105 protein-coding genes, 1 pseudogene and 1 riboswitch (2 of these 107 only partly in view) are annotated in these 113,041 nt (G+C 67.0%); of the genes and pseudogenes, 48 read left to right on the top strand and 58 right to left on the bottom strand.

Annotated elements, in window-relative coordinates:
- Window positions 1–827: the 5' portion of an MFS transporter gene (locus NQV17_RS25950; RefSeq protein WP_257774426.1), read on the bottom strand. 424 nt of this gene lie to the left of the window's left edge; only the first 827 of its 1,251 coding nucleotides appear in the window; its start codon is at window positions 825–827; the stop codon falls past the left edge of the window.
- A 789-nt stretch (window positions 828–1,616) separates the two neighbouring features.
- The gene (locus tag NQV17_RS25945) at window positions 1,617–1,868 is read right to left on the bottom strand and encodes a hypothetical protein (RefSeq protein ID WP_257774455.1); all 252 of its coding nucleotides are present in this window, start codon (window positions 1,866–1,868) and stop codon (window positions 1,617–1,619) included.
- Here NQV17_RS25945 and NQV17_RS25940 point away from each other — a divergent pair.
- The 7 genes from NQV17_RS25940 to NQV17_RS25910 all read left to right on the top strand — a co-directional run bounded on the left by NQV17_RS25940 (window position 1,782) and on the right by NQV17_RS25910 (window position 12,070).
- Complete coding sequence (locus tag NQV17_RS25940; protein ID WP_257774425.1) at window positions 1,782–4,445, top strand: type VI secretion system Vgr family protein; 2,664 nt, start codon at window positions 1,782–1,784, stop codon at window positions 4,443–4,445. The two genes, NQV17_RS25945 and NQV17_RS25940, sit on opposite strands and share 87 nt — an antisense overlap.
- An 18-nt stretch (window positions 4,446–4,463) precedes the next feature.
- Complete coding sequence (locus NQV17_RS25935; RefSeq protein WP_257774424.1) at window positions 4,464–6,776, top strand: hypothetical protein; 2,313 nt, start codon at window positions 4,464–4,466, stop codon at window positions 6,774–6,776.
- Between the two features lie 134 nt (window positions 6,777–6,910).
- Window positions 6,911–8,254: a virulence factor gene (locus NQV17_RS25930; RefSeq protein WP_257774423.1), complete on the top strand. Its 1,344-nt coding sequence runs from the start codon at window positions 6,911–6,913 to the stop codon at window positions 8,252–8,254.
- A 63-nt stretch (window positions 8,255–8,317) separates the two neighbouring features.
- On the top strand, window positions 8,318–9,661 hold the full coding sequence (locus tag NQV17_RS25925; RefSeq protein ID WP_257774422.1) for a virulence factor: 1,344 nt from the start codon (window positions 8,318–8,320) through the stop codon (window positions 9,659–9,661).
- Window positions 9,662–9,732: 71 nt separating this feature from the next.
- Complete coding sequence (locus tag NQV17_RS25920; RefSeq protein WP_257774452.1) at window positions 9,733–9,990, top strand: PAAR domain-containing protein; 258 nt, start codon at window positions 9,733–9,735, stop codon at window positions 9,988–9,990.
- Between the two features lie 18 nt (window positions 9,991–10,008).
- On the top strand, window positions 10,009–10,323 hold the full coding sequence (locus NQV17_RS25915; protein WP_124523316.1) for a TrfB-related DNA-binding protein: 315 nt from the start codon (window positions 10,009–10,011) through the stop codon (window positions 10,321–10,323).
- A gap of 262 nt (window positions 10,324–10,585) precedes the next feature.
- Window positions 10,586–12,070, top strand: a complete 1,485-nt coding sequence (locus NQV17_RS25910) for an aminotransferase class V-fold PLP-dependent enzyme (RefSeq protein WP_257774421.1) — start codon at window positions 10,586–10,588, stop codon at window positions 12,068–12,070.
- Between the two features lie 254 nt (window positions 12,071–12,324).
- On the opposite strand, the gene NQV17_RS25905 is transcribed toward NQV17_RS25910, so the two are convergent.
- The gene (locus NQV17_RS25905; protein WP_374692748.1) at window positions 12,325–13,440 is read right to left on the bottom strand and encodes a DJ-1/PfpI family protein; all 1,116 of its coding nucleotides are present in this window, start codon (window positions 13,438–13,440) and stop codon (window positions 12,325–12,327) included.
- An 88-nt stretch (window positions 13,441–13,528) separates the two neighbouring features.
- Here NQV17_RS25905 and NQV17_RS25900 point away from each other — a divergent pair, with 88 nt between their 5' ends.
- Both NQV17_RS25900 and NQV17_RS25895 read left to right on the top strand, forming a co-directional pair.
- On the top strand, window positions 13,529–14,539 hold the full coding sequence (locus tag NQV17_RS25900; RefSeq protein ID WP_257774420.1) for a GlxA family transcriptional regulator: 1,011 nt from the start codon (window positions 13,529–13,531) through the stop codon (window positions 14,537–14,539).
- 409 nt (window positions 14,540–14,948) lie between these two features.
- Window positions 14,949–16,481, top strand: a complete 1,533-nt coding sequence (locus NQV17_RS25895; protein ID WP_257774419.1) for an amino acid permease — start codon at window positions 14,949–14,951, stop codon at window positions 16,479–16,481.
- A gap of 123 nt (window positions 16,482–16,604) precedes the next feature.
- On the opposite strand, the gene glyA is transcribed toward NQV17_RS25895, so the two are convergent.
- The 3 genes from glyA to NQV17_RS25880 all read right to left on the bottom strand — a co-directional run bounded on the left by glyA (window position 16,605) and on the right by NQV17_RS25880 (window position 20,232).
- The gene (gene glyA / locus NQV17_RS25890) at window positions 16,605–17,852 is read right to left on the bottom strand and encodes a serine hydroxymethyltransferase (RefSeq protein WP_124667788.1); all 1,248 of its coding nucleotides are present in this window, start codon (window positions 17,850–17,852) and stop codon (window positions 16,605–16,607) included.
- A gap of 319 nt (window positions 17,853–18,171) precedes the next feature.
- The gene (locus tag NQV17_RS25885) at window positions 18,172–18,951 is read right to left on the bottom strand and encodes an SDR family NAD(P)-dependent oxidoreductase (RefSeq protein WP_257774418.1); all 780 of its coding nucleotides are present in this window, start codon (window positions 18,949–18,951) and stop codon (window positions 18,172–18,174) included.
- 33 nt (window positions 18,952–18,984) lie between these two features.
- The gene (locus tag NQV17_RS25880) at window positions 18,985–20,232 is read right to left on the bottom strand and encodes a D-arabinono-1,4-lactone oxidase (protein WP_257774417.1); all 1,248 of its coding nucleotides are present in this window, start codon (window positions 20,230–20,232) and stop codon (window positions 18,985–18,987) included.
- A 256-nt stretch (window positions 20,233–20,488) separates the two neighbouring features.
- Between NQV17_RS25880 and NQV17_RS25875 the strand changes: the two genes are divergently transcribed.
- The gene (locus NQV17_RS25875) at window positions 20,489–21,493 is read left to right on the top strand and encodes a helix-turn-helix domain-containing protein (protein ID WP_257774416.1); all 1,005 of its coding nucleotides are present in this window, start codon (window positions 20,489–20,491) and stop codon (window positions 21,491–21,493) included.
- A 188-nt stretch (window positions 21,494–21,681) separates the two neighbouring features.
- On the opposite strand, the gene NQV17_RS25870 is transcribed toward NQV17_RS25875, so the two are convergent.
- From NQV17_RS25870 to NQV17_RS25825, 10 genes are all read right to left on the bottom strand, one after another.
- On the bottom strand, window positions 21,682–22,110 hold the full coding sequence (locus tag NQV17_RS25870) for a 2-oxoglutarate dehydrogenase (protein WP_257774415.1): 429 nt from the start codon (window positions 22,108–22,110) through the stop codon (window positions 21,682–21,684).
- Between the two features lie 51 nt (window positions 22,111–22,161).
- Window positions 22,162–24,012 (bottom strand): peptidase S10, encoded by a 1,851-nt coding sequence (locus NQV17_RS25865; protein ID WP_257774414.1) that lies wholly within the window; start codon window positions 24,010–24,012, stop codon window positions 22,162–22,164.
- A gap of 837 nt (window positions 24,013–24,849) precedes the next feature.
- Complete coding sequence (locus NQV17_RS25860; protein WP_257774413.1) at window positions 24,850–26,661, bottom strand: ExeM/NucH family extracellular endonuclease; 1,812 nt, start codon at window positions 26,659–26,661, stop codon at window positions 24,850–24,852.
- Between the two features lie 213 nt (window positions 26,662–26,874).
- Window positions 26,875–27,816, bottom strand: coding sequence for a copper resistance D family protein (locus tag NQV17_RS25855; protein WP_257774412.1), 942 nt, complete (start codon window positions 27,814–27,816; stop codon window positions 26,875–26,877).
- Complete coding sequence (copC, locus tag NQV17_RS25850; protein WP_257774411.1) at window positions 27,813–28,193, bottom strand: copper homeostasis periplasmic binding protein CopC; 381 nt, start codon at window positions 28,191–28,193, stop codon at window positions 27,813–27,815. Before copC ends, NQV17_RS25855 begins: the two co-directional genes overlap by 4 nt.
- 14 nt (window positions 28,194–28,207) lie before the next feature.
- On the bottom strand, window positions 28,208–28,552 hold the full coding sequence (locus NQV17_RS25845) for a copper-binding protein (protein ID WP_257774410.1): 345 nt from the start codon (window positions 28,550–28,552) through the stop codon (window positions 28,208–28,210).
- 72 nt (window positions 28,553–28,624) lie between these two features.
- Window positions 28,625–29,920 carry a multicopper oxidase family protein gene (locus NQV17_RS25840; RefSeq protein ID WP_257774409.1) on the bottom strand — a complete coding sequence of 432 codons (1,296 nt, stop codon included), beginning with the start codon at window positions 29,918–29,920 and terminating at the stop codon, window positions 28,625–28,627.
- Window position 29,921: 1 nt separating this feature from the next.
- Window positions 29,922–31,409: a TolC family protein gene (locus NQV17_RS25835; protein ID WP_257774408.1), complete on the bottom strand. Its 1,488-nt coding sequence runs from the start codon at window positions 31,407–31,409 to the stop codon at window positions 29,922–29,924.
- Window positions 31,406–31,711: a hypothetical protein gene (locus NQV17_RS25830; RefSeq protein ID WP_257774407.1), complete on the bottom strand. Its 306-nt coding sequence runs from the start codon at window positions 31,709–31,711 to the stop codon at window positions 31,406–31,408. The genes NQV17_RS25835 and NQV17_RS25830 overlap by 4 nt, the downstream gene beginning before the upstream one ends.
- A 94-nt stretch (window positions 31,712–31,805) precedes the next feature.
- Complete coding sequence (locus NQV17_RS25825; RefSeq protein WP_257774406.1) at window positions 31,806–32,192, bottom strand: hypothetical protein; 387 nt, start codon at window positions 32,190–32,192, stop codon at window positions 31,806–31,808.
- A gap of 267 nt (window positions 32,193–32,459) precedes the next feature.
- Here NQV17_RS25825 and NQV17_RS25820 point away from each other — a divergent pair, with 267 nt between their 5' ends.
- The 3 genes from NQV17_RS25820 to NQV17_RS25810 all read left to right on the top strand — a co-directional run bounded on the left by NQV17_RS25820 (window position 32,460) and on the right by NQV17_RS25810 (window position 35,942).
- On the top strand, window positions 32,460–33,131 hold the full coding sequence (locus NQV17_RS25820) for a heavy metal response regulator transcription factor (protein WP_044848315.1): 672 nt from the start codon (window positions 32,460–32,462) through the stop codon (window positions 33,129–33,131).
- Window positions 33,128–34,543 (top strand): heavy metal sensor histidine kinase, encoded by a 1,416-nt coding sequence (locus NQV17_RS25815; RefSeq protein WP_257774405.1) that lies wholly within the window; start codon window positions 33,128–33,130, stop codon window positions 34,541–34,543. The genes NQV17_RS25820 and NQV17_RS25815 overlap by 4 nt, the downstream gene beginning before the upstream one ends.
- A gap of 139 nt (window positions 34,544–34,682) precedes the next feature.
- A riboswitch (yybP-ykoY riboswitch) is annotated at window positions 34,683–34,858 on the top strand.
- 73 nt (window positions 34,859–34,931) lie between these two features.
- Window positions 34,932–35,942, top strand: coding sequence for a sodium:calcium antiporter (locus NQV17_RS25810; protein ID WP_257774404.1), 1,011 nt, complete (start codon window positions 34,932–34,934; stop codon window positions 35,940–35,942).
- A 169-nt stretch (window positions 35,943–36,111) separates the two neighbouring features.
- Here the strand turns inward: NQV17_RS25810 and NQV17_RS25805 are convergent, their stop codons facing one another.
- The 6 genes from NQV17_RS25805 to gstA form a co-directional block, all read right to left on the bottom strand.
- Window positions 36,112–36,480 carry a copper-binding protein gene (locus tag NQV17_RS25805; protein ID WP_257774403.1) on the bottom strand — a complete coding sequence of 123 codons (369 nt, stop codon included), beginning with the start codon at window positions 36,478–36,480 and terminating at the stop codon, window positions 36,112–36,114.
- On the bottom strand, window positions 36,477–39,683 hold the full coding sequence (locus NQV17_RS25800) for an efflux RND transporter permease subunit (protein WP_257774402.1): 3,207 nt from the start codon (window positions 39,681–39,683) through the stop codon (window positions 36,477–36,479). Before NQV17_RS25800 ends, NQV17_RS25805 begins: the two co-directional genes overlap by 4 nt.
- Complete coding sequence (locus NQV17_RS25795) at window positions 39,680–41,194, bottom strand: efflux RND transporter periplasmic adaptor subunit (RefSeq protein ID WP_257774401.1); 1,515 nt, start codon at window positions 41,192–41,194, stop codon at window positions 39,680–39,682. The genes NQV17_RS25800 and NQV17_RS25795 overlap by 4 nt, the downstream gene beginning before the upstream one ends.
- 11 nt (window positions 41,195–41,205) lie before the next feature.
- Window positions 41,206–42,495 carry a TolC family protein gene (locus NQV17_RS25790; protein ID WP_257774400.1) on the bottom strand — a complete coding sequence of 430 codons (1,290 nt, stop codon included), beginning with the start codon at window positions 42,493–42,495 and terminating at the stop codon, window positions 41,206–41,208.
- 91 nt (window positions 42,496–42,586) lie between these two features.
- Complete coding sequence (locus NQV17_RS25785) at window positions 42,587–42,967, bottom strand: hypothetical protein (protein WP_257774399.1); 381 nt, start codon at window positions 42,965–42,967, stop codon at window positions 42,587–42,589.
- Between the two features lie 86 nt (window positions 42,968–43,053).
- Window positions 43,054–43,686, bottom strand: coding sequence for a glutathione transferase GstA (gstA, locus tag NQV17_RS25780; protein WP_257774398.1), 633 nt, complete (start codon window positions 43,684–43,686; stop codon window positions 43,054–43,056).
- Window positions 43,687–43,821: 135 nt separating this feature from the next.
- On the opposite strand from gstA, the gene NQV17_RS25775 reads away from it, so the two are divergent.
- The 4 genes from NQV17_RS25775 (at window position 43,822) to NQV17_RS25760 (ending at window position 46,656) form a co-directional block, all read left to right on the top strand.
- Window positions 43,822–44,178, top strand: coding sequence for a helix-turn-helix domain-containing protein (locus NQV17_RS25775; RefSeq protein WP_257774397.1), 357 nt, complete (start codon window positions 43,822–43,824; stop codon window positions 44,176–44,178).
- 21 nt (window positions 44,179–44,199) lie between these two features.
- Window positions 44,200–44,568: a hypothetical protein gene (locus NQV17_RS25770; RefSeq protein ID WP_044848306.1), complete on the top strand. Its 369-nt coding sequence runs from the start codon at window positions 44,200–44,202 to the stop codon at window positions 44,566–44,568.
- A gap of 170 nt (window positions 44,569–44,738) precedes the next feature.
- Window positions 44,739–45,626 (top strand): helix-turn-helix transcriptional regulator, encoded by an 888-nt coding sequence (locus tag NQV17_RS25765; RefSeq protein ID WP_257774396.1) that lies wholly within the window; start codon window positions 44,739–44,741, stop codon window positions 45,624–45,626.
- 439 nt (window positions 45,627–46,065) lie between these two features.
- On the top strand, window positions 46,066–46,656 hold the full coding sequence (locus tag NQV17_RS25760) for a GNAT family N-acetyltransferase (protein WP_044848062.1): 591 nt from the start codon (window positions 46,066–46,068) through the stop codon (window positions 46,654–46,656).
- Window positions 46,657–46,708: 52 nt separating this feature from the next.
- Here the strand turns inward: NQV17_RS25760 and tam are convergent, their stop codons facing one another.
- The 4 genes from tam to NQV17_RS25740 all read right to left on the bottom strand — a co-directional run bounded on the left by tam (window position 46,709) and on the right by NQV17_RS25740 (window position 49,687).
- A complete protein-coding gene (gene tam / locus NQV17_RS25755; RefSeq protein WP_257774395.1) occupies window positions 46,709–47,494 on the bottom strand; it encodes a trans-aconitate 2-methyltransferase in 786 nt (261 codons plus the stop codon).
- Between the two features lie 120 nt (window positions 47,495–47,614).
- Window positions 47,615–48,049 carry a GNAT family N-acetyltransferase gene (locus NQV17_RS25750; RefSeq protein WP_257774394.1) on the bottom strand — a complete coding sequence of 145 codons (435 nt, stop codon included), beginning with the start codon at window positions 48,047–48,049 and terminating at the stop codon, window positions 47,615–47,617.
- A gap of 82 nt (window positions 48,050–48,131) precedes the next feature.
- Window positions 48,132–48,332 carry a hypothetical protein gene (locus tag NQV17_RS25745; RefSeq protein WP_257774393.1) on the bottom strand — a complete coding sequence of 67 codons (201 nt, stop codon included), beginning with the start codon at window positions 48,330–48,332 and terminating at the stop codon, window positions 48,132–48,134.
- Window positions 48,333–48,367: 35 nt separating this feature from the next.
- Window positions 48,368–49,687: a DUF3422 family protein gene (locus NQV17_RS25740; protein WP_257774392.1), complete on the bottom strand. Its 1,320-nt coding sequence runs from the start codon at window positions 49,685–49,687 to the stop codon at window positions 48,368–48,370.
- A gap of 161 nt (window positions 49,688–49,848) precedes the next feature.
- On the opposite strand from NQV17_RS25740, the gene NQV17_RS25735 reads away from it, so the two are divergent.
- Window positions 49,849–50,724 (top strand): LysR family transcriptional regulator, encoded by an 876-nt coding sequence (locus NQV17_RS25735; RefSeq protein WP_257774391.1) that lies wholly within the window; start codon window positions 49,849–49,851, stop codon window positions 50,722–50,724.
- Here the strand turns inward: NQV17_RS25735 and NQV17_RS25730 are convergent, their stop codons facing one another.
- The gene (locus tag NQV17_RS25730; RefSeq protein ID WP_257774390.1) at window positions 50,725–51,285 is read right to left on the bottom strand and encodes a hypothetical protein; all 561 of its coding nucleotides are present in this window, start codon (window positions 51,283–51,285) and stop codon (window positions 50,725–50,727) included.
- 155 nt (window positions 51,286–51,440) lie between these two features.
- Window positions 51,441–51,791, bottom strand: a complete 351-nt coding sequence (locus tag NQV17_RS25725) for a hypothetical protein (RefSeq protein ID WP_308237109.1) — start codon at window positions 51,789–51,791, stop codon at window positions 51,441–51,443.
- A 441-nt stretch (window positions 51,792–52,232) separates the two neighbouring features.
- Between NQV17_RS25725 and NQV17_RS25720 the strand changes: the two genes are divergently transcribed.
- Window positions 52,233–53,369, top strand: coding sequence for an acyltransferase (locus NQV17_RS25720; RefSeq protein WP_257774388.1), 1,137 nt, complete (start codon window positions 52,233–52,235; stop codon window positions 53,367–53,369).
- Between the two features lie 57 nt (window positions 53,370–53,426).
- Here the strand turns inward: NQV17_RS25720 and NQV17_RS25715 are convergent, their stop codons facing one another.
- From NQV17_RS25715 to NQV17_RS25705, 3 genes are all read right to left on the bottom strand, one after another.
- The gene (locus NQV17_RS25715) at window positions 53,427–54,017 is read right to left on the bottom strand and encodes a class I SAM-dependent methyltransferase (RefSeq protein ID WP_257774387.1); all 591 of its coding nucleotides are present in this window, start codon (window positions 54,015–54,017) and stop codon (window positions 53,427–53,429) included.
- 352 nt (window positions 54,018–54,369) lie between these two features.
- A complete protein-coding gene (poxB, locus tag NQV17_RS25710; RefSeq protein WP_257774450.1) occupies window positions 54,370–56,091 on the bottom strand; it encodes a ubiquinone-dependent pyruvate dehydrogenase in 1,722 nt (573 codons plus the stop codon).
- A gap of 257 nt (window positions 56,092–56,348) precedes the next feature.
- Window positions 56,349–56,876, bottom strand: coding sequence for an Lrp/AsnC family transcriptional regulator (locus tag NQV17_RS25705; RefSeq protein ID WP_124487053.1), 528 nt, complete (start codon window positions 56,874–56,876; stop codon window positions 56,349–56,351).
- A gap of 164 nt (window positions 56,877–57,040) precedes the next feature.
- Here NQV17_RS25705 and mdeB point away from each other — a divergent pair, with 164 nt between their 5' ends.
- The gene (gene mdeB / locus NQV17_RS25700) at window positions 57,041–59,767 is read left to right on the top strand and encodes an alpha-ketoglutarate dehydrogenase (RefSeq protein ID WP_257774386.1); all 2,727 of its coding nucleotides are present in this window, start codon (window positions 57,041–57,043) and stop codon (window positions 59,765–59,767) included.
- Window positions 59,768–59,827: 60 nt separating this feature from the next.
- On the opposite strand, the gene NQV17_RS25695 is transcribed toward mdeB, so the two are convergent.
- From NQV17_RS25695 to NQV17_RS25685, 3 genes are all read right to left on the bottom strand, one after another.
- Complete coding sequence (locus NQV17_RS25695) at window positions 59,828–60,301, bottom strand: RES family NAD+ phosphorylase (protein ID WP_257774385.1); 474 nt, start codon at window positions 60,299–60,301, stop codon at window positions 59,828–59,830.
- Window positions 60,298–60,801 carry an antitoxin Xre/MbcA/ParS toxin-binding domain-containing protein gene (locus tag NQV17_RS25690; RefSeq protein WP_257774384.1) on the bottom strand — a complete coding sequence of 168 codons (504 nt, stop codon included), beginning with the start codon at window positions 60,799–60,801 and terminating at the stop codon, window positions 60,298–60,300. Before NQV17_RS25690 ends, NQV17_RS25695 begins: the two co-directional genes overlap by 4 nt.
- 110 nt (window positions 60,802–60,911) lie before the next feature.
- Window positions 60,912–61,412 (bottom strand): Lrp/AsnC family transcriptional regulator, encoded by a 501-nt coding sequence (locus tag NQV17_RS25685; RefSeq protein ID WP_124487057.1) that lies wholly within the window; start codon window positions 61,410–61,412, stop codon window positions 60,912–60,914.
- A 191-nt stretch (window positions 61,413–61,603) separates the two neighbouring features.
- On the opposite strand from NQV17_RS25685, the gene NQV17_RS25680 reads away from it, so the two are divergent.
- Window positions 61,604–62,620 (top strand): 1-aminocyclopropane-1-carboxylate deaminase, encoded by a 1,017-nt coding sequence (locus NQV17_RS25680; protein WP_257774383.1) that lies wholly within the window; start codon window positions 61,604–61,606, stop codon window positions 62,618–62,620.
- Between the two features lie 48 nt (window positions 62,621–62,668).
- Here the strand turns inward: NQV17_RS25680 and NQV17_RS25675 are convergent, their stop codons facing one another.
- The 5 genes and pseudogenes from NQV17_RS25675 to NQV17_RS37955 form a co-directional block, all read right to left on the bottom strand.
- Window positions 62,669–65,722, bottom strand: coding sequence for a hybrid sensor histidine kinase/response regulator (locus NQV17_RS25675; RefSeq protein WP_257774382.1), 3,054 nt, complete (start codon window positions 65,720–65,722; stop codon window positions 62,669–62,671).
- A gap of 61 nt (window positions 65,723–65,783) precedes the next feature.
- On the bottom strand, window positions 65,784–66,467 hold the full coding sequence (locus NQV17_RS25670) for a response regulator (RefSeq protein ID WP_257774381.1): 684 nt from the start codon (window positions 66,465–66,467) through the stop codon (window positions 65,784–65,786).
- 224 nt (window positions 66,468–66,691) lie between these two features.
- Window positions 66,692–66,889 carry a hypothetical protein gene (locus tag NQV17_RS25665; protein WP_257774380.1) on the bottom strand — a complete coding sequence of 66 codons (198 nt, stop codon included), beginning with the start codon at window positions 66,887–66,889 and terminating at the stop codon, window positions 66,692–66,694.
- 187 nt (window positions 66,890–67,076) lie between these two features.
- A complete protein-coding gene (locus NQV17_RS25660) occupies window positions 67,077–70,085 on the bottom strand; it encodes a hybrid sensor histidine kinase/response regulator (RefSeq protein WP_257774379.1) in 3,009 nt (1,002 codons plus the stop codon).
- Between the two features lie 285 nt (window positions 70,086–70,370).
- A pseudogene (locus NQV17_RS37955) lies at window positions 70,371–70,595 on the bottom strand (sel1 repeat family protein); the annotation flags it as partial.
- 364 nt (window positions 70,596–70,959) lie between these two features.
- Here NQV17_RS37955 and NQV17_RS25655 point away from each other — a divergent pair.
- Genes NQV17_RS25655 through atsR form a run of 3 tightly spaced genes read left to right on the top strand, consistent with a single transcriptional unit; the run spans window position 70,960 to window position 74,216 of the window.
- A complete protein-coding gene (locus NQV17_RS25655; RefSeq protein ID WP_257774378.1) occupies window positions 70,960–71,838 on the top strand; it encodes a helix-turn-helix domain-containing protein in 879 nt (292 codons plus the stop codon).
- A 47-nt stretch (window positions 71,839–71,885) separates the two neighbouring features.
- A complete protein-coding gene (locus NQV17_RS25650) occupies window positions 71,886–72,386 on the top strand; it encodes a molybdopterin-dependent oxidoreductase (RefSeq protein ID WP_257774377.1) in 501 nt (166 codons plus the stop codon).
- A 9-nt stretch (window positions 72,387–72,395) separates the two neighbouring features.
- Window positions 72,396–74,216: a hybrid sensor histidine kinase/response regulator AtsR gene (atsR, locus tag NQV17_RS25645; RefSeq protein ID WP_257774376.1), complete on the top strand. Its 1,821-nt coding sequence runs from the start codon at window positions 72,396–72,398 to the stop codon at window positions 74,214–74,216.
- Between the two features lie 44 nt (window positions 74,217–74,260).
- On the opposite strand, the gene NQV17_RS25640 is transcribed toward atsR, so the two are convergent.
- Together NQV17_RS25640 and NQV17_RS25635 are read right to left on the bottom strand one after the other, a co-directional pair.
- Window positions 74,261–74,680, bottom strand: coding sequence for a secondary thiamine-phosphate synthase enzyme YjbQ (locus tag NQV17_RS25640; RefSeq protein ID WP_257774375.1), 420 nt, complete (start codon window positions 74,678–74,680; stop codon window positions 74,261–74,263).
- Window positions 74,681–74,690: 10 nt separating this feature from the next.
- On the bottom strand, window positions 74,691–75,017 hold the full coding sequence (locus NQV17_RS25635) for a thioredoxin family protein (RefSeq protein WP_257774374.1): 327 nt from the start codon (window positions 75,015–75,017) through the stop codon (window positions 74,691–74,693).
- A 229-nt stretch (window positions 75,018–75,246) separates the two neighbouring features.
- Between NQV17_RS25635 and NQV17_RS25630 the strand changes: the two genes are divergently transcribed.
- The 6 genes from NQV17_RS25630 to NQV17_RS25605 all read left to right on the top strand — a co-directional run bounded on the left by NQV17_RS25630 (window position 75,247) and on the right by NQV17_RS25605 (window position 78,622).
- Window positions 75,247–75,951 carry a flavin reductase family protein gene (locus NQV17_RS25630; protein WP_257774373.1) on the top strand — a complete coding sequence of 235 codons (705 nt, stop codon included), beginning with the start codon at window positions 75,247–75,249 and terminating at the stop codon, window positions 75,949–75,951.
- 86 nt (window positions 75,952–76,037) lie between these two features.
- Entirely contained in the window at window positions 76,038–76,370 is a 333-nt protein-coding gene (locus NQV17_RS25625; protein ID WP_257774372.1) for a DUF2322 family protein, read from the top strand.
- Between the two features lie 116 nt (window positions 76,371–76,486).
- On the top strand, window positions 76,487–76,627 hold the full coding sequence (locus NQV17_RS25620) for a hypothetical protein (RefSeq protein WP_257774371.1): 141 nt from the start codon (window positions 76,487–76,489) through the stop codon (window positions 76,625–76,627).
- A 92-nt stretch (window positions 76,628–76,719) separates the two neighbouring features.
- Window positions 76,720–77,574, top strand: a complete 855-nt coding sequence (locus NQV17_RS25615; RefSeq protein ID WP_374692747.1) for a hypothetical protein — start codon at window positions 76,720–76,722, stop codon at window positions 77,572–77,574.
- Between the two features lie 432 nt (window positions 77,575–78,006).
- The gene (locus tag NQV17_RS25610; RefSeq protein WP_044845423.1) at window positions 78,007–78,348 is read left to right on the top strand and encodes a type II toxin-antitoxin system RelE/ParE family toxin; all 342 of its coding nucleotides are present in this window, start codon (window positions 78,007–78,009) and stop codon (window positions 78,346–78,348) included.
- The gene (locus tag NQV17_RS25605) at window positions 78,335–78,622 is read left to right on the top strand and encodes a helix-turn-helix transcriptional regulator (protein ID WP_044845424.1); all 288 of its coding nucleotides are present in this window, start codon (window positions 78,335–78,337) and stop codon (window positions 78,620–78,622) included. The genes NQV17_RS25610 and NQV17_RS25605 overlap by 14 nt, the downstream gene beginning before the upstream one ends.
- A gap of 75 nt (window positions 78,623–78,697) precedes the next feature.
- Here the strand turns inward: NQV17_RS25605 and NQV17_RS25600 are convergent, their stop codons facing one another.
- The 3 genes from NQV17_RS25600 to NQV17_RS25590 form a co-directional block, all read right to left on the bottom strand.
- On the bottom strand, window positions 78,698–79,423 hold the full coding sequence (locus NQV17_RS25600; RefSeq protein WP_257774370.1) for a YebB family permuted papain-like enzyme: 726 nt from the start codon (window positions 79,421–79,423) through the stop codon (window positions 78,698–78,700).
- 138 nt (window positions 79,424–79,561) lie between these two features.
- Complete coding sequence (locus NQV17_RS25595; RefSeq protein WP_257774369.1) at window positions 79,562–80,131, bottom strand: hypothetical protein; 570 nt, start codon at window positions 80,129–80,131, stop codon at window positions 79,562–79,564.
- 219 nt (window positions 80,132–80,350) lie between these two features.
- Window positions 80,351–80,809: an Lrp/AsnC family transcriptional regulator gene (locus NQV17_RS25590; RefSeq protein WP_006486309.1), complete on the bottom strand. Its 459-nt coding sequence runs from the start codon at window positions 80,807–80,809 to the stop codon at window positions 80,351–80,353.
- A 126-nt stretch (window positions 80,810–80,935) separates the two neighbouring features.
- Here NQV17_RS25590 and NQV17_RS25585 point away from each other — a divergent pair, with 126 nt between their 5' ends.
- The 3 genes from NQV17_RS25585 (at window position 80,936) to surE (ending at window position 83,135) form a co-directional block, all read left to right on the top strand.
- Window positions 80,936–81,673: an AzlC family ABC transporter permease gene (locus tag NQV17_RS25585; protein WP_044845427.1), complete on the top strand. Its 738-nt coding sequence runs from the start codon at window positions 80,936–80,938 to the stop codon at window positions 81,671–81,673.
- Entirely contained in the window at window positions 81,663–81,965 is a 303-nt protein-coding gene (locus NQV17_RS25580) for an AzlD family protein (protein WP_374692746.1), read from the top strand. The genes NQV17_RS25585 and NQV17_RS25580 overlap by 11 nt, the downstream gene beginning before the upstream one ends.
- Before the next feature lie 390 nt (window positions 81,966–82,355).
- Window positions 82,356–83,135, top strand: coding sequence for a 5'/3'-nucleotidase SurE (surE, locus tag NQV17_RS25575; protein ID WP_257774368.1), 780 nt, complete (start codon window positions 82,356–82,358; stop codon window positions 83,133–83,135).
- A gap of 19 nt (window positions 83,136–83,154) precedes the next feature.
- On the opposite strand, the gene NQV17_RS25570 is transcribed toward surE, so the two are convergent.
- The 5 genes from NQV17_RS25570 to NQV17_RS25550 all read right to left on the bottom strand — a co-directional run bounded on the left by NQV17_RS25570 (window position 83,155) and on the right by NQV17_RS25550 (window position 87,424).
- Window positions 83,155–83,976, bottom strand: a complete 822-nt coding sequence (locus NQV17_RS25570) for an SDR family NAD(P)-dependent oxidoreductase (protein WP_257774367.1) — start codon at window positions 83,974–83,976, stop codon at window positions 83,155–83,157.
- Window positions 83,977–84,045: 69 nt separating this feature from the next.
- Window positions 84,046–84,513: a cupin domain-containing protein gene (locus NQV17_RS25565; protein WP_044845430.1), complete on the bottom strand. Its 468-nt coding sequence runs from the start codon at window positions 84,511–84,513 to the stop codon at window positions 84,046–84,048.
- 163 nt (window positions 84,514–84,676) lie between these two features.
- Window positions 84,677–86,029, bottom strand: coding sequence for a pyridoxal-dependent decarboxylase (locus NQV17_RS25560; protein WP_124529302.1), 1,353 nt, complete (start codon window positions 86,027–86,029; stop codon window positions 84,677–84,679).
- 20 nt (window positions 86,030–86,049) lie between these two features.
- A complete protein-coding gene (locus tag NQV17_RS25555) occupies window positions 86,050–86,349 on the bottom strand; it encodes a helix-turn-helix transcriptional regulator (protein WP_040139054.1) in 300 nt (99 codons plus the stop codon).
- Between the two features lie 187 nt (window positions 86,350–86,536).
- Window positions 86,537–87,424, bottom strand: coding sequence for a LysR family transcriptional regulator (locus tag NQV17_RS25550; RefSeq protein WP_124487070.1), 888 nt, complete (start codon window positions 87,422–87,424; stop codon window positions 86,537–86,539).
- Between the two features lie 128 nt (window positions 87,425–87,552).
- Between NQV17_RS25550 and NQV17_RS25545 the strand changes: the two genes are divergently transcribed.
- The gene (locus NQV17_RS25545) at window positions 87,553–88,590 is read left to right on the top strand and encodes an aldo/keto reductase (RefSeq protein WP_257774366.1); all 1,038 of its coding nucleotides are present in this window, start codon (window positions 87,553–87,555) and stop codon (window positions 88,588–88,590) included.
- A gap of 86 nt (window positions 88,591–88,676) precedes the next feature.
- On the opposite strand, the gene NQV17_RS25540 is transcribed toward NQV17_RS25545, so the two are convergent.
- The gene (locus NQV17_RS25540; protein ID WP_257774365.1) at window positions 88,677–90,155 is read right to left on the bottom strand and encodes a PLP-dependent aminotransferase family protein; all 1,479 of its coding nucleotides are present in this window, start codon (window positions 90,153–90,155) and stop codon (window positions 88,677–88,679) included.
- 131 nt (window positions 90,156–90,286) lie between these two features.
- On the opposite strand from NQV17_RS25540, the gene NQV17_RS25535 reads away from it, so the two are divergent.
- A complete protein-coding gene (locus tag NQV17_RS25535; protein WP_044845435.1) occupies window positions 90,287–90,763 on the top strand; it encodes a GNAT family N-acetyltransferase in 477 nt (158 codons plus the stop codon).
- 45 nt (window positions 90,764–90,808) lie between these two features.
- On the opposite strand, the gene NQV17_RS25530 is transcribed toward NQV17_RS25535, so the two are convergent.
- Window positions 90,809–91,534, bottom strand: a complete 726-nt coding sequence (locus tag NQV17_RS25530; RefSeq protein ID WP_257774364.1) for a class I SAM-dependent methyltransferase — start codon at window positions 91,532–91,534, stop codon at window positions 90,809–90,811.
- Window positions 91,535–91,751: 217 nt separating this feature from the next.
- Between NQV17_RS25530 and NQV17_RS25525 the strand changes: the two genes are divergently transcribed.
- Together NQV17_RS25525 and NQV17_RS25520 are read left to right on the top strand one after the other, a co-directional pair.
- Window positions 91,752–92,762: a hypothetical protein gene (locus NQV17_RS25525; RefSeq protein ID WP_257774363.1), complete on the top strand. Its 1,011-nt coding sequence runs from the start codon at window positions 91,752–91,754 to the stop codon at window positions 92,760–92,762.
- 231 nt (window positions 92,763–92,993) lie between these two features.
- Window positions 92,994–93,803, top strand: a complete 810-nt coding sequence (locus tag NQV17_RS25520; protein ID WP_257774362.1) for a TlpA disulfide reductase family protein — start codon at window positions 92,994–92,996, stop codon at window positions 93,801–93,803.
- Window positions 93,804–93,918: 115 nt separating this feature from the next.
- On the opposite strand, the gene NQV17_RS25515 is transcribed toward NQV17_RS25520, so the two are convergent.
- Window positions 93,919–94,323, bottom strand: a complete 405-nt coding sequence (locus NQV17_RS25515) for a hypothetical protein (RefSeq protein ID WP_044845438.1) — start codon at window positions 94,321–94,323, stop codon at window positions 93,919–93,921.
- Between the two features lie 684 nt (window positions 94,324–95,007).
- Between NQV17_RS25515 and NQV17_RS25510 the strand changes: the two genes are divergently transcribed.
- The 3 genes from NQV17_RS25510 (at window position 95,008) to NQV17_RS25500 (ending at window position 97,285) form a co-directional block, all read left to right on the top strand.
- On the top strand, window positions 95,008–95,397 hold the full coding sequence (locus NQV17_RS25510; protein ID WP_257774361.1) for a fucose-binding lectin II: 390 nt from the start codon (window positions 95,008–95,010) through the stop codon (window positions 95,395–95,397).
- Between the two features lie 126 nt (window positions 95,398–95,523).
- Window positions 95,524–96,342 carry a fucose-binding lectin II gene (locus NQV17_RS25505; protein WP_257774360.1) on the top strand — a complete coding sequence of 273 codons (819 nt, stop codon included), beginning with the start codon at window positions 95,524–95,526 and terminating at the stop codon, window positions 96,340–96,342.
- A gap of 202 nt (window positions 96,343–96,544) precedes the next feature.
- Complete coding sequence (locus tag NQV17_RS25500) at window positions 96,545–97,285, top strand: fucose-binding lectin II (RefSeq protein WP_257774359.1); 741 nt, start codon at window positions 96,545–96,547, stop codon at window positions 97,283–97,285.
- Between the two features lie 185 nt (window positions 97,286–97,470).
- On the opposite strand, the gene NQV17_RS25495 is transcribed toward NQV17_RS25500, so the two are convergent.
- The gene (locus NQV17_RS25495; RefSeq protein WP_257774358.1) at window positions 97,471–98,841 is read right to left on the bottom strand and encodes a M23 family metallopeptidase; all 1,371 of its coding nucleotides are present in this window, start codon (window positions 98,839–98,841) and stop codon (window positions 97,471–97,473) included.
- Between the two features lie 325 nt (window positions 98,842–99,166).
- On the opposite strand from NQV17_RS25495, the gene NQV17_RS25490 reads away from it, so the two are divergent.
- Window positions 99,167–100,042 (top strand): mechanosensitive ion channel family protein, encoded by an 876-nt coding sequence (locus NQV17_RS25490; protein ID WP_257774357.1) that lies wholly within the window; start codon window positions 99,167–99,169, stop codon window positions 100,040–100,042.
- A gap of 54 nt (window positions 100,043–100,096) precedes the next feature.
- Here NQV17_RS25490 and NQV17_RS25485 read toward each other — a convergent pair whose 3' ends face one another.
- Together NQV17_RS25485 and NQV17_RS25480 are read right to left on the bottom strand one after the other, a co-directional pair.
- Entirely contained in the window at window positions 100,097–101,236 is a 1,140-nt protein-coding gene (locus NQV17_RS25485; protein WP_257774356.1) for a branched-chain amino acid ABC transporter substrate-binding protein, read from the bottom strand.
- 70 nt (window positions 101,237–101,306) lie between these two features.
- Window positions 101,307–102,344, bottom strand: a complete 1,038-nt coding sequence (locus tag NQV17_RS25480) for a histone deacetylase family protein (RefSeq protein ID WP_257774355.1) — start codon at window positions 102,342–102,344, stop codon at window positions 101,307–101,309.
- A gap of 125 nt (window positions 102,345–102,469) precedes the next feature.
- Between NQV17_RS25480 and NQV17_RS25475 the strand changes: the two genes are divergently transcribed.
- The 5 genes from NQV17_RS25475 to dbpA all read left to right on the top strand — a co-directional run bounded on the left by NQV17_RS25475 (window position 102,470) and on the right by dbpA (window position 107,566).
- Window positions 102,470–102,958, top strand: coding sequence for an Lrp/AsnC family transcriptional regulator (locus NQV17_RS25475; RefSeq protein WP_124487083.1), 489 nt, complete (start codon window positions 102,470–102,472; stop codon window positions 102,956–102,958).
- A gap of 61 nt (window positions 102,959–103,019) precedes the next feature.
- Entirely contained in the window at window positions 103,020–103,349 is a 330-nt protein-coding gene (locus NQV17_RS25470; RefSeq protein WP_257774354.1) for a hypothetical protein, read from the top strand.
- Between the two features lie 537 nt (window positions 103,350–103,886).
- The gene (gene mqo, locus NQV17_RS25465) at window positions 103,887–105,530 is read left to right on the top strand and encodes a malate dehydrogenase (quinone) (RefSeq protein WP_257774353.1); all 1,644 of its coding nucleotides are present in this window, start codon (window positions 103,887–103,889) and stop codon (window positions 105,528–105,530) included.
- Between the two features lie 444 nt (window positions 105,531–105,974).
- The gene (locus tag NQV17_RS25460) at window positions 105,975–106,172 is read left to right on the top strand and encodes a hypothetical protein (RefSeq protein WP_044845448.1); all 198 of its coding nucleotides are present in this window, start codon (window positions 105,975–105,977) and stop codon (window positions 106,170–106,172) included.
- Window positions 106,169–107,566 (top strand): ATP-dependent RNA helicase DbpA, encoded by a 1,398-nt coding sequence (gene dbpA / locus NQV17_RS25455; RefSeq protein ID WP_257774352.1) that lies wholly within the window; start codon window positions 106,169–106,171, stop codon window positions 107,564–107,566. The genes NQV17_RS25460 and dbpA overlap by 4 nt, the downstream gene beginning before the upstream one ends.
- A 40-nt stretch (window positions 107,567–107,606) precedes the next feature.
- Here dbpA and NQV17_RS25450 read toward each other — a convergent pair whose 3' ends face one another.
- Window positions 107,607–108,431: a phosphate/phosphite/phosphonate ABC transporter substrate-binding protein gene (locus NQV17_RS25450; protein WP_257774351.1), complete on the bottom strand. Its 825-nt coding sequence runs from the start codon at window positions 108,429–108,431 to the stop codon at window positions 107,607–107,609.
- A 319-nt stretch (window positions 108,432–108,750) separates the two neighbouring features.
- Between NQV17_RS25450 and NQV17_RS25445 the strand changes: the two genes are divergently transcribed.
- The gene (locus NQV17_RS25445) at window positions 108,751–109,776 is read left to right on the top strand and encodes a fatty acid desaturase (protein WP_257774350.1); all 1,026 of its coding nucleotides are present in this window, start codon (window positions 108,751–108,753) and stop codon (window positions 109,774–109,776) included.
- Between the two features lie 227 nt (window positions 109,777–110,003).
- Window positions 110,004–111,206 carry a benzoate/H(+) symporter BenE family transporter gene (locus tag NQV17_RS25440; RefSeq protein WP_257774349.1) on the top strand — a complete coding sequence of 401 codons (1,203 nt, stop codon included), beginning with the start codon at window positions 110,004–110,006 and terminating at the stop codon, window positions 111,204–111,206.
- A gap of 27 nt (window positions 111,207–111,233) precedes the next feature.
- Here NQV17_RS25440 and NQV17_RS25435 read toward each other — a convergent pair whose 3' ends face one another.
- Both NQV17_RS25435 and NQV17_RS25430 read right to left on the bottom strand, forming a co-directional pair.
- Complete coding sequence (locus NQV17_RS25435; RefSeq protein WP_257774447.1) at window positions 111,234–112,121, bottom strand: NAD(P)H-binding protein; 888 nt, start codon at window positions 112,119–112,121, stop codon at window positions 111,234–111,236.
- Between the two features lie 298 nt (window positions 112,122–112,419).
- Window positions 112,420–113,041: the 3' portion of an AraC family transcriptional regulator gene (locus NQV17_RS25430; protein WP_124667405.1), read on the bottom strand. 284 nt of this gene lie beyond the right edge of the window; the window shows 622 of its 906 coding nt (coding positions 285–906); the start codon falls outside the window, past its right edge; it ends in the stop codon at window positions 112,420–112,422.

Genomic DNA, 113,041 nt, shown 5'->3' with positions numbered 1-113,041 from the left:
ACGTCGGACAGGCCCGGCAGCCCGAACTGCCCGAGAAAGCCGCCGAAGCCGATCGCCGACACCACGAGGCCCATCTTCTGCGTGCCGAGCGCAAGGTAATCCGTCAGGTACAGCGGCAGCAGCGCGCCGAGCACGAACACGCCGGTCATCGCGCAACACAGCGCGGCCATCGCGACGAGGATGTTGCGGCTCTTGAGCACATGGCCGAGCGATGCCGGCGCGTGCTCCGACACGACCTCCTTCGTGCGCTTCGGCTCGCGGATCACGAAGAACATGATCGCGCCGAGGATCAGCCCGGGAATCGCCACGAGCGCGAACACCCAGCGCCACGACACGACGTTGAGCAGTTGGGTCGCGATGATCGGCGACAGCGCCAGCCCGAACAGCGCGAAGCCGCTCTGCTGCAGCCCGAGGTTCAGGCCGCGCCGCCGCGGGTGCGACGCGTCGGCGGTGGCCGCGAAGCTGGTCGGGCAGAACGAGCCTTCGGCGACGCCCATCAGCCCGCGGATCGCGATCAGGCCGAGCAAGCCGCCCGCGAGGCCCGAGAAGCCGGACAGCAGCGAGAACGCGATGATGGCGGGAATCAGGACCTTGCGGCGGCCGACCTTGTCGGAGATGCCGCCCATCAGTGCCGCGAAGATGCCCCACGACAGGCCGAGCACGCCGATGCAGTTGCCGACGTCCTGCGCGCTCAGGTGCAGGTCCTTCATGATCGAAGGGAACAGCGGCGCGATGAGCCAGCGGTCGAGGCCGACCAGGCCGAAGCCGAGCGCCAGCAGCGTCACCGCCTTCCACTCATAGGAGGTATCCCACTCGTTTGCTTTCATGTCTGTCTCCGTGGATCGGTCCGCTTGCGCGCGCCGGGGCGTCCGCGCATCAGCCAGGTCCGTTGTCTTGGGTGTGCGACGCGACGTGAGTCGCGAGGAAGTGGCGGCCGCCTGTCCGGCTTCTTTCCGGGTGCAGGCGTCGAATTCAATCAGCCGACGCCCGAACGATAGGTGCGCGCAGGCGGATCGGGTATGGAACAACCGGCGAACGCGCCATTCGCGAAACGCAAATAATCGGCGGCGGCGGGCGGGAAAGGTCGGTGGAGAAGCGCTGTGCGAACGGCGACAGCGTTGAAGCAGCGCGCCTTCCCCGGTTACGGGGGAATCCCTCATAGACATCAGCGAGGCCCGCAGGCGACGCCGCTTGCACGACCGATGAACGCGGTTCGGCACGCCGCCCGGCCGCGCGCCGATCAGGTGGCGGCAAATGACGAGACCGGCAACCGGCAGATGTGCTCCGAGCGGGCGCGAAGCAATCCGTCCACACGTTTTTCGTTAACGCAATACGCCGCCATTTTCTTCGATATCAGACGAATCTGATCTTCAAAATCCGCAAATCGATTTTATTTAAATAAAACAGCCCGCACGACAACCACACAATCCGACAGAACCACCTTGCGCCCATCATTTTCGCGGATCAATACAAGACTTTTCAAATCCATCCAAATCGCAGAAAAAGAAAAATACCGTTTCAAACCAGCCGTCTAGCCACACAAAAACAAAAATACATTTATCAAGACCGACAAGCTTGATATTCTCGACGCGAATTTTCGATCCGATTTCCTTAATTCAAACAGGACCACATTTCAAACAAATCCTAATCAATAAAAAAGCAATGAGATTATGGCGATGTCGATAGCAAGAACATTTCGGGAATTTGCGACCAGTCTGACCGACGGGAGCACGCGACCTGTCGATCTCCATTTCGGCCGGGCGCAGCGCGCGGTCGGCCACTTGCTTGCGCTCCATCACGCCGATATCCGCGAAGGCCTGATGTCCGGCATCGACGGCGAGCTGACCTGCGTGTCGAGCCACGATCATCTGTCACCGACGCTGTTTCTCGGCCTGCCCGTATCGGTCCGGCTGACGACCGACCGCGGCAGTACGCGTGCGATCAATGCGATCGTGCGCGAAGTGCGAACCGGTCAATCCGACGGTGAACTGACCGTCTATCAATTGCACGTGTGTGACGCGCTGTCGTTGATGGACCGTCGCACCAACGCCCGCGTATTCCGATCGCGCCACGTGACGGAGATTCTCGCGACGCTGATGAACGAGTGGAAACTGCGCAGCCACGCACTCACGCGCGCATTCGATTTCGACCTGTCCGGATTGCAGGCCGATCGCTATCCGGTGCGCGAACTCACGCGGCAGGTCAACGAGTCGGACGCTCGTTTCATCCGGCGCCTGCTGCGTCGGGAAGGCATCACGGTCTTCGCGAAGGCCGAGCCGGCCGGAGGCGCGCGCGGCATGAACGACGCGTGGCCGCTTCATACGCTCGTGTTCTGCGACGACCCGCATCGCCTGAAGGCAGCGCCGGCCGGTACGCTGCGGCTTCACCCGCGCGACGCCGGAACCGAACAACGCGACACGGTGACGCTTTTTGCGCACTGCCAGAGCGTGTCTCCCGGCCAGGTCCGCCGCGCGTCCTGGGACTACAAGCCAGCGCGTGCAGATGACTCCACCGCTGTCACGGACCTTGACCAGGGCGAAGCCGGGAACGACCTTGCGCGCCTGCTGACCGACGCCGCGATCGACATCCCGCACGTCGGCGACTCATGGCGCGATCACGATCGCATCACGCGCGACCGGATACTGGCGCATCAGTTCGAAGCCGAGCGTTACGACGGAATCAGCAGCGTACGCGACCTGCCCGTCGGCCACTGGTTCACGCTGACGGGCGACCCGGAGCTGGACATGCGGCCGGCCGATCGTCGCCAGTTCGTCGTCACGTCGGTTCGGCACGATATCTGGAACAACCTGCCGAAGCCGCTCGCGGGCCGCGCGCACACGTTGTTCGCGGCGAGCCGGAACCTCGCGCAAACGGCTGCGCCGGCACCTGGCGATCTGCCGGAGCAAACCGACACGCGCTATGAAAACCGTTTCACGTGCGTGCGACGCGGCGTGCCGCTGAAGCCCGCCTATGATCCGAAGGTCGATGTACCGCCGGTTCACCTGCTGACCGGCACGATCGTCGGCGCCCAGGGCGAGGAAGTGTTTTGCGACGGGGCCGGCCGCGTGCGCGTGCTGATCCACGGGCACGACCCGGCCGATCATGCGCATGCGCAAGGCGCCGGAACGAACGGCCGGGCCGGCGACAGTGCGCCGATTCGTGTCGGAACAAGCCTCGCCGGAGGCAACTTCGGCGCGCTCTTCCTGCCGCGCGTCGGCATGGAAGTGCTGCTGGGATGTCTGTCCGGCGACCCGGACCGGCTCGTCATCATCGGAGTACTGAGCAACGGCGCGAACCCGCCCGTCACGTTCACCCATACGGGCGCGCTCCCCGGCAACCGCTTCCTGTCGGGCATCAAGACCAAGGAAATCAACGGCCGGCGCTACAACCAGCTTCGTCTCGACGATACGCCGTCGCAAATCTCGGCGCAGCTGGCGAGCGAACATGCGCATACCCAACTGAATCTCGGCTATCTGACCCAGCCGCGCGAAAGCGGACACGGGAAGGATCGCGGCGAAGGTGCCGAGCTGCGCACCGACGCCGCCGCGGCTCTGCGCGCGGCGCAGGGCATCCTGTTGTCGACCTATGCGCGCGCACGGGCTACCGGCGGCCAGCTCGATCGAGACGAACTGATTCGGCTGCTCGACGAATGCACGGCGCTGTTCAAATCGCTCGGCGACTATGCCGGCGAGCATGGCGGACAGTCGGCCGATACCGCCGGTCAGGACAACGTCGCCGATGCGTTCCGCAACTGGACGCCTGACGGTGCGCGGCCCGGTGCGACCGGCGATGCACCCGCGTTGATCGCGTTCGGCGCGCAGTCGGGGTCGCTCAACGTCACGCCCAGAACGCACGTCATGTATGCGGGCGAGAACATCGATCAGATCGCGCAGCAACACGTTCAGGTCAGCAGCGGCGAGCGCATCAAGCTGCATGCCGGTCGTGGCGTCGCGATGTTCGCGCACGGCGACGGCGTGTCGGCGATCGCGAATCACGGGAAGGTCACGATTCAATCGCAGCACGACGATACGCAGGTCGATTCGGCGAAGAACCTTCAGTTGACGGCCAGTGGCGGAAACCTCGTCGGCACGGCGAGCGATGAAGTCGTGTTCGTCACGTCCGGCGGGGCGTATCTCAAGCTGCGCGGTGGGGATATCGAACTGGGATGTCCGGGGACATTCACGGTGAAGTCGGCAGGGCATGTGTGGGACGGGCCTGCGAGCATGAGTGCGGATATGCCGAAGTTTGGTCAGGACACGCTTGGTCGAGTTCCGAAGCTGGTCCGATCCACCGACGGCAACGCGGCTGCTGGATTCGAGGGAGAGGTCAAAAGGTCGTCCGGACCGCTATCGAACTTGTCGAGCGATGTGGCCGGCCAACTTCCGGCCGTCGATGCTGACCAGTTCGAGAGACTGGCGGTGCAGTTCATCAAAAACAATACATAGGATCACGAAGGAAACTGCATGACTGATTCATTTCTTGACCCGCCGCTGATGGCGACTGCTCATCGCGACCAACCTGCGGCGAAAGTCAATGCTGACGACGTAGCTGTGTCGCGGCCGGCACCGCCGCCGATCGTCGTCGGCCGGGGCGAAGGCGTGACGATGTTCGCGAAGAACACGCCGCTCATCTGCATCAAGCAATTGCCCTTGCCCGGTATCGTGATCTTCGTGCATGGGGTGAATTCCGAAGGCGAATGGTTCGAGGCGTCGGAGGATGGGCTATGCAAAGGCCTGAATCGCAGGCTCGGGCGTCTGGACGATCAGATGATGTATCACGGTATCGATGCGGGGCAATTGACGCCCGCGAAGTACACGGAGAGTGTGACGCCGGATGGGTTCTTGAACCCTGATTTGCTGGCAGACAATTACATCAAACCCGAGCCGTCGTTCTCGCCCGTCATTCATTTCCGATGGGGCTATCGCGCGACTGCTGCGGAATTGAAGGAGTACGGCGACAAGATCTTTCTCAACGAGAAGGACTACTGGGGCGGCGGCCCGTTCACGAACGGCTGTGCCAGCCTGCCCGATCTTTGGCACGGCGGTCTGGACGATCGAACGATGGGCTGGATGACCGTGCAAGGCATCAATCCAACCAATCGGCCGCTGTACCGCGCGCCGCCTCGAGCGTATGGCGTACTCGCCGCGTTGCGCTTGGCCAGGCTGATCGAGTCGATCCGATGCATGCAGGCCGATGTCCCGATTACCGTCGTATGCCACAGCCAAGGAAATATCGTCGGCCTCACTGCGGCGTTCTTCGGCGACGCATTCCCCGATGTCGAAGATCCGTGGGGGCGCTCGGGCCACTGCGTGGCAGACGCCTACGTGCTGGCGAACGCACCATACAGTCTCGCCAAGGCTGACGGCCCGAACAAGTCCGACACATTCATGGATACCTGGTCGCAACGCGCGACGAAGGACGGCAGCGGCCGGCGTGGACGACAAACCTACGCTGCGCGCACGAAGACGTTCGGCACATTCCTGTCGATCATCGGTGCTCGAAAAGCATACGAACAACCTGCCGACAAAATCGATGAGGACATGGAAAACAAGCGGGTCTCGCCGACCAGCAATCGGTCTTATGCGGCGCAACAGGATCGCGCGAGGCACGGGCTGAATGAATCGACGTATGGCCGCGTCACCGCATATTGCTGTCCGCACGATCAGGTGATTTCGGCGGTGACGGTGCAAGGGATCGGCTGGCGCGGTATCAGCAAGCACGAACTCGACGATATCGGCGCGGCCGGCATCCTGACGCAACGGGTCTTTGCTTCCGGTTTTCCGGTTGGCGTGCAGAAACCGTACCGATACTGGGAGGACGATTGGCGGCATGGCAAACAAGGAACGAAGCCGGGGTTCTGGTATCCGCCGTCGCCGCCGGCCAAGTTCAATCTGGTGGGCGCGATCAGAGGGAATGAGTCTGTGTTGGGCATGGCGGCGACGCTCGTGACTGCGCCACTCATGTTCGTCGTAACCGGCATCAGTTCGGCATTGAACATGCTCCGCGTGAACGCCGATCCGCCGAAGGGCTGGACGGTGGTGGCGGATGCCCCGGCGCTTGACGAGCCATTCCCGCCGAAGGCCTTGCGATTCGGCAAGTCAGTCGAGACCAAGGACGGCGACGCGATCAGCGACTTCAACGAAGGCAACGATCCGCCCGCTGCTTGGCGCGATGCGAGCAAGACCGATGCAGAAAAGCGAGCCGACGACCCCTACGACCAGTACAAGGCAAAGAACGAGGACGGCGTCGCCCAAGGCACGGCTGCAACCGAAGCCGGACAACGTTACGAGGACCGCGCGCTGATGCGAATGGAAGCGCGCCGAACGCTGAATTCGGAATGGCTCGATCGCGACGGCCACGTGATCGGCGAGGACGGCAAAAGCGCGATGCCCGAAGGCTACAAGGATTGGCGCGACAAACAGATTGTCGATTGGCTCGATCGCGGTGCGACCAACAGCCCGACGAATCACTCAACGACGATGACCAATCCCGAGCATGCCGAAAAGGCGCTTGCGTATGACGTCGCGGTGGGCTTGTGCTACGTAACGGAGAAGCAACTCAAAGCGTTGCGTATCGAGGCGGACTGGCGGATGGGTGAAGGTATTCCGGATGACAATCCAAACAAGAAGTATTACGAATATTTTTCACGCGGAAAATTCGACGACTTGCCGCTGCATGAATGGGTACATACCGAGGGCAGCGAAGGAAATATTCCCGGCGCGATCGCGGATCAACGTGAAGGAGAACTTTATTTGAAGGTCGGGGGTGTGATTTGAAGGCGCTAATCGCTACATGGCCACGGCGCGTCGCTATTGCCGTTTCGGCATGGCTGATTACCGTCGTGCTCATGGCCATGCTGATGGCTTACCTAGAGCACCCCGATCCGGCACATCTGGAACTAGGAGATTGGATGAAACGCTTCATTGTTGTACCTGGCCTGGCTGCGCTCATGGTGTTTCTGTTCACCACGTCAGTAATGCGTCCGGCACAAGCCGCCTCTGTTAAAGAGCCTGCGGTGAAGGCGGCACCTGCAGCCGAGGAGCAGGCCAAGCCATTCGTTGCGCAAGTCGTCGGTTTAATCTGGTTGAACCCGCTGCAACGCATGGACTATCCGACCGAATGGCAATTGCTGTGGGCACAAGGACTTACCACGCCCAATAAGAATGATGACATGGTGCGCACGAAGCCCGAAAAATTTTCGTCACTTCGGTCCATTGGAGCATTGGTTTACGGCAACGAAGGCGAAGAAACGTTCAAGGGCTTCTACCACAAGTACATGTATAAGTTTCCGCTACTTCTTAGCTCCCGCTACGCATCCAATCCAAAATATTTCTACACGGTGAGCCCGGTCAATAAAAAGGACTGGCGCGAACTGGCGGGCATTCGTGTCGAACTTGCCATTCCGAATCGACTCGAAATCGAAGACTCGCAAACCTACTTGCAAGATTCGATCCGAAAGACGTTCTCGATCGGCAATCGACATTTCCCGACGATGTGGAGCCGCGACACGCCTCCCGATGTGCAAATCACTCAAGGCGGCGCAAACGCCGGCTTCACATCGCTGAACAACGCGTTGGATTACTTGCAGGCGAACCCCGACAAGACCGTATGGGCGATGAACTGGGACGCCCCGAACTTCCCGCCCACAGATGCGCAGATCAACGAGAACCTCGTCGTGCTTTTTCTCGCCGGCCCGAACTTCAACACCGAGCGCGAGCCGCTCGCCTGGATCGGCAAGGCCGCAACCGGCAACACGCACGATTTTTCGCCGAAGGTCGGCACGACACGCGCCGTGCAGGCGTGGAAAGCCACGATCGACGAAGCAGCACGCAATGCCGGTGTCGCGGTCACGGACCTGAATTACATCGTCCACGACGCAGGTGTACCCAGCGACGCAGCGTCGTTACGCGTTGTCTCGCTCGCGCAGACCTTGACCGAAACCCTTCCGGAATACGACCACACGAATCAAACCTTCAACACGGCCGCCCTACTCGGCGACATGGGAACCGGCAGCGCATTGACCGACGTCGCACTCGCAATCGGCCGGATCAACCACTTCGGCGGCAACGCCCTGGTCGCCGGCACGACCGACCCCGAGCACCCCGTCGCCGTCGTCGTCAGACCACCGTCGAAGCTCACTTCGATCGATCCGGACCAAGACTGGTTCCGCGCACGCGGCGGCAACAACGCGTACCTCCCGTGGTGGGGACGTCGACACGACACCGACTACGGCATGCAAGGCTATTCGTGGTGATGCAAACCAGCGCGGCGGCACGTTGCGTGTCAACGTGATCGCCGCATCGCAACAGGAGATTGAATGAAACGATTCCGTGTATTACCCGGCTTGGCGACGCTTATGGTGTTTCTGTTCACAACGGCCATGATGCGTCCAGCACATGCCACATCTACCCGGGAGCCTGTAGGAAATGCGGCGTCAGCAATTGAAGAGACGGCTAAGCCATTCGTCGCGCAGGTGGTCGGCCTGATTTGGTTGAATCCATTGCAACGTATGGACTACCCGACCGAATGGCAATTGTTGTGGACGCAAGGGCTTGCCGCACCGAACAAGAACGACGACATGGTGCGCACCGATCCGAAGTCATTTTCCACGCTTCAGTCGATCGGGGCGTTGGTTTACGGCAATGAGGGCGAGGAAACATTCAAGGGCTTCTACCACAAGTACATGTACAAGTTTCCGCTCCTGCTTAGCTCCCGCTATGCATCCAATCCAAAATATTTCTACACGGTGAGCCCGGCCAATAAAAATGACTGGCGCGAACTGGCGGGCATTCGTGTCGAACTTGCCATTCCGAATCGACTCGAAATCGACGACTCGCAAACCTACTTGCAAGACTCGATCCGAAAGACGTTCTCGATTGGCAACCGGCATTTCCCGACGATGTGGAGCCGCGACACGCCTCCCGACGTGCAAATCACTCAGGGCGGTGCAAACGCCGGCTTCACATCGCTGAACAACGCGCTGGACTACTTACAGAAGAACCCCGACAAGACCGTATGGGCGATGAACTGGGACGCCCCGAACTTCCCGCCCACGGATGCGCAGATCAACGAGAACCTCGTCGTATTGTTCCTCGCCGGCCCGAACTTCAACACCGAGCGCGAGCCGCTCGCGTGGATCGGCAAGGCCGCAACCGGCAACACGCACGATTTTTCGCCGAAGGTCGGCACGACACGCGCCGTGCAGGCGTGGAAAGCCACGATCGGCGAAGCAGCACGCAATGCCGGTGTCGCGGTCACGGACCTGAATTACATCGTCCACGACGCAGGTGTACCCAGCGACACAGCGTCGTTACGCGTTGTCTCGCTCGCGCAGACCTTGACCGAAACCCTTCCGGAATACGACCACACGAATCAGACCTTCAACACGGCAGCACTCCTCGGCGACATGGGAACCGGCAGCGCGTTGACCGACGTCGCACTCGCAATCGGCCGGATCAACCACTTTGGCGGCAACGCCCTGGTCGCCGGCACGACCGACCCCGAGCACCCCGTCGCCGTCGTCGTCGGACCACCGTCGAAGCTCACGCCGGTCGATCCGGACCAAGACTGGTTCCGCGCACGCGGCGGCAACAACGCGTACCTCCCGTGGTGGGGACGTCGACACGACACCGACTACGGCATGCAAGGCTATTCGTGGTGATGCAAACCAGCGCGGCGGCATGTGGCGAGCAAAACGCCGATGCCGCGCGAATCATCGAGAGGACGAGTCATATGCGAGGAATCATCCGGGTAGGCGACAGCCATACCCACGGCGGCCGGGTCGAGTCCGGCGCCGAAATCAGCAAGGTCATGGGGCGGGCGGTCGCGCGCTTCGGCGACACGTGTTCGTGTCCGATCCACGGCACCTGCACGATTGCCGCCGGCGACGCTGCCTTCAACGTCGAAGGTCGGGCCGCCGCATTCGACGGTCACAAGACTTCGTGCGGCGCGACACTCATTTCTTCCATTCCGAACTCCGGGCGCCCCTGAATGCTGAAGACGCGACGCATGACCGCCGAACAGTTCCGACTGCTGCGGCTTCAAGATACCCGGATCAAACCGTTGAACCAATGGGCCCTGCACGAGATTTTCGTGAAGGGCCGCCCACAGCGGGAACTGGCCGCGAAACTGGGTATGAACCGCTCGGCAATGTCGCAGCTCGTTCGCAAGGCGTGGCAGCGGTATCTCGAACTACCGGGCAACGTCACGCACCTCACCACGCTCACGATTACGATCCCGACGAAATATGAGCAAGCGCTCCATGCCTGGGTGCAGGACGCACATCGTTTATCGAATCAGCCCGATCAAGACGAGTTGACGTGATCGACGCGCCCTCTCAGGGCGTTCAGCGACATCCGATTCGTCGCAGGCGCGCCGGGCAATGCCCATCAGTGGCGCCCGGCCGCGCAGGCATCCGTGTGACCAATCCCGCCCCGGGTCCACACGAAAACAAATTCCCCCATATCAAACAAAAAGAAAACGTTATTCCACATCGCTCTGAATTCCCAACCAACTTTGGATCCTTTTTCCCCGCCCTACCTCGTATCATTTCTCCCATTCCGAAGAGAAAGAATTAGAGAAGGACATGAGCGATACCACCCCGCTGCACTACCTCGACTACGCCGCCACCACCCCTGCGGACCCTCGCGTGATCGAAGCGATGACGGCCTGCCTCGGTGCCGACGGCATCTTCGGCAATCCCGCGTCGAGTTCGCACGCCGCCGGCCGGCTCGCGAAGGAAAAGGTCGAGCACGCACGCGCGCAGGTCGCCGCGCTGATCGGCGCGCAGGCCGACGAGATCGTCTGGACGTCGGGCGCCACCGAATCGAACAACCTCGCGCTGAAGGGCTATGCGGAAGCTGCGACCGGCAAGCGCCACCTCGTCACGAGCCGCATCGAACACAAGGCGATCCTCGACACGATGGCGAACCTGTCGAAGCGCGGCATGACCGCGACCTACCTGACACCCACCGCCGACGGCGAAATCACCGTCGACGCCGTGGCCGCGGCGATCGGCCCCGATACGGGCCTCGTGTCGCTGATGCTCGTCAACAACGAACTCGGCACGCTGACCGACATCGGCGCGATCTCGCGCATCGTGCATGCGGCCGGCGCGCTGCTGCACGTCGACGCCGCGCAGGCGCTCGGCAAGACGCCGATCGACGTGCGCGCGCTCGGCATCGACCTGCTGTCGATGTCCGCGCACAAGGTGTACGGCCCCAAGGGCATCGGCGCGCTGTTCGTCCGCCGCGAGATCGCCGAGCGCATCGCGCCGCAGATCCACGGCGGCGGGCACGAGCGCGGCCTGCGCTCGGGCACGCTCGCGACGCACCAGATCGTCGGGATGGGCGTGGCGTGCGAACTGGCCGCCGAGAAACTCGAGCGCGAAGCCGCGCGGATCGCGGCACTCAGCGCACGCCTGAAGGACGCGCTGCTCGCGCTCGGCGACATCACGCACAACGCGGCAGCGGCGCGCCGCATCCCGCACACGCTGAGCCTCACGGTGAACGTGCCGGGCTTCTTCCCGTTCATGCTCGGCGATGCGCTCGCCGTGTCGTCGACCTCCGCATGCAACTCGACCAGCGGCGCGCCGTCTCACGTGCTGACCGCGATCGGCCTCGACGAGCAAGCCGCGGGCCGCACGGTGCGGATCAGCTTCGGCCGCTTCACGACGGAACAGGACGTCGATTTCGCGATCGCATGTTTCGCGCGCGCGCTCGAGCAATGCCGGGCCGCGGCAGCGACCGGGTTCACCGTATCGCGACAGATCACGCCGGCGGACCTGAAAGCGATCCGCAGCGCCGGCTTTCGCGCGGTGATCTGCAACCGGCCGGACGGCGAAAGCGCCGATCAACCGGCATTCGAGGCAATCGCCGCCGCTGCGCGCGAACTGGGCCTCGACGCGCGCTATCTGCCGGTCGAACGCGACCGGATCGGCGATGCGGAAGTCGACGCGTTCGGCGCGCTGGTCGATGCGCTGCCGAAGCCGGTGCTCGCCTATTGTCGAAGCGGAAGCCGCGCCGGGATGCTGTGGAACCGGCTGACGGCGCGGCGGACGGCGACGGCCTGAGCGCAACCCGCATGTAACGAAGCATCGCGCGCGTCCACGTTCATGCTCGAAACCGACGTTTCGACGCGTGGCCGCCCGGGCGTCGCGATCAAACGCCGAATGCAAGTCGGTGGAAAGTGCGACGTGCGCGCGATGTGCTGCGCGCATGTCCGCAGGCACCTCCCGGGCTCGACGTTCGGGACATCATCCCGCTCGGGCCGTTTCCCGCGTCCGAGGCACGGTTTGCGCCGGGCAACGCGCAAGCCCGGCAGCCGCTACTTCGCATACTCCAGTTGCAGCGCCACCCAGTCCGACGTCGCGTCGCCGTAGCGCGCCGCGACGTCGCCGAGCACACCGGGCAGCACCGCTTCGCCACGCCGCCCGTCCGGAATCGTCACGCGCGCGTGACCGGCATCGGCCGGTTGCGTCAGCAAGCGCAGCCCGTGCTTCGATTCGATCACGTGCGCGTCCGCCGTTGCGACGATGTCGCTGCGCCACGTCCGCGCCCACGCATCCGCGGTGAGCGCAACCGGAAGTTCGTCGAATCCGCTCGCGACAGGCAGATCGAAGGTCCGATGCCGCCAGAACGCGACGCGATTCGTCAGTGCGGTCGCCACGGCACGCGCGGTCAACCCGAACCGGCTGCCGTCGTGAACGTCGCTCCATCCGTGCGCGCCGATGTTGCGTGCCGTTTCGCGCGCGGCCACCGGCCCCGCCAGCGCATTCACCAGCGCAAGCGACGCGGGAATCGACGCCGACACGCCGCTCGTCGTCATCACGTTGCCGTCCATCACGTAGCGGCGATCGTCGACCCACGCCGTATCGGCAAAACGGCGACGCAGCCCGTCGCGCGAATACCAGTGCGCGGTCGCGATGCGATCGCGCAGCAGCCCGGCGTTCGCAAGCACGGCCGCGCCATCGCAGATCGCCACCATCGTGGCGCCGGCAGCGGCCTGTTTGCGCAGCCACGCGAGCACGGCCGGCCGGTCGGCACGATGCAAGGCCGGCACGATCACGACGTCCGCGCCCGCGGGCACGTCCGCGTCGAACCGGTCGAACGTCGTATCGGCCAGGATCCGCAGCGCGGGCATCAGTTCGACCGCCCCGGCGTCGGCCGACACGGCCACGACATCGGCCGCGCCCGACGTCTTCAGAATCGCGTACGGGACGATGAAATCGGTCGTCTCCGTTCCGGCGTTGTCCGCGACGATCGCAACGAGCGGCCGCGTGCGGCCCGCCTTCGGTGCGTTCACGCTCAGCGTTTGCGTGACCGTTCGTGCGCCGTGCGCGGCCGGCGGCCCGGACTGCCCCGACATGCACGCGCCCAGCACCGCACACACGAGCAGCGCAACCGCCACGCGCATCGCCCCGTTTCTGTTCCATTCCCGCATCGCCCACCCGCGTCAATCGATTGCATGTGCGGAAAATTACAAGGATCATGCACGCGGTCACAAGGACAACTCCACCGCACTTTCCGCCATGCCCCAGTCAACCGGTCCGGCACGCGACATCGTCGTCGTCGGCTTCGAAGGCGTCCAGTCACTCGACATCACCGGCCCGATGGAAGTGTTCGCGGTCGCGAACCGCCATCTTCCCGGGCATGTCCCGCGCTATCGGCTCACGCTCGCATCGCAACACGGCAACGACATCGTCACGCACGCGGGCCTGCGTCTTGCCGGCCCGACCGCGCTTGCGGCGTTGCCCGAGCGCATCGACACGATCATCGTCGCAGGCGGCAGCGAAGCGGCGCTGCGGCACGCCGCGTCGAACGCCGGCGTGCTGCCCTGGCTGCGCACGCGGATCGCGGGCACGCGGCGCATCGCGAGCATCTGCACGGGCGCGTTCGTGCTCGCCGCGGGCGGATGGCTGGACGGCAAGCGCGCCACCACGCACTGGAATCAGTGTGCGACGCTGCAGGCGCTTTGCCCCGACGCGCGGGTCGAGCCGGATGCGATCTACGTGAGCGATCCGCCGTTTCATACGTCGGCCGGCGTGACGGCCGGCATCGACCTGTGTCTCGCACTCGTCGAGGCCGACTGCGGCGCGCCGACCGCGCTCGCGGTCGCGCGCGAGCTCGTGCTCTTCATGCACCGTCCCGGCGGACAGGCGCAGTTCAGCGTCGGTCTCGACATCCAGGCAAACGCGACGCCACCGATGCGCGCGCTGCTCACGTCGATCGCCGACGACCCGACCGGCGATCTCGGCGTCGCCGCGCTGGCCGCGCGCCTGCACATGAGCGAGCGCACGTTTGCGCGCAATTTCCTCAAGGAGACGGGGCTCCCGCCCGCGCAATTCGTGCTGGCCGCACGCGTCGAGCGCGCGAAGGCGCTGCTGGAGCGGGCAGACTGGCCACTCGAACGGGTCGCGCAACGTTCGGGGTTCGGCAGCGTGGATGCGCTGCAACGTGCATTCGCGAAGCGGGTCGGGATATCGCCGCGCGACTACCGTGCGCGCTTCGGACAGAAACCCGGCAAGCCGCAAGCCGAGTAGGCCGCTCCAGGTTCCCTGCCGGGCCGACTCACGGAATTGCGACACGGGGCGCGGTCGACTTCAGAAAGCGATTGCTGGCCATGTCGCCCTTCAAGGGAGCGCACTTTTTCCCCGGCTGTCGCATTTCGACAAGTACGGATCATCCCGATCCGGTTGGATTCCTTACAAATATTCAGCCCGCCACGCGATGCCCCCGAACGGTGCACCCGTCCGGAGTTTCGCCGGATTGCCGAAATCCGATATCGCCGCGAGATTTGGCTTCATACCGTTCCCGTATCGGACCGGATACGCGACCGCCATCGATGCATGACAACGCGTGCCCGCCGACGAATTCCAGGAGCGGGCCGCAGCACCGGGCCCGGGCAGCGATGACGGTCCTGCCTCGCAGGACATACGTGACGGAGCGAATATGGATGCGAAAATCCAGCCTGATGCAGGTACCGACAGCGACGTAAGCCTCCTCCACAAGATGGGATATGCGCAGGAGCTGTCGAGACGCATGAACGGCTTCTCGAACTTCGCCGTGTCGTTTTCGGTGATCTGCATTCTGTCGGGCGGCATCACCGCGTTTCAACTGGCGTTCTCCGCGGCCGGCGGCGCCTCGATCGGCCTCGGCTGGCCGCTCGGCTCGCTGTTCGCGCTGATCGTCGCGGTGTCGATGTCGCAGATCGCGTCCGCGTTTCCGACCGCCGGCGGCCTTTATCACTGGGGCGCGATCCTCGGCGGGAAGAAATGGGGGTGGATGACGGCGTGGCTCAACCTGATCGGCCTGATCTTCGTGATCGCGGCGATCAACTTCGGCACCTACGATCCGTTCTTCAAGACGCTGATCGCACCGATGTTCGGCGTCGGTCCGGACAGCCTGACGTGGTGGCATCAGACCGCGTTCATCGCGATCATCACGATTTCGCAGGCGATCCTGAACGCACGCGGCATCCGGATCGCGAGCAAGATCACCGACCTGTCCGGCTACCTGATCTTCGTCGTGACGATCGCGCTGGTCGTGTCGCTGCTGGTCTACTCGCCGGTCACGTTCGACCTGCATCGGCTCGTCACCTTCACCAACTACACGGGCGTCGACGGCGGCGCCTGGCCGAAGCAGACCACGCCGCTCGCGTTCCTGTCCGGCCTGCTGCTGGTGACCTACACGATCACCGGTTTCGACGCGTCCGCGCATACGTCGGAAGAAACGCACGACGCGGCGAAGAACGTGCCGCGCGGCATCATCGGCTCGGTGTTCTGGTCCGCGGTGTTCGGCTACGTGATGGTATGCACGTTCGTGCTGGTCATGCCCGACCTGACCGCCGCGATGAAACAGGGCACCGGCTTCTTCGAAGCCATCCTCGCACCGATCCCGAAGACCTTGCGCGTCTGCCTCGAGCTCGCAATGTTCTTCATCAACTACGTGTGCGGGCTCGCCGCGATCATGTCGACGTCGCGGATGATGTACGCGTTCGCGCGCGACGGCGGGCTGCCGGCGTCGAAGCTGCTGCGCAGCGTGAATCACAACCACCGGACGCCCGGCCCGGCAATCTGGACCTGCGCGGTGCTTGCGATCGTCGTCACGCTGTACGGCGACGCGTTCTCGGTACTGAGCGCGGGCAGCGCCGTGTTCCTGTTCATCTCGTATGCGATGCCGATCGGTTCCGGGATGCTCGCCGAAGGGCGCACGTGGACCGAAAAGGGCCCGTTCCAGCTGGGCATCTGGTCGAAGCCGTGCGCGCTGCTCGCGCTGGTGGGCGCGTGCGTGCTCGCGTACGTCGGCATCCAGCCGCCGAACGAGAAGGTGCTCTACGTGCTCGTCGCGTTCGTGGGCGTGCTGATGGTGATCTGGTACGGGTTCGGCGTGCGCAAGTCCTTCGCCGGGCCGCCGGTGCTCAAGGACACACGCAATGACGAGCGTATTCGCGAACTCGAGGCGAACGTCGATCCGACCGTGTGACGCGACACCCATTCGCACACAGCGCAAAAAATCCGGCTCGCGGTGTGCGAGCCGGATTTTTTTACATCGTTTCGGAACGAGCGAGGTTCAACCGCGTCGGCAGTCGAACCCGATTGCCGCGTCTCAGCCGTAGACCGGGAAACGCTGCGTCAACTCCGCGACCAGACCGCGTACGCGTTCGATCGTCGCGGCATCTTCCGGTGCTTCCAGCACGTCGGCGATCAGGTTGCCGACCTTCTCCGCTTCCGCCGGGCCGAAGCCACGCGTCGTCATCGCCGGCGAACCCAGGCGGATGCCGCTCGTCACGAACGGCTTTTCCGGATCGTTCGGGATCGCGTTCTTGTTCACCGTGATGTGCGCCGCACCGAGCGCCGCTTCCGCTGCCTTGCCCGTGATGTTCTTCGCGCGCAGGTCCACCAGCATCACGTGGCTTTCGGTGCGACCCGACACGATCCGCAGGCCACGCTTGACCAGCGTTTCAGCCAGCACGCGTGCGTTCTCGACGACCTTCTGCTGATATTCCTTGAACTCCGGCGACAGTGCTTCCTTGAACGCCACCGCCTTCGCCGCGATCACGTGCATCAGCGGGCCGCCCTGGATGCCCGGGAAGATTGCCGAGTTGATCTGCTTCTCGTACTCGGCCTTCATCAGGATCACGCCGCCGCGCGGGCCGCGCAGGCTCTTGTGCGTCGTCGTCGTGACGAAGTCCGCGTGCGGCACCGGGTTCGGGTACACGCCTGCTGCGATCAGGCCCGCGTAGTGCGCCATGTCGACCATCAGGTACGCGCCGACCGACTTCGCGATCTTCGCGAGACGCTCGAAGTCGATCTTCAGCGCGAATGCCGATGCACCCGCGACGATCAGCTTCGGCTTGTGTTCGTTAGCCAGCTTCTCGGCCGCGTCGTAATCGATGTCTTCCTGTTCGTTCAGGCCGTAGCTGACGACGTTGAACCACTTGCCCGACATGTTCACCGGCGAGCCGTGCGTCAGGTGGCCGCCGTGCGCGAGGCTCAGCCCCATGATCGTGTCGCCCGGCTTGAGCATCGCGAAGAACACGCCCTGGTTCGCCTGCGAACCCGAGTTCGGCTGCACGTTCGCGGCTTCCGCGCCGAACAGCTGCTTCACACGGTCGATCGCCAGCTGCTCGACCACGTCGACGTACTCACAGCCGCCGTAGTAGCGCTTGCCCGGATAACCTTCCGCGTACTTGTTCGTGAGCTGCGAACCCTGTGCGGCCATCACGGCCGGGCTCGTGTAGTTTTCCGACGCGATCAGCTCGATGTGGTCTTCCTGGCGGCGGTTCTCGTCCTGAATGGCAGTCCAGAGTTCCGGATCGACGTTGGCGACGGTGCTGGTAGTGCGATTGAACATGATGATTGATCAAAAGAGAGTGATGGATTGACCCTGGTGGGCCGGACTTGCCCGGACCCGCGAAGTCGAGCGCCGGACCGGCGCTCGATGACGTCGACAACCATGCCGCCCCGCGACGCCGGCTGAACGGTGATTCGGCATTGCCATTCCAGCAGACGCAAATTCGTTCAGATAGAAGGATTACGACAATCCGCTAGGACACATCGCGCGGCGAACCGGCAAAAAAAATCGAAGGTCCGCATCGCTGCGGAACCTTCGACAGAACCTGCCGTTCCTGGGAGCTCGCGCCTGCCCGTCGGCTTCCTGCGAATATCGGGGCCTAAACGGCGGAGAAACAGTTGTCGACGAACAGATGGGTGCCGTTGACGAAGCTCGATTCGTCGGACGCCAGGAACAGTGCGGCCGCCGCCACTTCCGACGGCTCGCACAGCCGGCCTTGCTGCACTGCGATAGCCGCTTCGGTCGCATCCACGCCCATCGCCTGCAGATCCTTCAGTTCGCGCATCCCGTGCGGGGTGCGGATGAACCCGGGCGCGAGCGCATTGCAGCGGATGCCGCGATCGCGGTATTCGACGGCGATCGCGCGCGCGAACATGTGGCATGCGCCCTTGGTCGCGTCATACAGCACTTCGCCGGGCGTCGCGCAAACAGCCGAGATCGACGACGTGCAGACGATGCTGCCGCGCCCTTTTTCCAGCATCTGCGGCAGCACCGCCTGCGTCATCAGGAACATGCTCTTCACGTTCACGCCCATCAGCCAGTCCCACTCCGACTCCTCGATGTCGAGGAACGGTTTGACGATCAGCGTGCCCGCGTGATTGAACAGGATGTCCGCGTTGCCGTACTGCTTGCGGGCCGCGTCGACCGCGTTCCGCACGTCGGACTGCTTCGACACGTCGGCGCCGAGGCCGATCGCCTGCAAGCCGGCATCGCGCAGCCGCGCCGCGAGCGTGTCGGCCGCGTCGCCGTCGCGGTCGATGATCGCCACCTTCGCCCCCTGCGCGGCGAACAGTTCCGACGCGGCGGCACCGCATCCGCCCGCGCCGCCGCTCACGATGGCGACCTTGCCCGCCAGGCGCCCGTCGATCTTGACATTCATGAGTCGTTCTCCAGTCTGGTTCGTTCGGACCGCTCAGCTGAACAGCGTCCGAAGATGATCGTTGAGGAAATAGCCTTGCGGATCCACGCTGCGGCGCAGTTCGCGGAACGCCTCGGCCTTCGGGAACCAGCGGTCCACGTCGTCGCGGTTCGTGAAGTGCAGCTTGCCCCAGTGCGGACGCGAGCCGTAGTCGCGCAGGATGTCGTCGACGTCCTTCAGGAACGGCCAGTAGTCGACGCCGTTCGGACCGCCCGAGCACGAAATCGTCACGCTGTCCTGATGATTGAACGGGCTGATCCATGCCGGATCGCCCTTCGTGAAGCGGTACTCGACCGGGAAGATGCAGTCGCGGTGCTTCGTGAGGATCAGCTCGCGCACGCGGCGCAGCGCTTCCTTGCCGTGTTCGGCGGGCACCGCGTATTCGAGCTCGTGGAAGTTCGCGACGTAATGAATCGCGTAGACCTCCGAGCTGTACGCGATCTTCTCGTGCTCGCCTTCGTAGAACGTGCGCTCGTCGGTGATGTCCATCACCTTGATCTCGCACACGTCGTAGTCCTTCTTCGAATTCGACACCTTCGTGGTATCGGGCAGGCAGTACAGGTGACGGCTTTCGGACGTCGGGCACCAGAAGAACCCGAAATGGCGATGCTTCGCCGCGAGGCCGTCGTACTGTTCCATCAGCGCCTCGAAGTCCTCGCGCCACACGCGGTCGTGCAGCCAGAACGCGTCGGTCACCTGCAGCGTCAGCTCCGACACCACGCCGAACAGGCCGAGGTTCACCTGGGTCGCGTGCAGCAGGTCGAGGTCCTGCCGGTCGCTCACTTCCATGATCGAGCCGTCGGGGCGAACGATCCGCATCCCGACCACCTGCGACGACAGGTTGCCCAGCGTCGTCCCCGTGCCGTGCGTGCCGGTTGCGAGCGCGCCGGCAATCGCCTGCGAATCGATGTCGCCCTGGTTGACGAGCGAGAAGCCGATGTCCTTCAGATGACGCGTCACCGCATTGATCCGCGTGCCGGCCTTCACCGTGACGCGCTTGCGTCGCTCGTCGACCGCGACGATGCCCTGGTAGTCCTTCAGCGACAGCAGCAGGCCGCTCGTCGCGACGATCGGCGTGAACGAATGTCCCGATCCCGAGCATCGGACGTTCTTGCCCTGGCGCGTCGCGGCCTGCACCAGTTCGGCGATTTCCGCCTCGCTGGTCGGCGACGCCATGTGCGCGGCGACGCACGACTGATTGCCGACCCAGTTCCGCCAGAACCCGCCACGTGGAAGCTCCATCGACGTCTCTCCAGAAAAGTGCCGCCGGACCCGCGCCGGCAGCCGTGTTCGGTTCGTCCGGCAACGAAGCGGGATGCTTCCGGCGCCGGCGCGATGCGTTGTGTTCCGTTCGTACCAAAGGTATTGCGCCGGCCGGCTTTTCACTATCGGATTTCGGCAAGCGAGGGTTTTCTCCGGGAATCGGGCCGCCGGGGTTTTTGACCGGCGCGCGCAGCGGCTACAATGCGTCGATCCGGCCCGCCCCTTCCCGACTCCGATGACGCCGTCCGCCGATCCGAGCGATTTTTCCGGCGCCCCGCCGTTCGCACGCGCGGTGGCGTTCTGCGCGTTCACCGACGTGGAGGAACAGGCGCGGATCTTCGACGGCTGGCATCTCAACTACACGCAGATCTCGGGCGGCCGGTTTCATGGTTCGTCGTCCATCGTGTCGCTCGGCGGCATCCGGCTCCTGGTCGAAGACCTCGACAAGGTGATCCTGCAGCAGGGCGCGGTGCCGTCGGACCGCATCGCGGTGGCCGTGCCGCTGGAACTCGAAGGCCATGCGCGCATGTGCGGGGAGAAGAGCGGGCGCGACAGCCTCCACGTGTTCTCCAGCCAGCCGGTGTTCGAGTTCTATTCGCCCGACCGGCACGTGCTCGTGAACGTCGAGATCGAGCCCGACAAGCTGTCGACGGAGGCGATGCGCACGCTCGCCGCGTCGCTGCGCGCGCGCACCTTCGCGCCGCTGATCCCGATGACGCCCCGGGTCGCGGACCGCCTGCGCGACCTGCTGCGCCACACGATGGCCGCGGCCGCGAAGAGCGCGCCGCTCGAGGACGTGACGACGCAGGCGCGGATCGAACTGCTCGAACGGACCGTGCTGTATGCGATTTCAGAAGCAATGACGATGCCCGCGCCGGATGCGAACGCCCTCGCGACGCGGCCGACGAAGTACTGGTCGCTCGTCAACGCGGTGCAGGCGCGACTGCAGGATGCGTCGACGTGCCCGCTGTCGATCGCCGAACTGTGCGTGCAGCTCGGCATCAGCCGGCGTACCGCGCAGTACGCGTTCAACGACACGCTCAACCTGAATCCGATCGCGTACCTGCGTGCGGTCCGGTTGAATCACGTTCGCCGCGAGCTGCGGCTCGGCGGGTCCGTGACGTCGGCCGCGACGAAGTGGGGCTTCTGGCACCTGAGCAGTTTTGCGCAGGACTACCGCGCGATGTTCGGCGAGTTGCCGTCGGCGACGGCGAGGCGCTACGCGCACCGGGAAGGCTGAGCGTCGATCGCGTGAAGCATGACGCGGCTTCGCGTTGCCCGCGCGTGAACCGAACTTCGATGAAGAAAGCCGCGGCCTAACGTGCGCCGCGGCAGATTGAAAGCAGGCCGCCGCCGCAGTCGAGCGGCCGGCCCCCATCGGCACCGGCCGACACCGGCCGCCCTCCCGCGCGCGACCTCACTACACCGTCACTCCTGCTGTTCCTGCTGCGCCTGCACCTGCCGCTGCTGGATGAACTGCCGCACGTCGCTCATCGTCACGCGACCGGTGTGTTTCGCATCGATCTCGTCGAAGTGCTTCGCGACGAACCCGAGCCCGCCGCTCTGCGCCTGCGCTTTCGTCACCGCCGCGCCGTTGCTCAGCACCGTGTTGCCGCCGAGCCGGGCATCGACGCGCTTCTGCGCCTGCTGCTGCAGCGTCGCGCCGGTCGACGGCACTACCGGTGCCACGCGGGTCGAAGGAAAGAACGGGCCGTCGACGCCGTGCCCACCGCGCGGCAGCTTCACCGGCGCCACCGCCTGCGGCGGCAATGCGTGGGCGCTGCTCATCACGGCACCGAGGACGATCAACGGGGACATACGCCGCATCAAGTTGATTAGGGACATGATCACTCGCATTCGATGGATGAATAGAGGGTTCCTTTTCGCAAGGAGTCCGTCGTTTACGGTTTACGGTGCCGCTGCCAGCGTCGTCGCGGTGGTCGCGCCCGGCGAGGCGCCGGTCGGCGTGCCGGCCGGGTTCTCGTCCGGCCACGGCGGCGGCAGCGTGTGCAGCGTCAGCGCGGTCGGAATCCGCCGGCCCTGATAGAAGAGCTTCAGGTCGCGCTTCATCTGCGGACGGGCCACGTCGTCCAGATACGTCATGTGTCCGCCCTGGAAGAAGTTCACCTGCAGCTTCGGGTTCAGCCCCTTCACCGTCTGCAGCCGCGCGAGTTGCTTCTCGGTGTTGAAGAACGGCGTCGCCAGGTCGTGGAGGCCGTTCTCCGCGAGCACCCGGAGCTTCGGATTGAGCTGCAGCGCGCCGAGCAGATCGGGGATCGTGTCGGGCATCGGCTGGCCGTCATGCGAGAAGTCCCACACCTGGATGATGTTGTCGTTCAGCGGCAGGTAGGTCGCGTTCGGCGCAGTGTAGCCGAGGTAGTCGGGCATCTGCGTCGCGAGCGCGTTGGTGAACGGCTGCGAGATCAGAATGTCCGACGGATCGCCGTCCGTTTGCAGCCGCGGGTCGGCGTTCGGCAACGACACGCGTCCGTCGTAGCGGCCGATCGTCGTGCCGGGCACCAGGTTCGTGCCGAACGGATTCGCGTTGAAGTAGTCGCGCAGCGCGTGCTGCGTGAGGCTCGACGGCAACGACCACAGCGTCAGCGTCGCATCGCTCGGGAACACCGGCGTGCCGAGCGCGTCCGGAATGCCGAGCTGGCTCAGCACCCACGACTGCGAGTACTGCTGCAATTGGTTGTAGATCAGCGTTGTGAACAACTCGGTCTGCAGCGCATACAGATAGGGATTGACCGGCGCCGGCGACACCTGGTTGAAGTACGCCGCGACCGCCGCATAGCCGGGCAGGTAGCCGGCCACGGTATCGGTCTCGAGCAGCAGCCCCTCGGTCGACTGCGTGATCGCGACCGCTTCCACCGCATCGGCGAAGTAGTTCAGGATCGCCGACTGCAGCACGATCCCCGTCAGGTGCACGCCGGCCGATTCGAGCGCCAGCGCGAGCATGTCGGTACGCGGCGTGCCGTACGATTCGCCGTACAGGTAGATCGGCGACGTGCCGCGATTGTTGACGTTCAGGTAGCGCTGGATGAAGTCGCGCATGATGTTGACGTCCGCATCCGAACCCCAGTACTTCTGGTTGGTGTTCGGCAGCACGGCTTCCGACAGCCCGGTTCCCGGCGGGTCGATGAACACGAGGTCGGTCGTGTCGATCAGGCTTTCCGCGTTGTCGACGAGCGGATAGTTCGGCCAGTTGCTGCCGAACAGCGGATCGGGCGTGGCGACGCGCGTCGGCGCGAACGAGCCGAGCCGCAGCCAGATCGACGACGAGCCCGGGCCGCCGTTGTAGACGAACGTGACGGGGCGCGGCTTGCCGTTCGTGCTCGGCACCGTGTACGCGACGTACGACATCGACGCTTCCGCGTTGCCGTTCGCGTCCTGCGCGGTCAGGTGGCCGGTGGTCGTCGTGTAGCTGACCGTCGTGCCGCCGGATTGCCACTGGTAATGCATCACCGCCGCCTTCTCCGAGACCTGCGCGGCCGCGAGGCCGTCGGTCGCATTCATCGAATAGGCGACGGGGTCGACGTAAGGCTGGTTCGCCGCCGGCGTCTGGCTGCCGGCCGCCTGTTGCACGCCGGCCTGCTGGCTGGCGGCGGCCTGCGCGAGGCTCGATGCGCCGACCGACGACGAATCGTCGCCGCCGCAGCCCGCGAGCACCATCGTCACGACGGTCAATGCGCCTAGCCCGGCCAGCCGGCCGCGACGTGCGCGGCGGCTGCCGGTAATGCTCCTGTCTGGTTTCATGCCTCGATCCTTGTGTTGGGTCGGATACCGCTTCACACAGGCCGCCATCGCCGGCGAAAAACGCGCAGGCATACCCGCCACTCGCGTTGCACGGTCGGCAGACGGCGGTTGGGGAATGGACTTCTTCGAGAGACTGAACTTGATACAGACACAGCAAACTGCTGGCGGAGAATGATGCGGGAACGCCGCCCCCTGGCAGTTTCGACGACTTATCGTATTACCAATATTTACGACATGACAAAAATAGGCGGTGCTGCGCCGCGTTGTCAAAGATCATTCCGATATTAAAAAATCTCGTATGATGCGAACGGAGATCAGTGTTTGTCATTTGAAAGAAAAACGATAGTTCGAACTGGACACGTTGCGTGAATCATTTTTCCTGAAATGCCGTCCGTTTTGCGCAGATCCCGTAGCGCTTGGCGAGTATTGGAATCGAGCGCAAAAGCCCTTCAAATCGACATGATTTTTCTTTCATTTTAATTATTCGAATCCGATTAGAACGAATCGTTGAATAAAGCCCGATATCACCCACAAAATACCGATTCCGACTGTTTACACGATGCACTGAGGAATTATTTACCCGATATCGGAATTAAACCATCGGATGCACTGAACGGCATTGATGCGTAATACGCGGGTATTCGCAACGAAGAAGCGATCATTCGCGCCACGCATTCCGGATCGGATTGCGGCGATCGCGAATCGGGCACGTGATGCGTGGAGGAGAGAGAGGCCGGTGAGCGAGCGACAACGCATGCTTTGCGCGCCGCCGCCGACTCAAGCGACGACGTGCGGCAGCGCCGCACGCCGTACTTCAGAGGTTCGACGTGGAGGAGATCAGCGCCCGCCGCCCGGCAGCGCGATATCGATCAGCACCGGATCGTGGTCCGACGAACGATACGCATCCGGCGCGTAGAAGGTCTTCTGCTGCTCGGCCGACTTGTACGCGAGCGTGTACTGCAGCGCGAGCGGCTCGTCCGCGTTGATGTGCCATTCGTGCACGGCCTTCACGTGCGATGCGAGCGGCAGCGACGCGAGCGCGTGATCGAGGTAGCCGGCTTCGCCGTTGTACACGTAGCTGTACGCATTGGCGCCGATCCAGCGCGACACGAGGTTGCGGTAGCCGCGCGATTCGAGCAGGCGGATCGGGTCTTCGTACGTATAGCTGTTGAAGTCGCCGATCAGCAGCGTGCCCTGCCCCGCGACGCCCGTCGGCGTGCCGGCGAGCCAGTCGGCCAGCTTCGCGGCCGCGCGCGTGCGCGTCGGGTTCCAGCAGCCCTGGCCGTCGCCCTGGTCGAGATCGTCGTTCGCCGCGTCCGGGCAGTTCTTCGACTTCAGGTGGTTGACCGCGATCGTCAGCGCCTGCTTGCCGCCGATCCGGCGGAACGACTGCGCGAGCGGCTGGCGGTTCTTGTCGTCGATCGCGAACGTCGACGCGCGGCCGACGGGTTCGACCGCGCGGCTGTCGTAGATCATCGCGACCGTGATCGCGTCGCCGCCGAGGCGCGACGTGCCCGGGTCGACCACGCGCCAGTGGCTGCCGAGCTTCGCCGCGAGTTGGCGCACCGCGCTCAGTTCACCGTAGCCGTTGTTCTGGATTTCCATCAGGCCGATCACGTCGGCGTCGAGCGCCTTCAGCGCGCTGACGATCTTCGCTTCCTGGCGCTGGAATTCCGGGTAGCTCTTCGCGCCACGGTTGTTCGGATCGTCGAAGCCGCCGCCGAGACCGTTGCCGTTGAAGTAGTTGAGGACGTTGAACGACGCGACGCGCAGGTTCGATTTCGGATCGCGCGCCGGAGCGTTGGTGCGCGGGTTCGAACGCGTGTCGAACGCCGGCGCGGCCGCGCCGGGCAGCGGCTGCACGCGCCATGCTCCGTAACGCACCTCGAGCACGCCTTCGACGTCGCGCACGGTGTAGCCCGAGCGCAGCGTGTTGGCGGCCGACAGTTCGGGCGCCGGATACGGCACGGTCGCCGGGTTCTGCTTGTTCGAGCCATCGTCGAGGATCAGCCGGTTGCGTGCGTTCGCATCGATCTGCGTCTGTGCGTGCGATGGCGGCACCACGCTCGTCGGCGTGTGCAGGCGGCCGTTGCTCAGCATCACGCTGCCGTAGCGGCCGAGCTCGTAGTTGTCGGTGACGGTGAGCGTCTGCGGCAGGCGCACGCGCATCCCTTCGTACGCAGCGAACGCGTTCGGGTTGTCGACCGGCAGCGTGAGCGTCGCGGGCGTGACCGTCTGGCTGTTCGCGCACACCGCGATCGCGCCCGACAGCGTCAGCTGTGTCTGCCCGTATTTCTCCTCGACCTTGCCGGTCACGTGCACGAGATCGCCGGCCTTCGCGCGCGCTTTCGGCGCATAGACGAATAGCCCTTCGGACACGCCCGGCTGGTTGCGGCGCTGCGCGTCGGCCTGCTGGACGAAGAAGCCGCCGAAGCCGTCCGTGCCGCCGAAATCGGCGGTGACGACCGCTTCGATCGACACGTTCTGCCCGGCGAGCGGCGACGGCGCGCCCGGCCCCTGGATGTCGGCGATCGGCGTCGTGCTGCCGCCGCAGTTCGGGCTGACGGGGGCGCCAGTGGCGGCGAAGACCGGTGCGGCAAGCGTGGGAAGCAGCAATAGCGGGGCAAACAGGCGGATTGGCGAGCGCATGGCGGGGAATCCCGGTTGTGAGGATAGCGAAAGCTTAGCGGCGCTCGATGACAGTTGTTAGTAACCGGAAGACAGATGAACGTAATCTTCGGCACCGCTGCGCGATGGCGATCGACCGCGCGCCCGCGGTCGGAAAGCGGGAAATCGCCTGACGAATCCCGCCCCCTGTTGCGACGATTTCCCGATGCCGGCTTCGCCCCGCCAACCGTGGAGCTAAACCGTCCCCGGCAACGCGCTCGACACGAGCACGGCAGCCACCATCAGCACGCCGGCCAGCACGACCGCCTCGATCCGCAGCACCGCGCCGAACCGGCGCAACAGGCCGGCCGGCGTCGCAGCGGCCGGGTCCTTCAGCGCCGCCAGCAGCTTCGGCATCTCGAAGAACCGGTTGTGCCCGCCGAGCGCCGCCGCGATCAGCACGAGCGCGAGCTTGAACAGCAGGATCTGTCCGTACGTCGACGCAAGCAGGTTCGCGGGCGTATCGACACCACGCCAGCCGTTGTAGGCGCCGGTCGCGAACAGCACGATCAACGCATACGTCGACGCATCCGACAGCGACTGCACGAACGAAGCGCCGGTCGTGCGTTCGCTCGCGGGCATCCCGGCAAGACGCGGCATCACGCCGAACGCCGTCACGAACACGAGCCCGACCCACGCGCTGATCGCCAGCAGATGCAGCCAGTCGACCCACACCGGCACGCTGAACAGCCCCGCGTCGACCGGATGCCCGCCGTTGCTGCGCGCGAGTGCGACGCCCGCGAGCGCGGCCCACATCGCGAACGGAAAGCGCGTGTCATTCGCATGCCGAAGCAATGACAGCAGCACGACGACCGCCGTGAACGCCGCACCGGCCAGCCACGCGTGGCCGAAGCCGGTGCCGGCGAGCATCGAGCGGACGGCCGGCCCGGCGTCCAGCATCGACACGTCGCTCATCAGCGCGCAGTGCGCCCAGAACGCGGTGGTGCTCGCGAGCAGCGACACGACGGACGCGATGCGCAGCGTCGCGACGAGACGCCGCGCGATGCCGTGCTGCCACGCCGACTCGCCGCGCGCGAGCCAGTGGCTGCCGAGCAGCGCGCCGACGATGACGGCGAACCCGGTGTTCTGGATCGCCACCGACACGAGCCTCAGGAGGCCGACGAAGCCCTCGTTCACCCCTTCACCCTGAACGTGTAGGTACCCTTGGTGCGATGCGCGTCGGCCGTCATCGCCACCCACTGCACCGTGTACGCGCCCGGCGCGAGCTTCGGGATCGCGACGGTCATCACGCGCGGGTTCGACGCATCGACTTTCGCCTTTTCGTGCGCGACGGCGTTGCCGCTCGCGTCCGACACCTTCACCGAGCTGAACGCCGGTTCGAGATCTTCGTTGAACGTCAGCCGCAACGTGTCGGGCGCGGTATCGACCGTGCTGCCCGTCGCCGGCGCGGCGCTTTCCAGCTTGCCGTGCGCGAATGCCGCGGCCGGCACGGCGGCGGCGATCGCGCCGGCCGTGGCGAGGGCGGCCAGCCGCCCGAGAGTGGTGATCTTCATGGTCATGCCCGCCATCACGGCTTCTTCAGCTCGACGACGGTCAGCGCGCCGCTCACGTCCGCGGCGACGAAGTCGACCTTGTCGCCCACCTTCACCTGCGACAGCATCGCCGGATCCTTGACCTTGAACACCATCGTCATCGCATCCATCCCGAGGTTGTCCAGCGGACCGTGCTTGATCGTCAGCTTGCCGGTGCCCGCATCGATCTTGCGGATCTCGCCGTGCGACATCTCGTGTTTCGCGGCGCCCTGCATCGCGCCGCCGCTCATGTCCATGCCGGCCATGTCGCCGGCCGCGAACGACGCGGCGGAAAACGCCAGCATGCAACCCGTTGCAATCGAAACCAGTCCCTTCTTCATCGTGCGTGCTCCTGAGTGAGTGAAATGAAACCGGCAGCCGCATCGTCGCGACCGCCGCATGCTGCCTGCCGCTCAACCGTCCGGCAATTCGCCGGTGTATTCGTAGGCGACGGTGCCCTTCGGATGCCGGAACCAGCCCGGATCGTGATAGTCGTTGCGGCCGAGCCCCTGCCGCACCTTGCAGACCGTGAACATGCCGCCCATCTCCAGCGGCCCGAACGGGCCGGTGCCCGTCATCATCGGCAGGGTGTTGTCGGGCAGCGGCATTTCCATGCCGCCCATCGCGCCGCCGGTGCTGCCCATCGCCATGTAGTCGGGCACGAGCTTGCCGATCTTCTGCGCGAGATCCTTCTGCGGCACGCCGATCAGGTTCGGCACCTGGTGGCCCATCGCGTTCATCGTGTGATGCGACTTGTGGCAATGGAACGCCCAGTCGCCCGCGCGATCGGCGGTGAATTCGATCGCGCGCATCTGGCCGACCGCGACGTCGGCCGTCACTTCCGGCCAGCGCGCCGCCGGCGGAATCCAGCCGCCGTCGGTGCCGGCGACCTCGAAGCTGTAGCCGTGCAGGTGGATCGGATGGTTCGTCATCGTCAGGTTTCCGAAACGAATCCGTACGCGGTCGCCCGCCCGCACCGGCAGCGGGTCGATGCCCGGGAACACGCGCGAGTTGAACGTCCACATGTTGAAGTCCGTCATCTCGTTCACGCGCGGCGTATAGCTGCCCGGATCGATGTCGTACGCGGCGAGCAGAAAGACGAAGTCGCGATCGACCGGCATCGTCGCGCGATCCTTCGGATGCACGATGAACATGCCCATCATCCCCATCGCCATCTGCACCATCTCGTCGGCGTGCGGGTGATACATGAACGTGCCGTGCGCCTCCAGCTGGAACTCGTAGACGAAGGTCTTGCCGGGCGGGATATGCGGCTGCGTAAGGCCGCCGACGCCGTCCATGCCGTTGGGCAGCCGCAGCCCGTGCCAGTGGATCGTCGTGTGCTCGGGCAAGCGGTTCGTCACGAAGATGCGGACCTTGTCGCCTTCGACGGCCTCGATCGTCGGGCCCGGCGACTGGCCGTTGTAGCCCCACAGGTTCGCGTTCATCCCGGGCGCCATCTCGCGCACGACGGGTTCGGCCGTCAGGTGGAACTCCTTCCAGCCGTTCTTCATGCGCCACGGCAGCGTCCAGCCGTTCAGCGTCGCGACGGGCGTGTACGGGCGGCCGTTGGGCGGCACGAGCGGCGGCTGCGTGCCGGCCTTCGCCATCGTGGGCGCTTCGGGCAGCGATGCCGCGCCGGCCTTGCTGACCATCGCCGCACCGAGCAGCGCGGCACCCGAGCCGCTGAGAAATTGTCGACGGGACACCATGTCAATGACCTTCCGGATGCGTTGCGGGCGCTGGTTGCGCCACGGGTGAAGAAGCCGGCCGCGACGCAGCGTCGGGCGTGAATGCGGCGGGAGCGTCCGCGCGCGGCGTTGGCTGTGTTGGCTGCCCAGCCGGCAGCCGGCCGCCGACGGCCGCCTGCAGATCGGTTTCGGCGAGCCAGTAGTCCTTCAGTGCATCGATGTAGCCGTTCACCGCGCCGACCTGCTCGCGCGCATCGGCCAGCAGCTCGAACACGCTCGCGAGCATCCCGTTGTAACGCAGCAGCAACTCGTCCGAGATCGTCCTGCGCAGCGGCACGACTTCGTCGCGATAATGTTTCGCGACGTCGTAGCGCGTCGTGTAGGCCGCATACGATTCGCGCACTTCCGAGCGCGCGTCGATGGCCGTCTGCGCGAGCCGGTTTGCAGACTGCATGTAGACGGCCTCGGCCCGCGCGACCTTCGCGCCGCCCCAGTCGAACAGCGGAATCTCCACGCTGATCTCGTAGCCGTGCTCGTGCCCCTTGTCGGTCTCGTAGTTGTTCACGTAGCCGAGATCGACCGCGTTGACGAAGCGTGTCGCCTTGCTGAGCCCGAGCGACGACGCGACGCCCTGCGTCCGCAGCTTCGCGGCCTGGATGTCGAGGCGGTTGCTCATCGCATAGCGTTCGAGATCGGGCAGATCGGGGCGTGCCTTCGGCAGGTCGGGCAAGCGCTCGGGCAGCGTGTACTGCGTGCGCTCGCCCCACAACCCCATCGCGCGCGTGAGCTTCTCGCGCGCGGCCACCGCCTGCTGCTGCGCCTTCGCCTGCTGCGCGACCGCGTCCGCATGGAACGCCTGTTCGCGTGCGTAGTCGAGCCGGCTGGAATTGCCGGCCTGCCGCATGCGCAGCGCGAGTTCGGCGGCCGCGCTCGCGGCGTCGCGCACCTGTTGCGCATAGTTCGCGGCCTGTTCGGCGGCGACGGCTTCGACGTATGCACGGCGCGCGTCGGCCGCGACCTTCAGCATCGCGTCGGCCGTCTCGAGCCTGGTCTGCTCGAAGCGGCGGCGTTCGATGTTCGTCGCGAGCGGCAGCGTCAGCAGCGCGAACACGTTGGCCGAGAACGTACGGCCGAGACTCAGTTCGCCGTCGCCGGCCCGCGTGCGGCTGAACGAGAAGCGCGGGTTCGGCAGCCGGCCGGCCTGCACGAGATCGGCCTCCGACAGCCCAAGTTCCGCGTACGACGCCTGCAGGCCGCGATTGTTCAGCAGCGCAAGCTGCACCGCGTCGTCCATCGACAGCGGTTTCGCGAGCAATTCCTTCGTCCGCTTGTCGACGGCTTCGCGGTCGGCATCGGTCCTGACGATGACGGCGTCTTTCCCGATGCGCTCCGATGCGGCGGTCGACACGGCGTCGAAGCCGCCGTCCTTCGAAAACGTCGTGCAGCCGGCGAGAAATGCCAGCGCGAGCATGGTCGCGCCGAATCGCGGTGAAATCGCAAATCGCGTCATTGCCCGGCCCCTCCGTGCATCGAATGGGCGGCACCGCCCGCCGGGTTTCCGGGCTTCGCGTGTCCGGTCGCGGGTCCCTTCGTGGGTGCCTTCGCGGGCCGCTCCATCACGTCCCGGTTCAGTTGCTTCCAGCCCGGGCCGGCGTCGTCGCGATACGGCACGTAGCCGTCGAACGCGGACGTCGTCGTGACATCCGGCACCGACGCGGCCGCATCGGCCGGATCGGGAAAGGCGGTTTGCGCGGGCGCGAGCGACGGCACGAGGCTCGCCGCGCCAAGCAGCGCCGCAATGATCAATCGCATGGATGTTTCTCGTCGTGAGTCGTGAGTCGTGCGGCGGACGTCGTGCGTTCGCCGGCACCGTGTGTGGATCGCGGCCGGTGGCCGCGGGCAGGGACTAGACGGAAATCCGGCGCGGCGGCCTGTCGATGCCGCCGGTCAGGAACGACACGACGACGGTCGAAGGCGCGAACGAGACGATCGCGATACCGATGTCCGACGTAACGGGCACCGCAGGCACCGCCGCCATGCCCGTGCCGAAACAGCAGGATCCGCAGGCGGAACAAGGCGTCGCATGCCGCGAGCGGTTGTCGTGCTCATGCGGTTCGCCGTGCATGCGCTGCATCGCATGCGACGCAGCGGGCGCAGCGGCGCTCGCCCCACTCTCCGCATGCGGCACCGCAGCGAACGTGCCCGCGCACTGCATCGCCCCGGTCGCGAACGACTGGATCGGCACGCACAGCGCCAGCAGCACGACGAGGATGAATTTGCGCCAGTACGACATGGATGCGGAATCAGGCAGACAATGACCGGATGAACGGGAGCGGCGCCGCGACGGCGCGCTCCGGACACAAGACGGCCGCAGCTTATCGCCGCCGGCGTGACGACGACATGGCCGAAACATGACCGGATTTTCATGAAGGGCAGGCACGGCATCGCACGCGCGCCGCATGACAATTCCGTCATCCTCCGGTCATCTTTCGCGCACGCGCGGCGCCGTAAGCTCACGCGTTACACTGACCGGCCGGAATCACCCACGGCCTGCACCACCATGCGGATACTGATAGTCGAAGACGAACCCAAGATGGCGTCGTACCTCCGCAAGGGGCTGACGGAGGCGAGCTACACGGTCGACGTGGCCGAGAACGGCCAGGACGGGCTGTTCCTCGCCCTGCACGAGGATTTCGATCTCGTCGTGCTCGACGTGATGCTGCCGGAACTGGACGGCTTCGAGGTGCTCCGGCGCCTGCGCGCGCAGAAGCAGACGCCGGTGCTGCTGCTGACGGCCCGGGAGGCGATCGAGGACAAGGTCACGGGGCTCGAACTGGGCGCCGACGATTACCTGCTCAAGCCGTTCGCGTATGCGGAGTTCCTCGCCCGCATCCGCTCGCTGCTGCGGCGCGCGCCGCGCAATGCGCGCGAGATCCTGCAGGTCGCCGATCTGGAAGTCGACCTCATCAAGCGCCGCGTGCGGCGCGCCGACACCCGCATCGACCTGACCGCGCAGGAATTCGCGCTGCTGCAGCTGCTCGCGGAACGCGAGGGCGAGGTGCTGACGCGCACCTTCATCACGTCGCAGATCTGGGACATGAATTTCGACAGCGACACGAACGTCGTCGATGCGGCGATCAAGCGCCTGCGCGCGAAAATCGACAACGCGTACGAGAAGAAGCTGATCCACACGATCCGCGGCATGGGCTACGTGCTCGAGGATCGCGCGTGACCGGCGGCCCCGCCCCCTATTCGCTGCTCCGGCGCCTGACGCTCGCGTTCGCGGCCGTGGCCGCGCTCGTGTTCGCGCTGACCGGCGCGTACCTGTATCGCTCGCTGTCCGCCGAATTGACCCGGCGCGACGATATCGAAATCGCCGGCAAGCTCGACCAGTTCCTGCAGCTTGCGCGGGCGAGCGGCTCGACCGCCGCCCTGCGCGCCGACCCGGCCGTCTTCCATGAAGTGCTGCTGTCGCATCCGGGCGTCTATCTCGGCATCTACGACGGCGCGAACCGCCCGCTCGTCGAACACACCGACGCAGCCGGCCACACGCTCGCGTCGGTGATCGCGCGGCCGCAGCCGGCCGGCGCCACGGGCGCGGCGGCCAGCCCGTTCACCTGCGCGCCGCCCGGCATCGGCCCGTCGCGCTGCGTGCGTGCACGCGCCACGTTGCCGTCGGGCGAAACCGTCCAGGTCGCGGTGGCGCGCACGGCGGCCGATCGCCAGTCGCTGCTCGAAAGCTATCGCGTCGACATCTGGCTCGCGGCCGCGCTCGGCGCGCTGCTGGTCGGCGCGCTCGGCTACGCGGTCGCGTCCCGCGGCCTGCGTCCGGTCGAGAGCCTCGGCCGGCAGACGTCGCGCATCGAGGCGCACAACCTCAACGCGCGTCTCGACGCACGCGGCGGCCCGGTCGAGTTGCGCGAGCTCGCCACCTCGGTCAACCGGATGCTCGACCGGCTCGAGCGCGCGTTCGTGCGGCTGTCGCAGTTCTCGTCCGACCTCGCGCACGACATGCGCACGCCGCTCGCGAACGTGATCAGCGCGTCGCAGGTCACGCTGTCGCGCGCCCGCACCACCGAGGAATACGAAGCGCTGATCGATTCGAACATCGAGGAATGCGAACGGTTGCAGCGGATGATCGAGAACATGCTGTTTCTCGCGCGCACGGACAACGCGCGGCAGCACCTGAAGACCGCCGAACTCGACGCCGGCAACGAACTGCGCCGGCTCGCGTCGTATTTCCAGGCGCTGGCCGACGAGGCCGGCGTGCGGCTCGACGTGCGCGGCGAAGCGCCGGTCGTCGCGGACGCGACGCTGTTCCGCCGCGCCGTCAGCAACCTCGCGTCGAACGCGCTCGAACACGCGGAAGCCGGGTCGACGATCGAGCTGGCCGTCTCGACCCGGCCCGGCTTCGCGGTCGTCGAAGTCACGAACCGCGGCGTGGCGATTCCGCCCGAACAGATCGAGCGGATCTTCGAGCGCTTCTACCGGATCGATTCGTCGCGGCACGGCGCGGCGCGCAACGCGGGGCTCGGGCTCGCGATCGTCAAGTCGATCGTCGAACTGCACCGCGGCAAGGTCGAGGTCGTGAGCCAGGGCGGACGCACGACGTTCGCGCTGTATTTCCCGGCCGGCGCTGCGTGACACGCGCATGACGTCGCCGCGCGCGCACACCGATTGCTTCCTGGAATGGCATGTGCGTCCGTCGGAAGGCGGCTGACCATCCCGAATGAAGCGGCATGACCGCACACGCTTGCCGAAAGCGGCCGGCTCGGCTAGACTGCCCTTCGTCTTTGGGGAGTAGCCTGCTTTCCATCCCCGGAAAGCGAATGCGTCAACACACTCGGCCTGCGGCCGTGGCGTATTCGGCCGTATCGGTCTGGCGAGACCATCGACGCATCGCGTCGTTCCTGGTCGGACGTCGGCAGATGCGTCATGGTTCGTCCACGTCCGACCACGGAGTCCCCATGTTCCTCCTGGCTTCCCTCTCGCGTTTCGCCACTGCCCGCCTGCCTGCCTGCGGAGGTGCCGCATGACCCTGATGCTCGTCGAACTGGCGTTCATGCTGATCGTCATCCTGGTCGCGGCCGAACTCTTCACGAATGCGCTCGAACATCTCGGCGAACGGCTGAAGATTTCCGAAGGCGTGACCGGTTCGCTGTTCGCCGCCGTCGGCACCGCGCTGCCCGAAACGATGGTGCCGCTGCTCGCGCTCGCGGGCGGCACGTCGAACGCGGCGGTCAACGAGGAGATCGGCGTCGGCGCGATTCTGGGCGCGCCGCTGATGCTCGCGACGCTGACGACCTTCCTGATGACGCTCGCCGTGATCCGCTCGCGCGGACTGACCGGCACGATCGCGCCCGAGCGGACCGGCTTCGTGCGCGACCTGAACTACTTCATCGCCGCATTCGCGCTCGCCACCGTCGCGATGTTCGTCCCGCATCACGTGTGGGCGGTCCGCGCGCTGCTCGCCGCGATGCTGGTCGGCGTCTACGTGATGTACGTCGTGATGACGTTCCGCGCGTCGACGCAGCTCGTCGATGCCGGGCACGGCACCGAGGCGCCGCACGCGATGTTCCTGTCGCGCGTCGGGCTGCCGACCAACCTCGCGACCATCGCGCTGCAGCTCGCGCTCGGCGTCGCGCTGCTCGTCGGCGGGGCGAAAGGCTTCATCCACGGCGTGGAAGGCGTGTCGCACCTGCTCGGTATTTCCGCGCTGCTGCTGTCGCTGATCATCGTGCCGATCGCGACCGAGTTGCCGGAAAAGGTCAACAGCGTGCTGTGGATCCGCCGCAAGAAGGACACGCTCGCGTTCGGCAACATCACCGGCGCGATGGTGTTCCAGGGCACGCTGCTGCCGGCGATCGGCATCATGCTGACGCCGTGGGAGCCGCGCCCCGAAGTGCTGACCGGCGTGGTCATCACGCTCGCGGCGGCGGTCTGGCTGCGTGTCAATGCGCGTGCGCGCGGGCTCGCGATCTGGGCGCTGCTGGCGAACGGGGCCGGGTATGTCGGCTATCTGTTCGTGACGTTGACGCGCTGAAGACGCTGAAGACGCTGAATGCGTTGAAGGCGCTGAAGGTGCTGAATGCGCTGAAGACGCGGATCGGGCGCGTCGCCCGACAGGCGCACGCCCCCGAACGCTGCCCTCGTAACCGCACGGCGCTTGACGACGCTCGATGCGGGCGGCCATGCCGCCCGCTTCCCCGCGCTTACGACGCCTTCACGAGCCTGACGATCGTCAGCGTGCCGTTGACGTTCTCGACGCGGACCTTCACCTTGTCACCCGCATGGACCTCGGCGAGCATGGCCGCGTCCTTCGCCTTGAACGCCATCGTCATCGGCGGCATCCCGACGTTCTCGAGCGCGCCGTGCTTCAGCGTGATCTTGCCGCTCGCGGCATCGACCTTCTTCACTTCGGCATCGGTCAGCGCGGCATGCGACTCGGCCGCGCCGCCCGACGACATCTTCATCCCGGACATGTCCATGCCCGGCATGTCGCCCGCGGCGAGCGCGGGAACGGCGAACACGCTGGTCGCGAAAACGGCAGTGGCGGTGGCGATCAGTTGATTCATCTTCATCGGGATTCTCCAGTTGAGGTGGACGGCACGTTCATGCCGTGAGGAACTGCATCGGAATGCCGCTGACGGCTTGCACCTCGCGCACGACGGCGCTGCAGCAGAAGCCACGCGGCGGGAATGACGAACATCGACAGCAGCGGCGCGGTGATCATGCCGCCGACCATCGGCGCGGCGATGCGCTGCATCACTTCGGAGCCGGCGCCGTGTCCGACCATGATCGGCACGAGGCCGGCCAGCACGACGGCGACCGTCATCGCTTTCGGCCGCACGCGCAGCACCGCGCCTTCGCGAATCGCGTCGAGCAGCACGGCATCGGTCAGCGGCGCGCCGGCGTCGAGGCGGCGCTGCAGCGCGCCCTTCAGGTACAGCAGCATCACGACGCCGAACTCGGCGGCCACGCCCGCCAGCGCGATGAAGCCCACCGACGTCGCGACCGACACCGCGTGGCCCAACGCCCAGACGAGCCAGAAGCCGCCGATCAGCGCGAACGGCACCGTGGACATCAGCAGCAGCGCATCGGCCGCGGAGCCGAACGTGACGAACAGCAGCACGAAGATCACGGCGAGCGTCACCGGCACCACGGTGCGCAGCGTCGCCGCCGCGCGTTCGAGATACTCGAACTGTCCCGACCACGCGATCGAATAGCCGGGCGGCAACGCGACCTGTTGCGCGACGACCTGCCGCATCGCACGGACTGCCGTACTCAGATCGGTGCCGCGGATATCGACGTACACATAGCCGGACAGCCGCGCGTTCTCGCTGCGGATCATCGGCGGCCCGTCGGCGATCGCGATGCGCGCGACGTCGCCGAGGCGGATCTGCGCGCCGCGCGCGGTGACGACCGGCAGTTGCCGCAGGTTCTCGAGCGAATCGCGGAGCTCGCGCGGATAGCGCAGGTTGATCGGGAACCGCTCGCGCCCCGCGATCACTTCGCCGACATCCTCGCCGCCGATCGCCGACGACACCACCGACTGGATGTCGGCCACCGACAGCCCATAGCGCGCGGCCGCGAGCCGGTCGACGTCGACGTCGAGGTAGCGGCCGCCGTTCAGCCGTTCCGCGAGCGCGGACGTGACGCCCGGTACACGTTTCACCGCCGCCTCGACCTGCGTCGCGATCGCGTCGATCCCCGCCAGGTCCGGCCCGGAAATCTTCACGCCGACCGGCGTCTTGATGCCGGTGGAGAGCATGTCGAGCCGGTTGCGGATCGGCGGCACCCACACGTTCGACAGGCCCGGCACCTTCACCGTGCGATCGAGTTCGTCGACGAGCTTCTCCGGCGTCATCCCCGGCCGCCATGCGCTGCGCGGCTTGAAGCGGATCGTCGTTTCGAACATCTCGAGCGGCGCGGGATCGGTCGCCGTATCCGCGCGCCCCGACTTGCCGAACACCGTGTCGACCTCGGGCACGGTCTTGATCAGCCGGTCGGTCTGCTGCAGCAGCTCGCTCGCCTTGTCGGCCGAGATGCCCGGCAGCGCGGTCGGCATGTACAGCAGATCGCCTTCGTCGAGCGGCGGCATGAACTCGCCGCCGAGCCGCGACAACGGCACGACGGTCAGCAACAGCGCGGCGATCGCGACGCCGATCGCGCGCCACGGGCGCCGCAGCGTCGCTTCGAGCAGCGGCCGGTACACGCGGGTCAGCACGCGGTTGATCGGGTTCGCGTGCTCGGGCGGAATGCGGCCGCGCACGAGATACCCCATCAGCACGGGCACGAGCGTCACCGACAGCGCGGCCGCGGCGGCGATCGTGTAGGTCTTCGTGAACGCGAGCGGCGCGAACAGCTTGCCCTCCTGCCCTTCGAGCGAAAACACCGGCACGAACGACAGCGTGATGATCAGCAGCGAGAAAAACAGCGCCGGCCCGACCTCCGCGGCCGACGTCGCGACGAGTTCCCAGCGCCGCGCAGTCGTGATCGGCTCGCCGGGATGCGCGTGGCCGTATGCCTCCAGATGCTTGTGCGCGTTCTCGATCATCACGATCGCCGCATCGATCATCGCGCCGATCGCGATCGCGATGCCGCCCAGCGACATCAGGTTCGCGTTCACGCCCTGGTAGCGCATCACGATGAACGCGGCGAGCACGCCGAGCGGCAGCGACAGGATCGCGACGAACGCGCTGCGCAGGTGGAACAGGAACACCGCGCAGACGATCCCGACGATCACGAACTCCTCGATCAGCTTGTCGCGGAGGTTGTCCACCGCGCGCTCGATCAATTGCGAGCGGTCGTAGGTCGTGACGATGTCGACACCGGGCGGCAGCGATCGCTTCAGGTCGGCGAGCTTCGCCTTCACCGCGTCGATCGTCGTCAGCGCGTTCTTGCCCGAGCGCATCACGACGACACCGCCCGCCACCTCGCCCTGCCCGTCCAGTTCCGCGATCCCGCGCCGCATCGCCGGGCCGACCTGGATGCGCGCGACGTCGCCGAGCAGCACCGGCGTACCCGCGTCGTCGGTGCGCAGCACCACGTGCCGGAAGTCGTCGAGCGTGCGCAGGTAGCCGGACGAACGCACCATGTACTCCGACTCGGCCAGCTCGACGACCGCGCCGCCCGATGCCTGGTTGGCCTTGCCGAGCGCGTCCGCGACCGCCGCCTGCGTGATGCCGTACGCGCGCAGCTTGTCTGGATCGAGCACGACCTGGTACTGGCGCACCATCCCGCCGACGCTCGCCACTTCCGACACGTCCGGCACGGCCTTCAGCTCGAACTTCAGGAACCAGTCGTTGAGCGCACGCAGTTGCCCGAGGTCGTGACGGCCGGTGCGATCGACGAGTGCGTACTCGTACACCCAGCCGACCCCGGTCGCATCCGGCCCGAGCGACACGGTCGCGCCCGCGGGCAGGCGGCTCTGCACCTGGCTCAGGTATTCGAGCACGCGCGAACGCGCCCAGTACGGGTCGGTGTGGTCGTCGAACAGCACGTAGACGAACGCGTCGCCGAACGACGAGTACGCGCGCACGGTTTTCGCGCCCGGTACGCCGAGCAGTGTCGTCGTCAGCGGATAGGTGACCTGGTCCTCGACGACCTGCGGCGCCTTGCCCGGATACGACGCCTTGACGATCACCTGCGTGTCCGACAGGTCGGGCAGCGCATCGAGCGGCGTCTGCCGCAGCGCATGCACGCCCCACGCCGCGATCAGCACGGTAGCGAGCAGCACCAGGAAGCGGTTGCGGACGGACCAGCGAATCACATGCGCGATCATCGCGTGCCTCCCTGCGGCTCGACCTTCGTCAGCCGGTAGCCGTCGTCGCGCTGCACGAACGCGAAACGCACCGTCTGGCCAGCCTTCACGTCCGGGAACGCGTGTGCCGACGGCTTGCCGAACGCCATCGTCATCGCGCCCCAGCCGAGTGCCGGCACCGGCTGATGCGAGAACGTGATGTCGTCGTCGGTGACTTGCTCGACCTTGCCGGTGGTTTCGTACACCGGCGCGGCCGCGGCGGCCGGCGCTTGCGCCGCGCTCGCGCCCGCCGCGCCTTCCAGCCGCGGCAGCACGCTTTTCAGGCTCGCTTCCGAATCGATCAGGAACTGCCCCGATGCGACGACCGTATCGCCTTCGCTCAACCCGTCGAGCACTTCCGTGTCGCCGCCGACGTCGTTGCCCACCTTCACAGATACCGGCCGGAGCCGGCCGTCGCCGGTCTTCACGATGACGATCGTGCGCTTGCCGGTCGCGATCACCGCTTCGGACGGCACCAGCAGGCGCGACACCGCCTTCCGCGCCGCGACATGCACGCGCATCAGCATGCCGGGCGTGAGCCTGAGCGCCGCATTGTCGATCTCCACGCGCGCCTGCAGCGTGCGGCTGCTCGTGTTGATGCCGGGCAGCACTTCGCGGATGCGGCCGGTGAAGTGCCGCGCCGGATCGCCCGCGAACGTCGCGTCGACCGCCATCCCCGGCTGCACGTTCAGCGCGAGCGCTTCCGGCACCTCGACGATGAGCCAGAGCGTCGACAGCCCGGCGATCTTCGCGAGCGTCTGTCCCGGCGTGACCATCGCGCCATCCCGCACGTTCAGTTCGCTGACGACGCCGGTTTCCGGCGCGCGCAGCACGACATGCGTCTGCGCGCGGCCGGTGCGATCGAGCGCGGCGATCATCGCGTCGGGCATCGACAGCGCACGCATCCGCGCGCGCGACGCATCGAGCAGGCTGCCGTCCATCTCGCCCCGCTTGAGCGCGAGATATTCCTCCTGCGGCGCGAGCCATTCCGGCACGAACAGCGACGCGATCGGCGCGCCCTTTTCGATGCGCTGCATCGGCGCCCGTGCGTAAAGCCGGTCGATGTAGCCGGTGACGCGCGACTGCACGACGTCCGCGCGCGATTCGTCGAATTGCGTAGTGCCCACCGCATCGAAACCGTCCGCCGTCTGCTGCCGGCGCACGGTCGCATAGCGGATGCCGAGGTTCTGCTGCAGGCCCGGATCGATCCGGATGCCCCGTGCATCGCCGCCCTCGTCCGCATAGACGGGCTGCAGTTGCATGTCCATGAACGGCGATTTCCCCGGTTTGTCGAAGTGCTGGTTCGGCACCATCGGGTCGTGCCAGTACAGCACCTTGCGTCCTGCCTGCGAATCGGGCGTGCCTGCCGCCGCGACGGCAGCCGTTTGCGCGCTGCCCGATGCATGGCGCATGCCCGCGACATAACCGGCGCCGAGCAGCGCCGCGCCCGCGCATGCCAGCAACGCCGCACGCGCCAGTGATTGCTTCGTCATGAGGTTCTCCTTCACTGCGCGGCGGCCATCGTCGACGGCACGACCTGATATTCGAGCTGCGCCCAGGTCCGCGACACGTCGCGTCCGAGCTCGAGCACCTGCAACTGCGCGTCCAGCTGCGCGCGCCGGGCGGCGAACGTGTCGGCGAGCGAACCGGTGCCGGCCCGGTAGGCGGCCGTGGCGAGCTGCACGCGCTGCCCGGCGGCGGGCAACAGCGATTCGCGCAGCGTCGCGAGGCGTTCTCGGCCGCTTGCCAGCGTTTCGGACTGCGTACGGATATCGGCTTGCACTTGACGCAGCGTGTCCTCGTACATCAGGCGCGCCTTCGTCGCGAGCGCGGCCTTTTCGGCGACGTCGCGGTTCTGCCGGTTCTTGCGATCGAGCGGCAACGGGATCGTGACGCCGACGGACACCATGTTCGAATACGCGCCGCCGCGCTGCTGGTACGCGATCTCCCAGGTCCAGTTCGGGCTGCGCTCGCTGTCGGCCACCGCGGCGTCGGCCTCGGCGACCGCGATGTCGTCTGCGGCGGCGACGAGCGCCGGTTGCGACACGCGCAGTTCGTCCGGCGGCAACGACGACACGAAGGATTCGGGCGCGGGCGGCGTGCCCGTCACATCCGTGACGGGCGCAGCCGTCCAGCGGCCGAGCGCGATGAGTGCGGTGCGATAGGCCTGCCGCGCGTCGAGCACCTGATCCTGCGTTTGCGCCAGCATCGCGCGAGCCTGGACGACCTCGCCCGCGCTCGCCTTCGCGCCGCGATACGACGCCTGCGTCGCGTCGAGCTCATGCCGCATGTGATCGAGCAACGCCTGGCGAAGCGCGAGCGCCTGCTTCGCGTAGAGGGCGTCGAGCCAGGCCGCCGCAGTCCGCTGGCGCACCGTGGCCAGTTGCACGAGATAGTCCGCGCGTTCGCGGCCGACTCGCTCGTCGGCCAGCGCCGCGCGCAGCCGCCGCTTGTCGCCGGACACCCATTCCTGCTCGATGCCGATGCGGCGCATCGTCATGAAGTCCTGGCCGACGGTGAAGCGCTGCCCGCCGTTGACCGGCAGGTTGTCGATGCCGGCCTTGAGCATCGGGTCCGGCAGCTGGCCGGCCTTGACTGCCGCTTCCGAACTCGCGCGCACCGAAGCCTGCGCAGCCTGCATCGACGCGGAACGTTCGGTGGCGGCCTGCAGCGCGGCGTCCAGCGTGACGGGCGACTGCTGCGCATGGGCGCCCGCCGCCAGCAGCGCCGCCCAAAGCACGGCCGCGCGCCGGCACGCACGCCGCATGCGCGGCGTGCAGAAATCGAATGACATGGTGTAACCCCAAGTCGGAACCCGAATGGATTCCACGTCCCGAACACGGGACGAACCTCACCGCCTCGGCGGTGAACCGGTCAAATCGGGATCAGCTGATGCGGGGCGGGCGCCACAACCCGTTCGGGTCGCGGATCGGGACGGACTGCGCGTAGTGGAAGACGATCGTGCTGGCGAACGCAGCGGGACGGCTCACATCGGTGCGAGCGGCCGGGTGATAGAGACTGCCGAACTGGCATTGGGCCGTCACCTTGCAGGCCATGCCCTTCGTCTTGGCCTTCGTGGTGTCGGTGGGCGACGCTTTCATCGAATCGCAGCCGCTCATGTCGGCGGACATGCTCATGCCCGCGTTCGCGTCCATCGACATCGTGTGCTGCATCGGACATTCACCGGTCAAGCCGCTGGCTGCCAGCCCGCTGATGGGCAGCACCGCGCAAAGCAGCAGCAGGATGAAGGTCCGAAGCAGTTTCATGGCGGCGATTATAGCGCGGCGGTTTGCGGTATGGCGCGGCGATGTGTGCGGCTTCTTACGGTGTCCGACGCCGCCCCCTAAACGCGCTAGCGTGCCAGCCCGTCCGCGGCGAGCACCTGCTGCACGGCCGGCCGCGCCCGCACCCGCTCGTACCACGCGCGCAGGTTCGCATGGCGGCTCAGGTCGATGTCCGCGTTGTACACCGAGCGCATCCAGTCGGCCTTGCCCCAGCCCGTCAGCGCGAACAGGTACGCATCGGCAATCGTGAACGTGTCGCCCGTCACATACGGGTTGCCGTCGAGCTGCCGGTCGATCCACGCAAAGCGGCTGTCGAGCTTCTGCCGCACCGGGTCGACGTATTGCCCCGCCTGCACCGCGTAAAGCAGCGGGATGAAGCCCTTGTGGATCTCGGTGCCGAGGAAGTTCAGCCATTCCATCAGCCGGTAGCGGGCGAGCGTGCCGTACGCGGGCGCGAGCCGCGCTTCGGGGCGCCGGTCCGCGAGATACTGCGCGATCACCGGTCCTTCGCGCAGCATCGTGCCGTCGTCGAGTTCGAGCAGCGGCACGTAGCCGAGTTCGGTCACATCGTAGTAATTGCGCCCGTCTTCAATGACGTGTTTGCGCGCGTCGACCTTGATGACCTGCGCGTCGATGCCGCTTTCGCGCAGCACGATGCAGATGGCCTGCGAACAGCTGCCGGGAGCGTGATAAAGCTTCATGCGTTTCCTTGATCGGGTGGTTCGACTATCGATTCGCCGCGACGCGGGCGCTAATATCTCGCATCGGCGCGGCGCTGAGAAGAAGGCAGTCGTTTGTGCCGTAGTCACAAAAAAGTTACCGACAGGGTCAGCGGCATGAAGACGAGTGCGACAGGATGTTCCGTGGAAGAAGCGATGCGCATGCTCGGCGGCCGCTGGCGGCTGCTGCTCGTGTCGTATCTGCTCGACGGGCCGAAGCGCTTCAGCGACCTGCGCCGCGACATGCCGGGCATCTCGCAGCGGATGCTGACGCTCGATCTGCGCGCGCTCGAGGACGCCGGCTTCGTGCGGCGCACCGTGTATCCGGAAGTGCCGGTGCGCGTCGAGTACGATCTGACCGCGGACGGCGACCGGCTGCGACCCGTCGTCGAGGTCATGCGCGAATTCGGGCTGTGGCTGAAGGCGCGCGATGCGCATGGCGAGGTCGACGCGCAAGCCGCGCTGCCCCGATAACCCCTTACCGAGAGACACATCATGGAACTACACGCTACCGTCGGCGCGGCCACGTCCGATGTCGACGACGACGAAAGCTTCGCGAACATCTATTGCCACGACGCGGCGCAGAACTATTGCTTCTCGCTGCTGCGCTTTCCGGAGGAAACGTCGATCGAGGTGATGGTGCTCGACCAGCTCACCGCGCACGTGAACGACCTGTCGGTGCGCCTCACGGGCGACACGCTCGACGTCGAACTCGATGAGCGCACCGCCGCGAGGCTCGACGGCAACACGCATTACGTGATTCATCTTGCGCCCGGCGAACACGATCCCGTCGCGCTGCGCGCCGCGCTGAAGGAAATCTTCGACGGCAAGAGCGGATATCGCGACGACAGCGCAAGCGCGTGAGCCGAGACAAAGTTACTCATTTACACTGCCTCCGTATGCCCCCGTGCGGGGAGACAAGCTGCGTTTTCCAGGGCAAGCTGGGCGGCACGGCACCCGCCGGTGTTTCCCCCTACTGACGTTTAAGGCCGCAACCGCTAGAATCGCGCCGCTTTTCACCCCGGGGGAACCGCATGCTGCTCAACGTGAACCCCTTCCACCGCGACACCGACCGCTTCAACGTGTCGTTCAAGGCGCTGGGCGAGCTGATCGAGACGGTCGGCACGCCGCACTTCGTGCCGCGTCTCACGCAACTGCTGAACGACGTCGTACCGCTCGACGTCGCGCACGTCGAGCGCTCGCGCGTCGACGGCACGATGCCGACCGGCTACCGCTGCGAATGGATCGGCAGCAGCGGCATCGGCACCGCGACCGCCGACATCTCCGACGTGATGACGCTCTATTACGAGCGCTTTCTCGACAGCGACCCGCTGTTCGCGGGGCTGCGCGGCAAGACGGGCACGATGCTGGTCGTGCGCGACATCGCGGCGCTCCCCCCCGGCGAATTCCGCCAGCGGCTGTTCGACGACGTGCATATCGGCCATGAATGCGTGCTCGCGCGCGGCACCCGCTATGCGCAGCATTCGATCGCGCTGGAACGCGGCCGCGACCGCCCGCCGTTCACGCTCGCCGAAATGAACCGCTTTCGCAGCGTCAGCGATGTGCTGTTCCCGCTGCTCGAGCTGCACGCATCGACCACCGCCGCGCGGCGCATCGCGCATCCGACGCCCGACGTGCATCCGCTCGCGCAGTTCGACGCGCGGATCGCGGCCGACGGCGTGAAGCTGTCGAAGCGCGAATACGAAACCTGCAAGCATCTGATCTCGGGCAAGACCGTGCCGGAAACCGCCGACATCCTCGGCGTGCGCGTCACGTCGGCCGAGTCGTACGTGAAGCGTGCGTTCGCGAAACTCGGGGTGCGCACCAAGCGTGAGCTCGCCGCATGGGGCGCGGCCGTGCCGGGGTTGCCTGCCGCTGCAGCGCGCGACGACGACGCGCCGCCGCCCGCGATCGTGCGCTGATCCGGTCGGCCGCCGGCCGCCCGCTGACGGATGCGCCGCGTCGATGCCCCGCGTCGATGCGTCGCGGCGCGGAATTCCGGCCGCGGACAATTCAGTATCGTCGAACCGCGAGGCGGCCCCCATGAGGGTCTCCGGCAATCGGGCCGTGTGGATTCCGTATGAGCAATCCGTTGCGTGATCGCATCGCCCTGCCAAATGAAGCAATGCGCCGACGAATACGCGGCATGGCCGCGATCGGCGCTCCGCCACGAGACGAGATGCGGATGAGTCCGCGCCGATATCCCGCATAATCGGGCGTTGAGCGCCGCCGCGGGAAGAGACATCGTGCGAGCGCATCAATTCAAAACAGGAACGGGTGCGATCCGGCTCTCGCCGCAAGGCGGCGGCGCCCGCCCCGGGGGAAGACCAGGCAATCCCGCTGAAGACAGGACACCGACACATGGACCGAGCCGAGCACATCAGCATCGAACAGGCGGTCGATCTGCCCGCCGACGAACTGAACGGATGCGACTTTTCGTTCGAGATCGCGTGGGAGCTGAATGCGCCGTACCAGGATCTGCTCGATTTGCGCGCGCTGCCCGTGCAGCGCAAGGACTACGGCTTCGACCCGGCCGGCTGGGCGCGCGAGGCGTCCGGCGGCACCGCGCTGTTCCGCGCGAGCGCGGGCGGGCGCCTCGCGGGATTCGTCGCGATCACCGAAAGCTGGAACGGGATGGCCGAGATCGCGGAACTCGCGGTCGACCGCAGCTGCCGGCGGCAGGGGATCGGCCAGTTCCTGCTCGCGGCCGCGGAAGCGTGGGCGCGCAGCCGCGGGTTCGGCTTCATGCGGCTCGAAACGCAGGCGAACAACGTCGCGGCCTGCTGCACGTACGCGCGGGCGGGCTTCGTCGTGGGCGGCCACGACCGCTTCCTGTACGCCGACGGCGCGAACGACGGGGAAGTCGCCCTCTTCTGGTACAAGGATCTGCGCGACGGGCAAAGCGCGAAGAGCCGGACGGTCGATCCGGAATCGATGCGGCCGCTGTCCTGACCGACGACCCGCCGGCGCCCGCTGCGGTCCTGCTTGCGCCTTTGCTTTCGCCTTACTTCCGCGTCGCGACAATGAACAGGCGCGGGAACGGCAGCAGCACGGTGCCGTCGTCGAGCGACGGGTAGCCGTCCGGACCGGCGAGCGCATCGCGATAGCGCGCGACGAACGCGTCGCGTTCGCCTTCATCGAGTGCCGCGAGGAACGGCCGCAGCGCGCTGCCCTTGAACCATTCGACGACCGCATCGGCGCCGCCGCGCAGCGGATGGTAGTAAGTCGTGCGCCAGACATCCACCCGCGAACACGACGGCGACAGCAGCGCGTAGTAATACCGCGCGTCGAACCGCTCGGTGCGCGCCGCGTCCTTGAGCTTGTCCGCCCAGGGCCCGCCCGCGGCGACCGCGCGCATCAGCCGGTGCGCGGGTTCGTCGAGGTTGTCGGGCATCTGCACCGCGAGATGGCCGCCCGGCGCGAGCCGGCCGACGAGCGACGGAAACAGCGTGTCGTGCGCCGGCACCCATTGCAGCACCGCGTTCGACAGGATCAAGTCGTAGCCGCCCGGATCGTCCCACGTGGAGACATCCGCGAGATCGAAACGCAGCGCGGGCAGGCGCTTGCGCGCGGCCGCGATCATGTCCGGCGACGTGTCGATCCCGCGCACCGTCGCGTCGGGTGCGCGCGCGATCAGCGCTTCGGTCGAATTGCCGGGCCCGCAGCCGATGTCGAGCGCGGTATGGATCGGCGTGTCCGGCACGGCGGCCAGCAGGTCGCGGACAGGCCGCGTGCGTTCGTCTTCGAATCGCACGTACTGTCTGGCGTATTGATCGAGTGGAGTGGTCACGATATGCCTCCGGGTCGGCGTGGACGGCGTCGCGCTACCCGTCGCCGTCGATGCAGCGCATGCTGCGATCCCGCCGGTCTTCGGTAGCGACGCCGGCGCGGTGACGTCAGGCTACATCGCTCAAAGCGTCTTGACCATGAACACGCGCGCCGTCCCTTCCGGCTCGCACGGCACCTCGCCGAACGCCTCGTAACCGTGCTTCCGGTAGAAGTCCGGCGCCTGGAACGTAATCGTGTACAGCACCGCGCGCGCACACCCGCGCCGCTTCGCTTCCGCTTCGGCCTCGCGCAGCAGCCGGCTGCCGAAACCGTCGCCACGCAGCGATTCCGGCAGGTAAAAGAGGTCGATGAAGAAGAGGCCCAGCGACGTCCGGCCGGTGAGGCCGCCCACGACCTCGCCGGTCGCGGGATCGGTCACGTAGACGTCGAGCGCCGCCGTGTCGGATCGGCCCGTCATCGCGTGGTTGAACTCGCCGAGCTTGCGGCTGATGAGCTCGCGTGCGGACGGCTGCTCGATGTCGGTCAGTTGAAGCGAAACGGCGGGATGCGCGTTCATGGCGTGAAGGTGTACTTGGAGGGGCCGCCGGACCTGCAGCGTCCACGGCGGACGTCGTGAATCGACGCGGAACGACCAGGCGTCAGTTGTACCCGAGAATCGCCACCGCCGCGACATCCGGCCGATCGATCGTGCTGCCGACGAGCGACGTCATCGGCTCCTGGAGCACGGCCTGATACGACGTCACGCACACCTCTTCCGGCGCGCCGGCGTCATCCCGAACGGGTTCGTCGAATGCGTCGTAGCCAGTGAAAAACCCCGCTTGCGTTTGCGTAAAAGTCATCTCCACTCCTTTCGATATGTCGTCGATGTTCTATTTCAATTTGCCTGTTGCAACGTCGCCGCTTGCACGGCTGCGCCGCCATGCGCGGCCTCCGACCGCGCGAGCTGCGCGCGCGTGCGCCGCGTGATGTGAATCACCGCGAACACGACCGGCGCGATCAACAGGCCTTCCGCGAGTTCGGGATCGACCGGCAGGTTCATCACGTGCAGCGCCTTGAACGCCGCGGTCGCGAGCGACAGCACGTAGTACGAAATGGCCGCCACCGACAACCCTTCGACCGCGTGCTGCAGATGCAGCTGGTTGCGCGCGGTGCGCTCCATGCCTGCAAGCAGGCGCGTGACGTCCTTTTCCTGCGCGAGATTCACACGCGTGCGCAGCAGGTCGACCGCGCGCGCGATCCGCGCGGCGATCTGCTCGTGACGCGCCCACACGCTGCGGCAGGTTTCCATCGCCGGCGCGAAGCGCCGCTCCATGAACTCCGCGATCGTCGGCATCCCTTCGATGCGCTCCTCGCGCAGCTCGTGGATGCGCGCCAGCACGAGCTTTTCGTAAGCACGCGACGCGCTGAAGCGGCCGCCGGACCCCGACAGCGCCTCGACCCGCACCGCGAGATGCGTGAGCTTCACGAGCAAGGCCGCGTCGTCGCCATCGGCGCCGCCCGCATCCATCCGCTGCATCAGCGCATGCAGCGCCGCGTGGATCTCGTCGAGCTCGCGGCTCATGCGCCGTGCGACCGGCAACGCGAGCAGCGCCATCATCCGGTACGTCTCGATTTCATGGAGGCGTTGCAGCAGGCGGCCGCCCTGCTCCTCGCGGAAATCCTCGTCGACGACGAGAAAGCGCATGAAGCCGTCGTCGCGCACGTGCCAGTCGCAGAACACCTTGCCGCCGCCGAGCACGTTGCTGCCGACGAGCGCGGGCCCGTCGATCCAGCGGCGCAGGTCGCCGCACACGAGCCGCGCGGCATCGCCCGACAGCAACTCCATGCGCACCGCGACGAAGCGGATGCCCGCGAGCCGTGCGAACCAGGCTGCCGGGATCCCTTCGATCGCGAGATCGTCGAAATAACCGGTGTCGCGGCGCGGCGCGACGAACGTGAAGGTCGAGAATTCGGTGTGGCGCTCCCACTTCAGGTACCAGCCGCCCGGCGATTGCACCGCGTAGTGGGTCGCGCCGTCCTGCGGCGCGGCAATGCCGGTGTCGCGGCACAGCGCGTGCAGCAGCGTTTCGTGGATGTCGGGCTGGCCGTCCGCGTAGATCGCGTAGTGCGTGAGCGACACGGCTTCGGCGAGCCGCAGGAACGGCCGGGCATGCAATTCCGCGGCCAGTGCGGCACGCAATGGATGATCCATCATCGGTACACCACTCTTCCCTGTTCGGCGCTGCGTGCCGGGCACGCCGGCGTGATCGCCGCACCGCATCGAACGATGCGGCCGGCGCGATGCCACTATGGCAGACACACAGCGACAATAAAAACGCATAATGCTGATCGTTACGTTCAGTTTTCCTGATACCGATGAAGATGCTCGATCACGACGTGCTGGCCACCGTCGTCGCCGTCGCGGAAACCGGCAACATGACCCGCGCCGCCGAAGCGGTGAACCGCTCGCAATCGGCCGTGAGCATGCAGATCAAGAGCCTGGAAGACGCGATCGGCCGGCCGCTGTTCGTGCGCAAGCCGCGCAGCATCGTGCTGACGCGCGAAGGCGAGGTGCTGCTGGGATTCGCCAGACGAATGCTGGCGCTGCGCGACGAGGCGTGGGCGGCCGTGGTGCGGCCGGAAGTGACGGGTAAGGTGGTCATCGGCGTGCCGGACGACTATGCGTCGTCGCTGCTGCCGTCGGTGCTGAAGAAATTTTCGGCGACCTATCCGAAGGTCGAGATCCAGGTGATCGGGCTGCCGAGCAGCGCGCTCGCGCCGCTCCTGAAGGACGGCACGGTCGATCTGGTGTGCGGCACGCGCATCAAGGGGCTGTCCGGCGACTTCATCCGCCACGAGCCGATGGCGTGGGCCGCGATGACGAACGGGCCGCGCGTATGGGAAGAACGGCCGCTGCCGATCGCGGTGTTCATGCCGGGCAGCGTCGCGCGCGAGAACGCGATCCGCAGCCTCGAACGCGCGAAGCTGCCGTTCCGTACTTCGTATGAAAGCCCGAGCCTGCTCGGTCTGCTCAGCATGGTCGAGGCCGGCCTCGCGGTCGCGCCGCTCGCGCGCTGCGCGATACCCGCGCAACTGTCGATGCTCGGCCGCTCGCACGGGCTGCCCGATTTGCCGCCGCTCGAACTGATCCTCGCGCGCAGCGCGAAATCGAAGCGCCCGCCGTGCGACTTTCTCGCGGAACAGCTGATGGAAGACCTGCAGCGGCAAACCGGGCAGACCGGCGACGCGTGATCAGCGCATCGCGCCGAACCCGGCCGCGCCCAGTGCCGCGTTGACGTTCGCGGCCACGCGATCGACGAGCGCTTCCAGCGTATTGCCGCATACCTGCGCGTGTTCCGGTGCGACGTGCTCCGCGCGTTGCGAGCCCCACTGCGCGCCCGACACGACCGACAGCGTCGCGCCGAAGCGGTTGCCGTGGCGGCGGCCGAAGGTGCTCACGCGCCGCCCGGCCACGTAGTCCTGTTCGGGCAGGCAGAGCCGGATCTCGACCGCGACCTGATCGCGATCGTTGAGGCGCGCGGCGGGGCTCACCGACGCCGCGAACACCTTGCCGATCCGCCAGGTCACGAAGCTCTCCCAGGCCGCAAGCGGCCCGCCGGCCGCGTCGACCCGCTCGGTGTCCACCGACCACTGGTGCCGGTCGGGCACGACGATCGCCTGATGCAGCAGCATTTCGGCCACGCGCACCGTCGTCACGAGCTGACGCGCGAGTTGCTGGCCGGACGGCAGCGACGCCGTCCGTAACCGGCCGCTCGCCGGCCGCGCGACAGGTACGACTTCCAATAGATCCATGACTCCTCCGTATTCGTGATCGGCGCCGCGCACGCAGCATCGCGCGCCGGTTCGCCGCCTGCGGGCGGACGACACGGCGACCGGCGATCGGGCGGCGGATCGGACAAGCCATCAAGGAACGAACGACAACCCACGAGCAACAACCGTTCCCAGCTTCACCCCGCGTTCGGCCCGACATGCAATCGGCGCGCGACCGGCCCGATCACCGCATCGGCCTGCTGCGCGATCAGCAGGTGCAGCGTGAAATCAAGGTCTTCCGGCGAGATGTCGAAGTGCACATGGATCACGTCGCGCACGGTACGCGCGCTGACCACGTACACGCCGAGCGGGGAATGCAGCAGCGCCGCGAGCCGGGCGGGCGCGCGTTCGCCGGAATCGGCCGTCAAGGTGACGGGCAACTGCAGGCGCGGGCGCGGCGGCGGGAATGGCACGACGGTGCCGCGGGCGCCGGCGCGCAGCTGGCGGACGGCGACGTCGGACCCGGGGACGGAGTGGATGAAGGTCATGGCGCGGACGGCGGGCGTCCCGGTTGTTGGACACATCCCGAGCTTAGAAGGCGCGGCATAAAGACCGTGCAAAAAAACGGGATCGCGGTGCAAAAAACGGCATGCCGGAAGATCGGCACGCACCGCCCCGGTTGCGCCGCCGGCGCCCCGTCAACGCTGACAGGACAGCTGCCCGCGATCCGCCGATAAACTGTGTGCCGCCTCGACGTCCGGCGTCTGGCGTCCGGCGTTCGCGATACCGGAGGTCGCTTTCATTGCACGCACGCTCGACGCGCTTCCAGGCGGCCCGCCTGCATGGCGTGCGTGCCGCCCCGATCCGACGGAGTCCTGCTTGAACCTACGACACATCACGTTGCTCGTCACGCCATCCGGCGCCGGTCCCCGTTCGCGCGACGCGTGCCCGGCCGCGCTGCCGGCACGCGCGGAACCGGGCCGGCCGCAATGAGCGCCGGGCCGCGCAACGCGCGGATCGACATGCTGCGCGGCGTGTCGATCCTGCTCGTCCTGCTGCATCACTTCAACATCCCGTATTCGCTGCGCGACACGTCCGTCGCGCGCATGTTCGGCTGGGACGCGGTGCACGCGGTGGTCCGCAACGGCAACTACGGCGTGACGATGTTCTTCGTGATCTCGGGCTACCTGATCACGTCGAATGCGCGCCGCCGCTGGGGCAGCCTCGGTGCGCTCGACGTGCGCGCGTTCTACGTGTCGCGCATCGCGCGCATCGTCCCGTGCCTGCTCCTGCTGCTCGCGCTTGTCAACGGGCTGGCGGCAGCCGGCGTGCCGATCTTCGCGAACCACGCGCCGCAGGGTGTCGCGGTGTCGTTCTGGCTCGTGAATCTCGCGTCGCTGACCTTCTGGATGAACGTGCTGATCGGCGCGTACGGATGGGTCAACTACGCGCTCGGCGTGTTGTGGTCGCTGTCGGTCGAAGAGGTGTTCTACCTGTCGTTTCCGCTGCTGTGCATCGCCCTGCGCCGCGACGCGCGGCTGTTCGCGTTCTGGCTGGCGATCGCCGCGATCGGCCCCGTGTACCGTTTCACGCGTGCGGGCGACGAAGGCGGGTTTCTGTATGCGTATTTCGCGTGCTTCGACGGCATCGCGATCGGCTGCTGCACGGCATTGCTGGCCGGACGCACCGGCTGGCAGCGGCTCGCGGCCACGCCCGTGCAATGGCTGAGCGCGATCGCGATGATCGGGCTCTATCTCGCCTGGCCGATCGCGCAAAGCCACGTGATCGGCGTGTCCGCGATGGCGCTCGGCACCGCCGTGCTGCTGATCGGCGCGCACGCCCGCGGCGAACGGGCACCGGGCCGCGCGCTCGCGCCGCTGCGCTGGAGCGGCCGGCTCAGCTACGAGCTGTACCTGTTCCACCTGATCGCGCTCGGCGCGCTGCGCACGGCGTGGCCGCCCGCCACTCTGCACGGCGACGGCAAGCTCGTGCTGCTCGTCGCGTATCTGGTGTTGTCGGCCGGATCGAGCGCAGCCATCGCGCGCGGCTATGCGACGCCGCTCGACCGCTTCATCAGGCGGCTCGCAACGCGGCCTGCGGCGCGCGTGCCGGACGCCGCAACATGAGCCGCGACCGACGGCCTCCGCAGGGTCGATGAAAGGAAGCGTGTCACGATGCGGGCATCACGCCACCTGTCCGATGGCGGCCCTGCGCATCGTGACGATGCGCGCGGGCGGAATATTTGCCCACACGATCCGGCTGGCATCGGCAACAAATGCCGGATCGCGCAGCGGGTGACGCTCGGGCACGCGCAGGTCGTAGGTGAACTGGATCATCACGCCGTCCACCGACAGCACACGCTCGCACTGCCCGACGATCGCCGCCACGTCCTCGCGCGGCAGCGTGCGCAGCGGCAGGCACGACACGATCGCGTCGACACGCGCATCGGGCGGCAGCAGCCGCTCGAGCTGCCGTGCATCGCCCGATACGATCGAGATACCGGGAAAGCGCCGCCGCAGATGCTGCACGAACGCCGGCGCCCGCTCGACCACGACGAGGCGCCCTGGCGCGACGCCGCGTTCGAGCAACGCGGCGGTGATCGCACCGGTGCCGCCGCCGAGCTCGACGACGAGCCCGTCGCCGTCCGGCACCGCATCGGCCATCTCGCGCGCCAGATGCCGCGAACTCGGGCACAACGCGCCCACCGCGGCCGGGCGGCCGACCCACTCTCGCACGAACAGTGCCGAGACACGCAACGCATTCGGCCAGATCATCGGCCAACCTTGCGCGGTTGCGCCATCAGCTTCGGCGTGCCAATGACTGCCTGTAACAGGGCTACGACGCCACGGGGCTCTTTCACGTGCATCCTCCTGAACAAATCCGTCCGCCACGCACGCGCGGCGCTCCATCGATTCTAGGAAATGCAAACTTAAGGCGACGTGAAGATTGTCCCTGATTGCGCCGCCACTGCCGGACGTGCAATCGACGGCTTCCCGCTCGGCGGTCGACGCGCCGCCGAAGCTGCGCGGGATACCGCGCGCCGACGATCGTGACCTGCCGCAGGGCCGTCTCGATCGCCGACGGTTCGCCGCTCGACGGTTCGCGACGCCTCACCGCCTCACCGCCTCACCGCAGATTGGTCCGCGCCAGCTCGACGATCTCGTCGCCGCGCCCGCTGAGGATCGCGCGCAGCATGAACAGGCTGAAGCCCTTCGCATGCGCGAACTCGATCTTCGGCGGCATCGCCAGTTCGTACTTCGACGTCACGACGTCGACGACCGCCGGCCCGTCGTGCGCGAATGCGGTGCGCAGCGCGTGCTCGACGTTCTCCGAATGCTCGACGCGCACGCTGAAGATCCCCGCGCCCTTCGCGATCGCCGCGAAGTCGGTCGGGCTCAGGTCGACGTTCGTGTCGAGATAGCCGGCCGCCTTCAGCTCCATCGACACGAAGCCGAGCAGGCTGTTGTTGTAGACGACGATCTTGATCGGCAGGTCGAGCTGGCGCGCGCTCAGCAGATCGCCGAGCAGCATCGACAGCCCGCCGTCGCCCGACAGCGACACGACCTGGCGCCCCGGATGCGCGCCCTGCGCGCCGAGCGCCTGCGGCATCGCGTTCGCCATCGAGCCGTGATTGAACGAACCGTGCAGCTGGCGCTTGCCGTTCATCGTCAGATAACGCGCGGCCCACAGCGTCGGCGTGCCGACGTCGGCCGTGAAGATCGCGTCGTCGGCCGCGACTTCGTCGACGATCTTCGTCAGGTATTGCGGATGGATCGCACGGCCCGGCGGCTCGGCCACCGCGAGATCGTCGAGGCCCTTGCGCGCGGCCGCGTAATGCTTCAATGCGTTCTCGAGGAAGCGCCGCTGCGTCTTGCGCGTGAGGCGCGGCAGCAGCGCGGCGATCGTTTCCTTCACGGTGCCGACGAGCCCGAGCGCGAGCGGCGCGCGATGGCCGAGCTGCGAGCCCTTCCAGTCGATCTGCGCGACCTTCGCATTCGTCGGATAGAACGGCCGGTACGGGAAGTCCGTGCCGAGCATCAGCAGCGTGTCGCACGATTCCATCGCGTGATAGCCGGAGCTGAAGCCGATCAGCCCCGTCATCCCGACGTCGAACGGGTTGTCCCATTCGACGAACGGCTTGCCGCGCAGCGCATGCACGACCGGCGCGCCGAGCGTGTCGGCCAGCGCGACCACTTCGTCGTGCGCGCCCTGCGTGCCGCTGCCGCACAGCAGCGTGACTGCGTCCGACCCATTGAGCAGCGCCGCGAGCCGGTCGAGATCGGCGTCCGCCGGCAGGATCGACGGCGGCGCCGAGTCGCTCCACGCGGGCGCTTCCTCCGGGCCGTCGCCGAGCGCGATGTCGCCCGGCAGCACGATCACCGCGACGCCGCGCTCCTCGATCGCGGTGCGCATCGCGCGCGCGAGCACGCGCGGGAACTGCGACGCGTTCGTCACGAGTTCCGCGAAATGGCTGCATTCGCGGAACAGGTCCTGCGGATGGGTTTCCTGGAAGTAGCCGAGGCCGATCTCGGTCGACGGAATGTGCGCGGCGATCGCGAGCACCGGCTGGTGATTGCGGTGGCAGTCGTACAGCCCGTTGATCAGGTGCAGGTTGCCGGGGCCGCAGCTGCCCGCGCACACCGCGAGCCGTCCGGTCGACGCGGCATCCGCGCCCGCGGCGAACGCCGCGCTTTCCTCGTGCCGCGTATGCATCCAGCGGATCGAGCCGATCTGGCCCAGGCTGAACGACAGGCCGTTCAGGCTGTCTCCCGTCACGCCCCAGATGCGCTCGACGCCCGCTGCCGCCAGCGACTTCGCCAGGTATTCCGCCATCGTCTGTCTAGCCATCATGCCCTCGCTCGTCGATCGGTCGTCACACGATTGAATCGGCTCCGGCAGCCGCCTTCGCCGCTGACCGAACGAGCATACGCGATCGTGTCGCGCGGCGTCGTGAAGATGCGGGCGCCCCGCGCGGTAACGCGCAGCGACGCGCAGCGACCGGACCTGCGGCAGTCCGCCCCTTTCGACGGCGTCGGGCAATCGTCGGCGCGTTGTCGCCGTTTCGTCTGAAGCCTGAGACCGGACGGGGCGCCGGCGCCCCGCGCTCAGCCCCAGTCGGACGCCGACTCGTCCGGATCGACGAGCGTCAGCCCGGCCGCCGGCAGCGGCAGCGCGGTCTTGTAGCGCACCTGCTTCAGCGCGAAGCTCGACCGGATGTTCGACACGCCGGGAATCGTCGTCAGCCGCTCGATGATGAAGCGCTCGAGCGTGCGCATGTCGGGCATCACGACGCGCAGCAGATAGTCGGCATCGCCCGACATCAGGTAACACTCCATTACCTCGGGCCGCTGCGAGATCGCCTCCTCGAAACGCTGCAGCGCATCCTCGACCTGCTTCTCGAGGCTGACCTGGATGAACACGTTGATCCGCAGCCCGAGCGGCTCGGGATCGAGCAACGTGACCTGCTGGCGGAACAGCCCGAGCTTCTCCAGCGCGCGCACGCGATTGAAGCACGGCGTGGCGGACAGGTTCACCGCGCGCGCGAGTTCCGCGTTCGTGATGCGCGCGTTCTGCTGCAGCTGGTTCAGGATGCCGATGTCGATGCGGTCGAGCCGACGCGGGTTTGCGCTCATGGTCGAAATATTCCGGAAGAGTGGCCACAACCGGAATATTTACACTATCCGCAACCGAAATCCCAATGAAATCAGACGCATATTTTGCGGATCGGCGGGTAGCATGATCCGACCGATTGCCACTGATTGCGCGCCGCTCCGAACCGGCGCGCGGGAGACCTGCGATGACGGACCTGTCGAACGGAATCGACGCCACACGGCGCGCGGGCGCGGCTCACGCCGACGCCGACCCGGAAGAAACCGCCGAATGGCTGGAAGCGCTCGACACCGTCGTCGCGCACGTCGGCAAGGAACGCGCGCAGTACCTGCTCGGCCGGCTCGCCGCGCATGCGCACACCCGCGGGCTCGCGGCGCCGCGCGGCCCCGTCACGCCGTACCTGAACACGATCGCCGCGCACGAACAACCGCCGTATCCGGGCGACGCCGAGCTCGAGGAACGGCTGTCCGCCGCGCTGCGCTGGAATGCGCTCGCGATGGTCGTGCGCGCGAACCGCGCATACGGCGAACTCGGCGGCCACATCGCGAGCTACGCGTCGGCGTCGGACCTGTTCGAGGTCGGCTTCAACCATTTCTTCCGTGCGGCGCCGGCCGACGCAGGCCATGAAAGCGGCCCGGGCGGCGACCTCGTGTACTTCCAGCCGCATTCGTCGCCGGGCGTGTATGCGCGCGCGTATCTCGAAGGCTTCCTCACCGAAGATCACCTGAAGCACTACCGTCGTGAAATCACCGGGCCCGGGCTGTGTTCGTATCCGCATCCGTGGCTGATGCCGGATTTCTGGCAGTTCCCGACCGGCTCGATGGGCATCGGCCCGATCAACGCGATCTACCAGGCGCGCTTCATGCGCTACCTGCAGCATCGCGGGCTCGCGAACACCGCCGGCCGCACCGTGTGGGGCTTCTTCGGCGACGGCGAGATGGACGAGCCCGAATCGCTCGGCGCGCTGTCGCTCGCCGCGCGCGAAGGGCTCGACAACCTCGTGTTCGTGATCAACTGCAACCTGCAGCGGCTCGACGGCCCGGTGCGCGGCAACGGCCGCGTGATCGACGAGCTCGAAGCGCTGTTCGCCGGCGCCGGCTGGAACACGATCAAGGTGCTGTGGGGCTCCGACTGGGATCCGCTGTTCGCGCGCGATCACGCGGGTGCGCTCGCGCGCGCGTTCGCCGACACCGTCGACGGCCAGTTCCAGACCTTCTCCGCGAACGACGGCGCGTACAACCGCGCGCGCTTCTTCAGCGGCGACCCCGCACTCGAAGCGCTGGCCGCGCAGCTCACCGACGCGGAAATCGACCGCCTGCGCCGCGGCGGCCACGATGCGCGCAAGCTGCACGCCGCGTATGCGCGCGCGCTCGCCCATCGCGGCCAGCCAACCGTGATCCTCGCGAAGACGATGAAGGGTTATGGAATGGGCACGGCCGGCCAGGGGCGGATGACCACTCACCAGCAGAAGAAGCTCGACGTCGACGACCTGAAGGCGTTCCGCGACCGTTTCCGGTTGCCGCTGTCGGACCACGACGTCGAGCAGTTGAAGTTTTACAAACCAGCGGAAGACAGCCCGGAAATGCGTTACCTGCATGCCCGCCGGGCTGCCCTGGGAGGCTATCTGCCCAGAAGGCGGATGGCGGCATCGAAGGGGCTGACCGTCCCTTCGATGCCGGCCTGGGGTGCGTTTGCGCTGGAGGCGGCCGGCCGCGAGATGTCGACGACGATGGCGCTCGTGCGCATGCTCGCCGCGTTGATCAAGGATCGCGACATCGGTCCGCGCGTCGTGCCGATCGTCGCCGACGAGGCGCGCACGTTTGGCATGGCGAACCTGTTCCGGCAGGTCGGCATCTACTCGCCGCTCGGCCAGCGCTACGAACCCGAAGATCTCGGCTCGATGCTCTATTACCGCGAGGACACGCGCGGCCAGATTCTCGAGGAAGGGATTTCGGAAGCCGGCGCGGTGTCGTCGTGGATCGCCGCCGCGACCGCGTACAGCGTGCACGACCTGCCGATGCTGCCGTTCTACATCTACTACTCGATGTTCGGCTTCCAGCGGATCGGCGACCTGATCTGGGCGGCTGCCGACCAGCGCTCGCGCGGCTTCCTCGTCGGCGCGACGTCCGGGCGCACGACGCTCGGCGGCGAAGGGTTGCAGCACCAGGACGGCAGCAGCCATCTGGCGGCGTCGACGATTCCGAACTGCCGCGCGTACGATCCGGCGTTCGCGTACGAAGTCGCGACGATCGTCGACGCCGGCATGCGCGAGATGGTCGAGCAGCAGCGCGACGTGTTCTATTACGTGACCGTCATGAACGAGAACTATGCGCAACCGTCGATGCCCGACGACGATCAGCGCACACGACGCGAAGGCATCCTGAAGGGCATGCATCGGCTGCCGTCGGCAGTGAACGCGACCGCGCGCGTGCAGTTGTTCGGCGCGGGCGCGATTCTCGGCGAGGTGCTCGCCGCGCAGCGGATGCTGAAGGACGACTGGAATATCGATGCAGCCGTGTGGAGCGTCACGAGTTTCAGCGAATTGCAGCGCGACGGGATGGAAGCCGAACGGCTGTCGCGGCTCGGCGACGAATCGGCATCGTCGTATGTCACGCGGATGCTTGAAGGAACGCACGGCCCTGTGGTCGCCGCGACCGATTACGTGCGTGCGGTGCCCGAACTGATCCGCGCGTACGTGCCGCGCCGCTACGTGACGCTCGGCACCGACGGATTCGGCCGCAGCGACACGCGCGACGCACTGCGCGCGTTCTTCGAAGTCGATCGCGCGAGCATCGTGCTCGCCGCGCTGAAGGCGCTGGCTGATGACGGGGAACTCGATGCGACTATCGTGCGCGACGCGGGCGAGCGTCTCGGCAAGACCTCGTATCCAGGCGTCGCTCCATGGCGGCGCTGATTGGACGACGCGATCGAGCGGCAGCCGACGACAATTCGTTGACCGAAACAATACGTCCGGCTAGCCGAACAGGCGAGGATCCAGCGCGAACGCTTCCTTGCTGATCACTTTCACACTTGAAGCAAAATCCGCATGCAGCGGGTTCAGCAGCAAGTTGAAGTCGGTCGGGCAGACGACGGACGGTACGCGCATCGCCAACTGCTCGCCCGCTTCAAGCCAGGCCTGCCCGATTCGGGCGGTCGACTCCGGGTCCTGCGACAGTACTGCCCAGTCCTCCGGCAGGTCCGGCTGGTACGCGTGGTCATGCACGGTGTCGGGCACTTCCAGCGTCACCAAATAAAATCCGCCTGCAGGAAGCAAGCCGGACATATGGACGAGCGCCTCGAGCAACGACGTCGACGCATGGCAGCAGGTATATAGCACTCGCATGCCGCGCGGATTCCAGCGGCCGCCTGCGATCGCCGCGCCGTTCCCGCTCAGGTCGTCGGCCAGGTAGTGCCCCTTTCGTTCTTTCGCGAGACGATACAACCTCACGCGCCGACCCCGAACTGGGCACGGTTCAGAATGTCGCGCACCCGGTCGTAGCCGGGCTGTACGTCGAGCACTTCGAGCGGCTTCAAACCGTCGAGCTCCGCGTTCGCCCGGTTCATCCACGCCGCTGCGCGTTCGCCGTCCTCAAACAGTTCGGTGGCCAGACCCCGTACATAGAGCACGCGCGCAACGCGATCGGATTCGCCTTGCGACAACCGGTCGTGTTTGGCAATTTTCCGCAGAATGGTCGAGCTGGGCAGGCTCAGCGCGCTCAAGAGGGTCTGAACCGGCACGCCGAGCAATTCACGCGCGACGCGCTCGACGATGACCGCGTCGAAACCCTCTGCAATCGCGCGCCGCTGCGACATCGGCGCCATCCGGGCAAAGGTGTCGAAATCGCCCTTGGCGGCGCCCAGGCCGTTCGAGCTACTCGCCTGAGGCGCGGCGCGGGGCGCGTCAGCCCGCTTGGCCGACTGACGGGCCGCCGGTGTGGTTGCCACCATGGAGACTCCCAAATGGGTTAATTGGAACTCTCATTATATACCCTCAATCGGGAATTTTCAATCGACCAAACGGCATATCCGTAACCACGGGCAATCGACGGCTCTCCGCGCTAAACCGGCAGCGCATGCGTCGACAGAATCTCCTTGAGCACCATGAACGAGCGCACCTGCCGCACGCCGGGCAGGTACAGCAACTGTTCGGCATGCAAGCGATTGAAGCTCTCGTTGTCGCGCGTGCGGACCAGCATGAAGTAGTCGAATTCGCCGGTCACCACGTGGCACTCGACGCACCCTGACACCTTCTGCGCAGCCTTCTCGAATTCGGCGAACGCCTCCGGCGTCGAACGATCGAGCACGAAGCCGATCACGACCAGCATCCCGGCACCGAGCGGCTTCGGATCGAGCAACGCGACGATGCCGCGGATCAACCCCATCTCCTTCAGCCGCTCGACGCGCCGCAGGCATGCCGGCGCGCTCAGCTTCACCTTCGCGGCGAGGCTCACGTTCGAGATCGACGCGTCCTGCTGCAACTGCCGCAGGATCGCGCGGTCGATGCGATCGAGCGCCGGCGCGGCATCGGCGGGGGCGGCGCTGCTGCGATCTAATTTCATTGCGTCTCCGATGAATTCCGCGATCCAAAATTAGCTACTTCTGCCTTTTTACATCGATAACGTAGACGCTCGTCATTTATTTCGCAAGCTCATTTCTCTGCGTCCTGCCTATCATCTTTGCATCGGGACACGGCGCACCGGCCGCACGCGACCGATCCGATTTCCTGCCCACCATCTTTCGGAGACTGTCGATGAACCTGCAACGTTTCCCCCGTTATCCGCTCACGTTCGGCCCGACGCCGATCCAGCCGCTCAAGCGCCTGAGCGCGCATCTCGGCGGCAAGGTCGAGCTGTACGCGAAGCGCGAGGACTGCAACAGCGGCCTCGCGTTCGGCGGCAACAAGACGCGCAAGCTCGAATACCTCGTGCCCGACGCGCTCGCGCAAGGCGCCGACACGCTCGTGTCGATCGGCGGCGTGCAGTCGAACCAGACGCGCCAGGTCGCGGCCGTCGCCGCGCATCTCGGGATGAAATGCGTGCTCGTGCAGGAACATTGGGTGAACTACGAGGATCCCGTGTACGACCGCGTCGGCAACATCCAGCTGTCCCGAATGATGGGCGCCGACGTGCGGCTCGTCGCCGACGGCTTCGACATCGGCATTCGCCGCAGCTGGGAAGAAGCGATGGAGAGCGTGCGGCAGGCGGGCGGCAAGCCGTATCCGATTCCGGCCGGCTGTTCCGAGCATCCGCTCGGCGGGCTCGGCTTCGTCGGCTTCGCGGAAGAAGTGCGCGCGCAGGAAGCGCAGCTCGGATTCAAGTTCGATTACGTCGTGGTCTGCTCGGTCACGGGCAGCACGCAGGCGGGGATGGTCGTCGGCTTCGCGGCCGACGGACGCGCGGATCGCGTGATCGGCATCGACGCGTCGGCGAAGCCGGAGCAGACGCGCGAACAGATCACGCGCATCGCGCGGCATACGGCCGAACTGGTCGGCCTGGGGCGCGACATCGGCGAACGGGACGTCGTGCTCGACACGCGTTACGGCGGGCCCGAATACGGATTGCCGAGCGACGGCACGCTTGAGGCGATTCGTCTGTGCGCGCGACTGGAAGGCATGCTGACCGATCCCGTCTACGAAGGGAAATCGATGCACGGGATGATCGACAAGGTGCGCCTCGGCGAATTCGAACCGGGGTCGAAGGTGCTGTATGCGCATCTCGGCGGCGTGCCGGCGTTGAGTGCGTATGCGGAGATCTTTCGCAACGGGTGATGAACCGGCACGCGCGGCGGGCGCGTGCCGCCGCGGCGCGCCGAAACCCTAGGCGCCCCGCTCCCCGCTATCGAGCAACAAGCGCGCCAGCGCGGCGTCGATCTCTTGCCGGAACCCGGACCAGCAGCGCTCGACCGCACCGATATCGCCTTCGTTCGCCGCGCGCTCCATCCGGGCACATGCGTCGCTGGCAGCGATGTCGCCTATCAGTGCGAAACCGCCGCGCATCGAATGCAGTTCGACCTTGACCCGCTCGAGATCGCCGGTCGCGAGCGCATCGCCGATCGCCGCCAGCGACTTCAGGGTTGCGTCGTTCAGGGTGTTGCGAATCTCGATCGACACGCGGGTCTGATCGTCTCCCTCGTCGGCAACCGTGACGGCGGCAAATTGGCGTGCCGCCTGCCGGCGCAGCACCGCATCAAGCGCCTGAATCGACAGCGGCTTGAGCACGACCTCCGCCACGCCGGCCGCGACGCACCGACGGTAATCGTCATCGGTCGCATGCGCGGTCATCGCGATCACCGGCACCGTCGAACCCTGCTCGTGAAGCAGCCTCGCCAGCGCGAAGCCGTCGAGCTCGGGCATGCCCAGATCGGTCAGCACGATGTCGAACGGATGGGCGAAGTACGCACGCATCGCTTCCGCACCGTTCGTCACGATCGTCGCGTCGTGACCGAGCACGTCGAACTGATCCTGCAACAGCGCGCGACTCGCCGGATGATCCTCGGCGACCAGCACGCGCAGCGGCTCGCCGTCTTCGTGCGGCGGCGGCGCGTCGCCATCGTCATCATCGTCGCCACCGTCGCGACCGTCGCGACCGTCGTCTCTGTGACCCGCGACCGGCGCCGGCAGCGCCGCGCACCAGCCGGCCGGCGCCGCAGGCAACGGCAGCGCGGCGACGAAGGTCGTGCCTTCGCCGAGCCGGCTGGCGACGCTCAGCTCACCGCCCATCAGCTTCGCGATGCGCTGGCACAGCGGCAATCCAAGCCCCGTGCCGCCGAAGCGCCGATAGATCGACGCGTCGGCCTGGATATACACGTCGAACAGCGTCGCCATGCTGCCCTCGGGAATGCCGACGCCCGTATCGCTCACGGCGATCTCGACCCCGTACCCGCCCGCGCCGGCCGGCGCGATGCGCGCGTCGATCGTCACGTCGCCGTGCGTCGTGAACTTGATCGCGTTGCTGACGAGGTTCGCCACGAGTTGCTGCAGCCGCACCGGATCGCCGACGTAGCCGTCGGCGAGTTCGGGCGCCAGCCGGCACGCGAGCGTCAGGCGCTTCGCTTCGGCAAGCGGCCTGAAAATCGCGGCGACGTCGCGCAGCACGCCGCGCAGATCGAACGGAATATGCTCGAGCGCCATCTGGTTCGACTCGGCCTTCGACAGGTCGAGCACGTCGTTGATCACGCGCAGCAGCGCATCGGACGACGACATGATCGTCGCCAGCCGGCGCCGCAGCGGCGTCGGCATCGCCCCGCGCTCCATCAGCTCCAGATTGCCGATGATCGCGTTGAGCGGCGTGCGGATCTCGTGGCTCATCGTTGCGAGAAACGTCGATTTCGCGCGGTTCGCCTGCTCGGCGGCTTCGCGCGCTTCGCTCAGCGACGCCTCCGCCTGCTTGCGGGCCGTGATGTCGAGCAACGTGCACAGCAGCACGTCGATCCCGCGATACTTGGTGCGCACGATGTGCGCGTCCAGGTACACGGTATCGCGCCCGCGGCGCTCGACGGGCAGCTCGTGCGTGACGAGCGCGCGGGCGCCGCCGTCGCGTGCGCCGTCGCGGTACGCGCGCCACAGGCGCTTGCCGAGCGGCTCGCCCGCCCCCTCCCGGTCGTACGCGAGCATCGCGTCGTTGCGCACGATCGCTTCGCCGTCGGCCAGCGACAGCAGCACGAGCCCGGCCGGCGCCGTGCGGATCAGCGTCCGGTTGAGCGCCTCGCTCTCGATCAGGCGGATCGCGCGCCGGTTCGCGACGCGCAGCGCGCGCCGGTCGAACGTGACGATCGCGAACCACAGCACGGCAATCGCGAACAACGCGCCGCCGGCCGTCAGGCTCGCGGATGCGGCGACTGCCGCCAGTACGCTGCGCCACGAGAACGTCGTCACCAGCACCAGATCGGTGTCGGGCAGCGCGTCGCCGATCACGAAGCGGCCGCCGATGCGGCGCGCGGCCGCGCGCTCGCCGTGCGGATGGTTTGCCTCTTCGAGCGCGTACGCGATCATCTTGCGATCGGACGACTGGCCGCCAAGGACGTCGCCGTCCCGATCGACGAGCGCGTAGCTGCGGTCGATCTCGTGCGACGCGAGCAAATCCTCCGTCTGTGGACGGGCGTTGAACATGAACCAGCCGACGGGCCGGCCGGCCGCGTCGCGAAACGGCTGCGCCACGCGCAGCACCGTGCGCCCGAGCAGCGGATCGAAGCGTGCGTCCACGAGCGTGCCGCTGTCGCCCGTGCGCGCCTGCGGCAGCGCGCTGTCCTCGCGCGGCATCAACGCATGCCGCAACGTCGCGACATCGAAGCCGGGCGGTAGCGCGAGCGCTCGCTGGGCGAGTTCGCGACCCACCACGCCGAGAAACTCGCCATTCAGCCCGATCACGTAGCCGCTCAAGCCCGCATGCACGGTTTGCGCGGTCGGCAGGATCGTCACTTCGGCCTGCCGCAATATGATCGCCAGATACGCGGCATAACTCTCGGCCGGATGGGCCGGCGTCACGTTCGCGAGCGCGACGAACGTCGGCTGCCCGCCGCGCCCGCGGTACACCAGCTTGCCGCCGTCGGCCGCGAAGCGCGCGAGCACGTCGGGCGACGCGTAATCGCCGCGCCGCCACAGCAGCTCCATGTTGTCGACGTAGCGGTTCAGCAGGACCTTCGTCACCTGCAGCTCGGCCTGGAGTTCGGCCTTGCGCCCGAGGAAGGCCGAACGCGACCGCGCCAGATAATCGTGGACGTCGAGCCGCATCACGAGCAGTGCGCACAACAGGATGAACGCGGTGATCGCGGCGCCGCCGCCGTACAGCAGCGCCTGCTGCTGGCGCCGGACGCGGCCCGGATCGAAGGGTTTGCCGCCCATCGCGGCGTGCCGTTTGAGTTTGTCTGGCATGCGTTCGGGTGATGAGGATGACGGGCGTGCCGCGCGTGGCCGGCGCGACCGGCCGACCACGCTATTCGTGCGCGCCCGGTGTGCCCGGCGCGGGCGACGTCGACGGGTCGGGGAGCTTCCCCTCGTCGGCATAGCGAATCAGGTCGGCATCGCGGACGATGCCGAGCTTCTTCATCGCACTCGACTTCTGCGAGCTGATGGTCTGCTTGCTGCGATGGAGCTGCGCGGCGATCTCGCCGACCGTGTAGCCGGCGCAGAACAACCGCACGACCTCGATCTCGCGCGTCGTCAATGCACGGGCGATCGGCGTCGTGTCGATGTCCTGCAGCAGCTGCTTGACGTGCGGCGACATGTAGTTGGCGCCGACATAGGCCGCATGCACGGCGCCGATCAGGTGCGAGATCGCGTCGGACTTGCTGAGGATGCAGCTCACGCCCTGCCGGTGAATCGCATACAGCACGCTCGGATTGTCGATCATCGTGATCGTCACGATATGCAGCGCGGGAAAGCGGCGCTGCAGGAACGACAGCAGCCCGAGGCCGTCGCCGTACTTGCCGCCCGGCATCACATAATCCAGCACCAGCACGTCGCTCTGCTGTGCATCGAGCGCGGCGACCAGATCCGTCGAATTCGATACGGTGCCGACGAGCCGGATCGTGCTGTTGCCCTGAAGCGCCTGCGACATGCCGAGCGCGGACGCCGGATGATCGTCGGCCACCATCACGCGCACAAAGAATTCGTCCATGTTCCTGTATCCCGAGGCTTGCAGTCATGCATCCGGTTTCCCGCCGCGACGACGAGCATGCTCGCACCATCGCGTCGACGACTGGCCGTGATTGGCGCGCCGGACAAAAAGTGACTCGATTTTAAGATAATTCCCGAAGCGCTTCCGTCTGGATCGAACGCACGTCGGTCCGTTGCGCGCGACACGGCGGCAAGGTCACGGCGCGCAGCCCGCAGGAGGAAGCGCTACGGCCGGCCCGAATCGCCCGGCAGATCGGGCGAGTTGTCATCCGTCCTGCTCTTCCATTCGTTGATCGCGCGTCGTTTCTGGGCCGGCGACATCAGCAGAAACTCGTTCATCAGCGTCAGGAATTCCCGGCGGCCCTTCTCGGAAAGCGCGGCGAACTCGAGCAGCAGTGCGAATATCTTCCATGCGTGACGCACGGCGTTCCCCTCCTAGGTTGATGTGAAATGTGCCGTGCGGCGTCCGCCGGCATCCTGCCTGTTCCATTTCGGGCCGCGACAAGGCGCTTCCCGCGTTTGTCGCGTTTGTCGCGTTTGCGGCATTTGCCGCATTTGCGGCGGTCGCGGCATTCGCCGCGTTCACGGCGGTCGATTGCTCGACGACCGCTTATTCGTCACGCAGCGCCGTCGCGCGCTCGGCAGGCCGCCGAAGCCACGGCGCGGCGCTGTCGTGCTGCGCGAGCGCGGCGCGCAGATGCGTGAGCGTCACGGGCTTCGTCAGGACGCGCCGCACGCCGGCCGCCGCGCAGCGGCGCATACCATCCGGCGTCAGGTGCGACGTCACGACCAGCACGTCGCAACCGGCTGCGCTGCGCGCAGCCTCGGCCAGCACGTGGGCGCACATGTCGGGCAGGTCGGCACCGATCAGCAGCACGTCCCAGCCGCCGCCGGCCAGCGATTCGAGCGCGGCACGCCCCGACCCGACCTCGGCCGCCGCGCAGCCGAGCGCCTGCAGCTGCTCGCGGAAGATCGAGCCGTTGACCGCGACGTCGTCGGCGACCAGCACGCGCAATGCACGGCCGCCGCCAAGCGGCATCGCGCGGTCGTTCGGCGGCGAGGCGTGGCCCGACGAAACGTCGCCCGACGACTCGTCATCGGCCAGCGCCGCATGCAGCCCGCCGAGCGAATAGCTCGACACGCGCACCGTGCCGCCCGTCCGGTACGGTTCGAGCGGGCCGTCGCGCGTCGCGAGAATCAGCGGGGCGCAGCCGCGCAAGCGGTCGAGTTCCGCATGCGACCAGGCATCGGGATCGCCGAACAGCACGACCGGCCCGGCCACGCCGGCCGGCAGGCGCGACGGACTGTCGTACACGTCGACGTCGAATCCCCACGCACGCAGATGCGGCAACGCGAACGCACGCCACTCGGGATCGGCGGCGACGAACGTCAGCGCACGCGTGCGAGCCGGCCTGCCCGACGCGGCGACCTCCACGCCGAGCGGCAGAAGAACCGTGAAGCAACTGCCGACGCCCAGCTCGCTCGCCACCTCGATGCGGCCGCCCATCGCCGCGACGAGCCGTTGGCACAGCGCGAGCCCGAGCCCCGTGCCGCCATAGCGCCGCGTGATCGACGAATCGACCTGCGAGAACGCGCTGAACAGCTTGTGCCGATGCTCGGCCGCGATGCCGATTCCCGTGTCCTCGATCGCGACCGACAACCCCGGCGCGCCTTTGCCATCCTCGACGACCGCCACGCGCACGGTCACGCGGCCCGCGCTCGTGAACTTGATCGCATTGTTCAGCAGGTTGCCGAGTACCTGCGCGAACCGCGTCGGATCGCCGCGCATCGGTTGCGTGTCGGCTGCGTCGACTTCGCAGAACAGTTGCAGCCCCTTCGCCTTCGCGATCGGCGCGAACGCGCTCAACTCGCGCGCGACGGCCGCGATCGCGTCGAACTCGATCGACTCGACCTGCATCGCGCCGGCCTCGATCTTCGAAAAATCGAGAATGTCGTTGACGAGCGCGAGCAGGCTCGTCGCCGACGTGCGCAGCGTGCCGACCCGGCCATGTTGTACCGCGTCGAGCGCCGAGCGCTCGAGCAGTTCGAGATTGCCGAGGATCACGTTCAGCGGCGTGCGGATTTCATGACTCGTCGCCGCGAGAAACGACGATTTCGCGGCGTTCGCCGAGTCGGCCGCGCGCACGGCCTCCTCGAGCTTCTGCATCAGTTGATGCTTCGCGGTCGTGTCCGCGACCGCGGCAATCAGCACGTCCGTCCCCTGATAGCGCGCGCCGCATGCGATGAATTCGAGGTGCAGATGCGCGTCCTCGCCGCCGCCCAGCACGAGATCGTCGTGCAGCACGCCGTCGCCGCCGCTCGCGACGTGCGCCTGCCACGCGGCGGCCACCTGGTTCGACAGCGCGTGAAAGTCGCCGCCGAACCGCGCGACCATCTCCCTCAGCGCGGGGCTCGCGAGCAGGAAATGTCCGTCGTCGCGCGCGATCAGCCCGAGCCCGATCGGCGCCATCTCGATCACGCTGCGGCACAGCGCCTCGCTGTCGAACACGCGCTGCGAACGCGCATAGAGCGGCGCGAACTCGCGTCGGTGAAAACGCAGCAGCAATCCCCACATGACGGCGAGCGTCAGCAGCGTTGCCGCCAGCAGCGTGCCGGCCGAACGCGCGACGCCGGCCGCGACGTCGGCCCACGACAGCGCATACGCGAACGTCCAGCCGGTCGATTCGAGCCGGCCGTGAAACAGCAGGAAGCCGTCGCGGAACACGGGGGCCCCCGACGACGCGCGACTGCGCCACGGCGCCAGTTCCAGCAGGCGCGCGGTGCTGCCCACATCGCCCGCGACAGGATCCATCGCGACGAGCCGGCCGTCGGCGGTCGTGATGTAGAACGCGCCGCCGGGGCGGTAATCGGCCAGCCACGACAGCAGGTAATCGGGGGAATACTCGGTCACGAGCACGGCGAACGTCCTGCCGTTGTCGCGCGCTTCGGCCGCGATCCGGATGCGCGGCTGCCCGGACACGGGATCGGTGAACGGCGGCAGCCAGCGCACGTGTGGCCGGGCGTCGACGATCGGCGGATACGCGCGCTCGAAATCGATGTGCAGCGCATCGAGCACGCGGGCGCGCGCGTCGGGCGATGCCAGCGCGGGATCGTCGGGATTCCGGTTCGGCACCAGCCCGAACATGCCCGTGCGCGTGCTGTAGTGGTAACCCTCCAGCGTGCGCCCGCGATTGATCGAACTCGCCGCGCAGATGCGCGACAGCAGCACCGACAGCGACAGGTAGCGCGCCACCTCGGCGCGATCGCCGGTTCGCCCGGGCACGCCGAGCACGAGCGACGGATGCGGCCGGACTGCGACGCGCTGGCCGTCGCGGAAGAACGCGTCGACGTCCGACGCGGGCGCGCTATCGGCTTCGCGCCAGATCAGCTGCGCGTTCGCGACGCCGTTGCGGAACGACGTCTCGCTCACCTGGATCTCGTTGAGCGTCTGCTCCAGCCCGTTCAGGTAGTTGCGCCGTTCGCCCTCGACATGGCCCGAGATGATCGCCACCATCCCGAGACCGCATGCAATCAGGACCAGGATCGTAACGACGATGCCGCCACCGAACACCGAAATGCTCAGATAGCGGCGCAGGGATTGAAGCGGACTCTGCGGCATGACGAGCGACGAGCACCGCGGCGCCGAACGATGCCGATCCGGATCGCACGATGTTGCGGGAACTCACCAGTGGAAACGTGAAATGAGTTCCGACAATGCCAAACGCGTGCGGGAGCGTCCACCCCGGCCGAACCGTTTCGTACTTGTCAATTACGATCGAAGCGTCATTTAGAACTTGACCTAGATTCGAAGCCGCGAAAGGCCGCGGCGCGGTGCGTCCCGGCCGCCTGCCGACACACCCGACGCGCGGCGGCCTGGCACACGCCGTCGCCGCGGAAATCACTCGAGGTCATAGGCGGGCTTCGGCTGAGTCTTCGCGGCCTGCTTCAGCGACACGATGAGCGGATCCTCGCGGCCATCCGGATCGCCCTTCTTTTGATAGGAAACCTAAACTTCAGGGCGATCGAAACACCCTATGTCATCGCAGATCCGCACGGTATTGCCGGTGACGGACGGATCCCGCGCACACGCGGCCAACAGCAACTCCGGTGCGAGTAACCGGCGAACCATTTCGCGCTTTTTCCCCACGTCTTATTCGCGCCGTATTGCTTCGCACGATTCCACCCCGCGAGCGCGTACCCGGCTTGCGCGCGGCGAGGCGAATACAATTCACCCACGCCGACACGCAGTCCAAGGCTCTCTCAGGCTCTCTGGCTCTCTTCGAATCGTTCAGTCACGCGCTGGCTGCCGCTTTTCGCCGGGCCGAATGTGTCGACACCGGCCTCCAAACATGACGCGACAAACAATAGTGACGTGGTGAGCAATAATAATGGAGAAAAATGGCATGTCAAGGTGATTCGCATTTTCGAAGTTTGCGTATTGCGTCACTTTTGAATATGCTCTTCGTCGCTCAACCTCAGGAGACCACTTCGAGATGCCCAATAGCGAGCAGGCCAACGTCGATCTCATCACCGCCACCAAGGTGCACGATCTGCTGACGCGCAACGGCATTCCGCCGCGCAGTCACAACACCACGATCGCGAACGTGCTGGGCCTCAGTTTCTCGGTCGTCACGCGCAAGATGAAAGGCCTGATCCCGTGGAACCTGTCGCAGTTGCAGGACATCGCGACGCACTTCGGCGTGCCGCCCGCGATCCTGCTCGACGACAAGGGCGCGCAGCCGGCCGCCGCCGAGATGATCGACGCGACGCTCGTGATCGAGTCGCGCCGCTTTCGCTGCCGCGCGGCGATCTCGGCGAAGGCCAGCAGCCAGATCGAAACGGATTTCGTCGCGCTGCAGTGGCAGGGCGAATGGATCGTCACCGAACGCCAGCACGCACGCGAAGGCCGCCTCTATCCGGTCGACGTGATCGAACTGCGCTCGAGCCAGCCGACCGTCCACGCTGCGCGGATCGCGGTGGTCGACGATTCGCAGGACGTCGCCGAAACCGTGTGCGAATATTTCATCGAAAAAGGCGTGAACGCGATTCCTTACTACGACGGCGCATCGTTCCGCAAGGCGCTGGAAGTCGAGGATTTCGACGGCTACATCCTCGACTGGATGCTGGGCGACCAGACGGCCGCGGAGCTCGTGCGCGGCATCCGCTCGAGCGAGAACGGCGACGCGCCGATCTTCCTGCTGACCGGCAAGATCTCCACCGGCGAGGCGAGCGAGGACGAAATCGCGCACATCGTGTCGCATTACAACGCGCGCTGCGAGGAAAAGCCGGTGCGCCTGCCGATCCTGTTCGCCGAAGTCGCGCGCGAACTGAAGATCACGCTGCCGTCCGCCACGGCCGCCGCCGCGAGCTGAGACACGGCGAAAACCCACCACCACACGCACACGACCGAGGGAAAGACATGCGCGTTTCGACCATCTGGATCAAAAGCCTCGTCACGGCCGGCCTGCTCGGCATCGCTGCCGCGAGCTGGGCCGCGTCGTTCACGTTCACCGTCGACGGCAAGATCGGCCGCAGCAACCAGCCCGGCAAGACCATGTTCGTCTTTACCGAGCAGGCGCTGATGGCGCTGCCGCAGTACACGATCGTCACGTCGACGAGCTGGACGCCGAAGGCGACCTTCACCGGCCCGCGCCTGTCCGACGTGCTGAAGACCGTCGACGCGCACGGCACGCAGATCGAGTTCCGCTGCATCGACGAATACACGTTCACGATCCCCGTGTCGGATGCCGACAAGTACGGCGTGATCCTCGCGCGCACGATGAACGGCAAGGTGCTCGGCAACGACAACTACGGCCCGCTGTGGATCATGTATCCGCGCGACCAGTATCCCGACGAGCTCAAGACGCCGCTCGGCGAAGCCAAGTTCGCGTGGCAGATCATCGGCCTGACCGTGAAGTAAGCGCGCGACATGAAGCGCGGGCGGTGGAAGAACAGAAAAATCATCCTGGTCCTGGGATCGCTGTGGATCCTGGGATTCGCCGCATGGGCGTTCCTGCTGTGGGACCTGCTCGCGACGTCGGTCAACGAGGGCGTGCTCGAAGGACCGCGTGAAGGCGTGTTCTGGACCGCCGCGCAATACCGCAACGTCTACACGCGCTTCGACCGCCAGCTGATCCTCTACGCGACGCACGTGGACGACGACTTCGACCACGTGCAGATGCAGCTCGACAGCCTTTCGGTGTCGTTCGGGTTCCTGCAGCGGCCGTCCGAGGTGTCCGAATACTGGCTGCGCATCCCGCGTGCCCGCGCCCAGATCGCGGCGCTCGGCGAATTCATGACGCGCCTGCGGCAGGAAGTGCCGTTGCTGCGCACCGCGCCGGGCGGCGCACAGCGCGTGATCGACGAGGTCAGTACGTACTGGCCGAAGGTCAACGGCCTCGCGAACGACTTCCGTGCGATCGAGATGGCGCAGCGCGACTTCACGTTCCATCAACTGAGAGAAAAGCAGCAGGCGATCGTATCGCTCGGCATCATCCTCGGCGTGATCCTGTGCGCGCTGTTCCTGCTGCTGTTCTATACGATGCGCACGCGCGACGACCTGCTCGAACGACAGAACGCGGCGCTCGATGCGGAGCGCAAGGCATCGGATCGCGCGTTCGAGATGATCGAGGCGAAGAACGCGTTCCTCGGGATGGTCAGCCATGAACTGCGCACGCCGCTGCAGGCGGTCTGCGGATCGATCGAGATCCTGCTCGCGCGGCCGCAATCCGACGCGAACCTGAAGACGATCCGGCGACTGCAGAATTCCGCATCGTCGCTCGAAGCGCTGGTCAAGGACCTGACCGATTACATCAAGCTGCGCTCGACCAAGCGCCTCGCCGAAACCGAAACGGTCGGCATCGCATCGCTGCTCGCCGAAGTGCTCGATCCGCTGCGCGCGAAGATCGCGGCCAAACGGATCGCGGTCGCGCAGCAGGTCGAGCCTGGCGATCTCGCGATCCGCTCCGATCGCAAGCTGTTGCGTCAGGTGCTGTCGAACCTGATCGAGAATTCGGTCAAGTACACGGCCGGCGGATCGATCGACGTGTCGATCACGCTCGCCGACGCGCCGGCCGGCCAGCAATTGAAAATCGCCGTGCGCGACACGGGCGCCGGCATCGCGAAACAACACCTGTCGAAGATCTTCGAGCCGTTCTATCGCGCGAACGACGCGGTCGGGCTGCACGTCGACGGGATCGGCATGGGGCTCGCCGTCGTGCGCGAGATCGTGACGACGCTGCGCGGGCATGTGGACGTGCGCAGCACGGTGGGCGAAGGCAGCGAGTTCGTCGTGACGCTGCCGGCCGAAGTGCCGGGCATCGACACGGCTGGGCACGCGGCCGGGGATGCCCCCGCACTGCCGCCCGCGACCGAGCACCGGGACCGGCGCGCGCTGGTGGTCGACGACAACGACAACGCACGCGAAACGCTCGGCGCGATGCTGTCGGCGCTCGGCATCGAGGCCGATCTGTGCGGCACCGGACAGGAAGGCGTCGCACGCTTCGGCACCGGCCGCTACGACATCGTCGTGCTCGATCTCGAGCTGCCGGACCTGAGCGGCTTCGAAGTCGCGCGGCGCATTCGGGCGGTGGCGCAACCCGACGACGACGGCCGCCATCCGGCGATCCTCGGCGTCAGCGCGTATGAGTCGGCGGCGCTGCGCGAAAACAAGCAGGTATTCGACGAATTCCTGCCGAAGCCTGTCCACCTGCGCGAACTCGGCGCGCTCGTCGAGAAGCTGCTCGCGTAAGCCCGCGATACCGTGTGCGCCTGCGCCGCGTCACCCGTCGATACTCATTCGCCGATCAGATGCAGCACGATGTCGCGGCGGTGCGCGGCACGGCGATGCTCGAACAGGTAGATGCCCTGCCAGGTGCCGAGCACCATGCGTCCGTGCTCGACCGGGATCGACAACTGCACCTGCGTCAGCGCCGTACGCAGATGCGCGGGCATGTCGTCGGGCCCTTCGGTGTCGTGCTCGTAGCGCGTGTCGTCCTCGGGCGCGAGCGTCGCGAAATAGCGCTCGATGTCGCGCTGCACCGACGGATCCGCGTTCTCCTGGATCAGCAGCGACGCGGAAGTATGGCGGCAGAACACGGTCAGCAGGCCGGTGCGGATCGTCTGCTGGTCGACGAATGCGCGCACCTGCGGCGTGAACTCGACGAGGCCGCTGCCGCGCGTGTCGACGCCGATGTGCGTGATGGCCTGTTGCATGACGTCGACCTCAGGCGAATGCGGCGAAGCCGTCGGCTTCGATCTGCTTCGCGTCGGCCGGGCGCACGACGCGCGCAACCTCGACACCGTCGCGCAGGAACACCAGCGTCGGCCACAGCTTCACGCCGAACGAGCGGCCGAGCGGGCGGCCCGGGCCATCCTCGATCTTCAGGTGACGCACGGCGGGATGCGCGGAAAACGACGCGACGATCGCGGGCTGCGCACTCGCGCAGATCCCGCACCAGTTCGCACCGAATTCGATGACGGTTGCGCCGCCCAGTGCGTCGACTTCCGCGCGCGTCGGCGCATTGGCGGTGTAGCGTTGCTCGGTATCCATCAGGCCCTCGTGAGCGTTGGCGGAACATGGCCGCGCGCGCCTGCGTGGTGCGGCGGGCTCGGCCTGCGATTTCCTACTGTAGCGGAAAAGCGCGCGCGATGTCGGCGGGCTCCGGCCGACGCGTACACCACCTGCGTGCGTCGGCCGGAATGACATGACAAGATTCGGAGCGCCGCGCCGCCGCGACAGGATCAGCATGAGGACCGATCCATCAACGAAGGCGCCGACCATGAATGCTCCGCATCGCGTCACCGAACCGAACATCCTCTATTTCGGCACGCCCGTCGTGCTGGTCAGCACGCTGAACGAAAACGGCACGGCCAATCTCGCACCGATCTCGTCCGCGTTCTGGCTCGGCTGGCGCGGCGTGATCGGCATCGCCGCCAGTTCGCAGACCACCCGCAACCTGCTGCGCGCCGGTGAGTGCGTGCTGAACCTGCCGTCGTCGGCGCAAGCGGACGTGGTCGACCGGATCGCGCGCACGACGGGCACGTATCCGGTGCCCGACGGGAAGCGGGCAAAAGGTTACGTGTTCGAACCCGACAAGTTCGGCACGGCCGGGCTCACCGAGGGGGCGTCGCAAACCGTCGCGCCGCCGCGTGCGCTCGAATGCCCGGTGCACATGGAGGCCGTCGTCGCGGCCTCGCACGGGATCGGCGACGACACGCCCGACCTGCGCGGAAAGATCACCGTATTCGAGCTACGCATCCAGCGTGTGCACGTGCATCCGGATCTGCTGATGGACGGTCATCCCGATCGCATCGATCCGGACAAGTGGTCGCCGCTGATCATGAGCTTCCAGAAGTTCTATGGCCTCACGCCGCATCAGGTGCATACGTCGTGGCTCGCCGAGATTCCCGAGCGCGCGTATCGCAGCCCGGACATCGAGCGCTCGCGTGAGGCCGGCATGTCGATGGACGTTGCCCGGCGATAACGCGCGGCGGCCCGCGCGAAGCGCTACGCCCGATCGGCTAAGATACGGGCCGCCTCGCCCCTTATCGAACCGACGGAGTGTTTTCAGTGATTCAACCGACCCCAGTATTCAAGGACAACCTCGCGCAACTGCCGGCCATCGACGGCGTCGCGCGCATCGATCTCGTCGGCGCGAACGGCGACGTGGTCGCCAGCATCGAGAACCAGCCCGGCAAGCAGGGCTCGCTCGCGGTGTACAACTACCTGAAGCAGGCGTTCGGCACGCTCGACTCGAAGGCTGCCGAACACGGCCTCGCCGTGTTCGCGGAGCACACCGCCGACGCGCGCAACCGCCCGGGCGCGCATCCGAACGTCGATCGTCTGCTCGCGATCGTCGACGGCGGCGAAGCGCTGCGGATCGACGTGATCGCGAAGGCCTGAGCGCCTGGCGACGGGCGGGTACGCTGCGGGCCGATGCGCCGCAGCGGCTCGCACCCGTCGCGCGCTTCACCGCGCGTCCGTCACCGCCACACCTCACGGTTCCGACGAGGTCACGCATGGCCACGTTCCGGTTTCCATGCGCGCAATGCGACGAATGGCACGAAGGCGAGCCGAGCGTCTCCCACAACGGGATGTCCGCCGAACGCGCGCAGGCGCTGTTCGAGAAGGTGCTGCATCGGGACGGAGCGGCGCACTGACGCCGCCGTCTCGTGCACCGCTTGCCGTCGTGACACCTGCGCGGAACACCGCGATCATCGCGACTCCCCGTTCTTTCCCGGAGACCATCCACATGCGTCGCATGACTGTCCCGCTGTTTGCCCGCCGCATCGCATCGATCGCGGTACTCGCGTGCGTCGCGCCCGGCGGCGCGGTATCGGCCGAGACGCTGCGTGCAGCCTCCGATATCGCCGGCGCGTCCCTGGTTGCGCTCGGCGCGCTGCCGCGCTCGCCGGAACACGGCACGCTCGACGCGTTCTGTGCGCAATATCGCGCGAAGACCGCCACCGCGGCTGGCCGCGACGTCGCGAAGCTCGGCTGGATCGTGACCTCGGAAGCACCGCTCGGCCGCTACACGGTCGTCACGTTCGCGAGCGGGTTCAAGCCGGGGACGAGCGCGATCTGTTTTGCGCGCAACGCGAACATCGGCGTCTTCGACGGCACGACGCTCGTCGCGCTCGGCTATACGGCACGCTCGGCCGGCTGGCAGCTCGGCTCGGTCGAGCAGCTGGAAAGCGGCGCGCTGCTGGTCTGGGGCGGCGACGGCCCGTCGGCGCCCGTCGCCGAGCTGCGCGAGGAAAATGGCGGCTTGCGGCTGACCACGGTCGCGGCGCAACGCACGTACTGTCGCGGCCGTGCGGTCGTACCCAACGTATACGGCAAGCCGCTCGACGTGGCGCGCAATATTCTGATCTCGCGTGGCTGGCAGCCGCTGCGTCCGCACGAGAAGCCGGATCCGATGGACGGCGCGGCGACGCTCGCGAAGCACGGGATCATCGAAGCCGAAGCGTGCTCGGGCACCGGCATGGGGTATTGCGCGCTGCGGTATCGGAGCGCGGCCGGCGTGCTCGGCGTGACGACGGCCGGCGGCGAGCCGGACACGCCGTCGGCGAATACCGTGATCGATTATCAGGTGGCTTGCCGGTAGCAGTGATCGGCGCGGTGGCGTGCGCTTGATTCGCGCGTGATCGCATGGCATGCGTTCGTCGTCGCACCGAAAAGTAGCGAATCCATTGGCGATCGACTGTACCGGCGCATCGAATCATCGGCCGTCCGGTCAATTGACCCGCTCCACGCTCGCTCCCAAACTGACCTCCCTTGCACGCGCGTTCACGCGTGTCCGGCATAAAGGGACTTCCATGATCGACCTCTCCACGCCGCAGCTTCCAACGTGCGCCACCCGCGCCGATACCGAATCGCACACCTCGCCCGATCCAGGCCATCCGAGTCTCGTCGAACACCCCCTTCCTGACCGCAATCCCCGAGCGACGTAACGACGCTTCGAACGCACCGAAGGCCCGCCCGCGTACACAGTCGCGGGCGAACTCCGCACTTGCACGACCATAACATATTTGTTATCATGCCAGCTAACGCGTACGAAATTCAATTCTTCAATGCGCGCGTAGAGACGGGGGTCGTCACGTTACCGACGACGCTGCTTGCCCGTTTTTTTGCGCTCGCTGATCGCATGGAGCAGTACGGCCCGAATCTTGGCGAGCCGCACACCCAGTCAATGGGAAACGGGCTGTACGAAATGCGACTGAAGGGCGCCGAAGGTATCGCCAGAGTGTTCTATTGCGCGATCGTCGATCGGCGTATCGTCATGCTTCATTGCTTCGTGAAGAAGACGCAAAAGACGCCCCGGAAAGAACTGGAGATCGCGCGCTACCGACTCAAGGAGGTTCAAGATGGCAACGTATAAGGAACTGCGCGCGCGTGCATTGTCCGACCCCGAGGTGCGGGCCGAATACGAACGACTGAACCGCGAAGAACTCGCACTGCTCGACGTGATGCTGGCTGCTCGGCGAGACGCCGGCCTGTCGCAAGCCGATGTAGCCCAGCGCATGGGCACCAAAGCACCGGCAGTGACGCGACTCGAGCGCGCACTCGCAACGGGCCAGCATTCACCGTCCATCGATACGCTGCGCAAGTACGCGGCAGCTTGTGGCAAGAAACTCGTGATCTCGTTCGCTTGATTCCTCGTTCCGAGCACCGGCTGGTTGAGCGGCCGGCGCGTCGCCACGGTTGTTCAAAACCCGGACGATGTCGCATCAGCAATCAGATGCGCCACCGGTTTCCGCCTCTTCCGAGCCACGCAGTTCCTGCGCCCCGGGATCGCGTCCACGCGTATCCACCACCACACGCAACTCACGGCTCTCGAACACACTCGCCGGCGTCACCGTGCGGCGCTGCCACGGAATCCGGCCGAAATACCAGATCTTCCAGAACCCGAGCGGATGACCAGGGTTGCGGCGCAGCAACGTGTCGAAGGTCTCGATATCGCCGAGTACGATCCGCGTCGCATCGTGCACCACTTCGCGCACGAACCGCGAGCAGAACTGCCGGCGCGACGCGAGATTGAAACCCGTGTCGTACACCACGCCGATGCGCCGCATGGCCGCGTCGACGAGCCGGCGCCGCTGCGCCGCGTCGAGCGGCCGCTTCAACCGCGCGATCACGCACGCGCCGCGATCGGAGCGCGCGAGAAATCGCGACATCGTCGTCACGCGCGACAGCGGAAACGTGCTTTCCGCGACGAGCGGCTCGCCGTCGCGTTCGCCGATAACGATCCCAACGTGATTCGTCCAGGCGCGCGTCGCACTCGCCACTTCGAGAAACGGCCGCACGGTCACGCGGATGAAAACGATGTCGCCGATCTCGGCTTCGGCCGGCAACGGCATCGTGTCCCGATCGGCCGTACCGAGGGCGAACAGGCGCCGCCGGTACGCACCCTGCCGACGAGCCATGAGCGGCCGGGAACCCGTGTCGATATGCATGCGAACCTCACGCGAGTGGACATGGCACGAGCATGTCAGCCGCGGCCGCGTCGCGCATCCGCGCCATGCGTGAGGGAATCATTCCGCGCCGCCGGGTAGCGAATTCCGGTACCGGCGCGCAGCACGCGTGCGCAATCGTCAGCGATTCGCGCCCAGCGCCACGCGCAGCCGCTCCATTAGCCGCGTGTAGTACTGCACCACGTCGGCCTTGTCCGTCACGTTCGCGGTCGAGAACCGCTCGGACCACGCCGCCTTCCATTCATACGTGCCGTGCACGCTGCGGTCGCCGTCCGGCGACTGGATCAGCGAACGGATCCGCGCATCGCGCCCCGGCCCCGTGTGCATCTCGAACAACGCGTGGATGAACGTGTGATACGCGTCGTACACGTCGTCGTCGAACAGGTAGCGGTAGATGTGAAACGTGCGGTCGAGTTCGCGCTTCGCGCGGATCACGTCGTCCGGCGAGATGTCCTTCCAGTAGCCGATCCACGTGTAGAAGCACAGCAGCGCATTGAGCTGCGGCGCGACCGTGTCGTACAGCGTGAGCCGCTTCTCGATCAGCCGCTGGTTGGTCCACTGCACGAGCTCGAGCCGCTTCAGCCGGCGCGCGACGAGCCAGCCCAGGCACGCGACCGACAACGGCGTCAGCACACCGAGCACGAGCTTGACGATTTCCAGCGAATTCCACGGATCGTTGAATGGCTGCATGAATGGCTCGACAAGAAAAACGCATCGATCGGCCGGTCACGTCGCGCGCGGCGCGCGTGTTCGTCGATCGCCTCGCGGTTGACCGTTAGTTGCTTGCGCATCGAAGTCGCATCGCGATGCAGCCAGTGCGCGGCGAAGCGGCTTGTCCCGACAGTGTATCGGCCGATCGTCACCGGCTGGTGACGATTCGCCGCATCGCCGTCGCGCGCCCGCGGCACGTTACGTCGGCAGTGCCGACGTGAGCTTGACCTTCTGCATCGGAATGTCGGTCTTCACGCTGAGCACGCCGGGAATGCGCGTGAGGTATTCCATCTGGAAACGCCGATAGTCGTCGATATCGGCCGCGACGACGCGCAGCAGGAAATCGCAGTCGCCGGCCATCAGATGGCATTCGACGACTTCCGGCATCTGCTGGACGGCCTCGGCGAAGCGGTTCACCGATTCCGCATCCTGCCCCTTCAGCCACACGCGCGTGAAGATCGTCAGCCCCTTGCCGACCTTCGCCGGGTTCAGCACGGCCACGTATTTTTCGATCACGCCCGCTTCTTCGAGCAGCCGCACACGCCGCAGGCACGGCGACGGCGACAGCCCGACCTCGTGCGCGAGTTCCACGTTCTGCATGCGGCCGTCGCGCTGCAGCGCGCTCAGGATCCGGCGGTCGATAGCGTCAAGCTTCATTGGCATCGAATTCCAAAAAAATCGCAAATCACTCGTTGGATGCCAAATTCTCTGGAAAATTGGTCCGCAACGCAACCCGATTCGAGTCAAAAAAGCAGACAATCCTCCTCCCCCGAAGGAGGAGTAATGAGCAGTAGCGTTTCAACGTCGACCGGGCTTCGCGACAAGCCCGCCTATGTCGCCGAGATGGGTCGCGGCTTGCGCGCGGCGCTGCCCGTCATGCTGGGTTTCGTGCCGTTCGCGCTGGTGCTCGGCGCGCAGGCCGCGCAAAAAGGGCTGAGCCTGTTCGAGGTGCCGATGATGACGGGCCTGAACTTCGGCGGCGGCTCGGAATTCGCGGCGATCCATCTGTGGACGTCGCCGCCGCACATCGCGCTGATCGTCGCGATGTCGTTCCTCGTGAATTCGCGCCACATCCTGATGGGTGCGGCGTTCGCGCCGTACATCCGGCGCCTGCCGCGCCGCCGCGCGTTCGCCGCCCTGTTCTTCATGTGCGACGAAAGCTGGGCGATGTCGCTCGCCGACGCGCGCTCGCGCTCGGCCACGCACATCAGCGTCCCCTATTACGCGGGCGTGTGTTCCGGGCTCTACCTGACGTGGATCTCGATGACGACGCTCGGCGCGGCACTCGGCCCGACGATCGGCGACGTCGAGCAATACGGCTTCGACATGGCGTTCACGGCCGTGTTTCTGGTGCTGCTGCGCGGGATGTGGAAAGGCATGCGCGCGAGCCGTCCGTGGTTCGTGAGCCTCGTCGTCGCGGCCGCCACGCACCTCGCGGTGCCCGGCGCGTGGTACGTCGCGGCCGGCGCATGCGCGGGTCTGATCGCCGCGCTGCTGTGGGAGCCGCGCGATGCTGCCTGATTTCGCGACGGTGACGACCATCGTGCTGATGGCGTCGACGACCTACCTGTCGCGCGTGCTCGGCTACGTGCTGCTGCGCAACCGCACGCTGAGCCCGCGGATGGCGTCGGTGATGGAGAACGTGCCCGGCTGCGTGCTGATCTCGGTGATCGCGCCCGCCTTCGTGTCGACGCGCCCGGCCGACCTGTTTGCGCTCGCCGTCACGCTGATCGCGGCGACGCGCCTGTCGATCCTGCCGACCGTAATCGTCGGCGTCGTGTCGGCCGGCCTGCTGCGGCATCTGCTCGGGTAATCGGGTAACGCGGGTCCCCCTCGCCGCCCGGGCGGCACATCGAACCGGAAAAACAGGCGCGCCATGCGCCTGTTTTCGTATCCGCGCGCCGGGCGCCGGGCTCGGCTCGGCTCGGCTCGGCTCGATGCGGCTCGATGCGGCTCGGTGCGGCTCGGTGCGGCTCGGTGCGGCTCGGTGCGGCTCGGTGAGGTGCGGTGAGGTGCGGTGAGGTGCGGTGAGGTGCGGTGAGGTGCGGTGAGGTGCGGTGAGGTGCAGTGGTGCGGTGGTGCGGTGCGGCGAGGTGCGGCGAGGCGCGGCATGACACGACATGCGCCGCGACGGGATGCTAGCCTTGCGGGTGTACCTGTGGTGCCTTTCCCCTCTCATTGCCTACCTGCGAGGATCGTCCCGATGCAAGAAACCCGCCCGCTGTTCGACCGCGTCCTGCTCACCAACGACGACGGATTCGACGCCCCCGGCCTTGAAGTGCTCGAACAGGTCGCCACGCAACTGGCGCGCGAAGTCTGGATCGTCGCGCCGGCCGAGGACCAGAGCGGCACGTCGCATTCGCTGAGCCTGCACGAACCGCTGCGCGTGCATCGCAAGGGCGAGCGCCGTTTTGCGGTGCGCGGCACGCCGGGCGATTGCGTCGCGATTGCGGTCAGCCACCTGATGAAGGACGCGCGGCCCGACTTCGTGCTGTCCGGCGTCAATCGCGGCGCGAACCTCGGCACCGAAACGGTGTTCTCCGGCACGGTCGGCGCCGCGATGACGAGCATGCTGGTCGGCGTGCCGGCGATCGCGCTGAGCCAGGCGTTCGTCGACCGCAACGCAGTGCCGTGGCATACGGCGCTCACGCACGCGCCGGACGTGATTCGCCGGCTCGTCGCGGCCGGCTGGGACAGCGACGCGTGCCTCAACGTGAATTTCCCGGCGCGGCCGGCCGACGACGTGCGCGGCCTGAAGGTGACGAACCAGGGCGCCGGCACGCTGCAAGGCGTCGACATCGTGTCGGGGCGCGATCCGCGCGACATCGAATACCACTGGCTGAAACTGGCGCGCGCACCGCGCGACGACGATGCCGGTTCGGAAACGGTCGCGCTCGGCGAAGGCTATATCGCGGTCACGCCGCTGAAGTTCGAACGCACGCACGACCAGGCGCTCGCGCGGCTGCGGTCGAACCTCGGCTGACCTCGAGAACGGTTACCGGTCACGTCAGGTTCATTCCCCCGTCGAGCATCACGATCTCGCCCGTCACATAATCGGATGCAACGAGCATCGCAACCGTCTGCGCGACGTCGTCCGGCGTCGCCGCACGGCGCATCGGCGCGCGCTCGCGCCAGAGCTGCTGCGCGTCGGTCCAGTCCGCGGTCAGCGGCGTGTCGACGAGCCCCGGCGCCACCGCATTGACGCGAATCGCCGGCGCGAGCGTACGCGCCAGCAAGCGCGTCGTGTGATTGAGCGCGGCCTTCGCCGCCGCATAGGGAATCGACGCCCCCTTCGGCCGCACGCCGGCGTGCGAGCTGACGTTGACGACGCACCCGGCACGCCCGCCCGACGCCGCTTCGAGCAGCGCGGGCTGCGCTTCGGCGACGAGCCGGAACGGCGCGATCACGTTGATCTCGTGCATCTCGCGCCACACGTCGGGCGTCGCGGCGGCGAGATCGTCGTGCGGAATCACGCGGCTGACGCCCGCATTGTTGACCAGCACGTCGAGGCGGCCGTGCACCGCCAGCGCGTCGCGAATCAATCGCACGCGTTGCGCGTCGTCGGCGAGATCGGCCTGCACGTAGGTCGCGCCGAGTTCGCGCGCCATCGCGCGGCCGGTGTCGGCGGAACTGCGCGAATGCAGGATCAGCGCGTAGCCGTCCGCCGCCAGGCGTCGCGCGATGGCCGCGCCGATTCCCGACGTCGAACCGGTGACGAGCGCGACAGGCCGATGCACGCGCGACGCGCGCGGCTCGGCGACGGTTTCGGTCTCAGGTTCCGTTTCGGAAATCGGGGCATTCATCGGCGGATGCGGCGCGTCCATGGCGTGGAATCCTGTCAGTGGCGTTCCCGCATCATAAGCATGACGACGGCCGATGCGGATGCGTGCCGTCTACGGCCGTTTCGGCAGGTCGACGAAATCCTCGAGCTCGCCGGCGATGTAAAGCCGCTTGCCGATTCTCGGGTATTCGCAGACGTCGTGTTCGAGGCGCTGGCCGAGGATGAACAGTTCCAGCGGCACCTCGCCGGTGTTCTGCAACGTGTGTGCGTCGCCGCCGCGCGGAAAACCGAGGAAATCGCCCGGCCCGATTTCGCACGTGCGTTCGCCGATCGTGACCGAGCCGGTGCCGGACAGCACGTACACGCATTCTTCCTCGTACAGGTGGCGGTGATACTCGGCCGATTCGTGCCCGGGCATCAGCGTGAGCAGGTGCGCGCCGATCTGCGTGAGGCCGGTCAGGTCGCTGAGCTGTCGTTTGAGGCGAACGGCATTGGGATTGAGCGAATGCACCGCGCGCGTCGGTTCCATCTTCGCGATGTCGGCGGCTTTCAGCAGCTCCCGGGGAGGTGTCGTGGACATGGGGATCTCGTCGGCGTGAATGCTGCGGTTGGGCGCGCCGCCCGGGCCGGCACGGCGCGCATGCCGCATTATTGTCCGACATTTTCACGCAGACGAGCCGAACATCTCCAGATACGGATAGCCGGCGGCGGCGGCACGCGCGCGACGCATTCGCCGCCGCCGCTCAACCCACATGCACGCCGCGCAGCGTCGTCAGCAACGCGACGAGACGGTCGACGTGCTCGTCCTCCGTGCGCCACGACGACACGCTGATCCGGAACGCCGGCCGCCCCTGCCATACGGTCTGCCCGAACCATACGTCGCCCGAGTCCTGCGCGGCCTGAAGGATCGCGATCGTCTCGTCGTCGGTGCCGGCGCGCACGAGCACCTGGTTCAGCACGACACGGTTCAGCACGTCGTAGCCGGCCGCGCGCAGGCCGTCCGCGACGCGCTGGGCCTGTGCGCAATGCCGCTCGACCATCGTCGCCACGCCGGCGCGGCCGAGCGCACGCAGCGCGGCCCACACCGGAATGCCGCGCGCACGCCGCGAGAATTCGAGGTTCAGGTTCTTCTGCGCATCCTGCGCGCCGCTCAGGTAGACGGCATCGCTGTTCATCGCGGTCGCGAGCGCGGCCGCGTCGCGGCAGATCACCATCGCGCCGTCGTACGGCGTGTTGAGCCACTTGTGGCCGTCGGTGGTCCAGCTGTCCGCGCCGTCGATGCCGTCGGTCAGTGCGCGCTTCGACGACGCGCGCGCCCACAGCCCGAACGCGCCGTCCACGTGCACCCACGCGCCGGCGGCCTTCGCGCGCGGAATCAGCGCCGCGAACGGATCGAATTCGCCGGTGTTCACTTCGCCGGCCTGCACGCAGAGGATCGTCATGTCGTCGAGCGGCGGCAATTGCGCGGGGTCGATGCGGCCGTGCGCGTCGACCGGCGCGACGATCAGGCGCTTCATCCCGAAGCCGAGCACGCGCAGCGCCTTCTTCACCGTGATGTGCGCGAGCTCGGAGAGCACGACCTTCACCTCGGGTGCGCCGATCAGGCCGTCCGCGTCGACGTCCCAGCCCTTGCGCGCGAGCAGCGCACGCCGCGCGGCCACCAGCGCGACCAGCGTGCAGGCCGTCGCGCTCGTGCCGAAGCCGACCGCGCTGCCTTCCGGCAGCCCGAGCACGTCGACGACCCAGCGCGCGGCCTGCCGCTCGATCGTCGCGGCCACCGGCGAATTCGCGAACGACGACGCGCACTGGTCCCACGCGAGCATCAGCCGCTCGGCCGCCGCGGCGGCCGGCAGCGTCGCGCCAATCACGAAGCCGAAGTAGTTCGGGCCGTTCGATGCGACGGTCGCGGGCGTGCCCTTGTCGTCGAGCAGGCGCAGCACGTCGTCGGCCGGGCGGCCCGCATCGGGCAGCGGCTCGTCGAAGGCCGCAAGACCCGCGAGCGCCGCCGCGTCGGGATAGGCGCGCCGTTCGTCGGTCGCTGCGAGATACGCTTGCGCGCGCCGGTCGGCATCGGCCAGCAGGGCGAGTTCATCCATGTCGATTGCCTCTGTGAAGATCAGAGTTGCAGGAGGTCGCGGCCCAACCGATGCAGCGCATCGTCGATCCGCTTGTAGTACGTGAACTTGCCGACGCGCGTCGCCCGCACGAGCCCGGCATCCGCGAGGATCCGCATGTGGCGCGTGGTCGTCGCCGGCGCGATGCCGAGCTTCTCGGTGATGTACGTGCAGCACACGCCGAGCTCGTCGAAGTCGCCGTGCGGCTGCGGCGGGAAATGCTTGCGCGGCTGCTTGAGCCAGCGCATCACGGCCAGACGGCTTTCGTTGGCCAGTGCGCTGATGCGGGTGACGTCGTCCATGGGTCCGGTCTCGTTTGACGTTTTGAATATTAGCTAAATGACGAAACGTGGACAACCCGCTTCGCGGGCGATCTTGCGTTCGCGGTCGTGCGGGAAGCGGCCCCGTTTCGCTACCGCGCCGCATTTGGCGTCATCGCGTCGGACGCCGACGCGCAACCGCATCGGCCGCGGCGCGATCCGGTTGCGCTCACCCCGCCGCCAACGCCTGCGCCAGCCGTTCGATCAGCGCCCGCACGCGCCGCGGCTGCACCGCACCGCCCGGATAGACGATCTGCAGGTCGACTTCGCCCGGCGAGAACTCGCGAAGGATCTCGACCAGCGCGCCGGACGCCAGATCCTGCTCGACGTCGAGCAGCGACTTCAGCGCGATCCCGTGCCCCGCGACGCACCACGCGCGCACGAGCGCGCCGTCGTTGGCGACGCGCCGGCCACGCACCGTCACGCGCTTCGGTTCGTCGTCGATACGGAACGGCCACTCGGCATACAGTTCCTGGCCGAAGCGCATCACGATGCAGTCGTGCGCGGCAAGCTCGGCCGGATGCCGCGGCGTGCCGTGCGCGGCGAGATACGCAGGGGCGGCGCACACCACGCGGCGCGAGCGGCCGAGCGAGCGGCTGCGCAGCGCGCTGTCCGCGAGCTGGCCGCGACGGATCGCGAAGTCGAGCCCCTGCCCGACGAGATCGACGTAGCCGTCGCCGAGATGCAGGTCGACCGTGACGCCCGGGTGCTCGGCCAGGAATGCGTCGACCACCGGCACGACGCGCGCCTGCCCGAGGTCGGCCGGCGCGCTCAGCCGCACGGGCCCCGACAGCGTCTGCGCGCCGAGCCGCACGCGGCTTTCGAGTTCGTCGGCCTCGGCGAGCAGGCGCCGCGCGCCCGCGACCAGCGTGCGGCCCTCGTCGGTCAGGCTGATCGCGCGGGTCGTGCGCGTGAGCAGCGCCGCGCCGTAGTGGCGCTCGAGCGCCGTCAGCCGCTCCGAAACCGTGGCCGGCGACAGGCCGACCTCGCGGCCGGCCGCGGCCAGCCCGCCCTTCTCCACGATGCGCAGGAACAGCGCCAGGTTGTCGAGCAGCATTCTTCGCTTCCTCCGAAGGATATTTTCGAAGTCTGCCCAATTATCCGGATGAACCGCAAGCGCTAGAGTGAACGCTCACCTTGCCGACGCTCGTTCGCGCCGGCCTCGACAACGAAAGGACACCCGCCATGGAATACCGCACGCTCGGCCGCTCCGGCCTCAAGGTTCCCGCGCTGAGCTTCGGCGCAGGCACGTTCGGCGGCACCGGCCCGTTGTTCGGCGCCTGGGGCAACACGGGCGTCGACGAAGCGCGCCGGCTGGTCGACATCTGCCTCGAGGCCGGCGTCAATCTGTTCGACACCGCCGACGTGTACTCGGACGGCGCATCCGAGCGCGTGCTCGGCGCCGCGATCCACGGCCGGCGCGACCAGGTGCTGATCTCGACCAAGACGGGCCTGCCGACCGGCGATGGCCCGAATGACGCCGGCACGTCGCGCACACGGCTGATCCGCGCGGTCGACGACGCGCTGCGCCGCCTCGATACCGACTACATCGATCTGCTGCAGCTCCATGCGTTCGACGCGGCCACGCCGGTCGAGGAAGTGATGTCGACGCTGGACGACCTGGTGCGCGCGGGCAAGCTGCGCTACATCGGCGTGTCGAATTTCGCGGGCTGGCAGATCATGAAATCGCTCGCGCTAGCCGACCGGCACGGCTGGTCGCGCTACGTCGCGAACCAGGTCTACTACTCGCTCGTCGGGCGCGACTACGAGTGGGACCTGATGCCGCTCGGCGCGGACCAGGGCCTCGGCGCGCTGGTGTGGAGCCCGCTCGGCTGGGGCCGGCTCACCGGCAAGATCCGCCGCCACGCGCCGCTGCCGGAACGCAGCCGCCTGCACGATACGGCCGGCTTCGGGCCGCCGGTCGACGACGAACGGCTGTACGACGTGGTCGACGCGCTCGACGCGATCGCCGAGGAAACCGGCAGGACCGTGCCGCAGATCGCGCTGAACTGGCTGCTGCAGCGCCCGACCGTGTCGTCGGTGATCATCGGCGCGCGCAACGAGGAACAGTTGCGCCAGAACCTCGGTGCGCTCGGCTGGTCGCTGACCGATGCGCAGGTCGCGAAGCTCGATGCGGCAAGTGCGATCGAAGCGCCGTATCCGCACTTCCCGTATCGCCGGCAGGACGCGTTCGCGCGGCTCAATCCGCCGATGCGCGGGTAAGCGGAGCAGCGGACCGTCGCGCTCCGATGCAGTGACGCGATGACGCGACGACGTAGCGACGTAGCGACGACACGGCGCAACGGCCATCACCGCGCGGCCAGCACGCGGTCGATCATCTCGCCGATCCGCCGCGCGAGCGCGTCCATCCGCTCGGCCGGCACGCCGCCATAGCCGAGCACGAGCCCGTTGTAACCCGCTGCAGTACCCGGCAGGCAGAACGACGACAGCGGCCGCAGGATCAGCCCGTGCGCCTGCGCGACGCGGCTCAGTTCCGTGTCGGCCACCGGCACGTCGAGCCGCGCGGACAGATGCATGCCGCCCGCGCCGCCCGACACCGTCAGCCGCGTATGCAACCGCCGCGCCAGCGCGTCGTGCAGTGCGTCGCGCCGCTCGGCATACACGCGGCGCATGCGCCGCAGATGCCGCGTGAAATGCCCGGCGTCGATGAAATCCGCGAGCGCGCGCTGCTCGACGGCGCGGCCCTGCAGCATCAGCGCGCCCGCCGCGTCGCGCAGCGGCTGCGCAAGCGCGGGCGGCACGACCATGAAGCCGAGCCGCAACGCCGGAAACATCACCTTGCTGAAGGTACCGAGGTAGATCACCGGCGCGTCGTCGGCGAGCCCCTGCACGGCCGCGTGCGGCGTGCCGTGGTGGCGGAACTCGCTGTCGTAGTCGTCCTCGACGATCCATGCGCCGGCCGCGCGCGCCTGCGCGACGAGCGCGAGCCGCCGTTCGAGGCTCATCACCGCGCCGAGCGGATATTGGTGCGACGGCGTGATGTAGACGAGCTTCGGCGGACGATCGCGCCAGTCGTCCGGATGCGGCGCGAGCCCCTGCGCATCGACGCCGATCGGCTCGACGCGCAGGTCGGCCGCGAGAAACGCGTTGCGCGCGCCGTGGTAGCCGGGGTTCTCGATCCATGCGACATCGCCCGCGTCGGCCAGCGCACGAGCGCACAGGTCGAGCGCGCCCTGCGTGCCGTCGGTGACGATCACCTGCGCGGCGTCGCAGCGCACACCGCGCGACGCGCGCAGATAGCCGGCGATCGCGTCGCGCAGCACCGCGTCGCCTTCCGCGGACTGATAGCCGAGCTGCGCCGGCCCCGCCGAGCGCCATGCGCGTTCGATGCAGCGCCGCCACTGCGCGAGCGGGAATGCGTCGACGGCCGGCACGCCCGGCATGAACGGCAGCGATTCGTCGAGGCCGCTCGTCGCGCGCTCGGCCTGCGCGACGCGCCGCGACAGCACCGCCGTAGCGCCGGCGGGCGCCGCGGCGGCGACCTGCGACCCGCGCAACCCCATCCGGGCGACCACCGTGCCCTGCCGCGTGCCGGTCACGAACCCTTCCGATGCGAGCCGCTCGTACGCGTACAGCACCGAGTTGCGCGCGATGCCGAGCTCGTCGGCCAGCGTGCGCGATGCGGCAAGCCGCGTACCCTCGGCGATCCGGCCGCTCAGGATCGCGTCGCGCAGGCACGCGTACAGCCGCTGCTGCTGCGACATCCGCGTGGCCGCGTGCGGCCCCGCTTCGCGCTCGAAGGTCGACAGCAGCAACGCGTAATCCATCGTGGCTCCAGAATGTATCGATGTCATGGGTCTACACATGGTGCCACGAACTTTCTATCGTAGAGGTCTGCGCGCGTTTCCGGCCGTGCCGGCAACGCTTCATTCCATCCATCCTCGAAAGGTTCGCGACCATGAACGCTACCGACACCGGCCTGACCGTACGCCCCGTGCGCGAAGACGATTTCGACAACTGGCTGCCGCTGTGGGACGGCTACAACCGCTTCTACGGCCGCTTCGGCGATACCGCGCTGCCGCGCGAGATCACGCGGCTCACGTGGTCGCGCTTCTTCGACGGCTACGAGCCCGTGCATGCGCGTGTCGCGGAACGCGACGGCCGGCTCGTCGGGCTCGTGCATTTCCTGTATCACCGCAGCACGACGCTGGCCGGGCCGACCTGCTATCTGCAGGATCTCTTCACGCTCGAGCGCGAACGCGGCAAGGGCGTGGGCCGCGCGTTGATCGAAGCCGTGTACGACGCCGCGCAAGCGCAGCGCGCCGAACGCGTGTACTGGCAGACGCACGAGACGAATCGCACGGCGATGCGGCTCTACGACACCGTCGCGGAGAAAACCGGATTCGTGATCTACCGGAAGGTCTTGCCGCGCTGATCATGCGGCGTGCCGCAGGCCGCACGCCGCGCGGCCGCGGCGGTTTCAATCCAGCGGCCGCGCCTTGATCCACAGGAACAGCGGCACGCGCGACCACTGCTTCAGCGTGTCCGTGTCGACGCGATCGGGCGGCGGCTCGCGCAGCGACACGATCGCGAAGCCGGCCGCCTCCAGCGCATCCATGTAGGCCTGGAGCGGCAGCGACCAGCCCGCGAAGTGCATCGACAGCCCGTCGCGCGTTTCCACGCCCTCGAAATGCTCGCTGCCGAAATACGTGCCTTCGAGCACGAACGGCGCGTCGGGCTGCGGCCCCGCGAAACGGCCGCGATCGCGGAACGGATGCACGAGCGACACGAACAGCAGCCCGCCCGGCTTCAGCACGCGACGTGCCTCGCGCAACGCGGCCGCCATGTCGTCGAGGTCCATCAGCACGTTGTATGCCATCACGATGTCGAAGCTGGCCGGATCGAACGGCAGCGAGGCGGCATCGGCGAGCGCGTAGCGGTGCGCCGATGCCGCGCGACGCGCGGCGTCGAGCATCGCGGGCACCGCGTCGCTCGCGGTCACGTCGTAGCCGAGCGCCTTCAGCTCGCGGCTCACGCGGCCCTCGCCGCAGCCGATCTCCAGTGCGCGGCCGGTGCCGCGGCCGAGGTAGGCCGCCAACCCCTCGCGATACTTCCAGAATGCATCGTGGCCCGGCCTGCCGGCCCAGTCGATCCATTGGTCGGCGACGTGCGTCCAGTGTTCCGTGATGGCTTTGCTGTCGGTCATGTTCGCTCCCGATCGGTGTTCGTCGTGCTGGCCCAGGATGCGCATGGTAAGCCGAAGCGGCGGTGCGCGTGAGCGCGTTGCGCGGCTCGAGGCCGCCGCGGCCGGTTTCCGTTTCCGGCGGCGGCGTTCTACAGTGGTTACGACAGACGACATGCGCCGCCGCACATCGTTCGCGTTCGGCGCGCGTGCCGATACCCCCCGATTCCGAGGAACGTCCATGCCGAGTATCGTCGCCGGCCCCGCCGATCTGCCGCCGAGCCCCGTCGCCGCTGAAACGCGGATGGTGCACGACGTCGCCACGCTGCAGCCGTCGGACTACCGTTCGGCCGACGGTGCATCGTGGGTCATCGCCACCCTCACGCCGGCGCCGGACAGCGGCAAAAACGTGACCGGCAATACCTACTTCGATACCGCGAAACGGCAAACCGTCACAGTGCCCGACGCGCGTCGGCGTTACGCGAACCGCGGCACCTGGCAGGTTATCGCGAGTTCCAGCCCGGCGGTGCCCGCCACCGGCCGCTACGACTGGCTCACGCTCGCATGGCTGCCGATCAACGGACGGCCGCTGCCGCAAACACCCGAGCATCTGTATTCGCCGTTCATTCACGGCGGCACGATCGTCTATCGGTGGAATCCGGCCGCGCAAGGCGGCGAGCAGTTCGGCAACGTGCGGATGATCTTTCCGGCGTGGCAGCAGCAGGTCGCGGACGTGCTGCGCGGCGCGCCCGGCGACGTCGCGCAGGCGGCGGCGGCGTCCGCATCGACGCTCGATCGCGTGCAGCAGGACGGCAATCCAATGGCCGCCGTGCTCGACTTCGCCGCCGCGCTGCATGAGGAACCGGCCGACCGGATCGCCGCGCGCCTGCCGGCATTGCTGCGCGCGAGCGACCTGCACGAAGTGTCGGCGATCGTGTTTCAGTGCATCGCCGCATCGCGAGAAGCGGACCGGCCGCGCTTCGTCGAGGCGATCAACGGGTCCGTCGCCTCGATCGACGACGGCGCGCGCCTGCTCGCGATCGCCTACGGCGCATTCGCGGCCGGCAGGGCGAAGCCGCGTCCGTTCAGTGATGCCGAACAGGCCGCGCGCATCAACGACGTATTCACGGCCTTGAAGCAGCGGACGTCGGCACTCGGCGTGCCGGCCGGACAAGGTTCGCCGTGGTACGAATTCTTTACCGCGTACCGGCTTGGCGGTGCGCCTACCGGCTCGAGCGGAAACAGGCAGTAATTACCGGACCTGCGCGATCGTCGGTCGGCCTGATGCGTCGCGAGACTTCGACGAAAGCAACGTCCTCCTGAATGCCGGCGCCCGGCATGCGATTCGGACGCGTCGGGCGGCGCATGGCGCGCGCGGTCGCGAAGGGAACCCGCGTGCGCCCGGTAGGGTCGAAACGTCACATGACCGTCGACGGCATCGCGTTCGCCGGTCGATCCACGATCCCCGCACCCTTTTCTCCCCATGTTGAGCATCGGTCCCTTCTCGATCCGCGTCGTCGCGGTAGCCGCCGCCGCGCTGCTGGCGCGGCTCGTTGCCCGCTTCATCCAGCGCCGCCCGCCCGATGGACATCACAAGAGCGCGTCGAGCCTGATCCTCGACGTGCTGCTGCTCGGGCTGGTCGCCGCGCGTATCGGCTATGTCGCGCAATGGTGGCGCGACTACGCGACGACGCCGCGCGCCATCGTCGCGCTCGGTGACGGCGGCTTCGACTGGCGCATCGGTATCGCCGCCGCGCTGGCGTTCGCCGTCTGGCGGTTGCGTCGCCTGCCCGCGCTGCGCAAACCCGTGGCGGCCGGCATCGTCGCGGGCCTCGCCGCGTGGGGCATCGCGCAAGGCACGCTGGCGACACTGCAGCGCACCGCGCCGCCGTTCGCCGCGCTGCAGCTCGAAACGCTCGATGCGACGCCCGTCCTGCCGCAACGCTTCGCAGGCAAGCCGGTCGTGGTGAACCTGTGGGCGACGTGGTGCGCACCGTGCCGGCGCGAGATGCCGCTCCTCGAACAGGCGCAACGCGATCACCCGGGCCTCACGGTGCTGATGCTCAACCAGGGGGAAAACGCACAGGCCGTGCGCGCGTTCCTCGAACAGCAGGGGCTGCGCTTCGACAACGTGCTGCTCGATCCGTCGTTGCATGCGATGCATGCGTACGGATCGCGCGGGCTGCCCACGACGCTGTTCTTCAATGCGAAAGGCGAACTCGTCGAATCGCACATGGGCGAGCTCACCGCCGCGCGATTGAAGGATGCGGTGGCGCAGCGTTTCGGTCAGTGATGCCGTCGGCCTCCTGCTCGACGCCACGATCGATCGTCGATGGCAGCGCGCGTTCCCGCAGCCGCGGCTGACTCGATCGCCGACACGCCGGCACTTCGACCACCATCGGCGACGCTTACGGCCTCGACAACACCATCACCCGTCCCGACACGCGCTGAAGCTTCAGCCACCCAGTGTCGGCGGTAAACCTGAGCTGCTGCAACGGGAAATCGAATCCCGCCTTCTGTGCGGCGCTGACCACCGCATCGGCGATCCAGCGAATCAGTTCCTTTCCTTCGTCGGTCGTCTGGTGACCGTTCTGGACACCGTAGAAATAGCGGTTCCCTGCGTTGACCTCGTTCTGCAACTGCATCCAGTGCCCCGGGAGGCCGGGCAGGGTCCTGAACAGGTCGGCCACGCGCTGCGTCGTCAGGCCGCGCGCCCACAACGCGCCGTTCACGGCGGGCCGCGCCAGGTTGTGACGGTCTGCGTCCTGTGCCTGTCCCTTGATCTCGCCTTTCAGACTATCGGGTTTCGTCATCGCACTGTCCTCGTGAGGGCCCGGTAAAGGGCCGATTGAATGAATAATGCCGCCGAATAGCGCGCGCACGCGCGTCTTGCACGATACCGCTAATCTCGGAATTGATCGCCTGTCAGGTATATCAGGCCGCGCTTGGCAATATCGCGCGCAAAAATCAGCCTCGTCCGATAGGCGCCGCGACAGCAGGCCGATATGCTTCGTCGGGTGCGGTGCCGGTGAAGTGTCCTGTTCAAGTTCGGAGTGAGCCGGTCATTGAGCTTCGTCGGCGGCGCACCCCGCTTCGTTGCGATCCGGCTTCGGCGCGGGCGCCTGATGGTGGCCGTGGGCGCGGCCACGACGGGGAAAGACGATGTTGAAACAACACGCTGCCATATGCGAACGCCGAGCGTCTGCGCCGAAACCGGATCCTCTTGCCATTCCCGTCATTCCCGCCTGCACACCCCGCCATTATTCAAAAAAGCGTGACACGCATCGATATAATTTCCGAGATATATCGAACGGCACTCCATTGAATTTTCACCATTAAATCGGACTGTTTCGGTTTCCGATTTTCTGAACGATTCCCATTCCCGGCCGAATATTTTTTCATTTATTTTTCGCCATGCTGACTGAACCGTGTTTGAAACTGCAAGCGTTAGCGAGACACGGTGAAGTGCCTTATCCATCGACTTCCAGGAGGAAAGCATGGCCGAATCTCAAACGTCTTCGAATCGCGCCGGCGAGTTTTCGATTCCGCCGAACACCGACTTCCGCGCGATTTTCTTCGCGAATGCTGCCGAGCAGCAGCACATCAAGCTGTTCATCGGCGACAGCAAGGAACCGGCCGCCTATCACAAACTGACCACGCGCGACGGCCCGCGCGAAGCCACGCTGAATTCGGGCAACGGCAAGCTGCGCTTCGAAGTGACGGTAAACGACAAGACGTCGGCCACCGATGCGCGCCTCGCGCCGATCAGCGGCAAGAAATCGGACGGTTCGCCGTTCACGGTCAACTTCGGGATCGTCGTGTCGGAAGACGGTCACGACAGCGACTACAACGACGGCATCGTCGTGCTGCAGTGGCCGATCGGCTGACCTGACGCACGAGTGGCGGCCGCGCCGTGCCGGCCCGCCGTCGTCGGGCCGGCCGGCGGTTCGCGCCCATCAAGCGGCCCTCACGCAGCACCCCAATCCAAAACAGCGTTATCACAGGAGACTTCCATGCCGATCCTTTCGGCTTCGATCAACAGCGCACCCGTCGTCACGTCCGAGACGTACGTCGACATCCCCGGCCTGCATATCGACATCGCCAACGCAGAGATTCGCGACGGGAAACTGCAGGTCATCCTCAACGTGCCGACGCCGTACGCGACCGGCAACAATTTCCCCGGCATCTATTTCGCGATCGCGACGGACAAAGGCGTCGTCGCGGACGGCTGCTTCACCTATTCGTCGAAGGTGCCCGAAAGCACCGGGCGCATGCCGTTCACGCTCGTCGCGACGATCGACGTCGGCAGCGGCGTCACGTTCGTGAAAGGGCAGTGGAAAAGCGTGCGCGGCAGCGCGATGCATATCGATTCGTACGCGAGCATTTCCGCAATCGGCGACACGGCCGCGCAGTCGTCGTCGCAAGGCGGCGGGAATCAGGGCACCGAAACCGGCGGCGGCGCCGGCAACATCGGCGGCGGCGGCGAACGCGACGGCACGTTCAACCTGCCGCCGAACATCAAGTTCGGCGTGACCGCACTCACCAATGCAGCGAACGACCAGACGATCGACATCTACATCGACGACAACCCGAAACCGGCCGTCACGTTCAAGGGCGCGGGCGTGCAGGACCAGAACCTCGGCACGAAGGTGCTCGACTCCGGCAAGGGGCGCGTACGCGTGATCGTGACGGCGAACGGCAAGCCGTCGCGCATCGGCTCGCGGCAAATCGATCTCTTCAAGAAGTCGTACTTCGGAATCGTCGGCTCCGAAGACGGCACCGACGACGACTACAACGACGGCATCGTGTTCCTGAACTGGCCGCTGGGCTGAACCCGACGATGCGCGGCGCGGCAACGCGTGCGCGCCGCCGTCGAACGCGCAATGGCGACGGGGCCAACCGCGCCGGCCACCCGTTGCGAATCGATTCATTCGAGCAGTCATTTGCAGTCCCACGCCGCGCTCCGCGCGCGACGACGGCGAGATCCGCTCACCGGTCGCGCGATGCGAGACATTCCATCAAGACGAGGAAGACATGTCACAACCGTTTACCCATGACGATCTGTACGCCCTGCTGCAACTCGCCGGCAACGATGCAACCGCCGTGCAATCGAACGGCGACCAGGCCGTGCTCGACCGGATGCGTCAGTTCATGACCGCGCAGCTCGTGGAGAAGCTGCCGCAATACGATGTGTTCGTCGACATTGCAACGATCCCGTACAGCTTCGACGTCGGCAGCTGGCAGAACAAGGTGAAGGCCGATGCGGCCGGGCAGGTGATCGCCTGCACGGTGACGTGGGCCGGCGCGCCCGGCGTGCTGCCCGGCGCGGCGGCAAAATTCGGCGTCGGTGCTGTGGTCAACTACTTCTCGAAGGCGACACCGCAGCCGCAACCCACGCAGCCGGACACCACGACGACCGGCGGTGGCGAACGCGACGGCATCTTCAACCTGCCGCCGAACATTGCATTCGGCGTGACGGCGCTCGTCAATTCGGCCGCGCAGCAGACGATCGAAGTCTTCGTCGACGACAACCCGAAACCGGCCGCAACGTTCCAGGGCGCCGGCACGCAGGACGCGAACCTGAACACGCAGATCGTGAACTCGGGCAAGGGGAAGGTGCGCGTGGTCGTGACGGCGAACGGCAAGCCGTCGAAGATCGGTTCGCGCCAGGTCGACATCTTCAAGAAGACCTATTTCGGGCTGGTCGGCTCCGAAGACGGTACGGACGGCGACTACAACGACGGCATCGCGATCCTGAACTGGCCGCTGGGTTGACGGGCTGACCGTTAAACGGAAGGCAAGCGCCGGGCGCTGATTGGCCCGGCGCTTGCCTTTATTGCTTCCGATGCCCGCCGGGAACATCGCACACGGGCATCACAAGCACCGGATGGATAGCCTGAAACATGACGTGGTCGCGCCTGCACCCGGCACGCCGGGCGAGCACGGGCGACGTCGCGACATCAGCCGTCATGCCGGGCGCCACGTTGTGACGTCGCGAGCGGCGCCGTCAAGCTGGCCGCGGCCAACTGCGTGCGCGCGGCGTAGGCCACGCGGTTGAACGCGACACGCTGCTCACCCTTCAGTTTCGCTGCCTTTGCCGCCTGCACGAGGCCGATCGGATCGACAAGACGGCCGTGTTGCCGGACCTCGAAGTGCAGATGCGGGCCGGTCGCGGTCCCGGTACTGCCGACCGCGCCCACCCGTTGGCCGCGGGCAACCCGCGCACCGGTTCGCAGCGTGGGCTCGAACGCCGACAAGTGCGCGTAGTACGACGCATAGCCACCGTCATGACGGATCACCACATACTTGCCGTAACCGCGCGGCTCGGTGCCGATGAACGTCACGACGCCGCGCTCGGAGGCGTGGACGGCGCGCCCTGTCGGCGCGGCAAGATCGACGCCCGAATGCACGTGGCGCGCGCCGGTCACCGGATGCACGCGCGCGCCGAAGCGCGAACTGGTGCGTGTCGACCGGACCGGCATCGCGAACCGGGTGCCTTCGAACCGCATGCCGTCGAGATCGTAATAGGCGCCCGGTACACCCGCTCCGGGGGCGAACCACACGGCCGCGACGCGCTGGCCGCGAAAGCGGATGTCGAGCGCCGTCACGCGCACGCCGCCCGGCAGTGCCGCGTCGTCATCGGATTCGAATGCGACACGGAAGGTGTCGCCGGTCGCGCCGTGCCGCTTCGGGTCGATACGACCGGCCAACATGCGCGTCAGCTGCGCCACGACACCGTCGGGCAATTCGGCACGCGCCAGCGACGCACGCAGGCTGCCGGTGATCGCACCGGCCCGCGTGCCGCTCTCCTGCTCCGCGAGCACGAACGGTTGCGCGGCCGCCAGATCGACACGACGCGATGCGAATGCCGAAGGCGCGCCGATCGCGGGCAGATGCGATGCAAACCCATAATCGAAACGCCCTGCGTAACCGCGCTCGATCGCACCCCGCGCCGCATCGCAAAGGACAACGTACGGCGCACAGGCGCCGGCACGCACGACGAACATGCCGGGATAGGCCTCCGCACGCACACGCACCGCCTCCGAATCCGCCACGATGCGCGGAATCACCGTCGACGCAAGCAAGCCGCCCCAGACAGTGCGAGCGGAATTGAAGAAAGGCACGTCGACAAGGTCGGCCGCTTGCGCCGCCACGGGCGCGGACGGCTCGGCATCGGTGGATGCCAGCGCCATCGCGCCCTGTGTGCCGGCAAGCCACGCCGCCGCAACGACACCGCGCAGCAGCGCGCGGCGAATGGGAAAGCGGATGGCACCGCGTTGCGCGGATCGACCTCGTTCGCGTGCGAGACGTAAACACAGGTCGAACCGCATCGCGTCGTCACTCGCTATCTATGAAAACTGGAAATCAACCGGGTATCGCGGAGGAAAGAGCGTCGCGATCCGGTAGCCTGGAGGCGAGTGTACTGGCGCGACCAACATCGCTGAATAGGACCAATCCGATTTGGTCAGACGTTGTCTTAGTACATGAACGAAAGATAAAAATCGCTGCAAAAAATGCGCGGGATGCGCCCCTTCGGTCGCGTGACACCGCGCATGGCTGTACAGTCGAGGGTTGCCCGCGCACGCGCGCCTGCCCGCCCGGCCACGGCGGGTGCGCCGCCCGTCGCGCCTTCTGTCCTCAACCCGGAATCCCGTCATGTTTCTCGATCATCTTCATCCGGAACGCTGGACGTTCCTGTGGAACGCGTTGTCCACGCTGTCGCTCAGGCTCTGCGCCGCCCTCGCGCTGCTCGTCGCGGGCTGGTGGCTGTCGAAACGCATCGGCAACTGGCTGAGCCGGCTGCTCGCGAACAAGGAGCGCGTCGACGACACGCTGCGGCCGATCCTCTGCGACGTCGCCGTGTGGGGCATCCGCATCGTCGCGATCGTCGGCGCGCTGTCGCAGCTGGGCATCGAAACCGCGAGCATCGTCGCGGTGCTCGGCGCGGCCGGCCTCGCGATCGGGCTCGCCTTGCAGGGCACGATGCAGAACATCGCGGCCGGCATCATGCTGTTGCTGCTGCGGCCGTTCAAGGTGGGCGACTACATCGACGGCGGCTCGAGCGTCGCGGGGACGGTGGACGAAGTCGGCCTCTTCATGACGCGGCTGACGAAGCCGGACGGCATCTGCGAATACGTGCCGAACAGCGCGCTGTGGGGCAGCGCGATCCGCAATTACACGCGCAATCCGACGCGCCGTCTCGATCTCGAGGTGGAAGTGTCGGTGCACGACGACATCGATCGTGCGCTCGACGCGCTGCGCGCGCTGGCCGAAGCCGATCCCGACGTGCTGACGGAACCGGCACCGGACGTGATGGTGATGCGCTTCGACGACAGCACGGCGATCGCGAACATGCGCGTGTGGACGCATACCGACAAGTTCTGGGCGATGCGCTGGCGCCTCGCGCGCCAGGTGCGCAAGACGCTCGCCGAGGCGGACTGCGCGTTGCCGATCCGCACGCGCGAACTGCACATCGTGCATGACGCCGAACAGCAGCGCCGGGCCGACCCGCGCCGCGTACAGGCGTCGTAAGACGTCGGGGCGCACGAGCGCGCATGGCGCGCTGCGTCGTGCGCCCCGCTCGCGTCACATCCTGACGATATCGAGCAGCGCCTTCTTGCCGCTCTTGTATGTGAATACCGAGATCGCACCGTGCTTCAGGTCGCCCTGCGGCGTGAAGCTCGTTTCGCCGATCACGCCGCGATAGTCGGTCGCCGGCATCGCGGCCAGCACCTTCGCCGGCTCCGTGGAGTTCGCGCGCTTCATCGCGTCGACGATGATGTACACCGCGTCGTACGAGAACGGCGCATACACCTGCATCGGCTGGCGATAGCGCGCCTCGTAACGCTTCACGAACGCCGCGCCGCCCGGCATCTTCTCGAGCGCGATGCCGGCTTCCGAGCACACGACGTTGTCCGATGCCGGGCCCGCGAGCTTCGGCAGGTCGGTCGAGCACACGCCGTCGCCGGCGAGGATCTTCGCGCGCATGCCGAGCTGGCGCGCCTGCTTCGCGAGCGGACCGCCGGTCGCGTCCATCCCGCCGTACATGATCGCGTCGGGGTTCTCGCCCTTGACCTTCGTGAGGATCGCGCGGAAGTCGATCGCCTTGTCGTTGGTCGCATCGCGCGAGACGATCTTCATCCCGGCCGCTTTCGCCGCCTTTTCGAATTCGGTCGCGAGGCCCTGCCCGTACGCGGTCGAATCGTCGACCACGGCCACCGTCCTGATGCCCAGGTGCTTCGCCGCATACATCGCGAGCGCGGGCCCTTGCTGCGCATCGGTCGCGACGACGCGATAGGTCGTCTTGAAGCCCTGCTGCGTGTAGGTCGGGTTGGTCGCGGCCTGCGAGATCTGCACGACGCCGCCGTCGCGATAGACGCGCGATGCGGGAATCGACGTACCCGAGTTGTGATGGCCGACGACGCCGACCACCTTGTCGTCGACGAGCCGCTGCGCGACCTGCGTCGCGGTGCGCGGGTCGCCCGCGTCGTCCTGCGCGTCGAGCTGCAGCGTGACCTTCCTGCCGCCGATCACGAGCCCCTTCGCGTTGATTTCCTCGACCGCGAGCCGCGCGCCGTTCTCGCTGTCCTTGCCGAGATGCGCGATCGCGCCGGTCAGCGGCGCGACGTGCCCGATGCGCACGATCTCGTCCGCGTGCGCGGACAGCGCGAATAGTGCACACGCCAGAGCGACCGCGCATGCCGTCTTGTTCCGATGCCGATTCATGTTCGTCTCCTTCCTTGTCTCTGTTGGTTCGTGATCCATACCATCGTCGATTGCAGGCAAAGCGATGCGCTCACGCGCGCCCTTCGAAGCCGAGCAGCACGTTCACCGCGTTGATACCGATTTCCTCGACCATGTAGCCGCCTTCCATCACGAACAGCGTCGGCAGGTTCAGGCGCGCGAGCGCTTCGCCGATCCGCAGGTAGTCGGGCGAGCGCAGCTTGAAATGGCTGATCGGATCGTGCTCGAACGTGTCGACGCCGAGCGACACGACGAGCAGGTCGGGCGCGTGCTTCGCGATCGCGGCAGTGGCGTGGCCTAGCGCCGCCGAGTAGGTGTCCCACTGCGTGCCCTTCGGCAGCGGCAGGTTCAGGTTGAAGCCTTCGCCCGCGCCCGCGCCGCGCTCGTCGGCATGGCCCGAGAAGTACGGATACGACACCGCCGGCTCGCCGTGCAGCGACGCGAACAACACGTCCGAACGCTCGTAGAAGATGTCCTGCGTGCCGTTGCCATGATGGAAGTCGACGTCCAGCACCGCCACGCGCGCCGCACCGCTCGCGATGCCGTGCTGCGCGGCGATCGCCGCGTTGTTCAGATAGCAGTAGCCGCCCATGTACTCGCGGCCCGCATGGTGGCCGGGCGGGCGGCACAGCGCGAACGCCGCACGCATGCCGCCGTTCGACAGCAGGTCGGCGCCGGTGAGCGCCGAGTTCGCACTCGCGCGCACCGCGTCCCACGTGCCGGCGTTGATCGGCGCACCGGCATCCATCGAGAAGAAGCCCAACTTGCCGTCGATGAAGTCCGGCAGCGTCGCCGCCGACGGCATCGCGCGCACCGGCCACACGAGCGGCAGCGCCTGGCAGGTGCGGCCGGTCGCGGCCCATTCGTCCCATGCGCCGGCGAGAAAGTCGACATAGCGCGCGCTGTGCGCGCCGGCATAGCTCGAGCGGTCGAACGCGCGCGGTGCGATCACGTCGCCGAGGCCGGCCGCGCGGACCTGCGCGAGCACCGTTTCGGCGCGAAGGGGGTTCTCGAACGAATCGGTGATCGCGCCGTCCTTCAGTTCGACGCCGCGATGCAGATGGTGATCGCTGCTGTAGACCGTGAGCATGGTTGACCGTTGCAGTGAAGGCTGTGAGGGGTGGCAACAGTCTATTGAGGCCAGCCGGCAATAACTTTGCTTTTCAACTCTTCGTTTCGTACAATTTTGAGAAAACCGTCTACGGAGACCCGGAAATGAGCAAAAATCGCGCTTCGGTGGAGCTGGACGGCGTCGATCGCGCGATGCTCCGCCTGCTGCAGGAAGACGGCGCGCTGTCCAACGCGACGCTCGGCGAACGGTTGGCGCTGAGCGTCACGCCGTGCTGGCGGCGGCGCAAGCGGCTCGAGGACGAAGGCGTGATCACCGGCTACCAGGCGAACCTCGACCGCCGCGCGCTCGGCATGAACGTGTTCGCGTTCGTGCAGGTCACGTTCAACATGCATTCGGACCAGGATTCGGATCACTTCGAGGACGTGATGCGGCGTCACGACGAAGTGACGTCGTGCCACAAGATCACCGGCGCGGCCGACTACATTCTCCAGGTCGTCGCCGCCGATCTCGACACGTATGCGGAATTCGTCGAACGCGTGCTGCGAAAGCAGGCTGGCGTGTCGTCGATCCAGTCGAGCCTCGCGCTGCGCGAGGTCAAGTTCTCGTCGCGCGTGCCGGTGCCGGATGCGTGATCGATCAAGCGCCCTCGCACGGGCATCCGCTGTCGACCTTCATCCCATGGAGCGCTACCGTATGAAACATTGCATTCCTTCCGCGCCGCTTGCCGCCGCGATCGCTCTCGCGTTTGCATTGGGCGCGTGCGCGACGCAACCGCCTGCCCCGCTTCCACCCAATGTCGCCGGGCAGGACACGCAGGGCACGCAGACCGCCCAGGCTGCCGAGACCGCCCCGCCGATGGTCGGCGGCGATCGCGACGCGCACGGCTGCATCGGCTCGGCCGGCTATGCGTGGTGCGAAGCGACCCGACAATGCGAGCGCCCGTGGGAACTCGCGAAGGCGCATGGTTTCGCGAACTCGGCGCAGGGGTACGAGCAGTTCTGCCGGAACGGCGCAGCGAAGTGAAGTAATGCGATGTGACCGGGTCGCGATGCAACGTCGCGCCCCGATGAAGCGCGAGCGCGATGCGCGTCATGCCCGTCGCGCGCGTTTCGCCCCGCCGATCCCGCCGTTTTTCCCGTTCCGCGCACCGTCATTCCGGAAACCCGGACACACAAAAAACCCCACGAAATCAGGGATATTCCGCGCGAGCGACACGGCAATCGAGTTCGGTTATATTACGCGCCCCTTGCCATCCCGCCCCGTGGAACGCATTGCGCGCGGCCGCTTTCGACGCGGCCTGAAACGCCTTCCGGCGAGGCCCGCAGCAAGGGCCTGCGCGCCCGTCGCACGACCGTGAAGCAGCTGATTGCACGAGCACATGAAGCCGATCCGAAGGTGTCCTTCGCAACGGCTTCGCGTGCGCAAATGCAACGGCGAACGCGGTCGATCCGGAATTCCGGATTCGCGGTCCGGATCTCCGGATGCGCGATCCGGTTGCGAATCCGCATCGGCCGGGCGGCATGGCAAACCGATGCATCCAAGTTGAAAAAGGGATCTGCTGTGATCAAAACGTTACGGGTAATACTGTCGGCGCTCGCGCTGTGCGTCGCGACGTCGTCCGCGCATGCCGCCGATACGAAGAAGGTCGACGTCCTGCTGGTGGGCGGCGGCATCATGAGCTCGACGCTCGGCGTGTGGCTGCACGAGCTGCAGCCCGACTGGTCGATGACGATGGTCGAGCGCCTCGACGGCGTCGCACTGGAAAGCTCGAACGGCTGGAACAACGCGGGCACCGGCCACTCCGCGCTCGCCGAGCTGAACTACACGCCGGAGAAGGCGGACGGCAAGATTGACATCTCGAAGGCAATCGAGATCAACGAGTCGTTCCAGATCTCGCGCCAGTTCTGGGCCTGGCAGGTCCGGCAGGGCGTGCTGAAGAACCCGCACTCGTTCATCAACTCGACGCCGCACATGAGCTTCGTGTGGGGCGACGACAACGTCCGCTTCCTGAAGAAGCGCTACGACGCGCTGCAGGCGAGCCCGCTGTTCCGCGGCATGCAGTATTCGGAAGACTACGACCAGATCAAGCAGTGGGTGCCGCTGATGATGGAAGGCCGCGACCGCAACCAGAAGGTGGCGGCGACGTGGACGCCGATCGGCACCGACGTGAACTTCGGCGAGATCACGCGCCAGTTCGTCGGCTACCTGAAGACGCAGCCGAACTTCACGCTGTCGCTGTCGAGCGAAGTGCGCGAGATCTCGCGCAACGCGGACGGCACGTGGCACGTGTCGTGGGTCAAGCTGCACTCGGATGAACCGCCGCAGGCCGTCGAGGCGAAGTTCGTGTTCATCGGCGCGGGCGGCGGTGCGCTGCACCTGCTGCAGGCGTCGGGCATCCCCGAGGCGAAGGACTACGGCGCGTTTCCCGTGGGCGGCTCGTTCCTCGTGACCGACAACCCCGAGGTCGTGAAGCGCCACCTCGCGAAGGCGTACGGCAAGGCGTCGGTCGGCTCGCCGCCGATGTCGGTGCCGCACCTCGACACGCGCATCATCGACGGCAAGAAGATCATCCTGTTCGGGCCGTTCGCGACGTTCTCGACCAAGTTCCTGAAGAACGGCTCGTACTTCGACCTCGCGAAGAGCACCAACCTGCACAACGTCGCGCCGATGATGCGCGTGGGCGTCGACGAATTCCCGCTCGTCGAGTATCTCGCCGGACAGCTGATGCTGTCCGACGACGACCGCTTCAACGCGCTGAAGGAATACTTCCCGGACGCGAAGAAGGAAGACTGGCGCCTGTGGCAGGCCGGCCAGCGCGTGCAGATCATCAAGCGCGACCCGAAGAAGGGCGGCGTGCTGAAGCTCGGCACCGAGATCGTCAGCTCGCAGGACGGCAGCATCGCGGGCCTGCTCGGCGCATCGCCGGGCGCGTCGACGGCCGCGCCGATCATGCTGAGCCTGTTGCAGAAGGTGTTCAAGGACAAGGTCGCGACGCCCGAATGGCAGCAGAAGCTCCGCCAGATCGTGCCGAGCTACGGCACGAAGCTGAACGACAGCCCGGCGAAGGTTGTCGAGGAATGGACCTATACGAGCGGCGTGCTGCAGTTGTCGCCGCCGCCGAAGATCGACCTGACGGCGCCGTCGCAGGCGACGGGCACGGCTCCGGCGCGCCCCGCGAAGGCGGCGGCCGACATGGCGCTGTAACGCGTCCGGTCCCGTTTCGCCGCATCGCACGGCCGCCCTTCGGGGCGGCCGTTTTTCATCGCGAATGCGGACGGCGCAGCGTGCTGCGTCCTGCGTAGGCTTCACCGGCTGCCATACCGCCGGCCGCACCACGGCCGATCGCCCGCTGCCGGGGCCGTCCGCCACCGGCCCTCCGCCACCGGCCGTCCGCCACCGGCCCTCCGCCGCCAGCCGAACCGCTGCCGATCGCCCGCTGCGGGCCGCGCGGGGCCGGTCGCCCCAGCCACCGTCCCGCATCCGCTAGAATTGCGGGCACGCGCGACACCGTCGCCACCGATCCACCATCCGCATCGACGCGGTCCACGCGACCGCCGGTGCGGCCCGCGCCCGAGCCGCGCGAGCGCCGCACTTCGTTGCCGCGCCCGCCCGGGCGCGCCACCAACCGAATTCAGCTGGAGAAAGACCGTGTTTACTTGCCGAAACCAGAGCTGCGGCACGCAGTGGGAAACGTCCGACGTCGTCATCAAGGACGAAGGCCAGGGGCTGCTGTTCCGCTGCCCGCTGTGCGGCGCGCGCAACTATCTAGAACGCTTCGAGGACGATGAAGGCAACGTCGCCTACGAACAGATGGAAGGCAAGCCTTACCTCGGGGACCTCGAATGACGCAGCCGACCGCCACGCCCTTCAGCGCGCTGCCGCTGACGCCCGCCACGCTCGCGAACCTCGCGCAGCTCGGCTATGTCGACATGACGCCGATCCAGGCCGCGAGCCTGCCGATCGCGCTGGCCGGCCAGGACCTGATCGCGCAGGCGAAGACGGGCAGCGGCAAGACCGCCGCGTTCTCGCTCGCGCTGCTGGCGCGCCTCGACACGCGCCGCTTCGACGTGCAGGCGATGATCCTGTGCCCGACCCGCGAGCTCGCCGACCAGGTCGCGCAGGAAGTGCGCCGCCTCGCGCGCGCCGAGGAAAACGTGAAGGTGCTGACGCTGTGCGGCGGCACGCCGATGCGCCCGCAGGCGCAGAGCCTCGAGCACGGCGCGCACATCGTCGTCGGCACGCCGGGCCGGATCATGGATCACCTCGACCGCGGCAACCTGAAGCTCGACGCGCTGAACACGCTCGTGCTCGACGAAGCCGACCGGATGCTCGACATGGGCTTCTTCGACGACATCGCGAAAGTCGCGCGCATGTGCCCGACGACGCGCCAGACGCTGCTGTTCTCGGCGACCTACCCGGACGGCATCGCGAAGCTGAGCCAGCAGTTCCTGCGCAATCCGAAGGAAGTGAAGCTCGAGGAGCGCCATGACGACAGCAAGATCCGCCAGCGCTTCTACGAAGTGACGGAAACCGAGCGGCTGCACGCGGTCGGCCAGTTGCTGAACCACTACCGGCCGGTGAGCACGATCGCGTTCTGCAACACCAAGCAGCAATGCCGCGACCTGCTCGACGTGCTGCACGCGCAGGGCTTCCACGCGCTCGCGCTGCACGGCGAGCTCGAACAGCGCGAGCGCGACCAGGTGCTGATCCAGTTCGCGAACCGCAGCTGCTCGGTGCTGGTCGCGACCGACGTGGCCGCGCGCGGGCTCGACATCGCGCAGCTCGAGGCCGTGATCAACGTCGACGTGACGCCCGACCCCGAAGTGCACGTGCACCGTATCGGCCGCACCGGCCGCGCGGACCAGGAAGGCTGGGCGCTGAGCCTCGCCAGCATGGACGAGATGGGCCGCGTCGGCGCGATCGAGCAGGCGCAGAAGCGCGACGTCGAATGGCATCCGCTCGCGGAACTGAAGCCGGCCGGCAACGACACGCTGCTGCCGCCGATGGAAACGCTGCAGATCCTCGGCGGACGCAAGGACAAGATCCGCCCGGGCGACGTGCTCGGCGCGCTGACCGGCGACGCGGGGTTCGACGGCAAGCAGATCGGCAAGATCAACGTGACCGAGTTCTCGACCTATGTCGCGGTCGAGCGCGGCGTCGCGCGCGACGCGCTGCGCAAGCTCAATGCGGGGAAGATCAAGGGCAAGCGGGTCAAGGTCCGGTTGATGGACGAAGAGTGACCTGAAGTGGCGCGGCTGTCACGGCAGCCGCGCCGCCGCATCACGTCAGCTCGGGATACCCGTGCGCGGCCGCGTCCCGCGCGAACCCGGCAATCGTGTCGTACGCGCCCGGCGGCAGGCGCTCGAATCCCTTCAGCCGCAGTGCGTTCGCCCGGGCCGGATCGAGCGCGACCGCGTGATCGAGCGCATCGCGCAACGCGTCCACGAACCGCCCTTCCAGCGCTTTCGACGCGATCAACGGCAACCCCGGCGCGGACGCCGTCATGCCGATGATCCGGATCTCTTTCAACAACTCGGGCAGCGCGTCACGCACGTACGCGAAGGTCACGCAATCGATCGCCGCGCAATCGGCAACGCCTGCCGCCAGCGCGCGCAGCACGTTCAGGTGCGAGCCGAACGGCACGACCGAACCGAAGAAACGCCCGTCGTGCGCATGCGGCGCGACCGCGTGCCGGAACGCGTTCATCCCGCTGTGCGAATCCGCGCCGTTGAAGGCGGCTCGCAATCCGCGACACGCAGCCAGCGTCGTCACGCCGCCCGCATGCACGCGCGCCGACGCGACCAGCACGCTGCTGTAGCGCGCGCCGTCGCAGCCGGGGGCATCGAAGGCCGGTGTCGCAATCAGGTGCGCGGTATCGCGCAATCCGAGCATCCGGTACGGATAACCGCACGTCTGCGACAACAGCAGGTCGTTGCGGCGCCACAGCGCATGCAGATCCCCGAACGGCTCGTCGAGCAACGCGACGCCGGCCGGCCCGCCGGCGCGCGCGAACGCATCGAGCGCGTCATGCAGCAGCGCGCGCCACAGCGCGGCGTGACGCGGCGTCACGTTGTACATCGGCAGTCCGGCGATCCATAGGCTCATGCGGGCATTCTACGCATTGGCGGCGCCCTGGAGAAAGCCCTTTTGCCCGGGCGTCGCCGGGGTCCAGCACGCGGCCGGGGCCGGGGCGGCCAATGCTTATCGGCCGCGCAGCGATAAGCAAATCCGAATTGCTTGGTTGGCCTGACTACGCGGCCCGGTTAGCGTTCCAGTGTCGCGACGCCGTCGCATGCCGCTTCAGCGGCTGACCGCGAGCCGCGACGCCTGTCGGCCAACCGCATCGCAGCCCGCACCTGCGCGATCGTCCGCTACCGGTTATCCGTATATCGCCCGCTTCACCCGCTTCATCCGCCCCAGCACCATGGCCGAATACTTCGACGTCGACCACGCGCGCGCGATCGCCGCGCTCGACGCCCGCTTCACTGCCCGTACCGAGTGGCCGACCTGGCTGCTGGTCGTCGCGATCTACGGCGGCTGGCTCGCCGTGCTGCTGCTCGTGCGTGCCGAGCGCCTGTCGCTCGCGGCCGCGACGCCGCCGCTGATCCTGCTCGGCGCGTGGCACATGTCGCTGCAGCACGAGCTGCTGCACGGCCATCCGACGCGCTCCGCGTTCGTGAACCGGCTGCTCGGCTATCCGCCGCTGACGATCTGGTACCCGTACACGCTCTATCGCGACACGCACCTCGACCATCACCGCGACGAGGACCTGACCGTGCCGGGCGTCGACCCGGAAACGAACTACGTGTCGCGCGAGCAGTGGGCGCGGCTGCCGCGCTGGCGTCGCGCGCTGACGGTTGCGCGCACCACCTTCGTCGGACGTCTCGTGTTCGGGCCGCCGACGAGCATCGCCGCGATGTTCGCCGACGCGTTCGCCGCGTTCCGGCGCGGCGACTTCCGCTATCTGCCGATGTGGGCGACGCACGCCGCCTGCGTGGTCGCGCTGCTCGCATGGCTGCAGTGGGCGATCGGCGTGCCGTGGTGGTACTACCTGCTGGCGGTGACGTGGCCCGCGCTGTCGCTCGCGATGATCCGTTCGCTGTTCGAGCACCGCGCCGCACGGCATCCGAAGGCGCGCATCGCGATCAACGAGGCCGGTTTTGCGATGCGGCTGCTGTACCTGAACAACAACTACCACCTCGTGCATCACGACCTGCCGAGGCTGCCGTGGTACGACCTGCCGCGCGCGTACCGGATGCGGCGCGACGCCTATGCGGAGAAATGCGGCGGCTTCGTGATCCGCGGCGGGTATCGCGAACTGCTGGCGCGCCATGCGTGGACGCCGACCGACACGCCCGTGCACCCGTTCGACCAGGGCACGGCATCGCTGTCGACGGGCGGCGGTGCGAAAGTCGCCGCGGTCGACGGGTATCTTCAGATCAGTACGTAACGCGCGAGCTGGGCCGCGCTTCGCCGTGAAGCCGCCCGATCCAACGACGCGACGACGCGCGCCAAGCCGCCCCGGCGCGCGTTCATTACAAAAAGCCGACAACGCCGAGCTTCATCGGCGAATTGCCAATTCCACCGGCAATGTCCAGAATGACGGCTCGTCCGGGCTTCCAACAATCATTCGCTCCGGCTCAGCCTCCCGGCCGCGCGCCGCACTCCCCTACGACGATGCAACCGAACACCTCGCCGGGCGCGATCCGCTCGATCGGCAACGACTGGTCCGTCTCCGCGGTCACCGCGGGCTTTCTGGCGGTGCTGATTTCCTACGCGGGCCCGCTCGCGATCTTCTTCCAGGCGTCGCAGGCCGCGCATGCGTCCAACGATATGGTGGCTTCGTGGGTCTGGGCGATCTCGATCGGCGCGGGCGTGTCGGGGCTGTTCGCGAGCTGGAAACTGAAGGTGCCGGTCGTGACCGCATGGTCGGCGCCCGGCACCGCGCTGCTCGTCGGCCTCTTCCCGCAACTGACGCTGAACCAGGCCGTCGGCGCGTACATCACGGCCGCGCTGATCATCCTCGTGATCGGCATCACCGGCTATTTCGACCGGCTCGTGCGCCATATTCCGCGCGGCATCGCGTGCGGGATGATGGCCGGCATCCTGCTGCCGTTCGGCATGCGCGCGTTCTCCGCCGCGACCGCGCAGCCGGTGCTCGGGTTCGGGATGATCGCCGCGTACGTGATCTTCAAGCGCCTGCTGCCGCGCTACAGCATCGTGCTCGTGCTGCTGACGGGCGCCGCGCTCGCGACGCTGCTCGGGATGGCGCATCTCGGCAACGTGTCGCCGAGCATCGCGCGCCCGGTCTTCATCGCCCCCGAATGGACGCTCGGCACGACGCTCAGCCTCGCGCTGCCGCTCGTCGTCGTCAGTCTCACCGGCCAGTTCCTGCCGGGGATGACGATCCTGCGCGTGTCGGGCTACCACACGAGCGCGCGGCCGATCATCACGGCAACCAGCGTGATGTCGCTCGCGGTCGCGTGCTTCGGCGGGATCACGATCGTGGTCGCGGCGATCACCGCGGCGCTATGCACCGGCAAGGACGCGCACGAGGATCCGGACCGGCGTTATATCGCGGGCATCGCGAACGGCGTGATCTACCTGATCGGCGGCCTCTTTGCCGGCACCATCGTCACGCTGTTCTTCGCGCTGCCGAAGGCGTTCGTCGCGATCCTCGCGGGGCTCGCGCTGATCGGTGCGATCGGCGCGAACGTGCACGGGATCTTCGAGGACGAGGCCCATCGCGAAGCGTCGGTGATCACGTTCCTCGCGACCGCTTCGGGGATGACGTGGCTCGGGCTCGGATCGGCGTTCTGGGGGATCGTGATCGGGTCGATCGCGTATGCGGTGTCCGGCAGGGCGCGGCGGCAGGCGTAACGCGCATCCTTTCAGCCGCCACCCGGCTCACCGCGCGTGCACGCGCACCAGCGTCGCGAGCGCCTCCGCCAGTGTCGTCGTGCCATACACGCGCTCCGACACGCCGGCCTCGACATCGATCTGCCCCGCGTTGTGCACGTCGTACAGATCGACGATCAATTGCGCATGCCGTTCGCTGAGCCCCGCGCGCAACAGCGTCGCGGTCCATGCGTCGCGCGGCAGTTCGCGCGCGACGATCTCGCGGTCGGCCGCCGCGCCGAGCGTATCCGCGATGTCCCGCACGCTCGCGCGCTGCGGCCCTTCGATGCTGACGATACGCGGCCCATTGCCGGTTTCGGCGGGATCGAGCAGCAACCGCGCCGCCGCGACACCCACATCGGGCGCCCAGACCGTCGGAAACACCTTGTCGACCGGATGGTGAAAGCTCGGCAGCACACCGTTTGCGAGCGCGACGGGCAACACGCGCGTCCAGTTCTGCAGGTGCTCGGCCGAGCGCAGCAGCGTGAGCCGCGTCGGAACCGCCTTCACCGCTTCTTCCAGACGATGAAAGAGCCGCGTGATGCCCGTGTTGCCTTCACGCTCCGCGCCGTAGTCCGACAGCGCGAGCAGCGCCGGCGGCGGATTCGCGGCAAGTGCGCCGGTCACGATGTCGATCGTCCGCTCCATCGTTGCCGCGGGGTCGCTGTCGGCGACCGGCACCGGACACAGCATCTGCACGGCTTGCGCGCCATCGATCGCCGCCGCAACCGCGCGCGCGTCGGTCAGGTCGGCAATCGCGACGTCGCAGCCGAGTTGCGCGAAACGATCGCGCCGGCGTGTGTCGCGGAGCACCGCGCGCACGGGATGGCCTGCCTGACGCAGGGTCGTTGCAGTCGACAGTCCGACGTTGCCTGATGCGCCGAAAATCACGAACACGATCCGCTCCTGGGGGATGAAGGTGATGTGATTGTCGGTGCGCATCGCCAACGTGACGCGCACGGACGGATGACGCGAGCAGGAAAGGATGACGGATCAGGCGCGTGCCGGATTTGTCCGCTGCATGGCAGGAACCGGACGTTGTTCGGCACGGTGTTGAACGCTTGCGATCGAGCCTTGCGTGGTGTGCTGCGAGCCCTACTCATGCAGCCGGATCGGCGCATTGCCTGCGCGTTACGAATCGTGGATTCACTGATCGTCGTCGCGCACGCGCGGACCATTCAGCCACCGCGCTCGATCAACGGTCGTCGCCGTCATAAGCGAGCCTCAGCCCACCCCGCGCCCCTGACCGCGCGATCTCCGTCGGCGTCGCGCCCAGCACGCGATTCATCCAGTTCGCCATGTGGCTCTGATGCGCAAACCCGGCTTCGAGCGCGATCTGGCTGATGCTGAGCCGGCCTTCGAGCAGCAACGCCTTCGCACGCTCGACCCGGCGCCGCACCACGTACTGATGCACCGGCATCCCGAGCGTCTCGCGAAACAGCACCTTGAAATGCGGCACGCTGATCGACACGAGCGCCGCGAGTTCGGCGAGCGTCATGCGCCGCTCGAGGTTGGCCTCGACATAGTCGATCACGCGGGCCGCCGCCTTCGGCGCAAGCGTACGCCGGCGCTCGCGGAACGCCGGCTGGCTGTCGACCAGCCGCGCGACGAGCGCCGTGCACAGGCTCTCCGCATAGAGCGGGTCTGACGCGTCTTCCGCCTCGAGTTCGGCGGCCATCGCCCACGCGATGTGCTGCAGGCGCGGATCGCGCACCTGCAGCCGCCGGCGGATCTGCGCCTGCGACGGCTTCAGTTCGAGTTGCTCGAACGTGCGCCGCACGAACGTGTCGCTTAGCGCGATGTGCAGGATCCGGCAG

This window comes from Burkholderia sp. SCN-KJ (genome assembly GCF_024656005.1).
Classification (GTDB): domain Bacteria; phylum Pseudomonadota; class Gammaproteobacteria; order Burkholderiales; family Burkholderiaceae; genus Burkholderia.
The sequence above is the reverse complement of the archived record's forward strand: the minus strand, read 5'-3'. Positions and strand labels throughout refer to the sequence as shown.

Excerpts from the sequence above, each read along its gene's own strand:
- NQV17_RS25595 (WP_257774369.1), bottom strand. The coding sequence starts at position 80,131 with ATGCAGCCATTCAACGATCCGTGGAATTCGCTGGAAATCGTCAAGCTC.
- glyA (WP_124667788.1), bottom strand. The coding sequence starts at position 17,852 with ATGTTCAATCGCACTACCAGCACCGTCGCCAACGTCGATCCGGAACTC.
- NQV17_RS25705 (WP_124487053.1), bottom strand. The coding sequence starts at position 56,876 with ATGAGCGCAAACCCGCGTCGGCTCGACCGCATCGACATCGGCATCCTG.
- NQV17_RS25535 (WP_044845435.1), top strand. The coding sequence starts at position 90,287 with ATGAACGCTACCGACACCGGCCTGACCGTACGCCCCGTGCGCGAAGAC.
- NQV17_RS25765 (WP_257774396.1), top strand. The coding sequence starts at position 44,739 with ATGCTGCTCAACGTGAACCCCTTCCACCGCGACACCGACCGCTTCAAC.
- NQV17_RS25915 (WP_124523316.1), top strand. The coding sequence starts at position 10,009 with ATGACCGCCGAACAGTTCCGACTGCTGCGGCTTCAAGATACCCGGATC.
- NQV17_RS25580 (WP_374692746.1), top strand. The coding sequence starts at position 81,663 with ATGCTGCCTGATTTCGCGACGGTGACGACCATCGTGCTGATGGCGTCG.
- NQV17_RS25440 (WP_257774349.1), top strand. The coding sequence starts at position 110,004 with ATGCAACCGAACACCTCGCCGGGCGCGATCCGCTCGATCGGCAACGAC.
- NQV17_RS25865 (WP_257774414.1), bottom strand. The coding sequence starts at position 24,012 with ATGAAACCAGACAGGAGCATTACCGGCAGCCGCCGCGCACGTCGCGGC.
- NQV17_RS25610 (WP_044845423.1), top strand. The coding sequence starts at position 78,007 with ATGCCAGCTAACGCGTACGAAATTCAATTCTTCAATGCGCGCGTAGAG.
- NQV17_RS25670 (WP_257774381.1), bottom strand. The coding sequence starts at position 66,467 with ATGGACGAATTCTTTGTGCGCGTGATGGTGGCCGACGATCATCCGGCG.
- NQV17_RS25615 (WP_374692747.1), top strand. The coding sequence starts at position 76,720 with ATGCGTCGCATGACTGTCCCGCTGTTTGCCCGCCGCATCGCATCGATC.
- NQV17_RS25785 (WP_257774399.1), bottom strand. The coding sequence starts at position 42,967 with ATGAAACTGCTTCGGACCTTCATCCTGCTGCTGCTTTGCGCGGTGCTG.
- NQV17_RS25675 (WP_257774382.1), bottom strand. The coding sequence starts at position 65,722 with ATGCCAGACAAACTCAAACGGCACGCCGCGATGGGCGGCAAACCCTTC.
- NQV17_RS25730 (WP_257774390.1), bottom strand. The coding sequence starts at position 51,285 with ATGGATCTATTGGAAGTCGTACCTGTCGCGCGGCCGGCGAGCGGCCGG.
- NQV17_RS25930 (WP_257774423.1), top strand. The coding sequence starts at position 6,911 with ATGAAACGCTTCATTGTTGTACCTGGCCTGGCTGCGCTCATGGTGTTT.
- NQV17_RS25480 (WP_257774355.1), bottom strand. The coding sequence starts at position 102,344 with ATGCTCACGGTCTACAGCAGCGATCACCATCTGCATCGCGGCGTCGAA.
- NQV17_RS25860 (WP_257774413.1), bottom strand. The coding sequence starts at position 26,661 with ATGCGCTCGCCAATCCGCCTGTTTGCCCCGCTATTGCTGCTTCCCACG.
- NQV17_RS25490 (WP_257774357.1), top strand. The coding sequence starts at position 99,167 with ATGTTTCTCGATCATCTTCATCCGGAACGCTGGACGTTCCTGTGGAAC.
- NQV17_RS25660 (WP_257774379.1), bottom strand. The coding sequence starts at position 70,085 with ATGCCGCAGAGTCCGCTTCAATCCCTGCGCCGCTATCTGAGCATTTCG.
- NQV17_RS25630 (WP_257774373.1), top strand. The coding sequence starts at position 75,247 with ATGAATGCTCCGCATCGCGTCACCGAACCGAACATCCTCTATTTCGGC.
- NQV17_RS25525 (WP_257774363.1), top strand. The coding sequence starts at position 91,752 with ATGCCGAGTATCGTCGCCGGCCCCGCCGATCTGCCGCCGAGCCCCGTC.
- dbpA (WP_257774352.1), top strand. The coding sequence starts at position 106,169 with ATGACGCAGCCGACCGCCACGCCCTTCAGCGCGCTGCCGCTGACGCCC.
- NQV17_RS25745 (WP_257774393.1), bottom strand. The coding sequence starts at position 48,332 with ATGACTTTTACGCAAACGCAAGCGGGGTTTTTCACTGGCTACGACGCA.
- copC (WP_257774411.1), bottom strand. The coding sequence starts at position 28,193 with ATGAAGATCACCACTCTCGGGCGGCTGGCCGCCCTCGCCACGGCCGGC.
- NQV17_RS25805 (WP_257774403.1), bottom strand. The coding sequence starts at position 36,480 with ATGAAGATGAATCAACTGATCGCCACCGCCACTGCCGTTTTCGCGACC.
- NQV17_RS25545 (WP_257774366.1), top strand. The coding sequence starts at position 87,553 with ATGGAATACCGCACGCTCGGCCGCTCCGGCCTCAAGGTTCCCGCGCTG.
- atsR (WP_257774376.1), top strand. The coding sequence starts at position 72,396 with ATGAAGCGCGGGCGGTGGAAGAACAGAAAAATCATCCTGGTCCTGGGA.
- NQV17_RS25550 (WP_124487070.1), bottom strand. The coding sequence starts at position 87,424 with ATGCTGCTCGACAACCTGGCGCTGTTCCTGCGCATCGTGGAGAAGGGC.
- NQV17_RS25905 (WP_374692748.1), bottom strand. The coding sequence starts at position 13,440 with ATGCGGGAATGGAACAGAAACGGGGCGATGCGCGTGGCGGTTGCGCTG.
- NQV17_RS25845 (WP_257774410.1), bottom strand. The coding sequence starts at position 28,552 with ATGAAGAAGGGACTGGTTTCGATTGCAACGGGTTGCATGCTGGCGTTT.
- NQV17_RS25500 (WP_257774359.1), top strand. The coding sequence starts at position 96,545 with ATGTCACAACCGTTTACCCATGACGATCTGTACGCCCTGCTGCAACTC.
- NQV17_RS25485 (WP_257774356.1), bottom strand. The coding sequence starts at position 101,236 with ATGAATCGGCATCGGAACAAGACGGCATGCGCGGTCGCTCTGGCGTGT.
- NQV17_RS25760 (WP_044848062.1), top strand. The coding sequence starts at position 46,066 with ATGGACCGAGCCGAGCACATCAGCATCGAACAGGCGGTCGATCTGCCC.
- NQV17_RS25450 (WP_257774351.1), bottom strand. The coding sequence starts at position 108,431 with ATGAGCCTATGGATCGCCGGACTGCCGATGTACAACGTGACGCCGCGT.
- NQV17_RS25635 (WP_257774374.1), bottom strand. The coding sequence starts at position 75,017 with ATGGATACCGAGCAACGCTACACCGCCAATGCGCCGACGCGCGCGGAA.
- NQV17_RS25515 (WP_044845438.1), bottom strand. The coding sequence starts at position 94,323 with ATGACGAAACCCGATAGTCTGAAAGGCGAGATCAAGGGACAGGCACAG.
- NQV17_RS25750 (WP_257774394.1), bottom strand. The coding sequence starts at position 48,049 with ATGAACGCGCATCCCGCCGTTTCGCTTCAACTGACCGACATCGAGCAG.
- gstA (WP_257774398.1), bottom strand. The coding sequence starts at position 43,686 with ATGAAGCTTTATCACGCTCCCGGCAGCTGTTCGCAGGCCATCTGCATC.
- NQV17_RS25885 (WP_257774418.1), bottom strand. The coding sequence starts at position 18,951 with ATGAATGTCAAGATCGACGGGCGCCTGGCGGGCAAGGTCGCCATCGTG.
- NQV17_RS25620 (WP_257774371.1), top strand. The coding sequence starts at position 76,487 with ATGGCCACGTTCCGGTTTCCATGCGCGCAATGCGACGAATGGCACGAA.
- NQV17_RS25835 (WP_257774408.1), bottom strand. The coding sequence starts at position 31,409 with ATGACGCGATTTGCGATTTCACCGCGATTCGGCGCGACCATGCTCGCG.
- NQV17_RS25925 (WP_257774422.1), top strand. The coding sequence starts at position 8,318 with ATGAAACGATTCCGTGTATTACCCGGCTTGGCGACGCTTATGGTGTTT.
- NQV17_RS25470 (WP_257774354.1), top strand. The coding sequence starts at position 103,020 with ATGAAACATTGCATTCCTTCCGCGCCGCTTGCCGCCGCGATCGCTCTC.
- surE (WP_257774368.1), top strand. The coding sequence starts at position 82,356 with ATGCAAGAAACCCGCCCGCTGTTCGACCGCGTCCTGCTCACCAACGAC.
- mdeB (WP_257774386.1), top strand. The coding sequence starts at position 57,041 with ATGACGGACCTGTCGAACGGAATCGACGCCACACGGCGCGCGGGCGCG.
- NQV17_RS25810 (WP_257774404.1), top strand. The coding sequence starts at position 34,932 with ATGACCCTGATGCTCGTCGAACTGGCGTTCATGCTGATCGTCATCCTG.
- NQV17_RS25870 (WP_257774415.1), bottom strand. The coding sequence starts at position 22,110 with ATGCGAGTGATCATGTCCCTAATCAACTTGATGCGGCGTATGTCCCCG.
- NQV17_RS25475 (WP_124487083.1), top strand. The coding sequence starts at position 102,470 with ATGAGCAAAAATCGCGCTTCGGTGGAGCTGGACGGCGTCGATCGCGCG.
- NQV17_RS25770 (WP_044848306.1), top strand. The coding sequence starts at position 44,200 with ATGGAACTACACGCTACCGTCGGCGCGGCCACGTCCGATGTCGACGAC.
- NQV17_RS25605 (WP_044845424.1), top strand. The coding sequence starts at position 78,335 with ATGGCAACGTATAAGGAACTGCGCGCGCGTGCATTGTCCGACCCCGAG.
- NQV17_RS25510 (WP_257774361.1), top strand. The coding sequence starts at position 95,008 with ATGGCCGAATCTCAAACGTCTTCGAATCGCGCCGGCGAGTTTTCGATT.
- NQV17_RS25685 (WP_124487057.1), bottom strand. The coding sequence starts at position 61,412 with ATGAAATTAGATCGCAGCAGCGCCGCCCCCGCCGATGCCGCGCCGGCG.
- NQV17_RS25680 (WP_257774383.1), top strand. The coding sequence starts at position 61,604 with ATGAACCTGCAACGTTTCCCCCGTTATCCGCTCACGTTCGGCCCGACG.
- NQV17_RS25640 (WP_257774375.1), bottom strand. The coding sequence starts at position 74,680 with ATGCAACAGGCCATCACGCACATCGGCGTCGACACGCGCGGCAGCGGC.
- NQV17_RS25520 (WP_257774362.1), top strand. The coding sequence starts at position 92,994 with ATGTTGAGCATCGGTCCCTTCTCGATCCGCGTCGTCGCGGTAGCCGCC.
- NQV17_RS25600 (WP_257774370.1), bottom strand. The coding sequence starts at position 79,423 with ATGCATATCGACACGGGTTCCCGGCCGCTCATGGCTCGTCGGCAGGGT.
- NQV17_RS25935 (WP_257774424.1), top strand. The coding sequence starts at position 4,464 with ATGACTGATTCATTTCTTGACCCGCCGCTGATGGCGACTGCTCATCGC.
- NQV17_RS25910 (WP_257774421.1), top strand. The coding sequence starts at position 10,586 with ATGAGCGATACCACCCCGCTGCACTACCTCGACTACGCCGCCACCACC.
- NQV17_RS25945 (WP_257774455.1), bottom strand. The coding sequence starts at position 1,868 with ATGATCGTGGCTCGACACGCAGGTCAGCTCGCCGTCGATGCCGGACAT.
- NQV17_RS25690 (WP_257774384.1), bottom strand. The coding sequence starts at position 60,801 with ATGGTGGCAACCACACCGGCGGCCCGTCAGTCGGCCAAGCGGGCTGAC.
- NQV17_RS25875 (WP_257774416.1), top strand. The coding sequence starts at position 20,489 with ATGACGCCGTCCGCCGATCCGAGCGATTTTTCCGGCGCCCCGCCGTTC.
- NQV17_RS25920 (WP_257774452.1), top strand. The coding sequence starts at position 9,733 with ATGCGAGGAATCATCCGGGTAGGCGACAGCCATACCCACGGCGGCCGG.
- NQV17_RS25775 (WP_257774397.1), top strand. The coding sequence starts at position 43,822 with ATGAAGACGAGTGCGACAGGATGTTCCGTGGAAGAAGCGATGCGCATG.
- NQV17_RS25840 (WP_257774409.1), bottom strand. The coding sequence starts at position 29,920 with ATGGTGTCCCGTCGACAATTTCTCAGCGGCTCGGGTGCCGCGCTGCTC.
- NQV17_RS25735 (WP_257774391.1), top strand. The coding sequence starts at position 49,849 with ATGAAGATGCTCGATCACGACGTGCTGGCCACCGTCGTCGCCGTCGCG.
- NQV17_RS25540 (WP_257774365.1), bottom strand. The coding sequence starts at position 90,155 with ATGGATTACGCGTTGCTGCTGTCGACCTTCGAGCGCGAAGCGGGGCCG.
- NQV17_RS25720 (WP_257774388.1), top strand. The coding sequence starts at position 52,233 with ATGAGCGCCGGGCCGCGCAACGCGCGGATCGACATGCTGCGCGGCGTG.
- NQV17_RS25795 (WP_257774401.1), bottom strand. The coding sequence starts at position 41,194 with ATGACGAAGCAATCACTGGCGCGTGCGGCGTTGCTGGCATGCGCGGGC.
- NQV17_RS25895 (WP_257774419.1), top strand. The coding sequence starts at position 14,949 with ATGGATGCGAAAATCCAGCCTGATGCAGGTACCGACAGCGACGTAAGC.
- NQV17_RS25495 (WP_257774358.1), bottom strand. The coding sequence starts at position 98,841 with ATGCGGTTCGACCTGTGTTTACGTCTCGCACGCGAACGAGGTCGATCC.
- NQV17_RS25560 (WP_124529302.1), bottom strand. The coding sequence starts at position 86,029 with ATGGATGAACTCGCCCTGCTGGCCGATGCCGACCGGCGCGCGCAAGCG.
- poxB (WP_257774450.1), bottom strand. The coding sequence starts at position 56,091 with ATGGCTAGACAGACGATGGCGGAATACCTGGCGAAGTCGCTGGCGGCA.
- NQV17_RS25655 (WP_257774378.1), top strand. The coding sequence starts at position 70,960 with ATGCCCAATAGCGAGCAGGCCAACGTCGATCTCATCACCGCCACCAAG.
- NQV17_RS25740 (WP_257774392.1), bottom strand. The coding sequence starts at position 49,687 with ATGATGGATCATCCATTGCGTGCCGCACTGGCCGCGGAATTGCATGCC.
- NQV17_RS25590 (WP_006486309.1), bottom strand. The coding sequence starts at position 80,809 with ATGAAGCTTGACGCTATCGACCGCCGGATCCTGAGCGCGCTGCAGCGC.
- NQV17_RS25565 (WP_044845430.1), bottom strand. The coding sequence starts at position 84,513 with ATGTCCACGACACCTCCCCGGGAGCTGCTGAAAGCCGCCGACATCGCG.
- NQV17_RS25715 (WP_257774387.1), bottom strand. The coding sequence starts at position 54,017 with ATGATCTGGCCGAATGCGTTGCGTGTCTCGGCACTGTTCGTGCGAGAG.
- NQV17_RS25830 (WP_257774407.1), bottom strand. The coding sequence starts at position 31,711 with ATGCGATTGATCATTGCGGCGCTGCTTGGCGCGGCGAGCCTCGTGCCG.
- NQV17_RS25725 (WP_308237109.1), bottom strand. The coding sequence starts at position 51,791 with ATGACCTTCATCCACTCCGTCCCCGGGTCCGACGTCGCCGTCCGCCAG.
- NQV17_RS25820 (WP_044848315.1), top strand. The coding sequence starts at position 32,460 with ATGCGGATACTGATAGTCGAAGACGAACCCAAGATGGCGTCGTACCTC.
- NQV17_RS25825 (WP_257774406.1), bottom strand. The coding sequence starts at position 32,192 with ATGTCGTACTGGCGCAAATTCATCCTCGTCGTGCTGCTGGCGCTGTGC.
- NQV17_RS25880 (WP_257774417.1), bottom strand. The coding sequence starts at position 20,232 with ATGGAGCTTCCACGTGGCGGGTTCTGGCGGAACTGGGTCGGCAATCAG.
- NQV17_RS25650 (WP_257774377.1), top strand. The coding sequence starts at position 71,886 with ATGCGCGTTTCGACCATCTGGATCAAAAGCCTCGTCACGGCCGGCCTG.
- NQV17_RS25800 (WP_257774402.1), bottom strand. The coding sequence starts at position 39,683 with ATGATCGCGCATGTGATTCGCTGGTCCGTCCGCAACCGCTTCCTGGTG.
- NQV17_RS25555 (WP_040139054.1), bottom strand. The coding sequence starts at position 86,349 with ATGGACGACGTCACCCGCATCAGCGCACTGGCCAACGAAAGCCGTCTG.
- NQV17_RS25900 (WP_257774420.1), top strand. The coding sequence starts at position 13,529 with ATGCCCCAGTCAACCGGTCCGGCACGCGACATCGTCGTCGTCGGCTTC.
- NQV17_RS25790 (WP_257774400.1), bottom strand. The coding sequence starts at position 42,495 with ATGTCATTCGATTTCTGCACGCCGCGCATGCGGCGTGCGTGCCGGCGC.
- NQV17_RS25570 (WP_257774367.1), bottom strand. The coding sequence starts at position 83,976 with ATGGACGCGCCGCATCCGCCGATGAATGCCCCGATTTCCGAAACGGAA.
- NQV17_RS25505 (WP_257774360.1), top strand. The coding sequence starts at position 95,524 with ATGCCGATCCTTTCGGCTTCGATCAACAGCGCACCCGTCGTCACGTCC.
- NQV17_RS25530 (WP_257774364.1), bottom strand. The coding sequence starts at position 91,534 with ATGACCGACAGCAAAGCCATCACGGAACACTGGACGCACGTCGCCGAC.
- NQV17_RS25445 (WP_257774350.1), top strand. The coding sequence starts at position 108,751 with ATGGCCGAATACTTCGACGTCGACCACGCGCGCGCGATCGCCGCGCTC.
- NQV17_RS25585 (WP_044845427.1), top strand. The coding sequence starts at position 80,936 with ATGAGCAGTAGCGTTTCAACGTCGACCGGGCTTCGCGACAAGCCCGCC.